Source organism: Marinobacter sp., from assembly GCF_041690615.1.
Lineage (GTDB): Bacteria > Pseudomonadota > Gammaproteobacteria > Pseudomonadales > Oleiphilaceae > Marinobacter.
Genome location: NZ_JAWLGY010000003.1, coordinates 169,830 through 263,616 on the forward strand (window position 1 = coordinate 169,830; position 93,787 = coordinate 263,616).

The window sequence follows — 93,787 nt, forward strand, 5'->3', positions numbered from 1 at the left end:
CCAGTTTCAGGATCAGATTTTGCTGATGGGCGCCGAACAGCAGGCCGAGGTTGCCCTGGGCGTCCAGCAAGGGTTTCACAACGTGTTCCAGATAGGCGTGGAACCAGGCCCGGGCCCCGGCCTCACCAGCGTGCCGGGCTTGCAGGCAGGTGCCCAGGCGGGAAAGGCCCGTGGCCGGGTCGTCCTGGAGCAGACTGGCCAGCAGTTCGCAATGATCGGCATCGGCGCCCTGAAACGGGTTGGTCCGGAACACCAGCGTGGTTTCCGCAAGGGGCTGGCCCGCCGGGCTGCGGATAGCGGCGGCAACAGGCTCGGCCAGCACGGTGAACCCCGGGTGCCTGGCCTGCCATCGGGCCGCCGGCGGGGTTCGTATCAGATCGGCCAGTGCCGGTCCACGCACCGCTTCCTTTGGTTGCAGGTGACGCAGTGAGTTGGTGATACGCACAGACAGGGAAAACTTCAGCATCCAGTCTGCCTCGTCCGACCAGATCCCCCGCAGGGAGGAAGTGGCCTGCCAGGGTACGGCCCCCAGTCCCAGACTGCGCAACTGGCCGTTTGCCTGAAGTGCTTTCAAGTCCGGGTGCGCCTGCCAGTGGCGGTGCTGGAACGGATGGCAGGGGATAACCCGGTGGCCGTTCGCCCGGGCTTCCGCGGCGGCTGCCCTTATCGGCGCCGATTCGTGCCGGAGCAGGGCATCGACGGCCCGGTCCAGGGTCGAGTCCGTGGACTCATGGCACTGCAGGCTTGCGGCCTCCACCGAATACCAGATCAGCGGGAACTCGCCGGCGTACTCCGGCGCAAAAGCCGATGCCTCTTCCTGGCTCATATTGCCCCGGTCCTTGGGGCAGGGGTGGATGGAGTGGCCATTCACCAGGGCCTGTTCGGAATCGATGAATCGCCGGGGCAGGATGTCGTCCGGGCTCACGCACTCAGTCCGATAAGCACGGGCCACCTGCAGGTTCTCTTCGCTGCGTTGAACCCGGTAGCGGAAACTCTCGCGAGTGACCCGGGAAGACAGGCCCCGCAGTGACGGCAGGGTCAGGGTCCAGGCGACCGCCTCACGGAACGGAATGGGCTGTGGGCCTTCACCATCGTCGAGCAACAGGCCGGCTCCCAGCATGTGGCGGCCACCCAGGCTGCGGAAATGGCAGGGGACATGCAGGCTGCTACAGGATTCCGGGTGACTGAAAACGAACTCGCGCTGACGTGGGTGCCAGCTCCAGCCCCCGGTTTCCCGGATCAGGGCATTGAAATAGGCGTTGATGGAAGGGTCGAACTTTACCCCGGATTGCGTCATGACCAGCTCCTTGTCCGCTTGGCATTGCGAAGTATCCTGCAATAAATGATAATGATTCGCAATACGTTTTGTGTGGCGACAGGTTAACAGGGAGCTGAAATGACGTTGCGGGGAAGGGAAGCCTGGGGTCCGGTGCTCATGATGGGTCTGTTGCAATCAGCCCCTCCGCTACGGGGGAGCCCCCGGTGTCGCCGGCTCCCGTGGACAAGTCTGGTCGCCTGCCCTGGGGAGACGGTTGGCCGCTCTACATTATGGCCTTGCTGGTTACCTGTTGGGTGGGGGCATTGCAGTTTGTTCTGGGGCCGGTGTTGACGGGAATGGCGGCGGTATCCGCCGAGACCGGTTCCTCCCTCACGGCTGCAGCCCTGGTGTTGGCGTCACTGGTTGGTCTGGTGTTCGGGCCGCTGGTTCACGCCCGGTGCCGGGGTGTGGTTCTGATGTCCATCTGGGGAGCTGCCCTGCTGGTGGCCGGGGTGGTACTGGGCTCGGCGGACTCGATAGCAGGGGTGTATCTCGGAGTGGGACTGCTGGCGCTGGGGGCTGCGGTGCTGAGCCCCTGGTATGGCAGCCGCCTGCGCCAGTGCCAGCCAGGGGCCCAGGGTGAGGTGGCCGGGCGCCTCACCAGTATCCACACCCTGGGGTATATCGCCGGAACCCTGTGTGGGGGATGGTTGCTGGAAAGTATGGCGCAGAGTGCCCTGACGCCGTTCGTTCTGCCCGCGCCGGCTTTGATTCTGCTGGCGTTATTGGCGGGGCGGGTCACTGACAGGGGTCGTACAACCGGCTGACCAGCACCGGTACGGCGGTTTCCACCCTCAGAATCCGCCGGCCCAGGTGTATGCCCTGGCACCCGGCTTCCACCAGCTTGTCCACCTCGTAGGGAATGAATCCGCCTTCCGGGCCGATACACAGGGTAGCGGGCTGGTTCAGGTTGACGGGGCAGGGGTTGCTGGTACCCGGGTGTGCCACCAGCCCGGGGCGGTCGGCGAGCACTGCCGGTAACTCGTCCTCCACAAATGGTTTGAATCGCTGGCGGATATGCACCCGGGGCATGGCGGTGTCCATGGCCTGTTCCAGGCCCAGGGTGAGATTCTCCCGCAGGTGCTCCGGTTGCAGCCAGGGCGTTTGCCAGAAGCTTTTTTCCACCTTGTAGCTGTTGATCAGCCAGATGTCCTTGATGCCCAGGGAGGCCACCGTCTGCAGTACCCGCCGGAACATCTTGGGCCGGGGCATGGCCAGTATCAGGGTGAGCGGAAGGGGGGCGGGTGCGTTCCGGTCGAGGAGCAGGTCAAGCTCGGCGGCCTCGTCAGTCAGGCGCGTGACGGTGCCGGTGCCCATGGGGCCATCTTCCAGACCTACGGGCAGGGAATCGCCTTCGCCGGCCCGGAGCACCGTAACCAGGTGATCCCGTCGCCGCCCGGTCAGCCTCGCGGAGTGCTCGCCGGTCAGATCACCGGCGGACAGCAGGGCCAGGTTCATACGTCGTCAGGGTAGCCGTCATCCGGCCGGTGACGAACGGCCAGGTAGCCAAAGAGAATGCCAATCTCGAACAGCAGCCACATGGGCACCGCCAGCAGCGTCTGGGAGATCAGGTCCGGCGGGGTAAGCAGCATGCCGATCACAAAGCAGCCCACCACCACATAGGGGCGCTTGGCGGCCAGGTCCTGGGGTGTGGTGGCACCTGAGAGAATCATGAGGATGGTGGCAATGGGAATCTCGAAGGCGACGCCAAAGGCGAAGAACATTTTCAGCACAAAGTTCAGGTAGCTGGTGATATCCGGCAGCTCCACGATGCCTTCCGGACCGATGGCGGTAAAGAAGCCGAACACCAGCGGAAACACGACGTAGTAGGCGAACACTGCCCCCAGGTAGAACAGCAGGATCGACGAGAACAGGATGGGAAAGGCCAGTTTTTTCTCGTGGGCATACAAGCCCGGGGCGATAAAGGCCCACAGCTGGTAGAGAATGATCGGGATCGCCACGAAGACGGACAGCACCAGCGCCAGCTTCATGGGCGCGAAGAAGGTTGCGGTGATATCGGTGGCAATCATGCTCTGACCCACCGGCAACAGCTCCATCAGCGGGCCGGCCATGATCAGGTAGAGCTCGTTACGGAACGGAAACAGCACCGCAAAGCACAGCAGCACTGCGAGGACCATCTTCAACAGACGGTTGCGCAGCTCCAGCAGGTGTTCGATCAGGGGCATTTCCTGCTGTTCTTCAGGTGGCAGCTGCCCCGGAGAGGCTGAACTCATGAATGGCGTTCCGGTTTGTCGTTCGGTGTATCCACATTGCCGGCGTCAGCACCGTCGTTGTTTCGGGACGGTGGTGCAGGGGTTTGCTGATCCTTTCGGATCATGGCATGGGGGTCGTGACCCCCTTCAGGGGGCTGCCAGTCCCGGGTCTGGTGGGGGCTGTCTGCGGAAGACGCATCGGTTTCACCGGAACCGGCGGCGTCATCGGCGGGCTGCTCTGCCTGTGAAGCGGATGCGTCGCCTGCCATTTTGCGCTTCGCCGGCGCGGGACGGGGCTTGCGGGTGTCCTTGTCCGAGAGAATCATGTTCTCGTATTCCTTCGCCTCGTCCAGGGCACCCCGCACGCTTTTCTCCACGTCTTCCAGGCCGATATCGCCGGCCTTGCGGAGCTCCTTGCGCAGTTCATCAGCCTTGAGCTGGCGGTCCAGTTCGGAGGTGAACTGGCTCACCATACGGCGGGCACTGCCAACCCACCGGCCTGCCGTACGGGCAGCCACGGGCAAACGCTCCGGCCCCAGTACCAGCAAGGCGATGATGGCGCAGATCACCAGCTCAATAAAGCCGATATCGAACATGCAGCGACGGCTCAGCTATGGGTTTTTTCGTCGGTTTTCTCGGCGCTGGCGCTGTAGGCCTTGGACTCCTCATCTTTTTCAAGGGAGTCGGTCTTGTCCGTCTGGCCGTCGTCGTCATCGTTCATGGACTTCTTGAAGCCCCGGATGGCACCACCAAGGTCGGTGCCGATATTGCGCAGCTTCTTGGTTCCGAACAACAGAATCACGATGCCCAGAACAATCAGAAGTTGCCAGATACTAATACCCATCTCTCAGGACCCCTTTGGTTAACTTGCCTGACTTCAATTGTACGCCAACGGCGCATGTAACCGAACACCCCTGAAGGAGTACTCCAGTGACCTGTTTGGCCGTATAACGGACAGACAGGGTGCCCACCGGGTTACTGCCCCCGGCTGGCTTTCTCTTCCAGTCCCGACAGATCAAAGCGTCGGCTCAATTCTTTAAGGATATCATCCGGTCCAAGCCCAAACCGTGACAGCATGACCAGTGTATGGAACCAGAGGTCAGCGGTTTCGTAGACCAGGTCATCGGTCTTGCCGGAGTGCTCGGCATCCTTGGCGGCGATCAGTGTTTCGGTGCACTCCTCACCCACCTTCTCCAGAATCTTGTTGAGCCCCTTGGCGTGGAGGCTGGCCACGTAAGAGCTGTCAGGATCAGCGGCCTTGCGGGCTTCGAGTACCCGGTTGAGCTGTTCCAGTACATCATTCATGGCTGTGGCCCCCTGTTCCGTAAATGCTGTCCGGATCCTTGAGAACCGGGTCGGTGGCGACCCACTGGCCGTCCTCCAGCACCCGGTAGAAGCAACTGCGCCGTCCAGTATGACAGGCAATGCCACCGCGTTGTTCCACTTTCAGCAGGATCACGTCCTCGTCGCAGTCCAGGCGGATTTCCCGGACTTTCTGTTCATGTCCGGAGCTCTCGCCCTTGCGCCAGAGCTTGCCCCGGGAGCGGGACCAGTAGATCGCCTGCTGTTCCCGGGCCGTGAGTTCCAGTGATTCCCGGTTCATCCAGGCCATCATCAGGATATCGCCGGTATCGGCATCCTGGGCGATGGCGGGTACCAGGCCGTCGTCGTTCCAGCGGATGGTATCAAGCCAGTCGGTGCCGGATACGCTATTGGTTGAATCTTGCATTTTCATGACGTCTGTAAAGGTAAGTTTGCCGGTGACGGATGTATTCAGCGGCGGCCACCCCTGGCCACCAGCCAGATGGCGCCGGCCGCCATGGCCCAGCCATACCAGGGCATGTCCCGGGCGATTGGCTCCAGCTGCCCTTCGGCGCCCAGCCAGGCACCGGCCACCAGCACAGCGGCCGCCACCAGGCGGCGCCAGCGGCGGTCACTTCGACGGGCGCGGGCCTTTTCGGCGGCGCGGATCTCCTGCCGGATGGGCAGTCCGCTGCCCGCGTTTCGCAACTGGACCAGGGTATCGTGGACCAGCTGGGGCATCTCCGGCGACTGCTCCAACCAGGAAGGCAACCGGGACTGCAGGGTATGAAACAGGCCGGTGGGGCCGATGCGCCGGCGCATCCAGTTCTCCAGGAAGGGCTGTGCGGTGCTCCACAGGTCCAGTTCCGGGTACAGCTGGCGACCCAGCCCCTCCACATTCAGCAGGGTTTTCTGCAGGAGAACCAGCTGGGGCTGAACCTCCATATTGAAGCGCCGGGCGGTCTGGAACAAGCGCAGCAGGAAGTGGCCGAAGGAAATGTCTTTCAGGGGCCGTTCGAAAATGGGTTCGCACACGGTGCGGATGGCCGCCTCGAACTCATTGACCCGGGTTTCGGGGGGCACCCAGCCGGACTGGATATGCAGCTCCGCCACCTGGCGGTAGTCCCGCCGGAAGAAGGCCAGCAGGTTGCGGGCCAGGTAGCTGAGGTCATCGGGCGCCAGGGTGCCGACAATACCGAAGTCGATGGCGATATAACGGGGATCGGCGGGGTTGCTGGCGTCCACGAAGATGTTGCCCGGGTGCATGTCCGCGTGGAAGAAACTGTCCCGGAAGACCTGGGTGAAGAAAATCTCCACACCTTTTTCCGCCAGTACTTTCATGTCTACCCCGGCAGCACGCAGGGCTGTCACGTCGGCGATGGGAATGCCGCTGATGCGCTCCATCACCAGCACCCGTTTGGTGGTGTGGTCCCAGTCGATGGTGGGAATGTAGATCAGCGGTGAACCCTCGAAGTTGCGGCGCAACTGGCTGGCGTTGGCGGCCTCCCGCTGCAGGTCCAGCTCGTCATAGATGGTAGTTCTGTAGTCTTCCACCACGTCCACCGGATGCAGGCGGCGCCCTTCCGACCAGTATTTCTCAAGCAGCCGGGCCATCATGAACATCAGGGCCAGGTCCTGGTGGATCACACGCTCGATGCCGGGGCGGATCACCTTGACCACCACCCGGCGACCGTCGGGCATGGTGGCCGCATGGACCTGGGCTACCGAGGCCGAGGCCATGGGATCCCGGGAAAACTCGGCGAACAGCACATCCACCGGCTGGCCCAGGGAGTCCTCGATGATCGTGCGGGCAGTGTTACTGGAGAAGGGCGGCACGTTGTCCTGCAGGCGCCGCAGGGATTCCGCCATGTCGTCCGGCAGCAGGTCACGGCGGGTGGAGAGGATCTGGCCAAACTTGACGAACACCGGGCCCAGCTCCTCCAGTGCCAGTCGCAGGCGATCACCCCGGTTGTGCTGGCGCTTGGGGAACAGGTGCCACGGAGCAAAGAGGAAAAACAGTTTCAGCGGGGCGGGCAGCTCGGCGATGGGCAGGAAAGTGTCCAGCCGGTACTTGCAGAAAACCCAGGCGATGCGGAACAGGCGTTGCAGTCGAGTCACGGTGTCTCCGTTCCGGATGGATCAGGGTTGGGCCGGCCCACGCCTTCCAGGCGGCCGATGCGCGCTTCCAGGCGCTCGGTAGCCAGGCTCAGCTGGTCGATGCCCTCGAAGGCAGGCTCCAGTTCCCGCCGGCCCGGCAGGGTGCCGGTTTCCTCGTGGATGTATTCCTCGACGCTGGCGCTGATCGAGGCCATGGCCTCGCGGCTCCAGCGCACCCCGTTGCGGATTCTCTGGCCGATGAAGTGGGCAGCGATATCTCCGGTGTAACCGGCCAGTGCTGCCTCCCAGTCCGGGTCCAGTTTCGCCAGCGCCTGCTGGAATTGCTGGGCAAGGCCAGTGTCACCCGCCACCGTCAGGCGTCCGTCATGGATGGCTTCGTCATCTCCCAGGGTCAGGGCCGCGAGCGCCAGCGGACGGCCACGGATCACCAGCGCCGGGTCGTCCGGCAGAAGCCCGGACACGGTGACGCCGCGGGAAGTACCCTGCAGGCAGATGGCCATGTTCACCGGTTCACTGACCTGGAAGCAGACCGGTCCGGCCAGCGCCCGGAGCAGGTCGCGGCGACCTGCCGGATCCAGCTCAAGGGCCCGGTTCAGGGCCAGTTCCAGCGTGCCAGTGATGGCCGCATGCAGGGTGGGAATCCGTGACATCAGGGCTTGGTTCCCACGTGCAGTGCCACGATACCGCCGGTCATGTTGTAGTAGCGGCAGTTGACCAGCCCGGCATCTTCCATCATGCCCTTGAGGGTCTCCTGGTCCGGGTGCATGCGGATGGACTCCGCCAGGTAACGGTAGCTCTCGGCGTCACCGGCAAACAGCTGGCCCATCAGTGGCAGGGCACTGAAGGAATAGGTGTCGTAGGCCTTGCTGAGCAGCGGGTTGGTGGGCCTGGAGAATTCCAGCACCATCACCTTGCCGCCGGGCCTGAGCACCCGGGCCATGTCCCGCAGGGCCTGGTCCTTGTCGGTGACATTGCGCAGGCCGAAGGCGATGCTCACCACGTTGAAAGTGTTGTCCGGGAAGGGCAGGTGCTCAGCGTCCGCCTGGACGTACTCGATATTGCCGGCGTAGCCCCGGTCAGTGAGCCGGTCCCGGCCGACCTGGAGCATGGACGCGTTGATGTCTGCCAGCACTACCCTGCCGGAGGGGCCCACCAGGTCGGAGAACTTCATGGTCAGGTCGCCGGTACCTCCGGCGATGTCCAGCACCTGCTGGCCGGGCCGAACACCGCTGAGCTCAATGGTAAACCGTTTCCACAGCCGGTGGATGCCCATGGACATCAGGTCGTTCATCAGGTCGTACTTGCCCGCCACCGAATGGAACACGTTGGCCACCTGGCTGGCCTTCTGGCTCTTCGGCACCTGCCGGAAACCGAAGTGGGTGGTCTCGTCCTGCACGCCGTTATCCCGGGTGGGATTATCCTGGGCGGGGGCTGACTGCTGTTCGCTCATGGGGGCATCCTGTGAAATCGGGCCGTTGGTAGCCTGCTCCCACGCCACTGCGTGCGGCCGGGAGGGAGTCTTACGGGCCCCTATTCTAGGGAACCTCCGGGCAAGTCTAAAGTTTTTTGGCCGCCAATGGGTGAACCGGTACTGGCCTGCAGCCGCCGGGGACCATAAACTTGGGCCAAATCAACTTCCGGAGGTTTTCCTGCCATGTCATCCATCGATGTTCGCCGTGCCCATTCCCTGGACCAGGCCCATGCCCGCGAAGCGGCAGAAACCCTGGCCCGGGACCTGTCCCGCAAGTTCGACGTGGACTATGAATGGGACGGAGACCTGATGCGTTTCCGTCGCTCCGGCGTCAAGGGACACCTGGATATCTCACCCAGCGAGCTGCATGTGCACCTGGAGCTTGGCATGATGCTGCGACCTTTCAAGGGACGCATCGAGGAGGAAATCCATAATCAGCTGGATACCATTATCGGCTGAGATCAGTTGGCGGAGAGACCGGTACTGCCGGAGCACACCGGATCTCCCGGGGCGGGAATGAGCGCGCGATCGTCCAGGGTGATGAAGTGACTCGGCGACGCCGTCTCCAGAACGGTCATGGTCTCGCAGGCCCGGGCGCTGTCCAGCATGGCCGCCTTGTCCAGGATGCGGTCGGTGCCGGGAATCAGGAAGCAGCCATGGCTTACATGCCGGTAGATATCGGTAGGGGTCTGTTCCATCCACGCCAGAACGTCTTCCAGGTTGCGGACGATGGTGAGCTGGTCGCGGGTGGAGGAGAACAGCTTGCCTAGCAGCTGCTTCTTGCGGGGATTCATGCGGCCGAAAAAGGTCTGCCCGTAAACCGACGACGGCGCGCTGTTGATCAGCCGGATCAGCCAGGGCCACATGCCGTGGCTCACCGGCTCCAGCATCATGGTCACCAGGGCATGGGTTCTCCCCTGGGGCAGGGCCGGAGCCTCCAGCAGTAATTCCACATCACGGAACAGGTCCGGGCGCCGGCTGGCCGCCTCCAGGATCACGGCCCCGCCCCGGGAATGGCCGTGAATCCTTACATGCCGGGTTGTGGGAAGGTTGGCCAGCGCCTGGTTCAGCAGTTCGGCGTCATAGGCGACGGTGCCTTCCACCTCGTCGATGGGAGCCTGCCAGGGCGCATCCTCCGGGGTTACACCGTTCACGGGGATGTGATAGTTGCTGCAGGTCAGCAGGATCAGCTCGGTGGTAGGCGCATCGTAGGCCTGGGTAAAGTAGCAGTGGTTTTCCAGGTAGCCATGGACGCCGATCACCGTATGGGTAGCCTCGCCGCTGTGATTTCGCACAGAAACAGCCCCCATGCCCACCCGATACACCTGCCCGGAGAACATCTCCGAGTAGGCGATCTCGATGGGCTTGATCAGCTTGCGAGCATGGCTGGCCTTCATGACGGTTACCTCCGGGACCTGACGGTGCCCCTGATCCGAGTATACGACCGGATTACGGTCAATGTGCAGTGCCTTTAGGGCTTGTTAATGTCCGCAACCGGCACAGGCCTGCCACTCCGGGTCGAAATCTGTCGTTATGGTCACTGAGGGGTGCCTGGTTGGCTCAGGTTGTCAGGTTGTCAGGTTGTCAGGTTGTCAGGTTGAGAGTGGAGCAGATTTCCTGCCTCTGTCACAATGCCAAAGATCGGTCTGGGCAGGCTTGTGCCAGACCAATGTCAAAATGTCAGATCTCCATCACACCGATCCAGACCGCCAGGGCCGAACACTTTGAGTGATGCTGCCAACGACAGGGAACCGCTGCGATTGCTGCCGATGGACGCGGCATGGCTGAACCTCGAAAGCCCCCAGAACCCGCTCACCATCACTGTACTGATGCGGGTCTCCGACCTTACCCTGTCTGAGTTGCGCGCCTTCGTGCAGCGCTACTGGCTGCCCTGGGAGCGTTTCCGCATGCGTCCGGTACAGCGGAGTTGCGGCTGGTGCTGGGAGTGGGACCGGCAGTTTGACCTGGCCAATCACCTGTTCCATGTGCCGGAATCCATGGATGAGTCGCGCCTGCAGCAGTGGGTGTCTGCCCGGCTCAACCAGTCCCTGCGACAGGACCGGCCCCGCTGGGGGTTCTGGCTGGTGCCCAACGCTGAGGGTGGAAGCGCGCTGCTGTTCCGTATCCACCACTGCTACGGCGATGGCATCTCGCTGCTGGATGTTTTCGACAGTATCTGCACCCGCTCACCGGAAGAACGGCCGCAAAGCTACGGCAACGAAGAACGGCATACCGCTCGACGCTGGCCGAGGGTGATGCAGGCGTGCCGGGAAGCCTTCGCGTCCGGGCTGCAGGGTGGCGGGACACAAAGCGTCGCCGGCGAGGGAATGGCCCGACCGGCCCCGGCCGGGATGAATACCGACGATATCCCTGCCCATCAGCCCGGAGTCTTCGAACAGGGCCTGATGACCAGCCTGCGGGCTATCAACGAGATGACCGGGATGCTCACCGAGCCCGAGGACACCCCATCGGACCTCAAGCGCTCATTGCTGGGGCGGCGCCACTGTCGCTGGTCGGGCCCGGTACCGGTGCGTAGCTTCCTGACTCTGGCCAGGCGCTCCGGCTGCAGCATCAACGATGTACTGCTCAGTTGTGTGGCCGCGGCCATGCGCGATGCCATGGGGGTGTCCGGCAGTGCCCTCAATCAGTCCGTGGTCCACGCGGCGGTGCCGGTGGATATACGCCGGGCCCTCCCTGAAGCCCTGCGGCCGGTCAGGCATATGCCCGGTAACTACTTCGGCACCATCTTCGTGCCCATGCCGGTGGACGGCGGCTTCGCCCTGGAGCGGCTCTGGCGTATCAAGCATGAAACCCGGCGCCTCAAGCGCAGCTGGCAGCCGCTGATGGGCTGGGGGCTCAGTGGCCTGGCCTCGTTGCTGCCGGCCTCATTGCGACAGCCCATCTCCGATCTGTTTTTCCGCAAGGCCAGTGCGGTGGTTTCCAACGTGCCCGGCACCCGTGAGCCCCGCTACCTGGCCGGCCACAAGATCACCGAACAGATGTTCTGGGTGCCCCAGGCGGGGGAGATCGGCCTGGGTGTGAGCATTGTCAGTTACGCCGGCAATGTACAGTTTGGTGTGGTGGCCGATGAAGCCATCGTACCCGATCCGGATCGCTTCCTGGCCCGTTGCGTCAGGGAACTGGACGAGCTGGGGGAGGCTCTGCTGTAATCGGATAATACCCATAACAACAACACAGGCATTCCCATGCATGCCACCGCTTTCGCCAGGCCACGCACCGAAGGTGCGCCGGTTGTCACCGCCAGTACCTCGGCCCGGGACCCGCTCATGGCCGTTGCCGAGCTGAGACAGGCCCTGCACTCGCCCACGCTGGGGGCGGTACTCTTCTTCTGTTCCGCTGAATACGACCTCGACCGACTGGCCGGGGCCATGGCCGATGGCTTTCGCGGCGTTACCCTGTCTGGTTGCACCTCCGCTGGTGAAATCACGCCACAGGGGTATGACCGGGGCTCCATTGCTGCCATTGGTTTTGACCGTCACTGGTTTTCGGTGGAAGCCGCCCTGATCGAAGGGCTGGAAGACTTTGACCTGCCCCGGGCCCAGCACCTGGTGGATGACCTGCTCCATCGCTGCCGGCAATCGGACCTGGCGCCGGTGCGGGACAATACCTTTGCGGTGACCTTGCTGGATGGTCTTTCCAGCCGGGAGGAGCTGGTGCTGTCGTCCCTCAACGCGGCCCTTGGCGCCATCCCCCAGTTTGGTGGTTCCGCCGGCGATGATGAACGCCTGGCCAACACCCATGTGTTCCATGATGGTCGCTTCCATACCTCCGCTGCCACCGTGCTACTGGTGAACACGCCGCTGAGCTTCCAGGTTTTCACTACCCACCACCTGACCCCGACAGACCGCAAGCTCGTAGTGACGGCGGCGGATTGCCAGACCCGTACCGTTCACGAGCTGAATGCCGAGCCCGCAGCGGTTGCCTACGCCCGGGCCGCAGGGGTGTCACCGGATCAGCTGTGCCGGGAGGTGTTCGCCCTCAAGCCCATGGCGGTGCGTATCGGGGAACGCTACTTTGCCCGGTCGGTGCAGCGGGTCAACGACGACCAGAGCCTGACCTTCTACTGCGCCGTCGAAACCGGCATTGTGCTCACGCCCATGATCCCGGGCTCGCTGCGAGATGATCTGCGCCAGCGTCTGGAGGAGGCCGAGGCAACGGTGGGCAAGCCCATGGTGACCATCGGCTGCGACTGTTTTCTCCGTCGACTGGAGGCAGAGCAGGTCGGCGAGGCGGCTGAGGTGTCGGCGTTCCTGCAACAGCATCGGGTGCTGGGCTTCAGTACCTATGGCGAACAGTTTGACGGCGTGCACCTGAACCAGACCTTCACCGGTGTGGTTATCGGCCAGCCATGATGGCCTCCCGCTCCCCTGACACGGTCCCTGCCGGGGCCAGGATCCGCGAGCTGGAAACGGAAAACGCCCGCCTGCGCAAGATCCGCGACGCCCTGATTGCCCATGTGGAGTCGGGCTCCGGCCGGGCGCCGGACCCCTATGGCGTATTCGAGCACTCGGTGATGCTGGCGGAACAGGTTCGTGAGCGCACCGAGGCCCTGAATCAGCTGATGGATGACCTGCGGGAGAGCAACAGCGCGCTGGAGCAGGCCCGGGCCGAAGCCGAACAGGCCAACCATTCCAAGTCCCGCTTCCTTGCGGCGGTCAGCCATGACCTGCTGCAGCCCCTGAATGCCGCCCGCCTGTTCATCGGTGCCCTGGAAGAAGAGGGCTTGGAGGGCAGGGCAGCGGGCCTGGTGCGCTCGCTGGGCTCGTCCCTGGAGGCGGTGGACCATCTGCTGGGCACCCTGGTGGACATTTCCCGGCTGGATGCCGGGGTCATCGAGCCTGATCTGTCCAGCTTTGACATTGTTGACCTGCTGGACAACCTGGCCCGGGAGTTCGGGCAGCTGGCGGCGGCCAAGGGGCTGGATTTCCGGTATGTGGCGTCGCCGGCCCCGGTGGTGACGGACTCGCGACTGCTGGCGCGGGTACTCCGCAATTTTTTCAGTAACGCGCTGCGTTATACCGATACCGGCGGCATCCTGCTGGGTTGCCGGCGTCGGGACCGCCAGCTGGAGATACAGGTGTGGGATACGGGGCCGGGTATCGAGGCCCATCAGCTGGCGGACATTTTCCGGGAGTTTCGACGGGCCCGGCCCGGGGACGCCCCGCCGGATACCGGCCTGGGCCTGGGTCTGGCCATTGTGGATCGCATTGCCACTCTGCTGGACCATCCGGTGACCGTGGTGTCCCGTCCCGGAAAGGGCTCCCGCTTCGCCATTGCCGTGCCACTGGTCGCCGGCGACTAACTAGTCGGTCGTCCGGGTCCTGCGGTGCTCCAGCCATTCCCCGGCCGCCAGTATGGCCTGCACCCGGTTATTGACGCCAAGCTTCCCAAGAATCGCTGAAACGTGGGTCTTTACCGTGGTCTCGGTGATGCTCAGGGCCCAGGCGATCTGTTTGTTGCTCTCCCCCATGGCCATGCGTTCCAGTACCCGCAACTGGCGATCCGTCAGGCGATTGAGGGCCTCTTCGGAAATCTGCGGCGTATGGCGCTGGGGCGACTCCGTCGACGTGCTGCCCCGGATGATGTCGGGCGGCAGGTAGATATTGCCATCCAGCACCTGGCGCAGGGCCTGCCGCATCCGCTCCCGCGGCGCCGACTTGGTGATGAAACCCATGGCGCCGGCATTGATGGCCTGCAGGATCAGCTGCTTGTCTTCTTCGGCGGAGATGATCACCACCGGGGCGTCGGGTGCTGCGGTACTCACCTGGGCCAGTCCTTCCAGCCCGTGCACCCCGGGCAGGTTCAGGTCCAGCAGCACCAGGTCGGGCACCGGTCCTTCGGTAAGGCGGTCAAGGGCCGCCGGCAGGGTGCTGGCCTCGGCCAGTTGTGCGCCAGGCAGCTCTGTGGAGATGACCAGTGCCATCGCCTCCCGGAACAGGGGATGGTCATCCACGATAAGGATGTTCGGTGACGGGTTCATCAGAGAGCCCTTTCCTGTCGTTTTTATCGTTATTGGCGGTGTCGGATCTCGGGCTTAACCGACCATTCACCGGAAGAATACCCTGAATCGCCGCAGGCTGGCAGCCCCGGGGGTGTCTGTACCAAGGATCTACGACCAAAGAAGGAGGCCGGACAAGGCGAAGGCACCATACCCGGACGCCCCCGTCGGGACTAAGGTGAAGACTGGCATATCGAATCACAACAACAAGGTGACAGCCATGATTTATGCACAACCCGGCAGGGACGGCTCTGTCGTCTCCTACAAGCAGCAGTATGAAAACTACATTGGCGGCGAATGGGTCGCTCCGGTGAAGGGCCAGTACTTCGACAACATCACCCCCGTCACTGGCGAGGCTTTCTGCCGCATTCCCCGCTCAACCGCTGAAGATATCGACCTGGCCCTGGACGCTGCCCACAAGGCCGCGCCGGCCTGGGGCAAGACCTCGGTGCAGGAGCGCTCCAATATCCTGCTGAAAATTGCCGATCGCATGGAGCAGAACCTGGAATTGCTGGCCGTGGCCGAAACCTGGGACAACGGCAAGGCCGTCCGTGAGACCCTGAACGCTGACATCCCCCTGGCGGTGGACCATTTCCGCTATTTCGCCGGCTGCATCCGCGCCCAGGAGGGCAACCTGGGCGAGATTGACGCCAACACCGTGGCCTATCATTTCCACGAACCCCTGGGCGTAGTGGGCCAGATCATTCCCTGGAACTTTCCCATCCTGATGGCCACCTGGAAACTGGCGCCCTGCCTGGCCGCCGGTAACTGCACGGTACTCAAGCCCGCCGAGCAGACTCCGGCGTCTATCCTGGTGCTGATGGAGCTGATCGGTGACCTGCTGCCGCCTGGCGTACTCAACGTGGTCAACGGCTACGGCGCCGAGGCAGGCCAGGCGCTGGCGTCAAGTCAGCGGATCGCCAAGATCGCCTTCACCGGCTCGACTCCGGTGGGCGCGCATATCATGAAGTGCGCCGCAGAGAACATCATCCCCTCCACGGTGGAGCTGGGCGGCAAGTCCCCCAACATCTACTTCTCCGACATCATGCAGGCGGAGCCGGACTTTATCGACAAGGCGGCGGAAGGCCTGGTGCTCGCGTTCTTCAACCAGGGGGAGGTGTGCACCTGTCCTTCCCGGGCGCTGATCCAGGAAGACATCTACGACGAGTTCATCGCCCGGGTGATCGAACGCACCAAAACCATCAAGCGTGGCAATCCCCTGGATACCGACGTACAGGTGGGTGCCCAGGCCAGCAAGGAGCAGTTTGACAAGATCTTGTCCTACCTGGCCATCGGCCGGGAAGAGGGCGCCCAGGTACTGATCGGCGGCGACCGGGAAGACCTGGGAGTGGAGTTCAACAGCGGCTTCTACATCCAGCCCACGCTGCTCAAGGGTGAGAACAGCATGCGGGTGTTCCAGGAGGAAATCTTCGGGCCGGTGGTGGGCGTCACCACTTTCAAGGATGAGGCGGAAGCCCTGGCCATCGCCAACGATACCGAGTTCGGTCTTGGCGCCGGCGTGTGGACCCGCGACACCAACCGTGCCTACCGCATGGGCCGTGGAATCCAGGCCGGCCGGGTGTGGATGAACTGCTACCACGCCTATCCCGCCCATGCCGCCTTCGGGGGCTACAAGAAATCCGGTGTCGGCCGTGAAACCCACAAGATGGTGCTGGAACACTACCAGCAGACCAAGAACATGCTGGTCAGCTACGACATCAACCCGCTGGGCTTTTTCTGACAGCCTGACCATTTGACGAACCACCTCGGGCAGGGCGCGATGGCCTGTCCGGTGGTACTCCCCTGGCCGACCGGGTACTGTGCGAACGCAGGGTACCGGGTATCGGCCTTTTTTTGATGGCCTCCCGTCAGGGTTGTAGTTGCCTCCACTGATCCCAAAGACTAAAAGTATGCGTATGGACGCATGGCACACCATTGGAGGAGGTAAGGTATGAGCGACACCAGGATCGAAAAAGACAGCCTGGGTGAGGTCACGGTGCCGGCAAACGCACTGTGGGGCGCCCAGACCCAGAGGGCCGTCGACAATTTTCCGGTGAGCGGCCAACCCATGCCCTCCGGCTTCATCGAAGCCGTAGTGCTGGTCAAGAAAGCGGCGGCGGAAGCCAACCATCGCCTGAACCTGCTGGACGGTGACCGTTACGCGGCCATTACCTCCGCCTGTGACCGGGTGCTGCAGGGTGGCCTGGAGGACCAGTTCCCGGTGGACCGCTACCAGACCGGTTCCGGCACCAGTACCAACATGAACGTGAATGAGGTGCTGGCGCGGCTGGCCAGCACTGAGCAGTTGGAGGTTAACCCCAACGACCACGTCAACATGAGCCAGAGCTCCAACGACGTGATTCCTACCGCCATCCACGTGAGTGCTGTTCGGGCACTGCAGGCAGGGGTACTGCCGGCACTGACTCATCTGCAGGGCATTATCTACGAGCGGGAGAACCTGCTGCTCGGCCAGGTTAAGACTGGCCGCACCCACCTGATGGATGCCATGCCGGTCACCCTCGGCCAGGAACTGCGAACCTGGCGTGAGCAGCTGGAGGGGGTCGGCCGCCGCCTGGAGCAAAGCAGTGAGGAATTGCTGGCCATTCCCCAGGGTGGCACGGCCGTGGGCACCGGGGTAAATGCCGACACCCGTTTCGCCGGCGAGTTTGCGAAAGTCATGTATCAGCTCACGGGACAGCGTTTCCGCGAGATGGAGCACAAGTTTGTCGGCCAGAGCGCCATTGATGGCCCTGTTAACTTGTCCGCCCAGTTCCGGGGTATGGCCATCGTACTGATGAAGATCGCCAACGACCTGCGCTGGATGAACAGCGGGCCCATCCACGGGCTGGCAGAAATCAGCCTGCCGGCGCTGCAGCCAGGCAGTTCCATCATGCCGGGCAAGGTCAATCCGGTGATTCCCGAGTCTGTGGCCATGGCCTCGGCACAGGTCATGGGGCTGGACAGCGCCGTGGCCATCGCCGGGCAGTCGGGTAACTTCCAGTTGAACGTCATGCTGCCGCTGGTGGGGGCCAACCTGCTGGATATGGGCAGCCTGCTGGCAAACAGTGCCCGCTTGCTGGGCGACAAGGCAATCGCAGGCTTTACCGTCAACGACGCTACCCTGGACGAGGCGGTGGGCCGGAACCCCGTGCTGGTCACCGCTCTGAACCCGGAAATCGGTTATTCAAGAGCAGCGGAAATCGCCAAGGAAGCATACGCCAGCGGCCGTTCCATCATTGATGTGGCCGAGGAAAAAAGCGGCCTGAGCCGCGACCGGCTCGAAAAGTTGCTGAATCCGATCGCACTGACCCGGGGCGGCATCGGCAACTGACACCGGAGGCTCACCGATCCATGATCACAGTCTGGCTGCTGTTATTGCTGGTCCTTGCCAACGGTGCCCCGGTGGTGGCGGCCAGGCTGTTGCATCACCGTTTCTCGGCACCCGTGGATGGCGGGCTGCGTCTGCGGGACGGCCAGCCACTGCTGGGGCGGAGCAAGACCTGGCGGGGCCTGGTGGCCGGGCTGCTGGCCTGTGCGCTGGCGGCGCCGGTGATGGGTCTGAGTGTGGCGTTCGGAATCAGCTTTGCTGCCCTGGCCCTGGGGGGCGACCTGCTCAGCAGTTTTATCAAGCGCCGTATGGCGATGGAACCCAGCGCCCGGGCGTCCGGGCTTGATCAGTTGCCGGAGTCGGTGTTGCCGGTGGGCTGGGCCTGGTGGCAACTGGATTTCCCGGTATGGCAGGCCATGGGTGTTGTGCTGCTGTTCGTTACCGCCAATATGGTGTTCTCGCCATTGCTGTACCAGCTGGGGATCCGCAAACAGCCCCATTGAGGAGCCGGCGCGACAAGGTCAGTCCGGCCCCCGGGTCAGTGTGTGAATGGTCACTTCCGGCGGACAGTTCAGGCGCACATTAACCACCGAGGTTCCCGAGCCGGGTGACGTGTAGCCCTGCATGCCGTTATGGCGCCAGTAGCCCCGCCCCAGCGCCCTGGGGCAGTCAGCGTCCAGGGTGACCGGCAGGCCTCCGGGCAGGCAGATCTGGCCACCGTGGGTGTGCCCGCACAGGAAAAGGTCGTAGCCGGCATGGGCAGCCTCCCGCCAGATTTCCGGGGTATGACTTAACAGCAGCGATACGGCACCTTCCGGGATGTCATCCCCGGCCCGCTGCAGGTTGTGGACCTTGTAGAAATGGGCGTCGTCCACCCCGGCGATGTAGAGCGCCTGGTCGCCCCGCTCAATGGCGTGGTGCTCATTCAGCAGCAGTCGGTAACCCATGTCTTCCAGGGCGGGCACCATGCGAATGCTGTCATGGTTGCCCAGCACCGCAAGGGCGTCGCCCCGGATGGCTTCGCGAAGCCGTGCCATGCCCTCCAGCGCAGCGTCCACCGGGCCCCAGGTCAGTTTCCTGTAATCTCCGGTCAATACGCAGAGGTCATACTCAAGGGGTTCAATCTGGCGGATGACCGCTTCCAGGTTGGCCGGGTCCATGTCCACATGGAGATCCGTGAGGTGGAGAATGCGGAAGCCGTCAAAGGCTTCCGGCAGGGAGGTGATGGGAAAGCGGTGCTCTACCGTGCGCAGCCGGCGGCTGTTGCCCTGCCCCCGCTTCAGCAGACCGGAAAGCTTCAGGCAGGTGCGGATAAAGCCGTGGGCGCTGTAGAGATTTTCCAGGTGAAAGGAACGGTGGTCACGGCCGGTGACCCGCTGCTCGGATTCTGTTTCAATGCTCAGGCGCTGCCGGGCGTGAACCGCCCCCAGCCTGAGGCTGAGCCGGTAGCGCAGCCAGTCGTCATCGTTGGGTACGGGAGCCTGTGCAGTCATGTTCGTGGATCCGGAGCCGTTGTTGTCAGGGGCCACAAAACAGTATGGTCCCTCAGGTCCGACCCGTAAACACGACATACCCTTATGTGTCTGTCATGTCATCCCAGTATCAGCCGGAGGTAATGCATTGTGAGTGAGAAGGCCTCGTTCCGGGAGGTGTTTGCGATTTTCCTGCGGCTGGGCCTGACCTCTTTTGGTGGCCCGGCGGCACATATCGGGTATTTCCACGATGAGTTTGTCCGTCGCCGCCGCTGGCTGAGCGAAAGCGCCTACGGCGAAGTGGTGGCGCTGTGTCAGCTGCTGCCCGGGCCGGCTTCCAGCCAGACCGGACTGGCCATCGGCTTTCTGCGGGGCCACTACCGGGGGGCACTGGCCGCCTGGCTTGCGTTCACGCTACCCTCTGCCATGGTGATGGCGCTGTTCGCGTTCGGGCTGACTCTCTGGCCGGATGCGGCTGAAGGGGGCTGGGTGACCGGGCTGAAGCTCTTCGTGGTTGCCGTGGTGGGGCATGCCGTGTGGCAGATGGGCCGCAACCTCTGCCCTGATGCCCTGCGTCAGGGCCTGGCCCTGATGGTCGCGGTGATTCTGCTGCTGGCCGGTTCCGCACTGATGCAGCTGTTCGCCCTGGTACTGGCCGGGCTGGCCGCTTTCATCATGCGGGTGCCGCCGGGCAAGGGCGCTGAATCACTGTCGTTACCGGTCCAGGGCCGGCGCCCCATGGCGTTTGCCGTGGCATTCGCGCTGTTGTTACTGGCGTCTTTTCTGCCTGCCGAGGCCGGATCGATGCGGTGGCTCGCAGCCGAGATGTACCGCTCCGGCGCCCTGGTCTTCGGCGGAGGTCACGTAGTGCTGCCCTGGTTGCAGGAAGGATTTGTGGCTTCCGGCCAGGTACCCGCGGATACGTTTCTGGCAGGGTACGGCGTGGCCCAGGCTGTTCCGGGCCCCCTGTTCAGCTTTTCGGCGTTCCTGGGGGGTGTTTCCGGCGGCGTGCCCGGCGCGGTGCTGGCCCTGCTGGCCGTGTTCCTGCCGGGGGTACTGCTGGTATTTGCCGGTCTGCCCCTGTGGCAGTGGCTGAGGCGCCACGAACGGGCCCGGTCAGCCCTTGCCGGGGTCAATGCCGGAGTGGTGGGGTTGCTGCTGGCGACCCTCTATGATCCGGTCTGGACCTCCGCCGTAAATTCTCCTGCTGGGCTCGCTTTCGTACTGGCTGCCTGGTGGGCGCTGGCCGTCGCACGGTTGCCGGTCTGGGTACTGGCGCCCGGTAGCGCGGCCCTCGGGGCACTGGTGTTCTGACTGGCTTGAATAGCGTGTTCTGTCGGATCCCGGATGTGGGCTGGGCGTCACTCGGGGGTGCGACCGGTTCACAACCCCGCTGGCGCAGTTGGAAATCACCGTATAAAGTTTACACAATGGGCCCTGTGAATCGTCAGCCGGCCTGCCCGGGGTGAACCTTCCCCCGGATCGGCTGTCCACAATGCCTGAAAATGGAGGAAACAGGCGATGAGTATGACCTGCAGTGTTTCCGGGATGACCATTCCCCGGGACCGGTTCCCGGCCCCGACCCATGACCTCGAGCCTGGTGGCAAGGGTCTGCAGAAAGCGGTGCTGGCGGGTGGTTGTTTCTGGTGTGTGGAGGCTGTGTTCCTGACCCTGGATGGGGTGCACCGGGTGACATCCGGCTATTCGGGCGGCGAGGCGCACACGGCCAACTACGACGCCGTATGCTCCGGTCAGACAGGTCATGCCGAAGCTGTGGAAATCGAGTACGACCCGGCCGTCATCAGCTATGGTGAGTTGCTGAGGGTGTTCTTCTCGGTGGCCCACGACCCCACCCAGTTAAACCGTCAGGGCAATGACCGGGGCCCGCAGTACCGCTCGGCTGTTTTCTATGAAACGCCCGAGCAGCGGCGGGTTGTGGAAGATTATATCCGCCAGATTGACGAAGCCGGGGTTTTTCCGGACCCTGTGGTGACCAGCCTCGAGCCGCTGCGGGATTTCCACACGGCGGAGGAGTATCATCAGAACTTTGCCGGCAAGCATCCCCGGCAGCCTTACATCATGGCGGTTGCCGAGCCCAAGCTGAAGAAGGTCAGGGAAGTGTATCCGGACAGGCTGAAAACCGTCTGACCGGTTCCTTGAGTCAGCCTGGCTGGCAACGGCCCCGTTCCGGAGGTTTGTCGATGACCAAATCCGCAGCAGGCTATGACCTGACACCGCTCCCGGCTGACGAGATTGATCGGCTGGCAGCTGATCTGAGCCCGGAGGAACGCACGGTCCTGCTGGACCATGGCACCGAGCGTCCCTACTGTGGCACCCTGCTGGATAACAAGCAGGACGGCGTCTACCACTGTCGCCTGTGTGACCTGCCCCTGTTCAGCTCGTCATCCAAGTTCGATTCAGGTACCGGCTGGCCCAGTTTTTTCGAGCCCTTCGACAAGGACCATATCCGGTACCTGGAAGACAACAGCCTGGGCATGACCCGCACCGAAATCCGCTGTCCCCGGTGTGACAGCCATTTGGGCCATGTCTTCCCCGATGGTCCGCCCCCCACAGGGCAACGTTACTGTATGAACTCGGTAGCCCTGACCTTTCGTACCGATTGACCTCTGTCCGGGAGCTTCCCGAACACCCTGCATCCTGACGTGCCGGTGATCCGGGCTTCTTCGGTGCCGGCCGTTTGCGCCGTGCCCGGTCCAGGGCGCTATAATCGGCGGCTTTGCCCGACCACTTCCCTGGAGCCCGGCCCCGCATGATTCGCCTCAGAGCCAACCCCCTTACCGAGTCCGCGACCCTGTTGCGGCGCATTGCCGTGATTCTTGGTTCGCTTGGCCTGACGGCGATTTACAGTCTCCTGGTACTGGGAAGGGCCGCCATACGGCGGCTTGACCGGCGTACCGTTGACGCCTACACCCGGGGCTGGTCCACCACCCTGTTGCGGATGGTCCGGGCCAACCTGACCGTAAGGGGCGAGGTGCCGGATTTCGGCGATGGCCGGCGCTATATCATCGTGAGCACCCACGCCAGCCATTACGATATCCCGATTACCTTCGTGTCCATGCCCGGGTCCATCCGTATGCTCGCCAAGAAGGAGCTGTTCCGGATCCCGTTGCTGGGGGGCGCCATGAAGGCGGCGGAATTCCCCTCCATAGACCGCCACAACCGCAACCGGGCGGTTCAGGACCTGGCCCGGGCGAGGGCGATGATGGAGAGCGGTATTGTGTTGTGGGCAGCACCGGAAGGAACCCGCTCCAGCGATGCCCGTCTGCAGCCATTCAAGAAGGGTTGTTTTCATCTGGCGCTGGATACCGAGGCGGTAGTCGTGCCCATGGCCATTCGGGGAGTACACCACGTGCTGCAGGCCCGCAGCTGGAAGATCAACCTGGGCCAGCCGGTGGAAGTGCGGGTGGGCTCCCCCATCGATACCTCCGGCATGACGAAGGAACAGCTGCCTGAGCTAATGGCCAGGGTGCGCGAGCAGATGGAAGAGCTGCTGGGGGACGGGGAGGCCCGGTAAACGGGGACCGCCCGTGGTCCGGAAGCGACCGGGAACGAACCCGTTACAGGACCGGCACGCCGGTGGCCCGGGCCGCACTGAACACGGTGCTGGCGAGGTAACCGGTATAGCCGATGTAGATCGCCACCAGCACCGCCCCTTCCCAGCGCAGCACCACGCGACGACCCCCGAATACCCCGTACCCCATCACAAACAGGCCCAGGGTGACGGCCATCATCACGGTCCAGTCCCGGTAAAGCACAACGCTTTCAGCCGCCATCGGCTCAATGGCGGCGGCCATGCCCACCACGGCCAGGGTGTTGAAGATGCCGGACCCCAGGATGTTGCCGAGAATCAGGTCATGCTCCTTCTTGCGCACCGACGCGATGCCGGCGGCCAGCTCGGGCAGGGAAGTGCCGATGGCCACGATGGTCAGCCCGATAATCAGGTCACTCACCCCAAGGGTCTGGGCCACATAGACCGCACCCCACACCAGCATTCTGGAACTCACCAGCAGCAGGACCAGGCCCACAACCACCCAGACAAGTGCCCGGTTCAGGGGCATGGGATGGGCTGCGAGTTCAGACTCCGTTTCGCCGCCCAGGGGGTCACCCTTGCCACGGATACCCTGCACGATGGACCACCCCATCACCACGGCAAACACCGCCAGCAGAACCCAGCCGTCCAGGCGGGTCAGGTTACCGTCCAGCAACTGCCAGCCAGCCAGCAGGGTTATGCCGATCAGGATGGGAAGTTCCTTGTGAAGAATCTGCGAGTGCACCTGGATCGGACTGATCAGTGCTACCAGCCCGACAATAAGGGCGATGTTGGTAATATTGGAGCCGTAGGCATTGCCCAGGGCCAGGCCAGGATTGCCATCCGTCGCGGCAATGGCGGAGACGGCCAGTTCCGGAGCCGAGGTTCCGAAACCGATCACCACCATGCCGATCAGCAGTGGCGACATTCCCAGGTGGGAGGCCGTTGCAGCAGCGCCATCCACAAAGCGATCCGCACTCCAGACCAGCAGGACCAGGCCGGCAACAATGGCGAGCAGGGCAAGCAGCATCCAATATCCCTCAGCAAGACGAAAGAACAGGCCAGTGACTGAACGGAGCGGAATGTCCGTTCGTATTCATGTGGGCGAGGACGTTACCGTAAAACCGTTTCAAAGGTAAGCACCCGGTAATCCCCTATGGCAGCAAAGGCGCTTTTACCTCAACATCCGACTAAAGTTGCGGTGACTGCGTACGTGATAATGCGCATTATGGTGCCGCAAAAAACACCAGAATTCCCGAGAGTCTGCCACTTTCAGGTTTGAATAGTTGGCATGCTCAGCATTTTGTTATCCCCGCCAAAACCGGGATAATGTCATACTTTCCGGGCAGTGCTGCTGATCGTGGCGGGCCCGACAGGTTCAATAACTCGCTAAGGTGACTAGCAAATGGCTGTAAGAAAGGCAGACGTAGTGCTGGTCGGCGGTGGCGTCATGAGCGCCACTCTCGGCATGATGCTCAGGCAACTGGATCCGTCCCTGGACATCGTCATGGTGGAGCGTCTTGATCACGTGGCCCATGAAAGTACTGACGGATGGAACAATGCGGGTACCGGTCACGCCGGCTACTGCGAACTTAACTACACCCCGGAAACCGACGATGGCGACGTGAGCATTGACCGCGCCCTGACCATCAACTCCTCCTTCGAGATTTCCCTGCAATTGTGGTCCTGGCTGGTGGAGCAGGGCATGCTGCCCGAACCGAAGAGCTTCATCAACCGCACGCCCCATATGAGCTTTGTCTGGGGTGACGATGGCGTGGCCTTCCTCAAGCGTCGCTATGAGAAGCTCAAGGCTCACCACCTGTTCCGGGAAATGGAGTACACCGAGTCCCCGGAAACCCTCCAGCAGTGGATGCCCCTGGTGGTGAAAAACCGTGATCCCATGCAGCGGGTGGCGGCCACCCGCATTGGTCACGGCGCGGACGTGGATTTCGGCTCGCTGACCCGCAGCATGGTCAAGTACCTGGAAGGCACACCCAATTTTGAGCTGATGCTGAGCTCCCCGGTGCAGGACCTGTACCGGAAAGAGGGTAAGGGCCTGTGGACGGTCCGGGTCAAGAACCAGAAAACCGGCACAACCCAGAAGATCAAGGCCGGTTTTGTGTTTCTGGGAGCCGGCGGTGGCGCCCTGCCCATGTTGCAGAAGTCAGACATCGATGAGTCGAAGGGTTACGGCGGCTTCCCGGTGAGTGGCCAGTGGCTGGTCTGCCAGAAGCAGGATATCGTGACCCAGCACCATGCCAAGGTATACGGCAAGGCCCCCATTGGCGCTCCGCCCATGTCCGTCCCCCATCTGGACACGCGGATTATCAACGGCGAGCCGGCCCTGCTGTTTGGTCCCTTCGCCGGTTTCACCACCCGTTTCCTCAAACAGGGGTCGGTATTTGACCTGTTTGGTTCGGTGAAGCCCACCAACCTCCGGCCGATGCTGTCGGTCAGTCGCAGTAACATGGACCTGACCCGCTACCTGATCGGCGAGGTTTTCCAGTCCCATGGCGATCGGGTGGCTTCCCTGCGGAATTTCTTCCCGGATGCCCGGGAGGAAGACTGGAAGCTGCAGAATGCCGGCCAGCGGGTGCAGATCATCAAGAAGACGAACGAGGGCGGTGGCAAGCTGGAGTTCGGCACCGAGATCGTGGCTGCAAAAGACGGCTCCCTGGCTGCCCTGTTGGGGGCCTCCCCGGGGGCATCCACCGCGGCCCACGCGATGCTGGATGTCATTCACCGCTGCTTTGGTGAGCGGGCCAACAGCCCGGAATGGCAGGAGCGCCTGCGGGAGCTTATCCCTTCCTACGGCCAATCCCTGGTGGACGATGAGGCCCTGCTGAACAAGGTGCGTGAGCGTACCCTGTCGACACTGGGCCTTAAAGAAGACGCCTGACAGGCGAACCCGCAAGGGCCTGCGTGACGACCGTTGCGCAGGCTCCTGGTGGCCGCGGCCTCCCCTCTATATTCGATCCCGGTCTGTTCAGGCCGTTTTAAGATGTAATTGATCTGATCCTGTCGCCTCTCCGTTAACCTCTTAAAAAACATGGGCTTGTCTGTCAAGTTGCCCGCATGGGCTGTGAGCTGTGAGAGTCGTTCACGAGTATACTCTTTAGAAATGTGAAATATCGCACACTGAAGGAGTGACTATGGCAAAGCGTGAACGCAAGTTTAATCCCGACAAGGGCTACGTGGCGTTGCTGGGCTGGAGTCTCAACGCCGTGGAAGCCGCCGAGTCCTTTGACCGCCAGTATGTGGTTGTAGCACCGGACTGGGCGGAACCCTACTGCAAGGAGCACGATATCCCCTACGTGCCCTGGAACTTCGAGCGCCTCAACGACCGCTCGGTGGAGATCGCCCAGACCCTGAAAGATATGGGCGTCAATGTGGCCATTCCCCTGTTCGAGGAAACCGTGGAATGGGCGGGTGCCGTCAACTCCGTGTTGCTGGATAACCCCCGCCTGTTCGGTCAGGCCATGCTGTTGCGGGACAAGGCACTGATGAAGCGTCGCGCCCAGCTTGGAGGCATCCGGGTGGGGATCTTCGAGGAAGCCCACGACCGGGAAGACGTGATCCGTTTTCTCAAACGGGTCAACCAGACCCTGCTCAAGCTGGATGGTGACCCCAACGATCCGATCCACCTGAAAGCCTTCGACAAGGCCGGCTGCCTGGGGCACCGGGTTATCCGCACCCCGGACGAGGTGGATACCATCCCCGATGAGGAATTTCCGGTGCTGATGGAGTCCCACCTGGACGGCTGGGAGTTTGCGGTGGAAGCCTGGATCCATAACGGCAAGATTCGCTTCCTGAATATCTCCGAGTACGTCACCCTGGGTTACTCGGTATTTGTGCCGGCAACGCCGGACCTGGAAAAATACCGTGCACAGATAACCGCCGAGATCGAGAAGCTCATCAAGACCTTTGATATCGACTTCGGCTTTGTGCACCCCGAGTACTTTGTGACCAGCGACGGCACCATGTACTTTGGTGAGGTGGCCTACCGTCCGCCGGGCTTCAAGGTGTTCGAGCTGCTGGAGCGGGCGTACGGCTTCAATGCCTACCAGGGCCTGATCCTGGCTTTCGACCCGAAGACCACCGAGGAGGAAATTACCGCATTCTTTCCGAAAGAAGTGGTGGATGCGAAAGGCTACGCAGGCTGCTTTGGCGTCTATCCCCGCCGCCGGGTAGTCAGCCGGCTGGAAATGCCGGAAGAAACGGAAGACCATGAGTACTTCGAGTCTCACGAGCTTACGCCGCCCATGGAAGAAACCGTTACCAAGCGGACCGCGTTTGGCACCCACTGGGGACTGATCTACTTTTTCGGTGATGATCCCTATCGTATGCGGGATTTGCTCAAACATCAGGAAGACCTGGACTTCTATGTATAATCGACCTGAAGTACTGGCTACGGGCTGCACGCCCTGAGGATTTCGGGTTTTGACTGAAGATAACGAACAGATACCCGGCGATGCCGCCAGGAAGCTTGCCGTCAGGGTGAAGCGTCTGGATGACGCTATTGAGCTGGTGGCGGCAAGCCCCGCGTTCGCCAGGCTGTCGAAAATGCCCCGCCTGCTGGACAGTGCCCGACAGGTACTGATGGTGGAGGGCGGTTGTGCCGAAGTGGAAGTCCGTGCCGAGGCCATCGAGCAGTGCGGGGTATTCGAAGGCTCGGACTGGGCCCACCCCCAGATCCTGATTCCCTCCCTGACCACCCATTCCCTGCGCAGCCCGCAGATGGAGACGGTGGTTGTCGAGGCCCTCAGCGAGCTGAGGTTGCTGGCGGTGGCGAAAGGGAATTACCTGCACCCCCATATCTCCACCGAGCAGGCGCACCACTACCTGGCCCAGGTTCTGGCCATCAACCTGGAACTGCTGTTCAGCACCCCGTCGGAAGCGGAGCGGGAACAGCAGGGCAAGCTGGCTACGATCAGCCGTAATGTGATCCGCCACCTGGCGGAGCGCATTGGCTATGAGCATGTTATTGATCAGCTCATTGACGAGATCTGGCGGGTGCTTAACCAGCGACCGATCCAGGTGGGGGACGTCCGCCAGATGGTCACCCAGATCGCGGTCTGCCGCGCCAACCCCGAGATCGACCTTGGCGGCAGCGGCCAGGGGGCAGACCGGCTGATCAGCAGCTTGTTCGGCCCCACCCAGGCCTGCCGGGAGGACCCTGGCGTTGAGGTCTACCAGGAACGCCTGCGCACCATGGATTCGGTGGCCCTGCAGAGCGAGGCCACCGGCTGCGCCCGAGCCATGCATGATACCGGCCTGGTCTCTCCCTACCATGCCGTACTGATCCGTTATCTGCTCAACACCAACCCCAGCTTCGTAGGTGAGGCTCTGGGGCTGTCCAGCACCGGGCGGGATTGCCTGCTGTGTTACCAGGACCTGGTGCATGCGCTGATCCACGAGGGTATCCATCCCCAGACCTGCCAGGGCGTGTATGGCCTGGCGCTGATGCTTGAGCGGGGCATTCTGTACCAGCCGCCGGTGGCTCCGGCGCTCTGGCGCCAGGTGTTGCTGCCGGTATCCCCCTGGTCCGAGGAACGCCTGCGCATGGCTTTCGGCCCGGCACCGGAACCCCATGCCTGGCTGATCCAGGGCGTTCTGTCCATGCTGGGCCAGCCGTTGGGCGTGGGGCAGGGCAACAACCCCACCTGCCAGTCGGCCCGGGCGCTGTCCATGTGGGCCTACAACGACCCGGACTACCTGCTGCAGATGGTGGCCTGGGCCGCCCGGGACGATGAAATCATCATGCACTTCGAAGGCAAGCCGGTATCTTCCCGGCTCAGCGAATCCGGCGTGGCGGCGGCTGTCAGCCTCGACCTCGATCCGGTGTCGCTGCTGGTCGTGCCTCACCTGGACCGCATCTACGCGGAGATGGGCCGCATGTGCGTTGGTCGTGAAGGGGACCCGCACCGCTGGGTGAACCCCGAATTCCATGGCTGGTGGTCCGGCCGGGGCTTTCGTATCAACGTGGACGTGGCCACCGGCCAGCTGGAAGATCTGGACGGATTCCTGCGTCACTTCTATGTCAGTTACCACCCCTACTACAACGGCAACCAGCCTCTCATCCATCCACAGCCGGCTGGTATCGCGGTGACCGACAGCGCCGCCCGGTTTATCGGCTGGCATGCCATTACCGTACTGCGGGTGGGGCTGGATCAGCAGGATGAGATGCGGGTCTACTTCTTCAACCCCAATAACGACAGCGGTCAGAACTGGGGCGACGATATCGTGGTGAGCACGTCGGGCAACGGGGAAAGGTTCGGGGAGGCGTCACTGCCCTTCGAGGAGTTTGCCTCGCGGCTGTATATCTTCCACTTTGATCCCCTGGAGCGGGGTAATCCGGATGCGGTTCCCGCCGGGGATGTACAGCGAATCAGCGATATGGTCTATCGCAGCTGGGGTGCTGACAGGACACCCTCGGGTGCCCTGCAGGCGGACAGCGGGCCAGGCTGACCCGCCGCGCCGCCGCAGGGTGTGTCAATCCGTCAGAAGTGCACCACTGAGCGGATGCTCTTGCCCTCGTGCATCAGGTCGAAGGCCTTGTTGATGTCTTCCAGCTGCATTTCGTGGGTAATGAAGACATCCAGCGGAATCTCCCCGGACTGGGCCTTGGCCACGTAGCCGGGCAGCTCGGTACGACCCTTTACGCCACCAAAGGCAGAGCCACGCCAGACCCGACCGGTCACCAGCTGGAACGGACGGGTGCTGATCTCCTCACCGGCACCGGCCACACCAATAATGGTGCTCTCGCCCCAGCCCTTGTGACAGGCTTCCAGTGCGGCCCGCATCAGCTTGACGTTACCCACACACTCAAAGGTGTAGTCGGCGCCACCGTCGGTCATGTCGATGATGACTTCCTGCAACGGCTTGTCGTAGTCATTGGGGTTCACCACGTCGGTGGCTCCCAACTGCTTTGCGATATCGAACTTGGACGGGTTGATGTCAATGGCAATGATGCGACCTGCCTTCGCCATGGTGGCGCCGATAATGGCCGCCAGGCCAATGCCGCCCAGCCCGAAGATGGCTACGGTGGCGCCCTCTTCAACTTTGGCCGTGTTCAACACCGCGCCGATACCGGTGGTCACACCACAGCCCAGCAGGCAGACCTTGTCCAGCGGCGCTTCTTTGGGGATTTTCGCCAGGGAGATTTCCGGCAGTACCGTGTATTCAGAGAACGTTGAGGTGCCCATGTAGTGATAGATGGGCTTGCCCTGATAGGAGAAGCGCGAGGTGCCATCCGGCATCACGCCCTTGCCCTGGGTGGCCCGCACCGCCCCGCACAGGTTGGTCTTGCCGGAGGTGCAGAACTTGCACTTGCCGCACTCGGCGGTATACAGCGGAATCACATGGTCGCCCACTTCAAGGCTGGTCACACCGGGGCCAACCTGCTCGACGATACCACCACCTTCGTGGCCCAGAATGGCGGGGAAGATGCCCTCCGGATCGGCGCCGGACAGGGTATAGGCGTCAGTGTGGCAGACGCCGGTGGCCACGATGCGCACCAGCACCTCGCCCTCTTTGGGGGGCTCCACATCCACTTCAACGATTTCCAGGGGTTTGTTTGCTTCGAACGCTACCGCGGCTCTGGATTTGATCACATCAGACTCCTCTTTCCGTCACTTTCGGGGGATACCGGCAAGGATAGAGGAGAAAGCGGTTTTTGTATCACCTGGAAGGGCAGTTTTTTGGTAAACAGGGGGTTGCCACCGGAGCAGGACGCCCCGGTGGCCAGGGGGTCACGCCAGGCGGAAGCCTGAAGAGGCCTGGTTGAGGGACTCGGAACAGTCCCCCAGTGCCCGGGCATGGTTTTCCAGCTGACCGCGTATGGTCCGGGATTCCAGGGCGCTGCCGTGGATATGCTCCACCTTCTGGGCAATCTCTTCCGTGGTGGTGGAGATACCCTCGACGGAGGACACCACCTGCTCCATGTCGCCAGCCAGGGACTGGATGGACTGGGTAATGCGTTCGATCACCGCCACCGCTTCGCCGGCGCTCTCTTCACCCGAGTTGGCCTGTTGCAGGCCCTGCTCCATCAGGGCGCCGATTTCCCGGGTCTCCCGGTTCAGGGCGTCCACGATATCGGCAATGCCGGCAGTGGCAGAGACGGTTTTCTCGGCCAGAGACCGGACCTCGTCGGCCACCACCGAGAAACCGCGGCCCGCTTCGCCGGCACGGGCTGCCTCGATGGCCGCATTCAGGGCCAGCAGGTTGGTCTGTTCGGCCAGGCCATTGATGGTGTCGACGATGGTGTTCACCTTCTCGCCGGTCCTGCTCAGGCTCTTCACCTGCTCATGGGTCTGGCGGATCTTGCCGGAGAGGTCCTGCATGATCTCGCCATTACTGCGTACCACGGTGGCGCCATGGCTGGCGGCCTCACTGGCCTGCTGGGTGGACTCGTTCACCGTATTGGTCAGCTTGGCGATATCGGAGGCGGTATGGGAGATCTCCTGTACCGCGGCGGCCGCCTGTTCTGTCTGTGCCTCCACCTGTTCGCTGTTGGCGCTCATCTGGCGCACCAGCTGTTGCAGCTCGTTCTGCAGACTGCTCAGGTCCCGGTTACCGTCCAGTACCTCGCGGATCACACCGGAAACGTCCTCGACCATCTGGTTGGAAGCGCCCCCCAGGGCGTTGAACTCATCATTGGGGTTTCGCCCGACCCGCAGGCGTTCACTCAGGTCGCCGGCGGCAACCCGCGAAAGCAGGGCTGCGGCATCCTTGAGGCGGCCGACCAGGGTGCGAGAGGCCTGGGTAAGGGTGACCACCAGAACCACCAGCACCACAACGGATACAATAATAACCAGCCAGGCGGAGGACTCCTTTGCCTGCTCTGCGCGGGCGGTGGTGCTGGCCACAAGGCCGGATTCCAGTGACTGGTTCTGGCGCTCGATCACACTCTCCAGGTCGCGCCCGGCGGTGGAAAGCTGCTGCTCGGTGTCCTGGATGGTATTGATCTGGCTCTCGGCCCGCTCAAACGCCTCGGCAAAGGTTTTTACCGCCAGGCCCAGGTCGTTATCCTCCCAGTTCATGTTGGCAATGATTTCCTGCATGCCGTCGATGGCCTGGTGGGTCTGTTCGGCGGATTCTGGCGTGAAGTTGTTCAGATAGTCCGAGTAGGTGGTCATGGCCAGTTCGATGTCTTCGTTCATGATCGAGATACTGATCTGGCGCAGACCTTCGTCCATGGCCTTGTTTAGCTCGCCGTGAATGCCCGATGAAGAGTCCAGGCCCAGCACCTGACGCTGCTCAAGCCACTGGCGGCGCAGTGCGACGTACCCGGACACCTGCTCGCGGATCTCGGCGGCTGTGGCCTGGATCTCCTCGTCGGAAATGGCCCTGGCCTGGGAGACCAGCTGATCCCCCTGGCTTTCAAGGGCGCCGAGCTGCTGTTCGTACTGAGCGACCTCGTCGGAGTCCAGGCCCGTGCTGAGGGTCTCAACCCGCAGCCGCTCGCCCCAGAGGGTGAGGGAGGCATTCTGGTACTGGTTGGCAGAGGACCGGTCCGCGTAGGAGTCCGATACCTGATCCAGCCCGCGCAGGGCAGCCAGAGCCACCAGAATCAGCCCGATCAGGGTCGCCGCAATCAACAAACCGAACTTCTGCCGCCACGACAGGGAAAGCATACGCGTCACAAGATGTACTCCAGATGCATTTGTTGTAAATGATGCTCACTATAATGAAGCGTAACGGCGGTAAGGATTATTTCTTGAAACAGTTTGGTTACGAAGTGTTTCCGGGGATAAGCCTGTCATTCTGATGCCGGGGCAAGGCGTTGATCCGGGGAGGCCAGAAACAAAAAAGCCCCGGACGTCCGGGGCTTTTCTGGGGTTGTTTGGTGGAGGCGGCGGGAATTGAACCCGCGTCCGCCAGTACTCTGCCTTGAGCTCTACATGTTTAGTGTCCTTCTATTCGTTTAACCTGATGCGACCCGAAGGTCAGGGTGCAAAAGGCGAGCTCTTTGAATCTTAGCCTTCAACCAGTGAGCTCTGGTTAAAGGAGCAGCCTGTTAGCTATGACGTCCTGAAATACCCGTTTACAGGCACCCGGGTCAGGACGACCAGCGGCTTACGCCGCCAGTGCGTAGTTGTCGTCGTTTGCGACTATTGCTTGCAGCTTTGGATTAACGAGATTGGCTGCCATCTCGACATGCACCCAAGGGTTCGCTACCGGCGTCGAAGCCATGTCGCCCCCTTGTATGATCAGTATATGGGGCCGCTTGATCAGACTTCAAGCCCTTTCCACAAAAGCCCGTCGGTAGTTACCGCAACCCCGGTGCCCGCCAGTTAGGTGTGCTCGCGCATGATGCGCTGCTTCTGGCGATTCCAGTCCCGTTCCTTCTCGGTGGCGCGCTTGTCGTACAGTTTCTTGCCTTTTACCAGGGCAATTTCGCACTTCACCTTGTTCTTTTTCCAGTACAGGGCCAGGGGCACGCAGGTATGGCCGGCCTGGTCTACCTTGCCCATCAGCCGCGCAATTTCCTTGGCATGCAGTAACAGCTTGCGGGTGCGCGTCGGGTCGGCAATCACATGGGTGGAAGCCGTATTCAGGGGCGTGATCTGCGCATTGAACAGAAACGCCTCACCGTCACGGAAAAGCACGTAGGCCTCGGTGATCTGGCCCTTGCCTTCCCGCAGGGATTTGACCTCCCAGCCCAGCAGTTGCACGCCGGCCTCGAGGCGTTCCTCGATGTGGTATTCGTGCCGGGCCTTTTTGTTGAGGGCTATGGTACCCCCGGAGTTTGCCGGTTTCTTCTTGCTCATGAAGTCTTTCCGTTGGATATTCGGTGTCTGACTATGGGGTCGATCCGGCTGCAGACAAGTGGCGAATTGTAACCCAGTTGGCGATATGGGGTCATCAGCCGGGCCCCGGACCGATGAATTCAGCTACAATCCCCTGTGCCTTCTCCGGCGACGTGACCTTTTGGTCGGGGGAGGTGAGTGACGTCGAAGTAGTCAACAAGGATCCCGATGCCAACACCACCAAAGACAACCCTGGGACTCTGGTCCGGCCGCAGCACCTTCTTCTGGGCGGCTGCCGCTGCCACCATCGGACTGGGCAATCTCTGGCATTTCCCGTGGCTGGCCAGCCAGTATGGCGGCGGCTATTTCGTTCTGTTGTACCTCTTCTTTCTGCTGGTTATCACCCTGCCGTTGCTGCTGGCTGAAGCCGCACTGGGCCGCCGGCATCGCCATAACCTGGTACTGGCCATGCGCAGTGAGACCCGGGACCGCTACCTGTCCCCCCGGTGGCGATGGCTGGGTCGGGTAAGTGTGCTGTCCGGCTTCCTGGTGTTATCGATCACCCTGGTGATTGGCTCCATCTGCCTGGCGTATGTGTTTTACGGGGCCTTTGGCCTGTTCGGCGGGGCAACGCCGCTGGCCATGACCCGCATGCTCGGCCAGTTGGTGGAAAGCCCCTATGACTATCGCGGGTTCATGGCCTGGCACCTGTTCTTCATTGTACTGGTGGGGGCGGTCGCCTTCCGGCAGCGACTGGTGGAGCGTGCGTTCCGGCTGGTCATGCCGGTGTTTCTGGCCTTGCTGGCAGGGCTGGTGTGGTGGAGCTGGGATCAGGGCGTCGGGTTAACGGCGCTGCAGTCCGTCGCCGGTTTCCGATGGGCTGATGTGGGCGGTGGCACGCTCTGGTTTGCCTTGTCCCACGCGTTTTACACCCTGGGCATCGGCCTGGGAATCTGGGCGGTGCTGGGCGCGCTGATGGCCCCCGGTTCTCCGTTCAAGCGTGCCGTATTCGGCGTTGCCCTGCTCGATACCGTGGTGGGTGTGCTGGCGGGCGTCGTCATTTACGGTATTGCCGAGTCGCTCAACGGATCCGGCGATGGCCGCGGATTTGGTTTGGTCTTCGTGGCCCTGCCGGTGGGCCTTGGCGCCCTGGAGCACCATCAGCTGGTGGCGACGGCAGTGTTTACGCTGATCGTGCTGGTGGCATGGACCTCGGCCCTGGTGCTGGCGGAGTCTGTTGTGAGCTGGCTGCGGGAATGGGTGTTCGCGCCCCGTCCGGTATCGGTGCTTCTGGTACTGGTGTGTGCGTGGCTGACGGGACTGGTTACCCTGTATTCCTTCAACATCTGGGCAGATGTCCAGGTGGCGGGGCTGACGCCTTTCCGGTGGATCGAGTTGCTCACCAGTGGTCTGCTGATACCGGCGGTCGCCGCGGCCCTGGCGGTGTTCCTGGGCTGGATGACGCCGGTGGGTTACCTCTCCGGACTGCTTGGTGACACCCGGGAGTGGCTGGTGACGATGTGGCGCTTCGCCCTGCGTTATCTGTTGCCGGTGGTCGTGATTGTGGTGGGCGTCGGCTACTCGGTGATGTCGCTGAAGCTGCTGTGCGACAACGGCGAGCTGGGCTGGTGTGCGCCGACCCCCAATGAACTTCGCGGCGAACCATCGGCAGAAGACGCGGTCGAAACCCCCAGGGGGCCTGGCAAGGCTGCTGAATTCTGATATCCGCAAGTGCCACGACTGCCGCAATCCCCGCCAAATCGGATATCATGGTTGAATCTGTCATCGAAAGAAGTCATTGAAGATTCCGAGGTTTCATGGCCCATCAGATCGATAAAAGCGCCCTGGTGATGCATTCCGCCGAGCGTATGTTTGCCCTGGTTGACGATATTGACCGCTACCCTGACTTTCTGCCCTGGTGCGCCGGTGCCCAGGTACACGAGCGCAGCGACGCGCGGGTTGTGGCTTCGCTGGAGGTCGCCAAGGGTGGTATGCGGCATCGCCTGACCACCCGCAATGAGCTGCTGTCACCGGAGCGCATCGACATGAAGCTGGTGGACGGGCCATTCCGCGACCTGGCAGGCCGCTGGCACTTCAAGCCGCTGGACACCAACGCCTGCAAGGTGACGCTGCAGCTGGACTTCGAGTTCTCTGGCTCCCTGTCGCGGATGACCTTCGGCCCGGTGTTCAGCCAGGCAGCGAACACCATGGTGGAAGCCTTCTGCCGCAGGGCCAATGAAATCTATACAGATGCACTGGTGAATCGCTGATGCACGTTGAAGTGGCTTATGCAACGCCGGACCGCCAGGAAATTGTTCCTGTTGAGGTGGAAGACGGGGCAACCATGCTGGAGGCCGTGCGCCGCTCCCGCATTGAGGAGCTGTTCCCCGGGCTGGATCCGGAGCAGACGGACATGGGCATCTTCGGTAAGGTGGTCAAGGCACCGGCGGACCATGTGCTGCGGGAGGGTGACCGTGTCGAGCTGTATCGACCGCTGAAAATTGATCCCAAGCAGGCCCGGATGAACCGGGCACGCAAGAAAAAGGACGAAGGCTGAGTGAGCCTCAGTAGGCCGGCAGGTCGTCCAGCAGTTGTTTTTCCATCCGGGTGAAGGTATCGCCGTCGTAGTGCACTATGACCTTCTGCTCGCGGATCTCGCCGCCGGACTCCTGAAAGGTGTAGGCATAGTACTCGACCGACGTATCTGCCGGGTTCAGCATCAGCGGGGTGCCGAGCACTGAGTGCACCTGGGAGCGCGACATGCCCGGCTCGAGCTGGCTGATATCTTCCTCGGTAATGATATTGCCCTGCTGGACATTGATCTTGTAGACGCCGGGGAACACACAGCCGGCAAGCAGGGTCAGCAGGAGTACGGGGGCAAGTCTGGTAAGCAGGTGCATCAGGGACAGATGTCCTTATTGGCTGGAAATGAAACGGTTTATGAGTCGCAATATGGCGCTATAATACCGGAAGCACTGAACACACCAAAGAGCGAACAGCATTATGTCATCTGAAAACGCCGAACTGCGCAAAGTGGGTCTGAAAGTTACGCTGCCCCGGGTAAAGATCTTCAATATCCTGGAAAATTCAGAAGAACACCACCTCAGCGCTGAAGACGTGTACAAGAAGCTGCTGGAGCAGGGTGATGACGTGGGGCTGGCGACGGTCTACCGCGTGCTGACCCAGTTCGAGGCCGCCGGGCTGGTGCTCCGCCACAACTTCGAGGGCGGACACGCCGTGTTCGAGATGGCCGGGGATGACCACCACGACCATATGGTGTGCACCCAGACCGGTGAAGTGATTGAGTTCGTCGACGAGGTGATCGAGGAACGACAGAAGAAGATTGCGAAAGAGCACGGCTATGAGATTGTTGATCACAGCCTGATTCTCTACGTCAAACCCGTACAGAAATCCTGATACCTTCCCTGACTCACTATCCCCGGCGAGCGGCTGTCCGTTGACGGCCGCTCGCGTCTGTAATGCCGTTCTCCGTCTGATTGCAAAAAACTGTGGGCAAAAAAAGAGCGCCGGGGCGGCGCTCGAAAAGCTCTCAGGTGAGAAGGGAATCTGTGAGAGCCGAAGGAAGATGCTTTCACCGCCTTGCCGCCAGCGGGGCAAGGCGCTTCATTCAGTGATGGGTTGCCTGGCCCTTGGTGTACATTTCCCGGGCGTGGGCCAGGGTTTGCTCGGTCATGTCCACGCCGCCCAGCATCCGCGCGACTTCACTGATTCGACCCTGGTCGTTAAGGGTCTCGATCTTCGAGAACGTGGCGTCCGCTTCTGTGAACTTGCTGACAAACAGATGCTGATGGCTCTGGGCAGCCACCTGGGGCAGGTGGGTCACACAGATGATCTGGCCGCTTTCGCCGAGGGACCGCAGCAGGCGCCCGACCACTTCCGCCGTTCCACCGCCAATGCCCACGTCCACCTCGTCGAACACCAGTGTGGGCGTGGTTGAGGTCTGGGCCACCACCACCTGGATCGCCAGGCTGATGCGGGACAGTTCGCCGCCCGAGGCCACCTTGCCCAACGGCCGTGCTGGCTGACCGGGGTTGGCACTGATCAGGAATTCGATTTCCTCATTGCCGGTAGCGCTGGGCTCGTCATCACTGGCGTCCAGCTGGGTAATGAACTGCATGGTGGGCATGCCCAGTTCGGTCAGTTCTGCGGCGACTCGCTGGTCGAGGGTGATTGCGCCTTCGCGGCGGGTTTCGGAAAGCTTGTCCGCGACTGTCTGGTAGGCCTTGCGATAGTTCTCCACATCGGCTTCCAGCTGTTCCAGGCTGCCTTCGCTGTCGTCCAGTTCAGCGAGTTCATCGCCCAGGCGCTGATGCAGCCCGGGGAGCTCTTCGGGCTGAACGCGGTGCTTGCGGGCCAGCTGGTAGATGGCGCTGAGGCGCTCTTCCACTTCCTGCAGGCGTTGCGGATCCGCATCGTAGTCTTCCACGAAGTGAACCAGGTTGCTGCCCGCTTCCGTTAACTGGATCTGCGCCTCGTTGAGCATCTGCAGGGTGTCAGCCAGGGCAGGGACTTCCACCGGTAGCTGTTCCAGCTGTGACAGCGCCTGGCGTACCAGGTCCGCAGCGCTGGTTTCATCTTCGGAACAGAGCATCGCCGCCTGGTGGCTGGCCTGGCGTACCGTCTCGGCGTGGCTGAGCTGTTCCTGTTCCTGCTCCAGGCTGGCCTGCTCCCCTTCCTCCAGTGCCAGGCGGTCCAGTTCTTCCACCTGATACCTCAGCAGTTGCAGCCGGGCCTCGGTTTCATCGGCATTCTGCTGACGGCTCAAAAGCCGGTCCCGGGCCTGGTGCCATTGTTTCCAGGCCAGGCGGGTCTTGATGGCCAGGTCTTCCGCGCCGGAAAACTCATCCAGCAGGCGGCGGTGGGTATCCTTTTTCAGCAGTGACTGGTGCTGGTGCTGGCTGTGGATATCCATTAGCGTGGCCCCCAGCTCCTTGAGCTGATTGAGGGGGCAGGGCTGGCCGTTGATATAGGCCCGTGAGCGGCCATCGCGACCGATCACTCGCCGCAGGATGCAGTCATGGCCGTCATCCAGGTCCTGGTCTTCCAGCCATTCCCGGGCTTCAGCGATACGGCTGATATCAAAGGTGGCGGTAATGTCGGCGCGCTTGGCGCCATGGCGCACAGCACTGGCATCGCCACGGCCTCCCATGGCCAGCCCCAGCGCATCCAGCACGATGGACTTGCCGGCGCCGGTTTCACCGGTCAGGGCGGTCATGCCCTTCTGGAATTGCAGTTCCACCCTTTCGGCGATGGCGTAGTTGGAAACCGTGAGTTGAGTCAGCATGCGGCGTCTCCCTGAGTCACGAATACTGTTGGCGTATACAGTAGCTGTTAATATATACAGCAAAAAGCCTGTATGCAAACCCAGTGGTTCAATTTCTGTGAAACAGGGACGGTTGAAAGCGTCCGTTTGGGCCCCATATCCGTTGGCAAGTTTTCACCAACATTGGGTATGGCGCGGCCAGCCGCGCACACAGACACAAGCGGGAGTAGCTGATGAGCGCTGACGAGAATCGCAACGAAAACGTCGATGAAGAACTGAAGGCGGAAGAGCGCGCCGGTGAGCCGGTGTCCGAACAGCAGGAGGGAGAAACCCAGGGTCCTGAAAACGATGTGGACTCCATGGAGGCCCGCATGCAGGAGCTTCAGGACCAGATGCTGCGGACCCAGGCGGAAATGCAGAACGTTCGTCGCCGCGCCGAGATCGATGTGGAAAAGGCCCACAAGTTTGCGCTGGAAAAGTTCGTCAAGGAGCTGCTGCCGGTGGCTGACAGCCTGGAAAAGGCGGTAGAGAGCACTGAGAACCAGCAGAGCAGTGACGAGCTGGTGGTTTCCATCCGTGAAGGCGTTGAAATGACCCTCGACCTGTTTATGAAGAGCCTGGGCAAGTTCAACGTGAAGCAGCTCAACCCGGTGGGCGAACCGTTTGACCCACAGGTTCACGAGGCGATGTCCATGGTGCCGGCGCCCGATGCTGAACCCAACTCGGTAGTGGCAGTGGTGCAGAAGGGTTACACCCTGAACGAGCGCCTGGTCCGCCCGGCCATGGTGGTGGTCGCCAAGGCCGAAGATGCGCCAAAAATCGACGAGCAGGCTTGAAAAGCCGGCGTCGGAGCCAATATAGGCAGGTAACAGTCAACAAGCCGGTATGTATGCCGGCAATGAATCAGAAGAACCGGATTGCAAGGCATTCGGACTGAACAGCTAACTGGAGTGATTTCATGAGCAAGATTATCGGTATCGACCTGGGTACGACCAACTCCTGTGTTGCCATCATGGATGGTGACAAGGTCAAGGTGATCGAGAACGCCGAAGGCGACCGCACAACACCGTCCATTATCGCCTACACCGACGACGGCGAGACCCTGGTCGGTCAGTCCGCGAAGCGCCAGGCGGTCACCAACCCCCATAACACCCTTTACGCCATCAAGCGTCTGATCGGTCGTCGTTTCGAAGACGACGTCGTCCAGAAAGACATCAAGATGGTGCCTTACAAGATTGCCAAGGCTGACAATGGCGACGCCTGGGTAGAGGTGAAGGGCGAGAAGATGGCACCGCCGCAGGTGTCCGCGGAAGTGCTCAAGAAGATGAAGAAGACCGCCGAGGACTACCTGGGCGAGAAAGTGACCGAGGCGGTGATCACCGTACCGGCCTACTTCAACGACAGCCAGCGCCAGGCCACCAAGGACGCGGGCAAGATCGCGGGCCTGGAAGTGAAGCGGATCATCAACGAGCCTACCGCTGCGGCCCTGGCCTACGGCATGGACAAGCAGAGCGGTGACCGCACCGTGGCCGTCTATGACCTGGGTGGTGGTACCTTTGACCTGTCCATCATCGAGATTGCCGATGTGGACGGTGAGCACCAGTTCGAAGTACTGGCGACCAACGGTGACACCTTCCTGGGTGGTGAAGACTTCGACCTGAAGGTCATTGAATACCTGGCGGACCAGTTCAAGAAGGACAGCGGTATCGACCTGCGAGGTGACTCCCTGGCCATGCAGCGCCTGAAAGAAGCCGGTGAGAAGGCCAAGATCGAGCTGTCCAGCAGCCAGCAGACCGACGTCAACCTGCCGTACATTACGGCTGATGCGTCCGGTCCCAAGCACATGAACGTCAAGCTGACCCGGGCCAAGCTCGAGTCACTGGTGGAAGAGCTGGTCGAGCGCAGCCTGGAGCCCTGTAAGGTGGCCCTGAAGGACGCCGGCCTGTCTGCCAATGAAGTGGACGAGGTTATCCTGGTGGGTGGCCAGACCCGTATGCCCATGGTTCAGGAGAAGGTGAAGAACTTCTTCGGCAAGGAAGCGCGGAAAGACGTCAACCCGGATGAAGCCGTGGCCATTGGTGCCGCCATCCAGGGCGCGGTGCTTTCCGGCGACGTGAAAGACGTGCTGCTGCTGGACGTGACCCCGCTGACCCTGGGTATCGAAACCATGGGTGGTGTGGCCACGCCGCTGATCGACAAGAACACCACGATCCCGACCAAGAAGTCCCAGACCTTCTCCACGGCCGAGGACAACCAGACTGCGGTCACCATCCACGTGGTGCAGGGTGAGCGCAAGCAGGCGTCCCAGAACAAGTCACTGGGCCGCTTCGACCTGGCGGACATCCCGCCGGCGCCCCGTGGCGTGCCGCAGATCGAGGTGACCTTCGATATCGACGCCAACGGTATCCTCAACGTGTCCGCCAAGGACAAGGCTACCGGCAAGGAGCAGTCCATCGTGATCAAGGCCTCTTCCGGCCTGAGCGATGACGAAATCGACAAGATGGTCAGCGACGCCGAGGCCAACGCCGAGGAAGATCGCAAGTTCGAGGAACTGGTCCAGGCCCGTAACCAGGGTGACGCCATGGTTCACACCGTGCGCAAGACCCTGAATGACGCCGGTGACAAGGTGACCGACAGCGAGAAGGAAAACATCGAAGCTGCCATCAAGGATCTTGAGGAAGCACTGGAAGGCTCGGACAAGGAAGACATCGAGGCCAAGACTCAGAAGCTGACCGAGGTTTCCGGCGAGCTGGCCCAGAAGATGTACGCCGACCAGGGCGAGCAGGCCCAGCAGGCCGGTGGTGAAGAGAAGGCCAGCGGCAGCGCCGATGACGCGGTGGACGCAGAGTTCGAAGAAGTCAAAGACGACGACAAGCGATAAGCAATATCGCGACAGCAGGCATGGCGCGGGGGTGAAGGCCCCCGCGTTTTCTGCGTTTGAGAGCATCGGGTTCTGGCAGGACAGGGCCCGTGTACCAGTGAGCACAGACAGGTTTTCAACAGGGTTTTTCCAGCATGGCCAAACGTGACTACTACGACGTTCTCGGCGTCACCCGGGATACGGACGAGAAGGATATCAAGCGGGCATATCGCAAGCTCGCGATGAAGTACCATCCGGACCGTAACCCGGACGACGCCGACGCCGAAGCCAGGTTCAAGGAGGCCACGGAAGCCTACGACGTCCTTATGGACCCCAACAAGCGGGCCGCCTACGACCAGTTCGGTCACGCCGGCGTGGATGGCCAGGCCGGTGGTGGCGGATTTGGCGGCGGTGGTGGCAGCTTCTCCGATATCTTCGGCGACGTGTTCGGCGACATCTTCGGTGGCGGGGGGCGGGGCCGCTCCAACCGGGGCGCCGATCTGCGCTACACCCTGGAGCTTGACCTGGAAGAAGCCGTCCATGGCACCACCGTCAAGATCCGGGTGCCGGGCCATGTGGAGTGTGACCTCTGTGAGGGCAGCGGTGCTGAAAAGGGCTCCCGTCCGGAAACCTGTGGCACCTGTAAGGGTATGGGTCAGGTTCGCATGCAGCAGGGTTTCTTTACCGTGCAGCAGGCCTGTCCCACCTGTCGTGGCAGTGGCCAGGTCATCAAGAATCCGTGCAAGAAATGCCACGGTGCCGGTCGCCTGCAGGAAGAGAAGACCCTCTCCGTCAAGGTGCCGCCCGGCGTGGACACCGGCGACCGTATCCGCCTCTCCGGCGAAGGGGAGATGGGCATTGAAGGCGGTCCTTCCGGTGACCTGTATGTGCAGATTTCCGTGCGAGAGCACTCCATCTTCACCCGGGATGGCCGTAACCTCTACTGTGAAGTGCCCATCAGCATTGTTGATGCGGCCCTCGGTGGCGAGCTGGAAGTCCCCACCCTGGATGGTCGCGTGAAGCTGAAGATTCCGCCGGAGACCCAGACCGGCAAGCTGTTCCGCCTGCGTAACAAGGGGGTGTCCCCGGTTCGCGGCGGTCCCGCCGGCGATCTGCTGTGCCGGGTGATCGTGGAAACCCCGGTCAACCTGACGAAGAAGCAGAAAGACCTGATGGAGCAGTTCCAGGAAACCCTGGACGGCAACAACGGCAACAATCACGGGCCCCGCAAGACCTCCTGGTTTGAGGGCGTGAAAAACTTCTTCGACGAAATGAAATTCTGAGGTCCGCCATGACACGGATAGCTGTAACCGGCGCTGCCGGGCGTATGGGCAAGGTTCTGATTGAAGCCATTGACGAGACCGACGACCTTACCCTGGGGGCTGCTATCGTGCACCCGGAGAGCTCGCTGGTGGGCGCCGATGCCGGCGAAATGGCCGGTATCGGCAAGAACGGCGTGGCCCTGGCCGGCAACGTGGCCGACGTGAAGGACGCCTTTGACATCCTGATCGATTTCACCTTCCCGGACCTGACCCTGGAGAACCTGGAGTTCTGCAGCCAGAACGGCAAGGCGGTCATCATCGGCACCACCGGTATGACCGATGCGGAGAAAGAGCAGGTGAAGGTGGCGGCAGACAAGACCCCGGTGGTCTTCGCGCCCAACATGAGTGTCGGCATCAATGTGATGCTCGACCTGCTGCACAAGGCCGCCTCGGTGCTGGGTGACGACTACGATGTGGAAATCATCGAAGCTCATCACCGCCACAAGAAGGATGCCCCCTCCGGCACCGCGCTGCGCCTCGGCGAGGTGGTGGCCGACGCCCTCGGGCGTGACCTGAAAGAGTGTGCCGTCTACGGTCGCGAAGGCTTCACCGGTGAGCGCCCGCAAAAGGAAATCGGCTTCGAGACCATCCGCGCCGGTGATGTGGTGGGGGACCATACCGTGCTTTTCGCCACCATGGGCGAACGCATCGAGATCACCCACAAGGCCAGCAGTCGCATGACCTTCGCCAAGGGCGCCGTCCGCGCCGCCCGCTGGCTGCAGGGCAAGCCGGCCGGACTCTATGACATGCAGGATGTTCTGGGTCTTAAAGACTGATTTTTTGCCACGGAATCCACGGAAGGACACGGAAGGAAAAGATGAAAGAATTCAGCCACTAAATCCACGAAAACCACGAAAGAAAACCAATGGCCAAAAAGCGGTCCTGTCAGAAAAGCTGTTTTTGTCTTTTGTTTCGTGGTTTTCGTGGATTTAGTGGCCAATAACGTCTTTATCTTTCTTTGTTTTTTTTCCGTGTTCTTCCGTGGATTCCGTGGCTAAAAAGGTCTTTCAGATGGACACAGATCGCCGAATTTCCTACAATAAGGCGATTTAACTGCACCAAGCGTAGCCAATGACAAAGCCCGCCCGGGGTCCGGACCAGTCCTGACGGCGGAACAAAAAAGCGGGACGGGGCAACACCCCCTCTCGCTTTTTTGCGACCTGAATTTGCGCTTGCGTTCCCGTTCGCCCAAACGAACCCGATTGAGGATACAAGCCTTGAGTACACCTGCCATCCTTGCACTCGCAGACGGAAGCCTGTTCCACGGCGTCGCCATTGGCGCCGAGGGAGAAACCAGCGGTGAGGTGGTGTTCAACACCGCCATGACCGGCTATCAGGAAATCCTCACGGATCCGTCCTACGCCCGACAGATTGTCACTCTGACCTATCCTCACATTGGCAATACCGGTATTAACGACGAAGACGTGGAATCCGACCACATCCAGTCGGCCGGGCTGATTATCCGCGACCTGCCGCTGATGGCCAGTAACTGGCGCAGCCAGAAAACCCTGTCCGAATACCTGATCGAAAACGGCAAGATCGGGATTGCCGGCATCGACACCCGTCGTCTTACCCGCATCCTGCGGGACAAGGGCTCGCAGAACGGTGCCATTGTTGCCGGCGAGCACGCCACGGACGACCACGCCCTGGAACTGGCCAAGGCCTTCCCGGGCCTGAAGGGCATGGACCTGGCGAAGGAAGTCTGCCGCAAGGATACCTGGACCTGGGACGAGACCGAATGGACCCTGGGCGAGGGTTACGGCAAGCGTACCGAAAGCCGCTTCAAGGTGGTGGCGTGGGATTACGGCGTCAAGAAGAACATCCTGCGCATGCTGGCCAGTCGCGGTTGCGAGTTGACCATCGTGCCCGCCCAGACCCCGGCCTCAGAGGTGCTGGCCATGAACCCGGACGGCATCTTCCTGTCCAACGGCCCCGGCGACCCCGAGCCCTGCGACTACGCCATTACCGCCATCCGCGAAGTGCTGGAAACGGACATCCCCGTATTCGGTATCTGCCTGGGCCACCAGTTGCTGGCGCTGGCCAGCGGTGCAAAGACCGTCAAGATGGGCCACGGCCACCATGGCGCCAACCACCCGGTGCAGAACCTGAAAGACGGCACGGTGATGATCACCAGCCAGAACCACGGCTTTGCCGTGGACGGAACGACGCTGCCGGACAACGTGGAGGCGACCCACAAGTCCCTGTTCGACGGCACGCTGCAGGGTATCCGGCGCACCGACAAGCCGGCGTTCAGCTTCCAGGGCCACCCGGAAGCCAGCCCGGGCCCCCACGACGTGGCCCCGCTGTTTGACGAATTTATCCGGCTGATGGAAGCCCGTACCGCGTAAGCGGCGATACCCGACACAGCGTTGCCGAAAGGCCCGACTATTACGAATTTTTGCTGACAGGTTGACTGAGAAATGCCAAAGCGGACCGACATCAAGAGCATCCTGATCCTGGGCGCAGGCCCCATTGTGATTGGCCAGGCGTGTGAGTTTGACTATTCCGGAGCCCAGGCCTGCAAGGCCCTGCGTGAAGAGGGCTACCGGGTCATCCTGGTGAACTCCAACCCGGCCACCATCATGACCGATCCGGCCATGGCGGATGCCACCTACATCGAACCGATCACCTGGAAAACCGTCGAGAAGATCATCGAGAAGGAGCAGCCGGACGCCCTGCTGCCCACCATGGGTGGCCAGACCGCACTGAATTGCGCCCTCGACCTGGAAAAACACGGCATCCTCGAGAAACACGGTGTGGAAATGATCGGCGCCAACGCCGACACCATCGACAAGGCCGAGGACCGGGACCGCTTCGACAAGGCCATGAAAAAGATTGGCCTGGAATGCCCCAAGGCGACCATTGCGCATTCCATGGAAGAAGCCTGGCGGGTGGCGGATGATATCGGTTTCCCCTGCATTATCCGTCCGTCCTTCACCATGGGCGGCTCCGGTGGCGGCATTGCCTATAACCGGGACGAGTTCGAGGAAATCTGCACCCGGGGTCTGGATCTGTCCCCCACCAACGAGCTGTTGATCGATGAATCGCTGATTGGCTGGAAAGAGTACGAGATGGAGGTCGTCCGGGACAGGAACGACAACTGCATCATCGTCTGCGCCATCGAGAACTTCGACGCCATGGGTGTGCACACCGGTGACTCCATCACCGTGGCACCGGCCCAGACCCTCACCGACAAGGAATACCAGATCATGCGGAACGCCTCGCTGGCGGTGCTGCGTGAAATCGGTGTGGAGACCGGCGGCTCCAACGTGCAGTTCGGGGTTAACCCGGACAACGGCCGCATGGTGGTGATCGAGATGAACCCGCGGGTATCCCGCTCTTCGGCGCTGGCCTCCAAGGCCACCGGCTTCCCTATTGCCAAGGTGGCGGCCAAGCTTGCGGTGGGCTACACCCTGGACGAGCTGCAGAATGACATCACCGGCGGTGTTACCCCGGCGTCCTTCGAGCCCAGTATCGACTATGTTGTCACCAAGATTCCCCGGTTTACCTTCGAGAAATTCCCCCAGGCCGATGCCCGCCTGACCACCCAGATGAAGTCCGTGGGTGAGGTGATGGCCATTGGTCGCACCTTCCAGGAGTCTGTCCAGAAGGCCATGCGCGGTCTGGAAGTGGGCTCCGAAGGCTTTGAGGAAAAGGTCGACCTGAACACCACCGAAGGCCGGGAGATCCTGATCAAGGAGCTGAACGTTCCCGGCGCCGATCGCCTGTGGTTTATCGGCGAAGCCTTCCGTGCCGGCATGACCGTGGACGAAGTGTTCCGCCACACCAAGGTGGATCCCTGGTACCTGGTGCAGATCGAGGACCTGATCCGCGAGGAAGCCGCGCTGAAAACCGCCGGCAAGTCCGATATTGACCGGGACACCCTGTTCCGTCTCAAGCGTAAGGGCTTCTCCGATGGCCGCCTGGCCAAGCTGTTGGGTATCTCCGAAGTGTCCCTGCGCAAACTGCGCCACGACTTTGATGTGCGCCCGGTGTACAAGCGGGTAGACACTTGCGCGGCCGAATTCGCTTCCGATACGGCCTACATGTACTCAACCTACGAGGAAGAGTGCGAAGCGGAGCCGTCCGACCGGGAAAAGATCGTGGTCATCGGTGGCGGCCCCAACCGGATCGGGCAGGGCATCGAGTTTGATTATTGCTGTGTGCACGCCGCCCTTGCCATGCGCGAGGATGGTTATGAAACCATCATGATCAACTGTAACCCGGAGACCGTTTCCACCGATTACGACACCAGTGACCGGCTCTATTTCGAGCCCATCACCCTGGAAGATGTGCTGGAAATCGTCTACAAGGAAAAGCCCAAGGGCGTCATTGTCCAGTACGGCGGCCAGACGCCGCTGAAACTGGCCCGTGGCCTGGAGGCCGCCGGTGTGCCGATCATCGGTACCAGCCCGGATGCCATCGACCGCGCGGAAGACCGTGAGCGGTTCCAGCAGATGATCAACCGTCTGGGCCTGAAGCAGCCGGAAAACGCCACCGTGCGCAGCCACGAGGAAGGCATTCTGGCCGCCCGGGACATCGGTTACCCGCTGGTGGTTCGTCCGTCCTACGTGCTGGGTGGCCGGGCCATGGAAATCGTCTATAACGAAGAAGAGCTGGTGCGCTACATGCGCGATGCGGTGCTGGTCTCCAATGACAGCCCGGTACTGCTGGATCACTTCCTTAATGCGGCTATTGAAATCGACATCGACGCTATCAGCGACGGTGAGGAAGTGGTGATCGGCGGCATCATGCAGCACATCGAGCAGGCCGGCGTGCACTCCGGTGACTCCGCCTGTTCACTGCCGCCCTACACCCTGCCCAAAGAGGTGCAGGATGAAATGCGCGAAGCCGTGCGCAAGATGGCCCTCGAGCTGGACGTCATCGGCCTGATGAACGTACAGCTGGCCTGGCAGGACGGTGAGATCTACGTGATCGAGGTGAACCCGCGGGCCTCCCGGACCGTTCCGTTCGTATCCAAGGCGGTAGGCGTGTCCCTGGCCAAGGTGGCCGCCCGCTGCATGGCCGGCACCACATTGAAGGAGCAGGGTTTCACACAGGAAATCGTGCCCACGCATTTCTCCGTGAAGGAGTCCGTGTTCCCGTTCAACAAGTTCCCGGCGGTCGACCCCATCCTGGGACCGGAAATGAAGTCCACCGGGGAAGTCATGGGCATTGGCGACAGCTTCGACGAAGCCTTCGCCAAGGCCGCCCTGGCGGCGGGTGAGCGTCTGCCTGCCAAGGGCACCGCGTTTATCTCCGTGCGGGAAGTGGACAAGTCCGGTGTGGTCAAGCTGGCCAGGGATCTGGTGGAAACCGGCTTCCGCCTGGTGGCCACCACCGGTACCGCGAAAGTGATCAGCGATGCAGGTCTTGAGGTTGAGCGGGTCAACAAGGTGGGCGAAGGCCGTCCGCACATTGTTGACGCCATCAAGAACGGCAAGGTGCAGCTGATCATCAATACCACCGAGGGCCGCAAGGCCATTGCGGACTCGGCGCAGATTCGCCAGTCGGCGCTGCAGCACAAGGTAACCTATACAACCACGCTGGCGGGGGGAGAAGCCTTCTGTCGCGCGATCAAATTCGGACCCGAGCGGACGGTACGCCGTCTGCAGGAACTGCACTCAGGAAAGTAACTATGACGACTCGAGTACCCATGACCATTGATGGTGAAGCACGCCTCCGGGAAGAGCTTCAGCAGCTCAAGTCCGTCGAGCGCCCCAAGGTCATCGAAGCCATCGCCGACGCCCGTGAGCACGGCGACCTCAAGGAAAACGCCGAGTATCACGCGGCTCGCGAGCAGCAGGGCTTCATCGAGGGGCGTATCCAGGAAATCGAGAGCAAGCTGTCCGCCGCCCAGGTGATTGATGTCACCACGATCCAGAACACCGGCAAGGTGATCTTCGGCACCACGGTGCACCTGCTGAACATGGAAACCGACGAACAGGTGGTCTACAAGATCGTTGGTGAAGACGAGGCGGACATCAAGGCAGGCAAGATCTCCATTTCATCACCCATCGCCCGCGCCCTGGTGGGCAAGAGCGAAGGCGAAGTCGTTGCCATCCGCGTGCCTTCGGGTACCGTGGAGTACGAAATCGAGGAAGTGGAACACATTTAATTGATTAGCCACGGAATCCACGGCAGTTCTTCTTTCCGTGTTCTTCCGTGGATTCCGTGGCAAAAAAATCAGTTACTCCTGTGACGCCCCGGCGACAGGGGCTTCACATTGCCGGAATCCTGCGGTGGCGGGTTTCCGGTTTTATCATGCAGCAGCATCCCCAGCTTTTCATCAATGCCTTCCAGTGCTGCCGCCACCCGTGACAGGGTATCGCTCAGTTCTCCGCTGGCACTGGCCGGCGCTGCGTGAGAGGCGGGGGGTTCGAAGTCCGCCGAGCTGGTGCTGGTAGGAATCTCCGGTGAGTTGCCAATGGCCGGCTCGTCCCCCAGCAGGTCCTTGCGGATTTCCTTCAGATCCCGGCGGTCCAGTACCTGCCGTTCATCCGAGAAAGCGCACATCATCAGGCCGTCACAGAGCTTGTTGATCACCCGGGGGATGCCACCACTCATGGTGAAGATGTCCTTGACCATGGCCTGGTCAAACAGGGGTGCGCCCTTGTGGCCGGCAACCAGCAACCGGTAGTCGATGTATTCCCCGGTTTCCTTCTCAGACAGACCCTCCAGGTGGAAGAACAGTTTCACCCGCTGGGAAAGCTGCTGGATCTTGCGGATATGATCCTTGAGCTCCGGCTGCCCCAGCAGAATTACCCGCATGGCCGGCCCGCCGAGACCTTCCAGGCCCGCCAGCATACGAATGTCCTCCAGGTTTTCCTTGCTCAGGTTCTGGGCTTCATCCACTGCCAGCACTACCGGTGTACCCCGGTCCGCCATCATCTGCAGATAATCCATGATAGCGAACAGCATGGTGACCTTGCTGTCCGTCTGGGCCTTGATGCCGGCCTGATGAATCAGCAGCCGGAAGAAGTCGTCGGACTTCAGGTTGGTGTAGGACACATGGAGCAGCTTAAGGTTGCCGTCCAGGCTGCGAATGGTCTTCTTCAGCAGCGTGGTCTTGCCAGAGCCGATCTCGCCGCTGATTACCACGAAACCTTCCGGGCTCCAGATGGCGGAATTCATGTACACGAACGCCCGGGAGTGTTGCTGACTCATATAGACAAAGTCGTCTTCCGGCGTCATGCGGAAAGGATGGCGGCGTAGTCCGAAGTGCTCAAGATACATGGTGCGCGTCCGTGTTGGGTCAGGCCAGGCGAATCATTTCGTTCTGGTGGAGCTTGATACGGTCCGGCTGGTAAGCCTCGTAGCTCTCGCTCACGGTGCCAAAGCTGAAGTCGTTCAGCAAGCGTTCAAGCCGACCGTAACATTTGTCCAGGTTGGTGTAATGACGGAAGCGGGAAAACCAGCTGGCATTATTGTACCGGGGCTGGTCCGGGTCGATCTCCCAGGGGTGCAGGTAGAACATCTGGGGTTGTGTATCATTGCTGCTGGCCAGGCGGAACAGGTGCCGGAACAGCGGATAGGGGAACTGGCGGAAATAGCCGCCGCCGGCCGCCGGTATGGTCAGCCGGAACAGTCGCGCGGTGGTGAGGGGGAACTCCCGCAGCGCAACACCATTACTGGTCTGGATGGTGTAGGGCGTTTTCGGAGAATCCGGGATGCCATAGCGATCATGGTGGATCGGGAAAATACTGGAATCCCAGGTGAAACCCAGCTCTGCCAGAATATCCAGGGCCCAGAGCGACTCACGGGTAATGGAGTAGCTGGCGGCCCGGTAACCGGTCACTGGCTGCTGGATGATGTCCTCCAGAATCTGCTTGGACTTGCGGGTCTCTTCGGCAAACACCGCCGGGGTCTGGTTGTAGACCAGCTGATGGCTGTAGCCGTGGGAGGCGATCTCGTGGCCATGGTCGGCCAGCTTGCGGATCAGCTCCGGATATCGCTCGGCCACCCAGCCCAACACGAAGAAGGTGCACTTGACCTGCTGCCGGTCAAACAGCTCCAGCAGGCGTTCGGTATTGCGTTCGACGCGAGAGGGGAGGGAGGTCCAGTCATCCTGGGATATCACGCTGGACAGCGCCGCGACGTGGAAATAGTCTTCCACGTCAACGCTCAGGGCGTGCAGGGTGGTGCCGCCACCCGGGCGCCGGTCTGTGACTGCTTTGGCTGATTCCGTCATAGGAGGCTCCGTTCTCCGTCTCCCTGAATACCAATCGTGAAATCTGTCCGGATTTCGTATCCGTTCAAATAGTAGCCTCAGCGTACCGTGATGTCACCGGTATTGCCCGCAACTTTGGAAACATTCTCGCGACGCGATGTAAAACGTTGTAAAATTCCGTTACAAATTGATACAGACCACCTTGAGATTGTCACAGTGGCGGCGCAGAATGAGTTGAAGGAAATCAAGCTTTCAAGCGTCGTCTGACAGATTCGATTGACAGCTGGCGCTCCAGGCCTTCACCGGGCGGGGCGCTGCGAATTTTATAGAGACGACAAGGATGTTCGGTGTGTCCTATATACGCATCAGAAAACACTATCTGCATCTCCCCTATCTGGTACTCGGTGCCCTGGAGTTCGCAGCGCTTTTCGGCACCTTCTACCTGCTGGGGTTTGTTCTGGACCAGCTGGGCGCAACAAAAGCCAACGTTGAGACCAGCGCCGGGGCAGCCTTTCTATTTGCTCTTGTCATGAGTTGCGGCACCCTGGCCATGGGGGTGTACTTCGCCATGGTGCGCGAGGGCTTCGCCTCCATGTTCTTCCGCACCCTGGTGGCCTTCTGCTTCCTGGGCGGCCTGGCGCTGACCATTCTCTACATGCTCCTCCCCAACGTCAGCCCGGGAAGTGACAAGCTGTTCTGGGCGGTTCTGATCGCCATTTTCCTGGTCACCCTGATCCGGCAGATCTTCCTGAAGGTGGTGGATTCTGACCAGCTTGCCCGTCGGGTGGTCATTTTCGGCGGTGGTGAGTTTGCTGAATCGCTGCTGACCGACTATGAAAGAAACCTGAGGGCATCGGGTATCCGCATCATGGGTTGTGTTCCCGACTCGGCTACGCCACGGGTCGATGCCAGGCACCACCTGCCGGCGCCTGTGGACTTCTACCAGTTCTGTCGCCAGAACCGGATATCCGAAATCGTGATTGCGCAGCAGGAGCGTCGCAAGAGTGAGGGCGGGCAGTTGCCGGTTGAGTCACTGATGGAGTGCAAGCTGCGGGGCATCGAGGTCACCGATGCGGTGGCTTTCTACGAGCGGGAGCTGAAAAAGGCGCGGCTCGAGCTGGTGCACCCTTCCTGGATCCTGTTTTCGGACGGCTTCAAGGCTTCCCGTTCCCGGGATCTGACCAAGCGGATCGTGGACCTGGTGATCAGCCTGACGCTGGCGGTGGTGATGGCACCGGTCATGCTTCTGACCGCCGTGGCCATTGTACTGGAAACCGGTTTTCCGGTTCTTTACAGCCAGGACCGGGTGGGTGCCCGGGGGCAGGTGTTCCGCATCTACAAGTTTCGCAGCATGCGTCAGGACGCTGAAAAAGACGGCAAGGCCCGCTGGGCGTCCCAGAACGACAGCCGGGTAACGCGGGTAGGCGCATTCATCCGCAACACCCGACTGGATGAGCTGCCCCAGCTGTGGAACGTGATCAAGGGGGAAATGAGCTTCGTCGGTCCGCGTCCGGAGCGGCCCGAGTTTGTTGAACAGCTCAAGGAACAGGTGCCTTTCTACAACACCCGGCATTACGTCAAGCCGGGACTCATGGGGTGGGCCCAGCTGAATTACCCCTACGGGGCGTCCATTGAGGATGCCCGGGGCAAGCTGGAGTACGACCTGTACTACTCGAAGAACCACAGCATCGTGATGGACTTTCTGATCATGATCCAGACCGTTGAGGTGGTGTTACTGGGCAAAGGGGTGCGATAAGCGATATGGACAGCAACAAGATAACAGCACTGAAAACCGCCATTCTGGTTCTGCTGGTCAGCGTTCTGACCGCCTGTGCAGGCATACCGGAAGGCGGCAATAACCCCCCGGCGGCAATGGCTGAACCGGAGGACTACCGCATTGGTGTGGGTGATACGGTTTCCATCCACGTGTGGCGCAACCCGGAGCTTTCGAAGTCAGTTGTGGTGAGGCCCGACGGCCGGATATCCATGCCCCTGATGGGTGACGTGGACGCCGAGGGCATGCGTCCCGAAGAGTTGGCGGATGAGATTACGGCCGGCCTCAGTGAAGATATTCGCAGCCCGGTGGTCACCGTGGTGGTGGACAGTCCGGTCAGCTCGGAATATCGCAACCGGGTGCGCATCACCGGCCAGGTGGGGCAGCCCATCTCGGTTCCCTACCGTCAGGGCATGACCGTGCTGGACCTGGTGCTGGAAGCTGGTGGCCTGACACCGTTCGCCGCCGGCAACCGCGCCGTTATGCACCGCCAGACCGGCGAGGAGTACAAGAGTTTCGACCTGGATGTGGAGGCGATCCTGGAAGACGGCGATATGCGCACCAACTACACCGTCCAGCCGGGTGATGTGGTCAGCGTGCCCCGCAAGTCACTGCTGCGTGGAGAACTCTGATGGACTGGCGGTACATTCTCGATATGATCAATGCGGTAAAGCTTGAGCTTTACCGTTATCGGGTGCTGGCCGCCATCATCTTCATGTGTGTGACGGCCGGCGTGCTCGGCCTGGGATATGTGACGCCCAAGTCCTACACCTCTGAAGCGCTGCTGTACGCGGACTCATCCAGCATCCTGCAGCCGCTGCTGCGGGGCAGCGCGGAGGTAACGCCCATCGACCGGATCAACGAAGCCCGGGAAATGGTCCAGAGTCGCTCTTATCTGGAGCAGGTGGCGTTTGATGCAGGCATGCTCAATGGTGGTGAGACGGACAACGAGAAAACCCAGGTAATCAGCAGGCTCAGGGATGCGCTGAACATGCGGGTCTCCAACCGTAATTTCCTTGAGCTGAGTTACCGCAGCGATAACCCGGACAGCTCTTTCCGCGTGCTGAGTTCGGCGCTGAACCGTTTCATGGAGCGGACCTCCAGTAAGAAACGGTCAGAAAGTCAGGGGGCCTACGAGTTCATTGATGCCCAGGTGAGCACCTACCGTCGCCAGCTGGAACAGGCCGAAGAACGCCTCAAGCAGTTCCGCTCCGAGAACCAGGACGGTACCACCTCCAATGTACAGTCCCGTATTGAACGCCTGCGCAGCGAAATCGAGAACCTGAAGCTGGCGATTCAGCAGAGCGAGTCCGAGGTGCTGCTGACCACCAAGCAGCTGGAAGACGAGCAGCCTTACCGCACCGTCAGCCGCGGTGGCGGTGGTGGAACTGAAGTCGACCGCAAGATCGCCCAGCTGGAAGACAATCTGGCCGACCTGCGGCTGAGTTATCACGACAGTCACCCGGACATCGTTTCGGTGTTGGGGCAACTGGAGGATCTGCGGGAACGCAAGGCCCGTGGTGACGTGGGGCGGCGCAGCGCAGGGTCCAGCGACGTGATAGAGAACCCTGTCTATGAGCAGCTGAAAATAAAACTGTCCGATGCCCAGACGCAGCTGGAGGTTCAGCGCAACCGGCTGGCTTCCCTGGAGGGGTTGCTCGAAGAGGCCTTTGAGCGGGCCGAGCGTGTCGCCGCCAACGAAGCGGAACTGTCTGAACTGACCCGGGATTACAACGTCACCAAAAACGTCTACGAAGACATGCTGGAACGGCGCGAGAAAGCCCGCCTGTCAATGACCCTGGACGTGGAAGGCCAGGGGGTCAGCTACCGCATCCAGGAGCCGGCCTCCTATCCGACCCGCTGGGACGGGTTGCAGTTACACCAGGTTGGCATGGCGGGGCCATTCCTGGGCGGCACCATGGTGCTTGGCCTGCTGGTGGCGCTGGTGATGTTCGACAACCGGGTGCGCTCCAGTCGCACGCTGTTGACCCAGTTGCCTGGTGATATCCCGGTGCTGGCGTCGATTCCCCATTATTCCAGTCGGTGGAAAGAGCGTCTGCTGCGCAAGGACACGCTTTTCATCCTGTTCCTGTTGGCGATCTTTATGGCGGGCTACCTGGCCATACTGGTATTCAGTATTCTGGGTGTTACGCCACAACAGATCATCAACACACTAACCGGCGTGTTCGCCGGTCAGGGCGGTTAGTTTCCATGGATAACAACAAACTCTATAACGCGCTGCTGAAAACCCAGGAACGGCAGAAGGCCGAACGGGCGGCCCAACCCCACCGGGCAGATGATGACGATCGCCTTGAGCAGGGCCGGGAGTCTGATGCCAATGGCTCGCGCCTGGAATCCGCCTTTCTCAAGGAAGCCTGGACGGAGCAGCGACAGGCCAGGCAGACGGACGCCGCGGGGCAGCCTTTCCATGAGGCACACCCCAACTGGACCATGGTGGATGAGTCGGCGGAAGAGCATCCGCCGTCGATCTATGATTCCTCCATTTCCCTGGACCTGATCAACAACCCGCGCCCCTGGTCCGTTGAGGACCTGCAGCACCGGAAGATTATCTATTCGGGCATGCCCAACAAGGCGATTCTGGATGCCTTCCGGGAAGTACGGATCAAGCTTCGGGACCGGGCCGGGGCAGTGAATTTCTCGGTGCTGGTGTCCTCCCTTGGCAAGACTGACAATTCGGCCCTGACCGCCTACAACCTGGCCGCCACGTTCGCCATGGACGCCCAGAGTTCCGCCCTGCTGGTGGACTGTAACCCCTGGGACAGCGACCTGGACCACCTGGTGTCATCCCCCATGAGCCTGGGTGTTACTGACTTCGTGGCAGACAAGTCCATCAAGGTAAAAGACATCATCTACCCCAGCGGCATCGACCGGCTCAGCGTGGTACCGCCGGGCACCCTGGCAAGTTCTGCGGTGGAGCTGTTTTCAGCCGTTCGCATGCGAGACCTGATGGGGGAGCTGAAAAGCCGCTACCCGGACCGCTTCCTGATCATCAATGCGCCGCCGCTGAAGGCCAGCACCGAAGCCCATATCCTGGTGCGCTATGCCAACCAGGTGGTGCTGGGCGTGCCGTTTGGCGAAGTGACGCCGGAGGAGATCGTCAGCTCGGTTGAAACCCTCGGGTCCGAGAAATTCTCCGGTCTGATTTTCCAGCAATGAGGTGGGCCATGGACGTAGCCTTTCGCAAGCCGTGTGCCGGCGTCGCTGTAGTGCCGGTAATGCTGGCCGTTGTTGTCCCTCCTGCTTCTCAGGCGGAGGAAATCAGCTATACCGCTACCACGACGGTTTTTACCGATCTTACCCACACAGAGCGGGACTCACGCACTGACACCCGTGGGGGAGCGGGTATCAGCGGCGATGTGGGGGCCAACTGGCTGTCCGGCCCCCACCGGCTTGATGCGCTCTACGGCGGCACCCTGGAAACCGAGCGTAGCAGCCTGGCCACCGGAGACCGGGACAACCTGTCGGTTCGCGGCTCTTCCCGTTACAACTACTTCGAGCCCGGCAGCCGCTTTGACTTCAACGCCGGGCACACCATCCGCTCGGTTCGCAATGACACCGGCTTTACCCTGGACGAATCCGCCTACGACACCCAGAACGCTGTTAACGCGGGCGCTGGTGTCATGTTTTACCCCGGTGAGCTGACCACCCTTCGCCTGGGTGGCCAGGCCGCCAAAACCTGGGCAGAGGACGATGTGCAGGACGGCGAATCCCAGAGCGTAGAAGCCAACCTGTCTCGTCAGGTCTCCGAGCGCAGTACCATGTTCCTGGTCGGCAGCCGGGCCTGGGAGCATGAAGAGAACACCGATATTACCCTGGACTCCGCCTCCGTGGGGCTGGATACCCGCCTCGAGAACGGCAGCTTCTCGGCCAGCGTCGGCGTCTCCCGGGCAGAGAGTGACGACTTCGAGAACGACGCCGTGATCGGTTCCATCGCCCGTCAGTGGCAGACCAGCCTGACCAGCACGCGCATCAGCTATGACCGCACACAGACCAGCACCCTGCTGGACCTGGCGCTGGCCCCCATTCCGGAGCTGGGTATCGAGGACGAGTTTTCAGTCCGGGTCCAGGGGGTGACGCTGAATGACACAGTCACCCTGGTTCACAGCACTCAGCGGCTGTGCGACCTGTGTACCCTGAATTTCATCGTTCGGGGCAGTGAAGAAGAGAACGTGCAGACCGGCGATGAAACCTGGGAGTACCTGGCGGGAGCGGGCCTGGGGCTGGCGGTCACCGAAGACAAAACCGTTGACCTGGATTACCGCTGGCAGGGCGATGCGCTGGAAGAGAGCAGCTCCATCGACGATGAACGGCATCAGTTTACAGTGACCTACCGTCACCAACTCACGGACCTGGCCTCCTGGGGCGCGGCCTTCGACACCGCCTTTACCCGGGGTCTGACCGACCAGGACCGTTACCAGGCCCGGGTGTTCTTCACCCTGGGCTGGGACGGAATGGAAAGGGCCTGGTAAAACCAGCCCCGCCACCGACAAGAACAGGGAAGACGCTGTGTTCGATAACAGACAGACCATCCGGTTGCCAGCGGATATGCCGCCGCAGCTGATTGTGGTGATCGACACTGAAGAGGAGTTCGACTGGAATGCCGAGCCGGACCCCGAGGCCACTGCGGTCACTGCCATGGACCACATCAACCGTGCCCAGGCCATCTTCAATGAGTACGGTATCGCGCCCTGCTATGTGGTGGATTATGCCATTGCCAGCCAGGCCCGCAGCGTTGCACCCCTGAAAGCCTTCCTGGATGCCGGCCAGTGTGAAATCGGTGCGCACCTTCACCCCTGGGTAAACCCACCGGTGGAAGAGTCCCTGTCCCGGTCCAATATGTATCCCGGCAACCTGCCGGAACCCCTCGAGCGACAGAAGCTCACGCGGCTTCGTGACACCATCGCCGAGAACTTCGGTGCCGCTCCGCGTATCTACAAGGCGGGCCGCTACGGCTACGGTCCCAACACGACCGCTATCCTTAACGACCTGGGGTTCGACATTGACCTGTCGGTATGCCCACCGCTGGACGCCCGTGGCGACGGCGGGCCGGACTACCGCTACTACGACGCCTGGCCCTTCTGGTATGGCCCGGCGGACAAGCGCATTCTGGAGCTGCCGGTCACCGGCGGATTCGTGGGCTGGGCCGGCAAGCTGTCACCACCGGTATTTGACCTGGCCATGGCCTTCCGCAAGCTGAAGGCACCGGGGGTGCTCTCACGGCTGGGTATGGTGGACCGGCTGATGCTTTCCCCGGAGGGATTCCCCACTGCCGAGCATATAAAGCTGACCCGGGACCTGTATCGCCGTGGTGTGCGCACCTTCACCTGGAGTTTCCACAGCCCCAGTGTGGTACCCGGCCACACCAGTTATGTGCAGAACGAACAGCAGTTGAAGGATTTTCTCGATTCGTTCCGCCGGTTTTTCGATTTCTTTTTTAACGAACTGGGTGGGCAGGCATCGACCCCCACCCGGCTCAAGTCGCATATGGAGAAGTTTGCATGAAAGTGCTTGGTATTTCGCCACTGGACAAGGACGCAACGGTCTCGGTTGTTGAAGACGGTGAGATCCTGTTCGCCGCCGGCGAGGAGCGGTTCTCCCGGGTCAAACAGCAGGACGGCTTTCCTCAGCTGGCCCTGGAAAAGGCCCTGGAATATACCGGCAGCAAGATGAGCGACTTTGACCAGGTCTGCTACCCGTTCCTGACCTGGGAGAATGAAGCCAAGCTCTTCAATCAGAACCTGGAAGACGAACGCCAGTTTATTCGCAACTTTGAGCCGGCGGACCTGAACCGGCAGATCAAGGAAGCGCTGACCAGGGTGCCGGATCGTAATGAGCCCATTCATGGTCTGGAGCACCCCAATGCAATCATGGAGAAGGGCTTTCTGCACAGTTCCTACTATTCCATGGCTGGGGCCCAGCGGCTGGCGTCCAACAACGCGGCACTCAAAGGGTCCCGCCATTGGGGTGAAGACGCTACCGAGTCCTTCCAGAAATGGGAACAGTCGCTGACCGAAGGCCTGCGGCAGATGGGCTGGGAAAAACCGGTCAAACGCATGGATCACCACCTGTCCCATGCCGCCAACAGTTACCTGGCCAGCGGATTCGAGCGGGCGCTGTGTATCACCCTGGATGGTTATGGCTCCGGCCTGGCAGGCTCCGCCAGCGAGGCCCGTGATGGCAAGATCCACCGGCTGCACGGCATCAGCTACCCCAACTCCCTGGGCACCCTCTACGAACATGTCACCTCCAGCCTGGGCTTCAAGCCAAGCCGGCATGAAGGCAAAATCGTTGGCCTTGCCTCCTATGGCGATCCGTCGATTCTGGGAGATATCCTCCTCAGCCGAATCCAGCAGGAACCGGGTGATTACCGGATCTACGAAGCGAATAACGTCTACTTTTCCCGTTACCTGGCGTCCAAGTTCCCGAAGATCGACGTGGCCGCCGCCTATCAGCATGCCCTGGAGGTGGTCGCCACCAATTACGTGCGTTACTGGGTCGAGAAAACCGGTATCGACACCATTGTGCTGTCCGGCGGTGTGACCGCCAACGTCAAGCTGAACCAGCGTATTTTCGAGATTGAAGGTGTTAACCACATCTTCGTCTACCCGAACATGGGTGACGGCGGCTGTGGTACCGGCGCGGCCCTCTACCACTGCTGGCCCGGTGGCGTTAAGGAGTCCATATCCAGCGCCTATTTCGGCCCCGACTACAGCGAAGCCGAAATCGCCGCCGCGCTGGAAGCCGAAGGCCTTGAATTCACCCGCCCCAACAACCTGGCGGCAGAGGTCGCGTCGCTGATCCATAACGGCGAAGTGGTGGCTCGGTTTGACGGTCGCATGGAATACGGCCCCCGGGCCCTGGGTAACCGCTCTATCCTTTACCACGCCCGTGAGCCGGAAGTGAATCAGTGGCTGAACAAGCGCCTGGGCCGCACCGAGTTCATGCCGTTTGCGCCGGTGACCCTCTATGAGGCCCGGGAGAAGTGCTACCACAATATCCGGGGTGCCGAGCACAGCGCCGAGTTCATGACCATTACCTTCGACTGCACCGAGTTTATGCGTGAGAACTGCCCGGCCGCGGTCCATGTGGATGGCACAGCCCGGCCCCAACTGGTACAGCGCGAGGTGAACCCGGGCTATTACGACATCCTCAAGGAATACGAGAAGATCAGCGGTATTCCCAGCCTGATCAATACCAGCTTTAACATGCACGAGGAGCCCATCGTCAACACGCCGCAGGACGCGGTACGGGCCTTTGTTCAGGGGGCACTGGATTACCTGGCTATCGGACCCTTCCTGGTCAAGCAGCCGAACCCGGCCCACTGATCTTAACCGGCGGGCGGAGCAGGACGCTGATGACGACAGGCAAGCTGGAAGTTAGCCAGCAGGCGGTAACCAACCCGGATCAATTGCGGGCAGAGTGGGAGGACCTGGAAAGCCGGTCCGCGCCCACCGTTTTTCTGTCCTGGCAGTGGCTGGGGCACTGGCTGGACGTGTACGAGCCGGATGCGCGGGTGCTGAGGGTGACCGACAACGGTCGGCTGATTGGCCTTGGCATGGTGGTCGCCTCAGACGAGCGACGCCACGGTCTACTTCGCTCCCGGTGTTTGCGCCTGCACCAGACCGGCAGCAAGGTGCTGGACCAGATCTGGATCGAGTACAACGGTTTTCTCGCGGAGCATGGCCGTGACCGGGACGTGTCCTCCGCCTGCCTGGAATTCCTGGAGGCACAGCGGGATACCTGGGATGAGTTCGTGGTAGGCGCCATTGATGCAGATGAGGCAGACTTCTACGCCCGCACCATGGGCCTGTTCAAACACGTCCGCTGGGAGGCGCCTTGTTATGGCGTGGACCTGGACCAGTTACGGCGCAGTGGCCGGCATTACCTGGACACCCTGTCCCGTAATACCCGGTACCAGATCAACAGGGCTCATCGCCTCTACGAAGAGCGCGGGCCAGTGGAGCTGATCCGGCCCGACAATGTGGACGAGGCGCTGGCGGTCTTTGACAGCATCGGCCCCCGTCACCTGGAGCGCTGGGGCAGTGGGCCGGACCAGAGCGGATTCGCCAACCCGGATTTTGTGCGCTTTCACCGCAGCCTGATCCGCAGCCAGTGGCCGGAAGGCGGGGTCGACCTGGTCTCGGTAAGGGCAGGGGACGATGTGATCGCCTCCTTTTACAACCTGCTGCACAACCAGGTGGTGTACTTCTATCTGGGTGGCATGATGACGGAAGCCGACAATAAACTGAAACCGGGGTTGCTGGGGCACAGCCTGTGTATCGAGGACTACCGGCAGCATGGCTTTCACTATTATGACTTTATGGGCGGAGACGAGCGTTACAAGTCCAACCTGGGGGAGTGTCACCGGCAACTGGTGCAGGTGGCCCTGCAGCGGCCCCGGTTCAAGCTGAAGCTCGAGAACGCCCTGCGGGAAGCCAAGCACCACTGGCTGGGGGAACCCGGAGCTGGTTATGGGCGCTGAGGAGACGTTCATGTCGAGAACAGACGATGTTGAAGTTGTCTCGACAGGCATTGAAGAAGCCCGGGCAGCGGGATGGGATGACTACGTGAGCCGGCACCCGGAGGGCACGGGTTATCACTACCTGGCCTGGCTGCAAAGTATTTCCGAGGCCTATGGGCACCGGCCCTGGTGCCTGGTGGCCCTGTCGCCAGGCGGTGACCTGGCGGGTGTGCTGCCTTTGTGTGAATTTCGCATCCCGTTGCTGGGGGCCCAGTGGGTGTCCCTGCCCTTTTGCGATCTGGGTGGCCCCCTGGCCAGCAGCCAAAAAGCGGCTGCCGCCCTGCGGGACAAGGCGGTCGAACTGACCCGGCAACGGGGCGGGAAAGGACTCAACCTGCGCCTGCCCGGAGAGCCAGTGGATGAGCGGGAAGAAAAGGCCCTGGCGAAGGTCAGCATGATCTGCGAACTGCCGGGGAGCAGCGATGCGCTCTTTAAAAGCTACAAACCCAAGTTGCGCAGCCAGATCCGCAAGGCCGAAAAGAACGGCCTGCGGGCGGAGGTCACCACCCGGGCGGACGCCATTGAGGCTTTCTATCGGGTGTTTTCCGTCAACATGCATCGATTGGGGTCGCCAGTGCACAGTCTGGACTGGTTCCATGCGCTGCAGCGTACTTATGGTGAGCGAATGCTGACAGGCCTGGTGTGGCATGGGGAAACGGTGGTGGGTGCCGGAATCGTGCTCCTTAATGGTACCCGCGCCAGTATCCCCTGGGCATCCACCTTGGCGGAATACAATCGACTGGCACCCAACATGTTGCTCTACTGGACCCTGCTGGCCCATGTCACCGATGGCGGATGCCACAGGTTCGACTTCGGCCGATCCACGCCCGGTGAAGGCACCTACCGATTCAAGAAACAGTGGGGTGCGGAACCCCACGAACTGAACTGGCTGGACCTGAAGCCCGATGGCCAACCCGAACAAGCCCGGAAGTCGCAACACCCCGGTGGCCTGCGTAACCTGCTGGAAGCGACCTGGCGGCGGCTACCGCTGCCTGTCGCCAACCTGATCGGCCCCGGGGTAAGGAAGTACGTCAGTCTATGAACACCTTGCTGTTGCTGATTACCCTGATATGCCTGTTTATTCCGGTGTATGTCTACGCCGGCTATCCGCTGGTGTTGTGGCTGCTCACCCTGGGCCGGGACAAGGTAACTCACCGGGTCGCGGAAACACGTCCCTCGGTCGCGTTGATCATCTCCTGCTACAACGAGGCAGCGGTCATCCGGGACAAGCTGGAAAACGCCCTGGCCCTGGATTACCCCCGCGACAGACTAAGAATACTGGTGGTGTCTGACGGCTCCGATGACGGTACCGACGACATCGTCAAGCAATACGCGGAGTCTGGCGTCGAACTGATCAGACAGGAGGGCCGCCTGGGCAAAACCATGGGCCTGAACCTGGCCATGGAGCAGGTGGATGCCGACGTTACCGTCTTCAGTGATGCCAACGCCATGTACGCCCCGGACGCTATCCATAAGCTGGTGCGCAACTTTGCCGACGAACATGTGGGTTATGTGGTGGGCGCAGCCCTTTATACCGACGGCGACTCCGGCGCCAGCGCGAAAAATGAGAACCTGTACTGGCGCTACGAGCTGGCCATCAAGTCCATGGAATCCCGCCTGCACTCGGTAGTCGGCGGCGACGGCGCCATCTACGCCATTCGCAGTCACCTGTGGCAACCGCTGGAACAAAAAGACATCAATGACTTCGTTAATCCACTGCAGATTATCGCGAAAGGCTACCGGGGTGTGTTCGAGCCAGAAGCCAAGTGCTTCGAGGAAACCGCCGGTGATTTTGGCCGCGAAATTGCCCGCAAGGAGCGCATCGTCAATCGCAGTATCCGGGGCCTGATGCGGGTAAAAACCACCATGAACCCGGCCAAGGTTGGCATCTTTGCCTGGCAGGTTATTTCGCACAAGCTGCTGCGCTGGCTCATTCCGCTGTTTCTTGCCATTGCCGTAACAGGTAGCGCTTTGCTGGCGATGCTTGGCTATGGCTTCTTCCAGTTGATCACCTTCGGCGCCCTGGCCATCCTGCTGCTCGCCTGGCTTGGACACCGGACCAGCGACAAGAACGAGCTACCTGAATGGATCTCGGTACCCTACTACTTCGTGATGGTGAATCTGTATTCCCTGAAGGGCATCCTGCGGGCGATGCGGGGGGAAACTCAGGTGACATGGTGCAGCGCCAGACCGGAAAGGGAGCAACACTGATGTCCAAGATCGCGCTGTTGTTCCTCATGGTATTTATGGGAGGGGTTGTCGCTACCTTCATGATCAGTGGCGCGGCTTCTTTTTACCTGTACCAGATAGTTTATTTCCTGAACCCTGATGATCGCTGGTGGTCGGCTCAAATTCCCGGAGTCAGCTATTCCTTTTTCGCTGCTCTACTGATGATCCTCTCACTGGCGATGGGATACCGGAAATATACAGAGCAGGCGCCTTGGAAACAGCAGCCCATATTCAAGTGGTTGCTTGCACTGCTTGCGGTTTATTACGTGGTGGGATTCTGGGCAATCAATCCAGAAGTTCATGACCGCTTTGTTTTCGACTTGACGAAGCTGATGGTCGTTATTCTCGTGGCTTACAAGTTAGTTCATACCCCTCGCCTATTGGACGTTGCGCTCTGGGCCTATCTGATTGGGGCTACTTATATTGGTTATCTCGCTACTGTGACCGGTCGCAACTCTGGCGATCGAGTAGAGGGGATCGGGCTGGTCGACTCCCCCGATGCTAATGGTGTGGCATCAGCGCTGGTACCCAGTGCTGTTTTACTCATGTACTACGCCTGGATGGGCAATTACAAAGTAAAAATGCTATGTGCGCTTTGTGGCGGACTGATTGCCAATGGACTGGTACTGATCAACAGTCGTGGTTCCTTTGTGGGCGTAGTAGCGAGCGCCGGGTTGTTTCTGATGTACATGATCTTCTCACGCCACCAGAAAAAAGGGCAGCGGGGTATGGCCTTGCTTATCATTATTGGCGGTATCAGCGGGGGGCTCTATGTTGCGGATGAGGGCTTCTGGGAGCGGATGAGCACGATTCAGAACACGGAAGAACAAGGGGCCGGTGGCTCGGGGCGGATTAATTTCTGGCTTGCCTCCATTGAGGTAGCACGGGATAACCCAGGTGGCCTGGGCGTACAGGGCTTCAATGCCGTTGCTTCCATTTACCTGCCTCCGGAACAGCTTGGAGGAACTGAATATAAAAGCGTTCATTCCATGTGGTTTCAGGGACTAACTGAGGTTGGTTGGTTTGGGCTCGCCCTATTCCTGATGGCACTATTGTCACTTTATCGATTGTCGAGGAAAGCCAAGCAATGGTTATTGTCTGTTGGCGACAATGCCTTCTACTTTAAATTGTTGGCGCTGGAATGTGCATTGCTTGGCTACATGGGCGCGGCGAGTTTCATCAACCAGTTCCGCGCTGTGATCCTTTACTGGATGATGATGCTGTTGGCAGTGGGCATAAACGTTTATTTCCTGCAGCGAGTGAACGTACAGTCGAAAGAGAAAAAAGTCGTTTTGAAACAGCCAGGCACTATAAAGGCCGCAGCCTATGCCAGGAGGGAGTCGGCCTGATGACAACATTGAGAGTTCTTCAGTTCATTACGCCCGCAGGCTTCTATGGCGCTGAGCGCTGGGTTCTGGCGCTGGCCAATAATATTGATACGGCTGATATGATTTGTGATCTTGCCGTGACCCGCGAGGGCGATAGTCAGGACCTGACGGTGGCCGAGGTTTATCCTGAGCTGGCAGGCAAAGTTCATTACCTGCCAATGTCGGGCCGGTTTGATTTTCGGGTGGTGCAGCAACTTTGCAACATCATCCATGAGCGCGGCATTGATGTCATCCACACCCATGGCTATAAGTCCGACATTCTGGGCCTGCTTGCTGCAAAAAAATCCGGTATTCGATGCGTGAGTACCCCGCATGGTTTTGCTGGCAAGGTAAATCTCAAGTTAGCTACTTTTATAAAAATCGGCACCCACATGCTCCGTTATTTTGACGCCATAGCGCCATTATCGGAAGAACTGGTAAACGACATGAAAAGAATGGGTGTGCCGACTAGGAAAACTCGTTTTATTCGAAATGGCGTAGATCTTACGGAAATCGATGCAGCCATCACTGGTCCGTTGCCGTCTGAGAGGCGCGAGTGGGGACTGACAGTCGGGTACATTGGCCAGATGATCCCCCGCAAAGGCGTGGCCGATCTTCTCAGCGTCTTTGATGCATTGTATCAGGAGAACCCGGGCCTGAAGCTGCAGTTACTAGGTGACGGCAGCCAGCGACGTGAACTGGAAAACCAGGCCGGGGAACAGGCCAGCGCCGGGGCGATCGAATTTCTTGGCTTCCGCGGCGACCGGCTGGAGTTATTAAGTGAATTCAGTCTGTTTGTAATGACCTCGTCTCTGGAAGGGATCCCTCGCTGCCTGATGGAGGCCATGGCCGTGGGCGTGCCAGTGGTCGCCTATGATATTCCCGGTGTCGACCGGTTGATAGAACATGGAAAGACTGGAATGCTCGCCCCTCATGGTGATAAAGCGGCTTTGATAGCCTGTTGCAGGCAGGTTCTGCAGAATCCTGAACTGGCTGCCAAACTGGCGGCCAACGGCCGTAAGCTTGTGGAAGAACATTATTCCGCTGCCCGTATGGCGCTTGAGTATAAGGCTCTGTTTACCGAACTGCTCGACGGCGGAAAGCTAGCTGATAGTTCACCACGGGAGACAGGATAACCATGTGTGGTCTGGCCGGATTTCTCCGCACACCATCAACGCCTGAGCGTGAAGCACACGAGAGTTGGCTACAGGCGATGGGCGAGGCGATTATCCATCGTGGCCCGGACGCTGGTGCGATATGGATGGATGATCACGCCGCTCTGGTGCACCGGCGCTTAAGCATCCTGGACCTGAGTGAGGCGGGCACACAGCCCATGGTGTCGGCTTCCGGGCGCTATGCCATTGCCTTCAACGGTGAGATCTACAATTACCGGGAGCTGAAAGAAGCGCTCACCCAGGATGGTTTCACCTTCCGTACACAGACTGATACCGAAGTTCTGCTGACGCTTTTTGAGCAGAGGGGAGTGGATTGCCTCAAGGCACTTAATGGCATGTTTGCCATTGCCATTTGGGATACTAGAGCCAGGCAGCTGTTTCTGGCCAGGGACCGGCTTGGTAAAAAGCCCCTGTACTATTACTGCAACAATTCCCAGTTCGCCTTTGCCTCCGAGATCAAGGCGCTGTTGCCCGCACCATTTATACGCACGCAGCCGCGCCCGGATGCGGTGAAGGATTTCTTCGCTTACCAATACGTACCAGACCCAAAAACCATCTACCGCAACATCTACAAATTACAGCCTGGTCATTGGCTGATCACCAACGGCGACGAAATCCGGGAGAAGCAGTACTGGGATGTGTCGTTTGCGTCCCCCAGTGGGGCCAGCCAGGAAGAACTGCAAGCGGGCCTGTACGAGCTTATTGACGATGCGGTTCGGCTGCGCTTGGTCAGTGATGTACCCCTGGGGGCGTTTCTTAGTGGTGGTGTGGACTCTAGCGCGGTGGTTGGCTTGATGGCCCAGCATGCCGATCACCCTGTCACTACCTGCTCAATCGGCTTCGATTCGAAACGATTCGATGAGGTGGTGTGGGCCAGAAAAGTAGCCGATCTGTTCAAAACAGACCATCACGAATTCACCGTGCGGGAAAACGTAGCCGGCAAAATTGCCGGTATTGCTCGCTATTTCGATGAGCCGTTCGCCGACCCCTCGTTTGTACCAACCTATTTTGTCTCGCAGCTAGCGCGGCAGAAGGTCACGGTGGCACTGGCCGGGGATGGCGGCGATGAGAACTTTGCTGGCTACAGCAAATATCGCATCGACCAGACCGAAAATCGACTTCGTAGCCTAATACCCGGGCCACTACGCCGCGGTTTGTTTCCGGGGTTAGGGGAGCTTGCAGGACGGATCAATAGCCCGGCAACCCGTAAGGCGCAGTCTTTACTGGGCACTCTGGCAATGGACCCGGATGAGGCGTTTTTCCGGACGAACTGCTTTTTCCGTCAGGAACTCTGGGATGAACTTGTGCGGGGTGACCTGAAGCGAGAGACAGCGGAGTATAACCCAGCCGATATTACCAAGGCCTACTATGCAAAAGCGGATACCAGCGATCACCTTGGGAAAGTTCTGTATACAGACATAAAGACCTACCTTCCTGGCGACATTCTGGTGAAAGTGGACCGAATGAGTATGGCCCATTCCCTGGAGACCCGAGCGCCATTGCTGGACTACCGGGTGGTTGAGTACGCCGCTAGCCTGCCTTCGGCTCTCAAACTTAATGGTAAGGAAAAGAAATACCTTTTGAAGAAAAGTTTTGAAGCGATGCTTCCACGCGATGTGCTGTACCGAAAAAAAATGGGATTTTCAGTACCGCTGGCGCAATGGTTGCGTCATGAAATTCGTGATCTTGCTGAAGGTATCTTTAACGACGACGAAGGGGGATTGTCGGAGTGTTTTGATATGCATAAGGTGCGTCAACTCTGGCGGAATCATCTGAACGGTCAGTCGCAGAATACCCAGGAGATCTGGAGTATGGTGGCTTTCGAACTCTGGTGGCGGAACTGGAATCAATAGCTTTTAAGAGACGGGAATAACATGAAGGAATATAAGCAGATTTTCATTATCGGCGCTCCCAGGTCGGGCACAACTTTTCTGGCAAGCCTCCTCGATAAAACCGCTTATGGTCAGCCAGTCGAGACTCATTTCATTACCAAATACTACAAGAAACTGGATAGCTATGGGGATATCTCAAATTTCGACAATTTCCGAAGTCTTGTGGAAGATATCTTAAACGAAAGGCCGGTTCAGCAGTGGGGGCTGTCTCTGAATGTTAAGGAATTTTACAGGTCCTTTTCTGAGGAGTTCGGTTATAAAGATATAGTAAATAAAATTCTATCGCTTCAGAAAAAGGACGGTAATCCCTATTCTTGGGGAGACAAAACACCTCATTACATCGGTGATCTGGAAATTCTTTTAGCGTTGTTCCCTCATGCCCGATATATCTACATTGTTCGTGATGGTCGTGATGTGGCTCTCTCTCTTTTAGAAAAAAGCTGGGGCCCCAGCAACGTTTATGAGTGTGCTAGATACTGGGCCAAACTAAATAACAAGACAGATTTGATAAATAAGTTGATGGATAATGGGCAGCTATACAGTTTGACCTATGAAAGCCTTCTTGATGAAACCAAAAGCCATATCCGTTCTATCTATGATTTTCTTGGTGAGCAGGTTTCAGAGCAAGAGGTCGACGATCTTTCCTCTTCTGTAAAAAACAAAAATTACGGAAAATGGAAGACAAAAATGAAGAAAGGAGATATCCGGACTTTCGAAGCGGAGGCTGGGGGTGAATTGAGTCGTCTTGGTTATGAAGTGAATTACCCCGGTGCAATAACACCATCATACAAAAAGATCGGTTATGCGATGCACTCCAAATTCCGACGCGCCTATTTCCTTTTCCATATAAATGTCATTGATGGTTTTAAGATTCGCTTCCTCGGGAAATCACCTTTTAATGAGTAGTTATTTGGATGCTGTCAATAGTTCTGCCTGTTTTTTATCTGGAACAAGGTGTTGCTGGGTCGGATATAAGAAGTAGCGGCAGTCCAGGGCCGTTTCCATTTAGACCTGGCAGAATTTGTATCAATGTTGACAATAATCAGTAGCGAGAGCTCGGCGATGTTAGAACGCAGCGATAAGAAAAAAAGCAGATGGCTTCATGCGCTGGCTGTCATCAGTCTTGTTTTTGCTCTTTTGCTTATGGGAGTCAACATCTATGGATTGACCCAGCCCATCCGGAAGCCGGGGCTGGGCGTGACTGATCACGATAAGCTTAGATTTATCCCCGAGCAGGTCTGGAGTTATGAAGATAGTCTCAGTGCTATTAACGCACTTGACGCTACTTTGCCAAGAAGTGAGTTCGCTTCGGCGGCCAATCGGGTTGTTAATCAAAGTCTTGTTCACGTTTCCTGGAACGAAGTAGATCCCCGTGAGTACCGACAGTTGGTGCCCTTTTGGGAAAACTATTTTCTGTGGGCTATCGGAAAGTTTTCCGGCCTGCCTCAGTTTGAGCGCTATCACTACTCGAACCACAAGAGAAATCTGGAGCGTGGCATCGGTATCTGCGGTGATGCCTCAACCATCCTTTCCAGCATAATGGACGATTACGGCATTCCCAATCGCATTATTTCGTTCCGTGGCCACGTTATTGTTGAATATGAACGAGAAAATGGCGAGTTTGAGCTTATAGATCCGGATTTCGGGGTGGAACTAGGGATGACGCTCGATGGTTTGTTGGAGAATCCGGAGACCGCTAAGGAAAAGTACTTGGCGGCGGGCTATAGCGAAAAAGAATCAGAAAATTTACGGAGAGTCTATCAGACTCGCTATTTTGTATTTGATGATACCTTCCATTTCATGAGTAAGCGCTACATCTTCGAAACAGTTAGCTATTGGATGAAATGGTTAATGCCAGCGTTGTTGATACTCGTATCAGTTGTCTACCTTGTCAGGCGCTCGACAAGGAAAGGGGCGGGGAAAGACCTCGCACATGCAAATTAAAAAATCTTCCCATTTAACTATGCTATTTGATATAGGGTCAAGATCTTCATGAGCATGACGCGGATTATGCACGTCACCTTCAACATGGGTATTGGCGGCACAGAACAAGTTATCCGTCAACTTGTTACGAATCTGCCACGTGCTGAGTTTGATAACCAGATTGTCTGCATAGATGGCTATATCGGTGAGCTTGGCCGGTTCGTGGAAAAGGCCGATATTTTGGTATCTGCCGTTAAGCGCCAGCCGGGTTTTGACTGGGCACTCATTCGCCGCCTACGCCAGAAAATAGTTACTGACAATGTCGACATTGTTCACTGTCACCAGTATACCCCGTGGATATATGGATGGTTTGCTAGTTTTGGTACGGGCGCGAGAGTGATCCTTACTGAGCATGGCCGTTTTTACCCAGATCGTTACCGCTACAAGGCTGCCTTGATCAATCCGCTAATTGCCCTGTCGACGCACCGTATTGTGGCTATATCTCATGCAACACGGGATGCCCTGGCTCGTTACGAGTTCATTCCAAAGTCAAAGATTCGTGTCATTTACAACGGCATTGGTGGGCTCGAATGTGCCAAAGAGGATGTTAGCCGGTTGAAGCAAAAATTGGGGATACCAGAAAATCACAGGGTGATGGGAACAGTGGCGCGTCTGGATCCAGTCAAAAATCAGGTCATGATGCTTGAAGCGTTCGCGCAGGTGTCCAAAAAGTATCCCCATAATTGGTTGCTCATGGTTGGCGATGGGCCAGATCGCCAAATGCTTGAGGATAAAGCAAAAGAACTAGCCATTGATGAGCGTACGATTTTCGTTGGTTTTATCGATCAGCCAGCACTTTATCTCGCTGCAATGGACCTGTTTCTCCTAACATCCAATACTGAGGGCACCTCAATGACGTTGTTGGAGGCTATGAGTCTTGGCATTCCCTCAGTCGTAACCGATGTGGGTGGTAATCCAGAGATCATAGAGCAGGGCAAAACGGGTCTGGTGACACCGATCGCCGACGTTGATAGTTTTGCCAGGTCGATTGAACAGTTAATCAAGCAACCGGAACTGATGACGCATCAAGGAGAGCGGGCCCAGCAGGTATTTTTTGAACGGTTTTCCGTTGCCTCAATGGTTGAGAACTATCGACGACTCTACCAGGAGCAGAATGCAGAAGAGGCCGCCAATGGGTAACACCGGTCAAGACAGTAAAGGCGCAGCAGCTTATGTCTAAGGTACGGCGAGCGGTTGTATTCTCGTCCATGGCGCAGTATGGAAAGCGTCTGATTGCCCTGGCATCCACGATGATTGTTGCCAGGCTGCTGACGCCGGATGAAATCGGGACTTACGCTATTGCCAGTGCTGTGGTGATGATACTGGGTGAATTTAAGCTCATGGGAGCGGGGGCCTACCTGGTTCGAGAAAAGGAGATTACGGACGAGGTCATTCGTCGTGCGTTGGGGCTGACCGTTCTCATCGCCTGGGGCTTGGGGTTGACCGTGCTCCTGCTGGGGCCCGTTGCTGCAAATTACTATGATCTTCAACCACTCGGCCTAATATTCGCAATATTAGCCATTCCTTTCTTTCTTGCGCCTTTCATGAGCATCACGATGGCTTTACTGGCGAGAGAGTTCAAGTTCAAGTCTGTCCTGAAAGCTCAGGTTATAAGCGCTCTGATCAGTTTATTGGCAACCATTCTGTTTATTCTGGCCGGCTTCAGTTATTACTCTCTGGCACTGGGCCAACTGACACGCGCCGTTGTACAGTTTGCCTTGATTGTCTTCCTGAGAGAATTTCCGAATTACTGGCGTCCGGTTTTTGCTCGTCTTGGGGAAATCGCCCGCTTCGGTATGTTTAACTCCGTCGCCAATCTCTTCAAAAACTCCGTGAAAGTATTGCCCGATATGGTAATCGGCAAGCTCGGAACCACCTCACAGGTAGCCATGTTCTCCCGTGGCCTCGGGTTTGTCGATTTCTTGTCAGGCTCGCTGCAGATGGGGGTTTCGCCAGTTGTATTGCCATACCTTTCGGAAGCCAGACGGGCGGGTGAAAACCTGACGAAGCCCTACACCCGCGCAACGGTATTGATTTGCGCGTTGGTCTGGCCAGTGCTTGCTGTTGCGTCCGTGGCAAGTCTTCCGGTTATCCGTTTATTTTTTGGTGACCAGTGGGATGCTGCAGCACCCTTGACTTCTGTGTTGGCCGTCTGGCTTATGCTCAGAGCAACTCACCATTTCGCTAACAACCTTCTGGTAGCCACCAACAACGAGGGCGTGATGGCAGCGAAAGAAACACTACTGTTCGGCACCATCTTTTTGCTCATCCTTGCGGCTTTCCCATACGGCTTACAGGCGGTCGCTAACGTGTTTCTGGTTTTGGGTGTTTTGGAAATCGGCCTCGTGTCCTGGTTACTGTCAAGAAGGCTTGGTCTCAAGGTCCGGGCGTTTTACCGAGCGCTGCTGCCGAACTTATTGATCACCTTGATCTGTGCCTTGGCAACGGCGCTGATTTCCCGTTACGTGGACTTTGAGGCCAGCAACGCCTGGAAACCGGTCGGAGTGATAGCGTTTTGCCTGCCTCTCGTCTGGCTGACTTCACTAGCAGTTTTCCGACACCCGCTGCTGACTGAAATCCTGAAGATGCTTGGTCTCGATCGTAAGCTGGGTCGGGGAAAAAGGTGACGAGGCGTCGGCAGTGTTATGTTGGATTTTTAGTTATCCTGTTGATAATAGTCTAGTATTCGAAAACTTTTGGGTACTTTACATAACAGGGAAGAGATAATAACTTCGCTATCATTGAAAAGGAAAGTCATGTCTCTGAAAGGAAATCTCAGGCGCCACCTTGCGAGGCTTTTACGACGCCTGGAGCAATCGGATGAAATTCGACTTCATACCAATAGCCAGGCCCACGACTACGACGTCATTCGCAGATTGGGGCTCTACCATCATTCCCCCTATGGTATCGATTCGTCGGTAATCCTTCACGAGAAAGCGCTTTCGGCACCGGTGTTTATTACCGGCCGGTTCCGCAGCGGTTCAACCCTGCTCTGGAATCTGTTTCGCAATCTGCCCGACCATGTAGCCTACTACGAACCTTTCAACGAACGCCGCTGGTTTGACCCCTCTCATCGGGGTGAACACACCGATGATACGCATCGAGGCGTAAGTGAGTACTGGTCTGAATATCAGGGAATGGACGGGCTTGCCTGTCTCTACAACGAAGACTGGATCAGATATCGCTTGTACATGGGAGAGACCAGTTTTGACCACGGCATGAAGCGATTCATCGACAGGCTGGCATCAGGTGCTGAGGGGCGGGCCGTTCTCCAATTCAACCGAATGGACTTTCGGCTGCCATGGTTGCGTGCCAATTACCCCGACGCTCCCATTATCCATGTTTACCGCAACCCCCGGGATCAATGGTGTTCGACATTACGTAACCCGAAGGGCTATCCGGCCTCGGCCCCCTCCAGCGAAGGATTTACCGATCATTTTTATCTGCGAACCTGGTTCCGTGACCTGGTAAGGCAGTTCCCGTTTCTAGCGGACTATGAACAGCACCATCGCTATTACCTTTTCTACCTGATTTGGAAGCTCTCCTACTGTTTTGGCGTGCACTATTCGAGTATCAGTGTCGGCATGGAGGCGCTGACAAAAGCCCCGTCGATGACCATGAAAGACATACTGGCGGCAATCGGAACCGATGTTGGTCTGGTACAGGAATCTGATGTTGCTTTCGTGGAGCCGGCGGAGCCCCGTTGGCAAAGCTATGCCAGCGAAAACTGGTTTGTTGACATCGAACGGGAGTGTGACGATGTAGTATGGGAGTTTCTGCAGGGAGTGGCTAGCTGATGCGAAAAATCCTTCTGGTGAGCGAGATCTTTCCCCCCAAGACTGGCGGAAGTGGACGCTGGTTCTGGGAGATCTACCGGCGTTTACCCAAACAGCATGTAGCCTGCCTGGTTGGACAACATCCTCAGGCAGGTCCCGTAGATAAGATCTTTCCTCATCCTGTTTTTCGGGCGGGCTTGGCAAGTCGAGAGTGGGGCTTACGATCCCGTTCCGGACTCAGGTTTTACTTTAGGACGTGGAGGGCTTTGGTAAAGCTCGTTAACCAGGAAGGAATCGGGCAGGTGCATTGTGGACGGGTACTGCCGGAGGGCTTAGCATCGTTACTGCTCAAACTTACCCATCGAATTCCCTACACCTGTTACGTACATGGAGAGGATGTTGAGACGGCACTGACCAGCCGGGAACTGGCGTTCTTAACTGGCCGAGTGATGCATCATGCCGAGCATATTATTGCGAACAGCCAAAACAGCAAGCGGATCTTGACTGAGAAGTGGGGAATGCCGGATCACAAGGTTACTGTAATGACACCAGGGGTGGATATAGAGAAATTCTGCCCCGACCCGGCAAGCTTTAGACCACCTCATTGGACTGGAAAGAGAGTCATTTTGACCGTCGGCCGTTTACAGAAGCGAAAGGGGCACGACATGATGATTCGTGCGCTGCCAGAGTTGATCAAAATATTCCCTGACATTCATTATTGTATCGTGGGCGACGGAGATGAACGCTGTAATCTGGAGACACTTTCGATAAACCTGGGCGTTGCTGAGCATGTTGAGTTTGCGGGTGAAATCGACGATCGGGAAATGGTTGTCCGTTATCGCCATTGTGAACTGTTCGCTCTGCCCAACCGACGCGTTGGCAACGATGATGAAGGATTTGGGATGGTACTTCTGGAGGCACAGGCGTGCGGGCGTTCCGTGTTGGCCGGCGACTCCGGCGGTACCTCAGAAACCATGGTTGAGGGTGAGACTGGTGTTGTTTGCGACTGCACTGCACCGGAACATATTGTTGCTAAATTGCGTTGGCTTTTGTCAGAGCCAGAGCTCTTAGTTAATATGGGTATAAAAGGGCGAGCCCACATGCAAGAGAACTTTTCCTGGTCGGCCCTGACCAGTCGCGCATTGACGATATTTCAATGATAAAGGCATGGAGTGCAAAGTGATCATTTCCCATAAGTATAAATTCATTTTTATTAAGACTGTAAAGACCGCCGGAACAAGCATCGAGGTCTTTCTGTCAAAAATTTGCGATGAAAATGATGTGGTAACTCCTGTTGAACCTGAGGAAAAGGGGCACATGCCGAGGAATTACAAAGGGGTATGGAATCCGATGAGGGAAATCACCAGTCAAGACCACCGTGGATACAAAAGAACTATTAAGGAGTTTCTTTCCCAAAGACGGTTTTATAATCACATCCCGGCGCGGGTATTAAGGCATCGTGTCCCACATGAAATCTGGAATGGATACTACAAGTTTTGTGTTGAAAGAAATCCCTGGGATAAGTCGATATCTCATTTCAATATGGTGAGAAAGCGTAAAGACGAGGCGATGACCTTTTCGGACTATTTAAGTAATGAAAAGTTATGTCATAACTGGCCTTTATATACCGACCTCGATGACAAAATTTTAGTTGATCGTATCGTTCCTTTCGAATCGTTAAACGAGGGACTTGGTGAGGTTTTTGAGAAATTATCCGTTCCCTATTCGGGTAAATTAAAAGAGACTGCGAAATCGAACTATCGCACAGATGTTGCCCCTTACCAGGAATTTTTTAATTACGATCAACGTTTGATAATTGAGAAGGCGTTCGAAAAAGAGATATCACACAATGGCTATGACTTTCTGGGAGGTTGATAAAATAAAGTGAATCGGGATTCCTTGGATGGGAGGTTCTGTTTTTGCTTTTGAGTGGTCGTGTGACATGATTTGAATAAAAGAGGACTCACAGTGAAGCCTAATTTTATCATTATAGGTGCCGCTAGATCTGGCACCACAAGTCTTTATCTTTACTTGGATCAGCACCCAGAAATCTATTTTTCACCTGTTAAGGAAATTAATTTTTTCTCCAATCCAAGGATATGGAAAAAAGGCTTTGGTTGGTATGAACGGCATTTTAATAGAGCAAAAAATGCGAAGGCCATAGGCGAAGCTTCAACGAGCTACACTGTGAGTCCGTTTCTTGAAAAGGCAGCGGAGCGAATCTCAGATTATAGGGCCGATGTAAAGCTTCTTTATATTGTGCGCGACCCTATAAGTCGTCTGATGTCGCATTACAGGAACGAGGTGCATCGGGGCGTTGAGAGAAGATCTTTTTCAGAGATGGTTCGCAATATTGAGCATGAAACTATCGGGTGGCAGGGAAGGTACAATTATCAGCTGGAGCAATTTTTGAAGTTTTTTGCTCGTGAACAAATTCTGGTGCTCTCCTTCGATGAACTTCATAAGTCGTCGAAGAACATCGTAAGAGATATTTTTGGATTTCTTGGCGTCGATGAAGACTTTCCTGTGAGTAATATACAGAAGGTATATAACGCTAGTTCTGGCCACCGCAGGCCATCAAATACAGGTGTTCGTATTCTCAAGTTCTATCGTCGCTATGTAGAGCAGACGCGTGCTCCTTTCATCGTTAAAAACCAATTTTTCAAGCTTTCAGAAATTGGCTCCGAAAAACAAAGTAAGCCTTCACTGACCGACTCCGACTACCAGATATTATTAGACTTTTATAAGGATGATACGGCGGAGCTTTCGAAAAAATTTGGTATCGACACCTCAGGCTGGCTACGTCGGTAGTTAACTGGATCACAGATTTGGTCGATTTACCCTTGAAAATCAATAGAAACATTGCGTTTCAAAAAGTTTCTATTCCATGATTGTTGTTACTCTGAAGATACCCTAAACTCGTTGTTCGATGTGTATAGCAATTAATTCATTATTATCGAAAAATGTGTCGCAATGAGGTGCATGATGAAAGGTTGGAAAGTTACATCCATTACGATGCTGCTTTTGGCAGGCTCCGGACCTTCTAACGCAAGTGAGCTTGTTTTCGACGCTGACTTTAACAATACTCCCGACTGGTCCAACGAAGAAGTCGCTCAGCGACTACGCTATCCTGGCGATACCTTGGATCCGAGCGCCGCCGCAAACATCCCCGGAAATTTCGACAGTTACTACACTTCTGAATGGTGGCATCCAAACGGTTCTTCCGGCAAAGCGCCTGTTCCCGGCAGCAAACCTGTCGCAAGCATAGATGGTTCACAGTCTCGACAGGCCGGCGGGAAGTCTTTCGTTGTTTATGACGAATCGTATGGCACACCCGGGGGATGGGGGGCCGACGCTCAGCTAGGCAAAGACCTGCCGGGAGTTTACGATGAATTATGGGTAGAGTTTTATATCAAGTTTCAACAAGATTGGGTTTGGATGGATGTCGAAAACGGAAGTGGGCAAACGATAACCAAGCTATTTCGTGCTCGGTATGTGCCTGAGAATTATAAAGAAGAGACTCGGTACGACTTTTTCGGAGTTGGCGGTAGAGCCAAAGCGCCAGTCTACATGCTCGACCTCAAGTCTTGGACAAAACCCGACTCTAGCATTGCTCGTCTCACACCTTTTATCCGGGGGTTTACGCCACAGGAATTAATTGGCGTGGACGAGCACTATTTTTTGAAAGAGTATGAGGAAGAAACATCAATATATCAGGGTAATAAGGACTCCCTTTCGTTTGCTGAAGTTTTTCAGACCGGCGATTGGGTGAAGGTGAATATCCGTATCAAAATGGATTCCGCTCCGGGCGCAGGTGACGGTGTGGAGGAGGTGTGGATCAACGATGTGCTCGAGAAAAAACGCACCGATATCCCTTTTCGAAGAGAGGGAGAAGGCCAGGGAGTTGGCTTCAACTGGATTAGTATAGGTGGTAATACTCACAACTATCCATATCCGGATGAGGCCCAACATGAGCAGTGGTATGCGGTAACAGACCTGAAAGTATGGAATGGTAAGCCGAGTACCGAAAGTGCTGAGGTAAAGCCTAATCCACCATCTGACCTTGATGTTCGATAATAATTGACGGAAGTCGATAAATAATAGGCATTGAAGTAGCAGGACGATTTTCGTTTATTTGCATCATAATAATTAAACGATAAGTGTCCTGTGATTGCTTTTGAAAAGTGACGAGTCAGAATTGGATAAGTTACGCTTTATTTTTCGATCCGCTTGTTCGCTACACTAAAGGCATTTAACCATTCAGACTTCATTTTAGGGAGGTTTTTCATTATATCGTCCCTCTGCTTCTGTAATTCATTGATTAATGAACTTATTTCTTCTCGTATGTTTTCGACAGAATTGTCTTGGATGTAATTCGCACCAAAGGTAAAGTAAGAACGGATGGCTTTCGTGTTAGACAGGAGCATTGGTTTTTTTGCTGCCAGAGATTCATAGGCACCGCAGTTCAGAGTGAATTCCTGGTTCGTCAAAACTATCGTAAAGTCACACTCATAAAGGTGATTGATATAACTTTGATTGCTGACGAATCCAAGAAGTTTAATATTATCTGGTAGTGCCTCTATTTCCGGATTCGTTAGGCCCTTTCTATAGTTCCCTGTTACTTCCAAGTGAATATCGGGGAAATCTCTAAACGCTTCAAACACCTCACGATAGGGTTCGTCGTCGGCGAAGGTGCAAATAAAAAAGGCACGATATATGTTGGCAGTGGATTCGTGTTCAGTAGAACCATCCGTCGTCAGAGTTGGTATTCTATCTGGCAATACGATTGTTTGCCTGGAATAATTCCTAATTAATAACTTAAGATACTTATTGGTCACAATGGTGTAGTCAGATCTTTTTAAGCTATAATTACTAAGGCAGCGAAATGCGATCCATTTGGGATTCCAAGAATCTTTGTGTTCAATCTTAAAGTTGGTGTGCCGGTCAATAATTGAGGTGAATTCCAAGGGCTTTTTAAGCGTACAGACTAGCGCTGCCAATATAATCGACGGGTTCTGCGCAAAAACATACCTAGGTTTTTCTTTAAGGAGAAGAGAAATAGTCTTGAAGCTCAGTTCCAGATATCGGAAGACCGTGCTTTTTTTTGATTCAAGTATAAACAATTTGGCGTTGAACTCCTTGCTCAATATAACTGTACGCCTTTGGTTTTCCCAAGAAATCCAGATTCGATTCGATGCTTGATCGGCTTTGCCTTTGTGTATGTCTCTATTCCGGGTGTGCATATCTTTGGTCCGATTTGGAAGAGATAGTCGAATCATAGCTGGATAGATTCAGATAATAATCCACGGTTTTGATTTTGCACAGCATGTCTAGAGTTGATCCAGCATCAACACCATTTTCAGGATTTCGGGAGATTACGTATTTCATCTGTTCCTGGGACCAAAGTTTGGAGTGCAGTGAGTCCACAATCTCATTAAGAACGTTGCTGTGGTAAAGGTGCTCATAGTTAAACCAACCCAGTTTGGGTCGGTTTCGGTTTAAAGCAATGGCTGCTCGTTCGATTACGATCCGCACTATTCTGGATAATTCCTGCAGCCATATCGGCCGTTTTGCTTTGGTAAGCGTCGCAGCCATTGGAAATTGTAGCAGATCAGGATTAAGTGTTTTTATTATTTTTTTACTGAGTGTATTATGGAGTCGGGATTTAAATGGCATTGAATAGGCCAAATCGAGTAAGTCAGGATGACTGAGTGGTGAGTAATATCCAAGTGCTCCTCGAGCCATGGACGGTTGTTTCATCATATACTGTCGACTAACATGATCGTAGTTAAACTTTTCAATTGCAAATGAAAAGTCCCCATACGAGCCAAGGTATTCTTTTAACGTTTCCTGAAGCTCTTCGTTGCACTTCGGCCTCGTTTCCTGGAAAAGTTGATGGCCTCCTTGACTGGTGAACCAGAATCTCTCAGGAGCCTTCAGGATGCCCTCCAGATCGCGGATTATTTTTTCCCTGGTTATCAGTTTTGGGTTGATCAGATGTAAAGAATTAATGATCTTCTGGCTACGGCTCCCCATACTGGGGAATCCATTATGGCCACCGATTCTCGCTCCAATAACGCCACTTGTAATCGGCAGCGCGTATGTGCTGGCGGCTATCCGACTGGATACATGCCATATTGGCCATAGGCAGTGGCCATTCATTTCGATTATCTCGTTGAGCAATTCGTTGTCAATTTTAAGGTTCTGGACGTCTCTGAAAAGGTGATCCTTTCGAACGCGTCCAGTGAGTTTTTTCGCGATTGTGGTTTCCCGGCTCGATAGGTCGCCGTGAGTATAGGCTGCTGTCACAGGCGAATTCCTGGGGGCAAGAAGCGTTCTTGAATCCCAGCCAGCAGACATCATTAAAACCATCGGCTCATAGTCGTTCAGTATTTCGGAAAGACGTTTCGAGAATAACCTAACGGCTTCGGGTTCGTTTGTGTGGGTATTTTCTGTCGGTTTTGGCGAATACAGTAACTTTGTCAGCTTAAGATTATAAGTATCGATTGAGATTTTTTCGTATGGAAGCGTTTTTTTTATATCATTAAAGAACGTATCGCTTTTCAATGTGTAACCGAAGGATAGAAAGCATTGGATGGCGCTCCAATTTGGCCTGTCGTTAACTTTAACAAGATTGTCAAGACGGTTAGACAAAAGAATTGAGTTTTGGTCTTCTTTGTAAAAAAGGTATTCAGCACCCACCTCGTCGGCGACAATCTCCACTTCTTTTCTGTCAGGTCGGTATTGTATGGATGTGCCGTTGATCGGGCGAGAAGGGTCCAGTTGACGCCCGTCCTTTCTCTCGCCGAAAAAAATATGGAACCCGGCATTATCAGATTTCTCGTAGACGATATAGTGGCTGTTCGGTTTTTGCATGTCGACTTTAACATGCGTTACAGAAGGACTGTCTGGCTGAGTTGCCTTCGCTGGTTTGGATATTGTGACCAGAAATGAGTTTTGTCGTAGCATACATTTCCCGGATTTTGTGGCTGTCACTATGAGGCGGTTATGGTCGGAAACGTTCGGTTGGTCGTTCAGTCTACTGGGCTTTCATCCGTATAGTTGCATTGGCTAACGACCCTCCAGGCGAGCCGTCAACCATGCCTTTTCCTTTAAGAAGCTGAATTTACGAAGTCCGAAGGCAAGCCGACGAAAGAGAATTAAGGCGGACCTGAAGGGACTCAGGCGTGGCTGTTTTCCGAAATGACTATCCGTCAGATCCGCAGGGATTCCCAAGAGTTCGTATTCGCTTCGAGCCTGACCTTCGAGGTATGCGTGCGGCCCGGCATTTTGTAGCAGTATTACCTGTATTCTCGCCATTTCTCGCTCGCGGGATTTCAAAAGGTGACAGGTCACGTAATCCAGCCATTGTTTCCCGGATTGTTTGAACTCTTCAGTTCTGTTGGGAAACAGAGCCGCTCCCTGGAGTAAAAGCGCGGCTTTTCTCACATCTTGAGCGACCCACGTATCATTGGGAAATTCAAGTTTGGCCGGCTCATCAAGGAAGGGCTTCTCGTTTGTGTGGATCCAGTCAAGGTACAGCCTGAGACAGGCATGAACATATCTGAGTTGGTCATCGCACTGGCCAATAGCCAGCTTTATGGTCAGGTACCTGACGAGGCTCGCCAAGAACACCAGGTATGACCAGGAGGTTTCCGTATCGCTCAGGTTTCGTTCATCAAGATCGTCTGCCGGGTGGATTGTAGATTGGATCACGCTTTCAGCTTGCCCTAACCACTCTTGGTCCAGTGTTAGCCAGTACGCATCGAGAAGCGTATTGAGGTAGTTGCCCGTTCCGCGGTTTAACGCGTAGTACCGGTCCGGTGGTCTTTGGCCCCGCAACGTTGCTTTTAATTTGGGAAGTTCACGTCTTGTAGCCAGTTCCAGTTGCCCCAGAAAAGAATGATCACCTTCGCGCTGGACCACGATCCAGTTTGCTAGGTCGAGAACGGCCTGGCGTGAAGCCTCGCAGCCCGTAAGAAAGTAGTGGTACAGGAGTCCCGTGGTGTAGCAGTGCTGCTCTGCCGGTCCGCCCCCAGTTTGTCCAGGCGTCGAGCTGGTGTTGCTATACCGGGAGAAGGTGCGATGGGTGGCGGTATGTGCTGGCAGGTAATGGTCCGTATGCCAGAAGAGGCCGTGGTTGTACTCCGACCGGTCTTCATCGGTATGGTAGATGTCGATATCCCGGACATGAGCGGCAAGATCATCCATCAGTTCGTGCCATCGCTTGTCACCGGTTAATGCAAACTGACGAGCGAAGCCATAGATCGCATCATATTGGTTATTGTAGTGAGAGATATAGGGTGACTCCCCCTCAGCCTGATATAGCGTCTCGTGATCGGCAAAGATATCGCCGAAGTTGCGCCAGCCATACTCGTCGATGACTTCGCGTTTGGCAAAGAAGTTGCCGGGACCGTCCAGCCCCAGCTGAATAAGTTCCTCCAGTGGCCCGCGGGCCCCGTTCGCAGCGAACCACTGGAATGCCTGGCTTTCCTCGTACTGCTGCGCATCCAGCACCGGGACGGCCGGCGACAGTGTCCACGCAAGGGCACCCGGGGCGTCGCCGTAATGGAAATAGGCGGTCTGGGTTTTCCGCTCGCCGCCCTGCAGTTCGTATACCTCAGCGGCTTCGCCCGGAAACAGGCCAACGATCAGTCCGTTGTCTTGCACGCCGATGGAACTGGGGAAGTTTTGCCAGAAATGAGGAAGGGTAGCCTGAACGGTTGTTAAGGGGGTTGCGACGTTAATGACCGGATTGGCTCGATTTCCAGACATTTGGATATGGTCACCAATGCGAAGACGATACCCCCTGAACCTGGTGGTGACCTCGCCTTTTGCGTTGACGTGGTTAAGACTGTCCCAGTGTTCGCCCCCGCTCGAATCCTGGTAGAGCGTGCCGTGTTTGCTATCCAGCTCGACTGCAGGCATTCCTGGTTCAGGGATTATTCTTACCTGCTGGATGTCGGAAAGTTCAGCACGTATGTCCATTGACTTGAAATGTACGGAACCAGGGTCGCCGAGGTCCCACAACCCGCCGGGGTGAAGGGCCCGTTTCGGATTATGGAGACAGGTCTGAACTTCGATCGTTTTGCTGTTGTGGTAGAACGTGAGACGGCAGTGGAATCGGGCCAGGCGAATGTCGCCGTCGAGAAACCATCCCGTCTGTTGGCAGGTCAGACTGACAGAGCCGTGTTCTACGATCTCCCAGTCGGCATCGGTAACCGTCTGGCAGCGCCTTCCTTCTTTACTGGTCAAGGTGAGCCGGTGACTCGTAGAAATGCTGTTCTCGGTATGCACCCAGGTCGGCGAGTTTGCTGTCAGACTGAACCTGGTGGCGCCAGTATCAATAGCCAGGCCTTTGTGATCTCTCGTGTAGGTCAGTAAAGAGGCCGGCGAAGTCGGTGTTTCCCTTGAGCGGAGTTCAAGCGTTTGTTCCGCTCCGGGCTCAAGATCGCCAAGAAACTGTAACTTGAGCCAACGGACGCTACCGTCTGGCCAGCTCGCCGTCGGACTACTTTGGCAGATGATTTCTTCACAGCTCGCGGTATCCACCAGGATAACCTCTGCATCGGGCGAGAGATCCCCCTGCTTCAGCGGTATACCGAGCTGAAACGCTTCTCCTTCACGCCGGATCCCCTGTTCTTCCCTGAGGCGAATACTGATCGCTTCCATTGTGCTACCTACTGCCTGTTGTTAGTGCTTAACGATGTCATTGCGAACGATGAAGGTTCTTGCATCAAGTCATGTCTTTTCCGAGCATCAGAACAGACCCGGTCAACGGAAAGTCCGGAGAACATTCTTGAACTTTCCATTTTTGCCACGTGGAATCCTTGAGACTCGTTCAATGGAAACGGAGAGTTCCTCGCCAACTCTTTGGTGAAAGTTCTCTTTTATCCTGGCTTCCGCGACCTTTGAGTCAGCATCGTTAGTGACGATGTAGATCGAGCAGTGATCCGTTGCATCCTGCACTATCTGGGCTTCTGCCAATTCGCTGATTCCTTTGAATACATGGTCCAGACGCCCGACTCTGCGACCGTCGGGCAATTCAATATAGTCATCGACTCGACCATTAACCCTTGCCAGCGACTGGACGACCGTTGACGTGAGGTATTCCAGCGGCTCCGCCGTGTCGCCAACTTCATACCGTAGTAACGGCATTGCGTCGTTTGTCAGGGTGGTGGCCAGCAGACGGTGGTCTGTCGGTTCAGGGAGGACTTCTGCGATACCGATGACAGGGTTCAGTCGATAACGTTTATCTGCTTCCTGGCCGGCAAACAATACATACTCCGCAGTGCCATAGTAGTCGAATACCGGGCAACCGAAGACACTCTCAATCTTGTCCCGTTGCCAATCCGGCAAGGTTTCCGAGTTCGTTATGATGGCTGCGGGCGTGAAGCCGGGCCTCGTGTTGGTCATGAGGTAATAGTTGGCCAGGTCTGCGATGGCAGACGGATAGCCGATGAGTTCGGCTGGGCGGAAACGGTCCAGCTCCCTGGCATAGTCCGGAAATGTTGTGGAGTTCAGGTGATAGCTGGAGAATAGCCGTTGGTTTTCAGCCCGGTTAATCCTTGAGTAGGGCGGCCTGAGTCGGGAAGGAGGCTGGACCATCCTGCCAGCAAAAGTTGCCCGGGGAGCGCCAAACGGGACCCCGTGGACTTCTTCGTGTTCGACCACCAGCGCCATAGCAAGCTTGTAGGTATATTCGTTAACGTCCAGTTCAAGGGGCGAACCCGTGCTGCCGCTGGTGTGCTGTAGCATGAATCTCTCGCCCTTGCTTGACCGAAAGCTCTCCGGTTGCGCTTTCAGGGTGGCTTTGGTCAGTATGGGTAGCTTGGTGAGATCCTCGACACTGGTGAAATCATTTTCGTGTAAGCCGTGACTGGCAAAGAGTCGCTGATAGTAGGGGACGGTCTCGCGACAGTGTTTTACCATCTCGTGCAGACGCTCGGCCTGATGGGCCAGGGTTTGATCCGGCGTCCAATCCCTTGACTCCCTCGCCAATCGGAGAGCGTCTTTATAGATTCCCGAATAGCGTTTCCGGTATAGATGCTGACCGTACGCCGTAACTAGCAGGTTCTGCAGCCATACAGGGGAGGCGTTGTAGACGAGCTCCTTCGCAGACATGGTCAATTGGCTCCTGCGGCTTTGTCGGCAGGATGGGCATCGTACCGGTTTCGGATGACCCGCGCAGGATTGCCGGCGACAATATCGCCAACGCCGTAAATCCGGGTAACAACCGACCCTGATGCAATTATGGTCTTGGCAGGAGTTGGTGCCATTATCACCGCCTGGTTACCAATCCATGAATCGGCACCGATCTCAATTTTTTCGAAGGTTCCGCCCTGCTCCTGAATGGGAACATCAAGGTCATTAAACTGGTGCTGCCTGCTGCCGCTCAGAATATGTACGCCACTACCGATCAGTGTGTTTTTACCGATCGCACACATTCCGATATTGCATTGCGGACCGATATAGACGCCTTGAGCGATACTCGTATTCCGGTGGGACAGTATCGTAAGAAACCCGATGGAAATGTCATCGGAAGTGTCGGGGCAGGACAGGTGATAAAAGCTTGCCCTGAGGTAAACGCCTGCCTTGCCAGGAACAAGGCTCAGCCCCTGAGAGAAAGAAGCAAAGCAGCTGTCGCTTTTGCCGAGCATGCTTACCAGCCGAAAGAGCAGGTATAGCGGCAACGCCAGCAGGAGAAAGCCAGCCTTGGCCACTCGCTTGGCTAGTGTCCTGGCTGTCATGGCCGGCCAAGTCTTGTGTCTGAAGACAGGTTTGGTGATTGCACAGCCAAGTGCAAAGGGTTACAGCCACTTGGTATACGTGGCGCACTTGCGCACGCACTGATCAGGGTCGCGTCGGTTCTCAGCATGCCAGTTACTTCCAATTCCCTATGTACTGACGAAAATACTCTGCTCGGGAGTTACATAATGTCACATCCGAGGTGGTTGTTGCGAGTATTTGAGATCTTATCCAGAGGGTAGATTGCGAACTCCATCAGGAAGAACCGAATCACTCTATCGTGTGCCTGACCGGCTCGGAAAGGGTGCTCTCCGCTCCACTCGTGTCAATCACCCGGATCGAGAAAAACCAGGTTCCATCCTCGAGCCCACTGATCTCAGTGCTGGTGGCATCACCCGGGGCGCTGGTGCTCAGGTTCATATTGTCCTGCCTCTGACCGTAGAAGATTTCGTAATGGTCAATCTCGCCAAGGGACATTGAGCTACCATCTGTTCTCGTCAGCGGGGCAGTCCATGAGATGGTGACGCTGTTTACGGCTCTCGGCGGAGCCTCCGCAGTGGGACCCGAGGGCAAGGTTTCATCTACTTCCATACCCCTGCGATATTCCTCAAGGTTACTGATACCGTCACCATCCCGGTCGCTGCGTGCATCCTCGGGGTTAAGCGGGTCCAGCCTGTAGGCAAACTCCGCCCCATCCGGTATGCCGTCACCATCGCTGTCTGGATTGTTTGGGTCAGATCCAATCCAGAATTCATCAACGGCGCTGAGAAGGTCCTGGTCAGTGTCAGAGGTTGCATCGGATGGATCAGCAGGACTCAGTCCGTGAGACGTTTCCCAATTGTCGTAGATTCCATCCTGGTCGCGGTCCAGGGGTGGGTAGGCTGGACTGAAGCCACCCCCTTGTGTTGCATCGAAGAAGCCGACCCGGTAACCCAGCCCATAGGCGGCCTCTGCGTCGTCTCCTGCCACTATTCCGCCTCGTGATTCCCCTAGCGAAGCGATGGCTTCGCCGCCAATCACCCGGCGTTGGAAGTCAGGGCCTTCCCATGCGACGTTGAAATGGTCGCTGCCAGTACCTTCCTTATGGCGAATCTCAAAGTAATAGCGGTTGCCTCCTGCCAGATCAATCGTTCCGGATGATTGAGACCGGTACCGATCGTAATCGTCGGGGCGTGCGGCCTCCGGCACGAGGGCGATCATATTCAAGTTCTCTGGTCGCTCGTTGGTGCTGAGCAGGAACTGCGTCTCCTCGTCGCCGGTTGCATAAAACCGGTATGACCCGTCGGTGGGCGGAATTATGAACCCCCGTACCAGGGAGCCATAATTGTCGCCTCGGTTCTGCGGGCTTCTTAGTTCATTAAGCCTGATTCTCTCGTCGGGATCATCGGGGTAGGTCGCAAGGCTGGTCAGTCGGCTGACACCACTGCCGCCTACATTGTTCCAGTACCGTGCTTCGACCACGCCTGTTTCGCTGGACAAGGGCAGGGCGGCAGGGGGCGGCATTTCGCCAGGCTGCCAGGTCTGACACCCGCTAATCGATATCGATATCGTTAAAATGACTGTGAGGCTTCTGATATCCATTAGGCCGCCTGCATGACGTAATTTATGTTTGATCCTTCACGCCAAGTATCGTGGCGGGTCCCGGGATTCTCCACCGGGCACTTGTAATGTTTTTTTCTGATTTGGTTGCTGTTATAGCTGTTGGTTATTTATTTGGTGTAATTTATTTCGACAGGACTTTTATTGCTACGGGTTTATTAGTGTCGGTATCTTTCGATCATCGGGCGGATAAGAGACATCAGCTGTTGCCATTCCGGTGTTTGGCGGAGCAACAGCATCGCAAGAACTATCGTTGACACCGCAGCCATCAGGACAAAAACCGTACCGCGCACCATGAACTCCGCTAACGGCAGTTCCCATGACATGTCCAGGCTAATGGTCACCAGGGCACTCGCACTCGAGCCCAGGGCAGCAGGAAGGCAGAGCAGCAGAAGGTGTCCGGCGCTAAACCGTGTCTGTCTCTGGAGGATGACTAACAGTGCCGCAGTCGTCGCCACTGCGAGCCAGCCCCTCGCCCAGGCCATTGTGTTAAGGCTGTCTGTAGCGAACCAATACAAGGTGGCCAGTATTATCGTCGTAGAGGTCAGATCGAACCAGAACAGTCCCTTGACCTTGCCCTGCGCAATAACGGCGTCGCTGATCAGCGAGAACAGACAGAAGGTAAAGAAGAACAGTCCGAAAGGCTGCAACAGGGGCGCGAATTCTGTCCACTGGGTGCCCAATAGCACCCGCACTATGAGCTTTGAATAGAGCATGATGAATACGGTGATGGGCGTCAGCACAGTAATCATCAAGGCCAGGCTGAAACTGACCCGGTACGCAAGGTTCGTGCGGGATTCGCGGCTTTGGGCGATGGCGGCCAGCAGGGGTTCGCTCATGGGAATAATAGCGGACAATGCTGGCAGCAGGCTTACCTCTCTTACCAGGTTGTAGCCGCCGAGCGCGGTCGTGCCGAAAAAACGTGACACCAGCAGGTTGTCTACCTGAGAGCGGGTAAAACCAACAATCCCCCGCAAAAGGAGCCATTGAGAAAACCCCCATTGCTGCCGAAAACGGCTGAGTGTCCATCGGGGACGGTGATGGTCCACCCGGTAGGAGCCCACAGCGAGTACCGCCGCCGAGACGAGATTGCCGGCGATGATGGCCCAGTGGCTGGGGTCGATGAACGCAATGGTGATTACTGTCATGAATGACAGCCCCTTCTGCCAGAGCGTGAGCCGGAACAGGGGGCGGTAGTTGATCTCCCGTGCCAGGCGCATCATGCCTGGTGTTCTCAGTGCACGTATCGGCAGGGCTAAGGCGGCAACCGCCAGGGCCGCGGTCAGGGCAGGCTCATCGAACCATCGGGCCAGGGCGGGCGAACTCGCAATAACCAGTACCGCCAGGGAGGACTTGATCAGGATATCCATGCTCCAGGCGGTATCAAGATCTTCGTCATCGAGGCTTTCTTTCTGAACGATGTATTGCCTATTGCCGGTTTCCACCAGCAATTCGAAGAACTGTAAAGCAATGGTGACAAGCGCAACGATGCCGAAGTGCTCCGGCGCTAGCAGCCGGGCAAGGATGAGGGTGCTGATGATGCCCAGCCCCCGCTGAACAATCTGAATGCCGAAAAGCAGGCCAGCACTTTTGAGTACCTTCAGGCTGGCCGACATTTCAGCGGGCTGCGTCCAGGGTCAGGTTGTCCAGTGCTGTCCTCACCCGCTCGACAGCGCTGTCGCAGCTCCGTGGTGCACAAATACCCTGCACTGAAATGAGCGCAAACCGGTTCTCACCGGACAGTGTCGCGGGTATCTGCAGGAGCTTGGCTTTGGTGTAGCTTGTCGTGGTGTAGGTGCCTACCTGGAATAGCTCGGCGGTAACGACCTGACGGCGCTCAGTCAGGTGTTGGTAAATGCGAACGTTACTTCCGTAACCTGAATCCTGGTCGGTGCGGAACCAGTTGCCGGGTACTCGTGGCGGCAGGTAGGGGACCAATTTTCCCCCTCGTTCGGTGTTGCGGGTTTGGGCCAGGGAAATCCAGGTGGTCTGTCCTGCACTCCACACTTCCTGGCTCAACGTGTCCGGTAAGGTTATCTTCAGTGGCAAAGCCTCCGGGGCTGTCTTTACGAAACCGGGTACAGCCAGGGCCCAGGCTGGGCTGCCTGAGGCCCGTGAATGCGCCAGGCTGACACCCAGTGGCCCGACCAGGAACGCCGCAACAACCGCAACGAAACCCATTTTGAGCAAATGGGGAGGGGCGCCGTCCGGCGTCCCCTCGCGGCGTAGGACAGGTGCCAACCACATAATCGGAATGACAAAAGCCGCGTAGATAGCCCACCCGAAGGTCTCGTGGTCTGCTACCAGGCTACTTTCCATATCGCTTTGGTAGGCGATAACCACGAGGGCCGTTATACGCACCCAGTTCACCACCAAAGCAACGCTGGCGCCAACCGCGAGTGCAGCAAACCAGCCCCTCCAGCGAAAGTCATTGAGTATGGACATCATCATTGCCAACAGGAGGGAGATGGCAAAGTAGCGGATGCCGGAGCAACCATCAGCGATCACCAGGCGACCGTAGGGCAAGGTTATGTTGGCGCCTTCGATGAGTGCAGTGATGCCCATGCCAGCGACCAGCTTGGTAACCACTGCCGTCGCCAGAACAACAAGGTACGGCACCAGGTCCGACCATACCGGCAGGGACAATCCGAATAACAATACATAGGGCAGAAAGCGCAGCATCGCCTTTGCCCCCAGAAGCGCCCAGGCCAGAGCGAGCAGACCCGCAGGCAACATCAGGTAGGTAAGGGTGTCGATGCGTACCAGTTCCAGCAATGCCCAGGCGACAACTGTTGCGAGCAATGACAGGCTGCCGGGTACTGAGAAGCTACGTCGCGCCCGGTTTCCAAGTGGGGGCGGCGGGTGAATCAGCAGGAGCCCGATAAAGATGGCGAACGTGGGAAGCCCGTGGGCAAGCACCTGCTCCCATTTCAGCCATTCGCCGACCAACCGGAACCAGGTCGGCCAGAACAGCGCAATGGCTATGGCGGTTACTAGAAGATAGGGGCGTGCGAGAGGGAACTGATCCAGTGTTTTCCTTAACATTGCATGACCAACTGCGCTTCTGGGTGGTTGTGCTTTTTCTCAGGGTAGGCTAAGTAGCGTGACCGCCGAGGCTTTCATACTCTATCGGAAAATGCTGATTGGTGCTGCCTGTTTTGTTCGCTTTCGGCTTCCCAGGTAGGTCGCCCACTCGGAAAAATCGTTTGTTTTGCAGCTGTAAAAAACTTCGACAGACCGAAAAAAAACCGGGCTGGGAGGCCCGGTTTCAGTTATACGCCTGCTTTGCTGGCAGAAATCAGGCCTTACGACGCCGTGCTGCGCCCAGACCCAGAAGCCCCATTCCGAGAAGGGCCAGTGTGCCGGGTTCGGGGACACTGGCTTCACCTTTCCAGATCACGCCTGTCGCAAAGTTTTCGCTATTTGTTACCCAAAAGTTCAGTCGTCCATCGCCAGCAATCAGGAAGGGCTGGCCGACAAGTGCAATAACATCAATAACCTGCGTCCATGGTGCGTTGATTGAGTAATCTTCGGAATTGAACAGTGTTTTGCCCTTACTCTTGATCATCAGGGTGTCGTCGTAAGATACAAAGAGTGACGTGATGATGGCGTCAGTACCAGTCATGTTCAGGTCTTCTTCCCAGATTCGGTAACCTGCATCGTTTACAAACCAGCTAGCGGTATCCTGTATCCAGTCTGCACCGTCCAGGGCTGTTCCGGTTGGATCAACATAGGTGCCAACGGTTTGGTTGGAAAGGTCACAGCCTACGCACTGATCATCGAGGCTGGACATGAAGGGTATAGCGTGCGCCATGGTGGCTGTCATGCTGAGTAAGGCTGCGCCTAACATCAAATGTAACACTCTCATATGTTTTCCTTTCTTTGTTGTGCAGTCCGGCAAAATGATTATTAACACAGGGGCTGCTTACGCCACTGACTAGACCTTCTATTCAAAAATTAAGCCATGCAAGGAATAGTTATTTAATATCAATTATCTAAACTGGTCTGGCGGGCAGAGGCGGAGCGGAGGTTTGAGGGTGTGTATAATATGTCGACACAACGACTATGGCTGGGCGTATGTCGGAGCCTGTCATAACTAGAAACCGGAGGCCCGAGGGGCCTCCGGTTTCTAGTATGCTCGAACGGCTTTGGAGATTAAGCCCTGCGACGGCGGGCTGCGCCCAAGCCTACCAGACCAAGGCCGAGCAATGCGAGAGTGCCGGGCTCAGGGACGGAGGTCGGATCTTCGCTGGAGAAGCTGCCACCTTCGATGAAAATGGCAGAGTCGAGGATGGTGTCCCCGGCATCGGCAATGGCAATTTTCATACTGTAGGTAGTACCGCTTACAAGCCCGGAAATTGAGGCGAGCAGTTTGTCGGTGAATCCGTCGTACTCGATGTTATAGAAGGGCCCACCGTTAGATGGGTCGTTGTTGTTATAAACCGAACAGTTTGGACCGGTGCCCGTTCCCGAGCCTCCACAGTTAACATTATTGATGCTGACCGGCTGCCCGTCTGGCGCCAGTGCGATGTTGACGCCATCGACAAAAAAGGCGAATACGTCGTTGTAGCTCGAGTTTACATACTCGTTGTACTCTTCCGACGCGAACACGTAGTTAAAGAAAAGACTGTCTGTGTCGGATATAAAATCAAATTCCAATACAGCCGCGTGATAGGTTGACTGGGGGATCAGTGCGTTCAGGTCACTATCGCCCAGGCCACCGCCTGTACCGATATTACCCGTGGTGCCATCCGAATTATTGGGTCCCGGAGCCTCCAGGGCGCTTCCTGACGTCATGATCAGGCCATTATTAATGCCAATGGTGCTGGTGCCGTCAGAAAACAAGCCTGACTGGTTACTGCCCCCATAGTAGTTTACGTTCGAGATGGTGATTCCCGATCCAAGGATAGCGCCTGCCAGCACACTGCCATCGCTTGACGTCGAGTCGATCACCAGTGCCGATGCGGCCTGGCATGTCAGTGCCAGGGTGGTGCCTGCAATAAGCTTGTTTAGCTTTTTCATAGAATGCTCCTTTTTGATTTGTAGTCCTGTGGGCAGCTATGGACCGTCTTGACGATCCGGCTACCTGCATTCTTGCCAAGCAAGTTTCGGGCCTGAAAAAAAATAACGATATTTCAATAAGCTGCTATAGGGCGTGTTGTTATGTGTAAAGCTAGTCGACAAATCACATGATGTGAATAATGCGAACTGGGGCTTACGCTCGCCGGGAGGCTCAGTGATTGACACTTTATGCCTTAAGTGAATAGCGCTCAAAAAGAGGCATGTTATTCGTACACATAATCTCGGTACTGAAGGCAGGCTTATTCGAACATGACGTTGTTATAGATATATGGAGTGTTATCTAGTGTCGAATAAGTTTACAGCATATCGCAAGCTGGAAACTTGGATCTTATTTAACTTTTTGACAGTTAGGGAGTTTCTGTAGGTGGTATTCGTTATGCATGCAGCAAGAAGCGTTGGCGTGCTCGCTTGGAAGTCTGGCTGCCGGCGTTCACAATCATGGAGGAATTACCGATGAATACTATTTTCAAGAAAACGCTTCTCTCCTCTCTTGTCGTGCCCTTTGCGTTGGGGGTGCAATCTGCCAGCGCGGCTCTCATCACTGAGTGGGGGTACTCCGCCCAGAGTGAGTTTACCGATTGGACTGACACTGGCGGAACCGGCACGATCACACCGAGCAACGGTAACAGCACCCTGTCCTGGGGCGTTGGTACTGGTCCACAGTCTTCAATCTCGATCACTGACGTCGTTGCGGGCAGTGGCCTTGTGACAAATGGAGCAGCGGTAAACGGAGGGGTTTTCACCCACACCAACAATATTCTGCCCTCGCAGGGTACTGCCCTTGCCACGTTCGATCTGACTTCGCAGTTGACGCTGACCCCGTTTCTTCCGGCTGCCGGCGCTCCGCAAGCACTGGCGCCTATTACATTCGAGAGTTTCTTTATTGAAACCGGCAATAGCGCTGGAAACTGTATTCCCGAATCGGGTTCCGTCTGTGACGATATTTTCACCCTTGGCAACCTCCTGGCGATAGGTGGCATGCCTGATGGGGAGGGGGGCTTCGTGTTCGAGTCTCCGTCGTTTACGATTGCGGACTATGCCTACACCGTTTTCCTTCAGTTGGAGGGCCTGCAGACCCTGAGTCCAGAAGCCTGTACGGAAGCAGGTACAGTGTCGCCCTGTGTCGGTCTGATAACCGAGGAGGAAGCGGTCAATAGCTTCCAGACCACGTTCAGTATTGTTGCTACACAGGTCCCGGAGCCGGGTACCCTGGCTCTTCTGGGCATGGGTCTCGCAGGGCTTGGCCTGGCGCGCAGAAAGAAAGCCGCAAAGGCATGACGTTTTACTTGTCGCGATCTTTGTAACGCCTGAAAGGCCCCCGATGAGACGCCGGGGGCTTTTCAGTAGTGCGCCAGGCATGGCGCGTAGCGCCTTGACGGCGCTGTTCCGGTCCAGGTGGTGCTGGCCGGATGACTTGGGGGTGCAAGTCCCCTGTGGGCCCG

General features: G+C 58.1%; 78 protein-coding genes, 1 other RNA gene and 2 pseudogenes (1 of these 81 running past the window's edge). 49 read left to right on the forward strand and 32 right to left on the reverse strand.

Translation table 11 applies throughout. The features are described 5' to 3' along the window. Positions 1 to 1,297, reverse strand: the 5' portion of a protein-coding gene (locus ACESMZ_RS03610) for an IucA/IucC family protein (protein ID WP_372957035.1). Its footprint begins 488 nt before the window's first position; only the first 1,297 of its 1,785 coding nucleotides appear in the window; the start codon lies at positions 1,295 to 1,297; the stop codon falls past the left edge of the window. 185 nt (positions 1,298 to 1,482) lie between these two features. Here ACESMZ_RS03610 and ACESMZ_RS03615 point away from each other — a divergent pair, with 185 nt between their 5' ends. Beyond that, positions 1,483 to 2,085, forward strand: a complete 603-nt coding sequence (locus ACESMZ_RS03615; RefSeq protein WP_372972214.1) for a hypothetical protein — start codon at positions 1,483 to 1,485, stop codon at positions 2,083 to 2,085. Here the strand turns inward: ACESMZ_RS03615 and ACESMZ_RS03620 are convergent. From ACESMZ_RS03620 to ubiE, 9 genes and pseudogenes are all read right to left on the reverse strand, one after another. Beyond that, positions 2,057 to 2,776 carry a 16S rRNA (uracil(1498)-N(3))-methyltransferase gene (locus ACESMZ_RS03620; protein WP_372957037.1) on the reverse strand — a complete coding sequence of 240 codons (720 nt, stop codon included), beginning with the start codon at positions 2,774 to 2,776 and terminating at the stop codon, positions 2,057 to 2,059. The two genes, ACESMZ_RS03615 and ACESMZ_RS03620, sit on opposite strands and share 29 nt — an antisense overlap. After that, on the reverse strand, positions 2,773 to 3,552 hold the full coding sequence (gene tatC, locus ACESMZ_RS03625; protein ID WP_372957038.1) for a twin-arginine translocase subunit TatC: 780 nt from the start codon (positions 3,550 to 3,552) through the stop codon (positions 2,773 to 2,775). Before tatC ends, ACESMZ_RS03620 begins: the two co-directional genes overlap by 4 nt. Before the next feature lie 299 nt (positions 3,553 to 3,851). Continuing rightward, positions 3,852 to 4,127 (reverse strand): annotated as a pseudogene (tatB, locus tag ACESMZ_RS03630) (Sec-independent protein translocase protein TatB); the annotation flags it as partial. A gap of 11 nt (positions 4,128 to 4,138) precedes the next feature. Next, positions 4,139 to 4,375: a Sec-independent protein translocase subunit TatA gene (gene tatA, locus ACESMZ_RS03635; protein WP_372957039.1), complete on the reverse strand. Its 237-nt coding sequence runs from the start codon at positions 4,373 to 4,375 to the stop codon at positions 4,139 to 4,141. Positions 4,376 to 4,506: 131 nt separating this feature from the next. Beyond that, complete coding sequence (locus tag ACESMZ_RS03640) at positions 4,507 to 4,836, reverse strand: phosphoribosyl-ATP diphosphatase (protein WP_372957040.1); 330 nt, start codon at positions 4,834 to 4,836, stop codon at positions 4,507 to 4,509. Next, positions 4,829 to 5,260, reverse strand: a complete 432-nt coding sequence (hisI, locus tag ACESMZ_RS03645) for a phosphoribosyl-AMP cyclohydrolase (protein WP_372957041.1) — start codon at positions 5,258 to 5,260, stop codon at positions 4,829 to 4,831. The genes ACESMZ_RS03640 and hisI overlap by 8 nt, the downstream gene beginning before the upstream one ends. Positions 5,261 to 5,304: 44 nt before the next feature. Further along, a complete protein-coding gene (gene ubiB, locus ACESMZ_RS03650) occupies positions 5,305 to 6,951 on the reverse strand; it encodes a ubiquinone biosynthesis regulatory protein kinase UbiB (RefSeq protein ID WP_372957042.1) in 1,647 nt (548 codons plus the stop codon). Next, positions 6,948 to 7,601 carry an SCP2 domain-containing protein gene (locus ACESMZ_RS03655; RefSeq protein ID WP_372957043.1) on the reverse strand — a complete coding sequence of 218 codons (654 nt, stop codon included), beginning with the start codon at positions 7,599 to 7,601 and terminating at the stop codon, positions 6,948 to 6,950. The genes ubiB and ACESMZ_RS03655 overlap by 4 nt, the downstream gene beginning before the upstream one ends. Next, positions 7,601 to 8,401: a bifunctional demethylmenaquinone methyltransferase/2-methoxy-6-polyprenyl-1,4-benzoquinol methylase UbiE gene (ubiE, locus tag ACESMZ_RS03660; protein WP_372957044.1), complete on the reverse strand. Its 801-nt coding sequence runs from the start codon at positions 8,399 to 8,401 to the stop codon at positions 7,601 to 7,603. Before ubiE ends, ACESMZ_RS03655 begins: the two co-directional genes overlap by 1 nt. 204 nt (positions 8,402 to 8,605) lie before the next feature. On the opposite strand from ubiE, the gene ACESMZ_RS03665 reads away from it, so the two are divergent. Continuing rightward, positions 8,606 to 8,881, forward strand: a complete 276-nt coding sequence (locus ACESMZ_RS03665; RefSeq protein ID WP_372957045.1) for a polyhydroxyalkanoic acid system family protein — start codon at positions 8,606 to 8,608, stop codon at positions 8,879 to 8,881. Positions 8,882 to 8,883: 2 nt separating this feature from the next. On the opposite strand, the gene ACESMZ_RS03670 is transcribed toward ACESMZ_RS03665, so the two are convergent. Further along, positions 8,884 to 9,819: an alpha/beta fold hydrolase gene (locus tag ACESMZ_RS03670; RefSeq protein WP_372972215.1), complete on the reverse strand. Its 936-nt coding sequence runs from the start codon at positions 9,817 to 9,819 to the stop codon at positions 8,884 to 8,886. 327 nt (positions 9,820 to 10,146) lie between these two features. Here ACESMZ_RS03670 and ACESMZ_RS03675 point away from each other — a divergent pair, with 327 nt between their 5' ends. From ACESMZ_RS03675 to ACESMZ_RS03685, 3 genes are read left to right on the forward strand one after another with little or no spacing between them, the layout of a single operon-like run. Next, positions 10,147 to 11,592, forward strand: coding sequence for a WSD1 family O-acyltransferase (locus tag ACESMZ_RS03675; protein WP_372957047.1), 1,446 nt, complete (start codon positions 10,147 to 10,149; stop codon positions 11,590 to 11,592). 36 nt (positions 11,593 to 11,628) lie between these two features. Beyond that, positions 11,629 to 12,795 (forward strand): nitric oxide-sensing protein NosP, encoded by a 1,167-nt coding sequence (gene nosP, locus ACESMZ_RS03680; RefSeq protein WP_372957048.1) that lies wholly within the window; start codon positions 11,629 to 11,631, stop codon positions 12,793 to 12,795. Next, positions 12,792 to 13,745, forward strand: coding sequence for a sensor histidine kinase (locus ACESMZ_RS03685; RefSeq protein ID WP_372957049.1), 954 nt, complete (start codon positions 12,792 to 12,794; stop codon positions 13,743 to 13,745). The genes nosP and ACESMZ_RS03685 overlap by 4 nt, the downstream gene beginning before the upstream one ends. Here the strand turns inward: ACESMZ_RS03685 and ACESMZ_RS03690 are convergent, their stop codons facing one another. Next, entirely contained in the window at positions 13,746 to 14,423 is a 678-nt protein-coding gene (locus ACESMZ_RS03690; protein WP_372957050.1) for a response regulator, read from the reverse strand. A 238-nt stretch (positions 14,424 to 14,661) separates the two neighbouring features. On the opposite strand from ACESMZ_RS03690, the gene ACESMZ_RS03695 reads away from it, so the two are divergent. The 3 genes from ACESMZ_RS03695 (at position 14,662) to ACESMZ_RS03705 (ending at position 18,272) form a co-directional block, all read left to right on the forward strand. Continuing rightward, positions 14,662 to 16,182, forward strand: coding sequence for an aldehyde dehydrogenase family protein (locus ACESMZ_RS03695; protein WP_372957051.1), 1,521 nt, complete (start codon positions 14,662 to 14,664; stop codon positions 16,180 to 16,182). A gap of 210 nt (positions 16,183 to 16,392) precedes the next feature. Continuing rightward, positions 16,393 to 17,772: a class II fumarate hydratase gene (locus tag ACESMZ_RS03700; protein WP_372972216.1), complete on the forward strand. Its 1,380-nt coding sequence runs from the start codon at positions 16,393 to 16,395 to the stop codon at positions 17,770 to 17,772. A 20-nt stretch (positions 17,773 to 17,792) separates the two neighbouring features. Then, positions 17,793 to 18,272: a CDP-archaeol synthase gene (locus tag ACESMZ_RS03705; RefSeq protein ID WP_372957053.1), complete on the forward strand. Its 480-nt coding sequence runs from the start codon at positions 17,793 to 17,795 to the stop codon at positions 18,270 to 18,272. 18 nt (positions 18,273 to 18,290) lie between these two features. Here the strand turns inward: ACESMZ_RS03705 and ACESMZ_RS03710 are convergent, their stop codons facing one another. Beyond that, entirely contained in the window at positions 18,291 to 19,262 is a 972-nt protein-coding gene (locus tag ACESMZ_RS03710; protein ID WP_372957054.1) for a metallophosphoesterase, read from the reverse strand. 129 nt (positions 19,263 to 19,391) lie between these two features. Here ACESMZ_RS03710 and chrA point away from each other — a divergent pair, with 129 nt between their 5' ends. From chrA to ACESMZ_RS03730, 4 genes are all read left to right on the forward strand, one after another. Then, positions 19,392 to 20,555: a chromate efflux transporter gene (chrA, locus tag ACESMZ_RS03715; protein ID WP_372972217.1), complete on the forward strand. Its 1,164-nt coding sequence runs from the start codon at positions 19,392 to 19,394 to the stop codon at positions 20,553 to 20,555. A 207-nt stretch (positions 20,556 to 20,762) separates the two neighbouring features. Next, a complete protein-coding gene (gene msrA / locus ACESMZ_RS03720; RefSeq protein ID WP_372957056.1) occupies positions 20,763 to 21,389 on the forward strand; it encodes a peptide-methionine (S)-S-oxide reductase MsrA in 627 nt (208 codons plus the stop codon). 53 nt (positions 21,390 to 21,442) lie between these two features. Further along, a complete protein-coding gene (msrB, locus tag ACESMZ_RS03725; protein ID WP_372957057.1) occupies positions 21,443 to 21,865 on the forward strand; it encodes a peptide-methionine (R)-S-oxide reductase MsrB in 423 nt (140 codons plus the stop codon). Positions 21,866 to 22,011: 146 nt separating this feature from the next. After that, entirely contained in the window at positions 22,012 to 22,776 is a 765-nt protein-coding gene (locus ACESMZ_RS03730) for a lysophospholipid acyltransferase family protein (protein WP_372957058.1), read from the forward strand. A gap of 43 nt (positions 22,777 to 22,819) precedes the next feature. Here ACESMZ_RS03730 and ACESMZ_RS03735 read toward each other — a convergent pair whose 3' ends face one another. Next, entirely contained in the window at positions 22,820 to 23,821 is a 1,002-nt protein-coding gene (locus tag ACESMZ_RS03735; RefSeq protein ID WP_372957059.1) for a calcium/sodium antiporter, read from the reverse strand. Between the two features lie 375 nt (positions 23,822 to 24,196). Here ACESMZ_RS03735 and mqo point away from each other — a divergent pair, with 375 nt between their 5' ends. The 3 genes from mqo (at position 24,197) to ACESMZ_RS03750 (ending at position 29,259) form a co-directional block, all read left to right on the forward strand. After that, positions 24,197 to 25,690: a malate dehydrogenase (quinone) gene (mqo, locus tag ACESMZ_RS03740; RefSeq protein WP_372957060.1), complete on the forward strand. Its 1,494-nt coding sequence runs from the start codon at positions 24,197 to 24,199 to the stop codon at positions 25,688 to 25,690. A gap of 253 nt (positions 25,691 to 25,943) precedes the next feature. Beyond that, positions 25,944 to 27,182: an acetyl-CoA carboxylase biotin carboxylase subunit family protein gene (locus ACESMZ_RS03745; protein WP_372957061.1), complete on the forward strand. Its 1,239-nt coding sequence runs from the start codon at positions 25,944 to 25,946 to the stop codon at positions 27,180 to 27,182. 49 nt (positions 27,183 to 27,231) lie between these two features. Then, the gene (locus ACESMZ_RS03750) at positions 27,232 to 29,259 is read left to right on the forward strand and encodes a hypothetical protein (protein WP_372957062.1); all 2,028 of its coding nucleotides are present in this window, start codon (positions 27,232 to 27,234) and stop codon (positions 29,257 to 29,259) included. A 32-nt stretch (positions 29,260 to 29,291) separates the two neighbouring features. On the opposite strand, the gene ACESMZ_RS03755 is transcribed toward ACESMZ_RS03750, so the two are convergent. The 4 genes from ACESMZ_RS03755 to smpB all read right to left on the reverse strand — a co-directional run bounded on the left by ACESMZ_RS03755 (position 29,292) and on the right by smpB (position 33,563). Next, positions 29,292 to 30,404, reverse strand: coding sequence for an S-(hydroxymethyl)glutathione dehydrogenase/class III alcohol dehydrogenase (locus ACESMZ_RS03755; RefSeq protein WP_372957063.1), 1,113 nt, complete (start codon positions 30,402 to 30,404; stop codon positions 29,292 to 29,294). Between the two features lie 138 nt (positions 30,405 to 30,542). Next, positions 30,543 to 32,426: a methyl-accepting chemotaxis protein gene (locus ACESMZ_RS03760; RefSeq protein WP_372972247.1), complete on the reverse strand. Its 1,884-nt coding sequence runs from the start codon at positions 32,424 to 32,426 to the stop codon at positions 30,543 to 30,545. 210 nt (positions 32,427 to 32,636) lie between these two features. Further along, positions 32,637 to 32,994: a transfer-messenger RNA gene (gene ssrA / locus ACESMZ_RS03765) on the reverse strand. Between the two features lie 92 nt (positions 32,995 to 33,086). Then, positions 33,087 to 33,563, reverse strand: coding sequence for an SsrA-binding protein SmpB (gene smpB, locus ACESMZ_RS03770; protein ID WP_091848708.1), 477 nt, complete (start codon positions 33,561 to 33,563; stop codon positions 33,087 to 33,089). A 207-nt stretch (positions 33,564 to 33,770) separates the two neighbouring features. Between smpB and ACESMZ_RS03775 the strand changes: the two genes are divergently transcribed. The 3 genes from ACESMZ_RS03775 (at position 33,771) to ACESMZ_RS03785 (ending at position 36,099) form a co-directional block, all read left to right on the forward strand. After that, a complete protein-coding gene (locus ACESMZ_RS03775) occupies positions 33,771 to 35,264 on the forward strand; it encodes a sodium-dependent transporter (protein ID WP_372958591.1) in 1,494 nt (497 codons plus the stop codon). 95 nt (positions 35,265 to 35,359) lie between these two features. After that, positions 35,360 to 35,812, forward strand: coding sequence for a type II toxin-antitoxin system RatA family toxin (locus tag ACESMZ_RS03780; protein ID WP_372958590.1), 453 nt, complete (start codon positions 35,360 to 35,362; stop codon positions 35,810 to 35,812). Next, complete coding sequence (locus ACESMZ_RS03785; RefSeq protein ID WP_372958589.1) at positions 35,812 to 36,099, forward strand: RnfH family protein; 288 nt, start codon at positions 35,812 to 35,814, stop codon at positions 36,097 to 36,099. The genes ACESMZ_RS03780 and ACESMZ_RS03785 overlap by 1 nt, the downstream gene beginning before the upstream one ends. A gap of 7 nt (positions 36,100 to 36,106) precedes the next feature. Here the strand turns inward: ACESMZ_RS03785 and ACESMZ_RS03790 are convergent, their stop codons facing one another. Further along, positions 36,107 to 36,442 (reverse strand): outer membrane protein assembly factor BamE, encoded by a 336-nt coding sequence (locus tag ACESMZ_RS03790; protein WP_372958588.1) that lies wholly within the window; start codon positions 36,440 to 36,442, stop codon positions 36,107 to 36,109. 103 nt (positions 36,443 to 36,545) lie between these two features. On the opposite strand from ACESMZ_RS03790, the gene fur reads away from it, so the two are divergent. Then, positions 36,546 to 36,959, forward strand: a complete 414-nt coding sequence (fur, locus tag ACESMZ_RS03795; RefSeq protein WP_372958587.1) for a ferric iron uptake transcriptional regulator — start codon at positions 36,546 to 36,548, stop codon at positions 36,957 to 36,959. Positions 36,960 to 37,170: 211 nt separating this feature from the next. Here fur and recN read toward each other — a convergent pair whose 3' ends face one another. After that, on the reverse strand, positions 37,171 to 38,847 hold the full coding sequence (recN, locus tag ACESMZ_RS03800) for a DNA repair protein RecN (RefSeq protein ID WP_372958586.1): 1,677 nt from the start codon (positions 38,845 to 38,847) through the stop codon (positions 37,171 to 37,173). A 212-nt stretch (positions 38,848 to 39,059) separates the two neighbouring features. On the opposite strand from recN, the gene grpE reads away from it, so the two are divergent. The 7 genes from grpE to greA all read left to right on the forward strand — a co-directional run bounded on the left by grpE (position 39,060) and on the right by greA (position 49,126). Continuing rightward, positions 39,060 to 39,662, forward strand: coding sequence for a nucleotide exchange factor GrpE (grpE, locus tag ACESMZ_RS03805; RefSeq protein WP_372958585.1), 603 nt, complete (start codon positions 39,060 to 39,062; stop codon positions 39,660 to 39,662). A gap of 122 nt (positions 39,663 to 39,784) precedes the next feature. Next, positions 39,785 to 41,707, forward strand: a complete 1,923-nt coding sequence (dnaK, locus tag ACESMZ_RS03810; protein WP_372958584.1) for a molecular chaperone DnaK — start codon at positions 39,785 to 39,787, stop codon at positions 41,705 to 41,707. A gap of 134 nt (positions 41,708 to 41,841) precedes the next feature. Then, complete coding sequence (gene dnaJ / locus ACESMZ_RS03815; RefSeq protein WP_372958583.1) at positions 41,842 to 42,969, forward strand: molecular chaperone DnaJ; 1,128 nt, start codon at positions 41,842 to 41,844, stop codon at positions 42,967 to 42,969. An 8-nt stretch (positions 42,970 to 42,977) separates the two neighbouring features. Next, complete coding sequence (gene dapB, locus ACESMZ_RS03820) at positions 42,978 to 43,784, forward strand: 4-hydroxy-tetrahydrodipicolinate reductase (RefSeq protein ID WP_372958582.1); 807 nt, start codon at positions 42,978 to 42,980, stop codon at positions 43,782 to 43,784. 441 nt (positions 43,785 to 44,225) lie between these two features. Beyond that, positions 44,226 to 45,356 (forward strand): glutamine-hydrolyzing carbamoyl-phosphate synthase small subunit, encoded by a 1,131-nt coding sequence (gene carA, locus ACESMZ_RS03825; protein WP_372972218.1) that lies wholly within the window; start codon positions 44,226 to 44,228, stop codon positions 45,354 to 45,356. A 72-nt stretch (positions 45,357 to 45,428) separates the two neighbouring features. Further along, entirely contained in the window at positions 45,429 to 48,644 is a 3,216-nt protein-coding gene (gene carB, locus ACESMZ_RS03830; RefSeq protein WP_372972219.1) for a carbamoyl-phosphate synthase large subunit, read from the forward strand. 2 nt (positions 48,645 to 48,646) lie between these two features. Then, on the forward strand, positions 48,647 to 49,126 hold the full coding sequence (greA, locus tag ACESMZ_RS03835) for a transcription elongation factor GreA (RefSeq protein ID WP_372958578.1): 480 nt from the start codon (positions 48,647 to 48,649) through the stop codon (positions 49,124 to 49,126). A 68-nt stretch (positions 49,127 to 49,194) separates the two neighbouring features. Here greA and ACESMZ_RS03840 read toward each other — a convergent pair whose 3' ends face one another. Then, on the reverse strand, positions 49,195 to 50,244 hold the full coding sequence (locus tag ACESMZ_RS03840; protein WP_372958577.1) for an ExeA family protein: 1,050 nt from the start codon (positions 50,242 to 50,244) through the stop codon (positions 49,195 to 49,197). A 19-nt stretch (positions 50,245 to 50,263) separates the two neighbouring features. Further along, the gene (locus tag ACESMZ_RS03845) at positions 50,264 to 51,199 is read right to left on the reverse strand and encodes an XrtA system polysaccharide deacetylase (RefSeq protein WP_372958576.1); all 936 of its coding nucleotides are present in this window, start codon (positions 51,197 to 51,199) and stop codon (positions 50,264 to 50,266) included. Positions 51,200 to 51,518: 319 nt separating this feature from the next. Between ACESMZ_RS03845 and ACESMZ_RS03850 the strand changes: the two genes are divergently transcribed. From ACESMZ_RS03850 to ACESMZ_RS03955, 22 genes are all read left to right on the forward strand, one after another. Continuing rightward, positions 51,519 to 52,934, forward strand: a complete 1,416-nt coding sequence (locus ACESMZ_RS03850) for a TIGR03013 family XrtA/PEP-CTERM system glycosyltransferase (RefSeq protein WP_372958575.1) — start codon at positions 51,519 to 51,521, stop codon at positions 52,932 to 52,934. A 5-nt stretch (positions 52,935 to 52,939) separates the two neighbouring features. Continuing rightward, positions 52,940 to 53,584: an XrtA/PEP-CTERM system exopolysaccharide export protein gene (locus tag ACESMZ_RS03855; protein WP_372958574.1), complete on the forward strand. Its 645-nt coding sequence runs from the start codon at positions 52,940 to 52,942 to the stop codon at positions 53,582 to 53,584. Beyond that, the gene (locus ACESMZ_RS03860) at positions 53,584 to 55,158 is read left to right on the forward strand and encodes an XrtA system polysaccharide chain length determinant (RefSeq protein ID WP_372958573.1); all 1,575 of its coding nucleotides are present in this window, start codon (positions 53,584 to 53,586) and stop codon (positions 55,156 to 55,158) included. The genes ACESMZ_RS03855 and ACESMZ_RS03860 overlap by 1 nt, the downstream gene beginning before the upstream one ends. Before the next feature lie 5 nt (positions 55,159 to 55,163). Further along, positions 55,164 to 56,129 carry a polysaccharide biosynthesis protein gene (locus ACESMZ_RS03865; protein ID WP_372958572.1) on the forward strand — a complete coding sequence of 322 codons (966 nt, stop codon included), beginning with the start codon at positions 55,164 to 55,166 and terminating at the stop codon, positions 56,127 to 56,129. An 8-nt stretch (positions 56,130 to 56,137) separates the two neighbouring features. After that, positions 56,138 to 57,442 carry a hypothetical protein gene (locus tag ACESMZ_RS03870; RefSeq protein ID WP_372972220.1) on the forward strand — a complete coding sequence of 435 codons (1,305 nt, stop codon included), beginning with the start codon at positions 56,138 to 56,140 and terminating at the stop codon, positions 57,440 to 57,442. Between the two features lie 37 nt (positions 57,443 to 57,479). Next, the gene (locus ACESMZ_RS03875) at positions 57,480 to 58,475 is read left to right on the forward strand and encodes a polysaccharide deacetylase family protein (protein WP_372972221.1); all 996 of its coding nucleotides are present in this window, start codon (positions 57,480 to 57,482) and stop codon (positions 58,473 to 58,475) included. Continuing rightward, positions 58,472 to 60,298, forward strand: coding sequence for a carbamoyltransferase (locus ACESMZ_RS03880; RefSeq protein ID WP_372972222.1), 1,827 nt, complete (start codon positions 58,472 to 58,474; stop codon positions 60,296 to 60,298). The genes ACESMZ_RS03875 and ACESMZ_RS03880 overlap by 4 nt, the downstream gene beginning before the upstream one ends. A 29-nt stretch (positions 60,299 to 60,327) precedes the next feature. Beyond that, complete coding sequence (locus ACESMZ_RS03885) at positions 60,328 to 61,455, forward strand: GNAT family N-acetyltransferase (protein ID WP_372972223.1); 1,128 nt, start codon at positions 60,328 to 60,330, stop codon at positions 61,453 to 61,455. A 10-nt stretch (positions 61,456 to 61,465) separates the two neighbouring features. Then, positions 61,466 to 62,536 carry a FemAB family XrtA/PEP-CTERM system-associated protein gene (locus ACESMZ_RS03890; protein WP_372972224.1) on the forward strand — a complete coding sequence of 357 codons (1,071 nt, stop codon included), beginning with the start codon at positions 61,466 to 61,468 and terminating at the stop codon, positions 62,534 to 62,536. After that, positions 62,533 to 63,705 (forward strand): glycosyltransferase family 2 protein, encoded by a 1,173-nt coding sequence (locus tag ACESMZ_RS03895; RefSeq protein WP_372972225.1) that lies wholly within the window; start codon positions 62,533 to 62,535, stop codon positions 63,703 to 63,705. The genes ACESMZ_RS03890 and ACESMZ_RS03895 overlap by 4 nt, the downstream gene beginning before the upstream one ends. Positions 63,706 to 63,764: 59 nt before the next feature. Continuing rightward, positions 63,765 to 65,072 (forward strand): O-antigen ligase family protein, encoded by a 1,308-nt coding sequence (locus tag ACESMZ_RS03900; protein WP_372972248.1) that lies wholly within the window; start codon positions 63,765 to 63,767, stop codon positions 65,070 to 65,072. Further along, positions 65,072 to 66,226 (forward strand): glycosyltransferase family 4 protein, encoded by a 1,155-nt coding sequence (locus ACESMZ_RS03905; RefSeq protein ID WP_372972226.1) that lies wholly within the window; start codon positions 65,072 to 65,074, stop codon positions 66,224 to 66,226. The genes ACESMZ_RS03900 and ACESMZ_RS03905 overlap by 1 nt, the downstream gene beginning before the upstream one ends. A 2-nt stretch (positions 66,227 to 66,228) precedes the next feature. Next, complete coding sequence (gene asnB / locus ACESMZ_RS03910; protein ID WP_372972227.1) at positions 66,229 to 68,118, forward strand: asparagine synthase (glutamine-hydrolyzing); 1,890 nt, start codon at positions 66,229 to 66,231, stop codon at positions 68,116 to 68,118. Positions 68,119 to 68,139: 21 nt separating this feature from the next. After that, on the forward strand, positions 68,140 to 69,063 hold the full coding sequence (locus ACESMZ_RS03915; RefSeq protein WP_372972228.1) for a sulfotransferase family protein: 924 nt from the start codon (positions 68,140 to 68,142) through the stop codon (positions 69,061 to 69,063). Between the two features lie 156 nt (positions 69,064 to 69,219). After that, positions 69,220 to 70,101: a hypothetical protein gene (locus tag ACESMZ_RS03920; protein ID WP_372972229.1), complete on the forward strand. Its 882-nt coding sequence runs from the start codon at positions 69,220 to 69,222 to the stop codon at positions 70,099 to 70,101. A 48-nt stretch (positions 70,102 to 70,149) separates the two neighbouring features. Further along, positions 70,150 to 71,280 (forward strand): glycosyltransferase, encoded by a 1,131-nt coding sequence (locus ACESMZ_RS03925; protein WP_372972230.1) that lies wholly within the window; start codon positions 70,150 to 70,152, stop codon positions 71,278 to 71,280. A gap of 32 nt (positions 71,281 to 71,312) precedes the next feature. Continuing rightward, positions 71,313 to 72,767 (forward strand): oligosaccharide flippase family protein, encoded by a 1,455-nt coding sequence (locus ACESMZ_RS03930; protein ID WP_372972231.1) that lies wholly within the window; start codon positions 71,313 to 71,315, stop codon positions 72,765 to 72,767. Positions 72,768 to 72,896: 129 nt separating this feature from the next. Further along, the gene (locus ACESMZ_RS03935; protein WP_372972232.1) at positions 72,897 to 73,937 is read left to right on the forward strand and encodes a sulfotransferase; all 1,041 of its coding nucleotides are present in this window, start codon (positions 72,897 to 72,899) and stop codon (positions 73,935 to 73,937) included. Continuing rightward, the gene (locus ACESMZ_RS03940; RefSeq protein WP_372972233.1) at positions 73,937 to 75,076 is read left to right on the forward strand and encodes a glycosyltransferase family 4 protein; all 1,140 of its coding nucleotides are present in this window, start codon (positions 73,937 to 73,939) and stop codon (positions 75,074 to 75,076) included. Before ACESMZ_RS03935 ends, ACESMZ_RS03940 begins: the two co-directional genes overlap by 1 nt. Before the next feature lie 19 nt (positions 75,077 to 75,095). Next, positions 75,096 to 75,791 carry a hypothetical protein gene (locus ACESMZ_RS03945; protein ID WP_372972234.1) on the forward strand — a complete coding sequence of 232 codons (696 nt, stop codon included), beginning with the start codon at positions 75,096 to 75,098 and terminating at the stop codon, positions 75,789 to 75,791. 93 nt (positions 75,792 to 75,884) lie between these two features. Then, entirely contained in the window at positions 75,885 to 76,727 is an 843-nt protein-coding gene (locus tag ACESMZ_RS03950; RefSeq protein ID WP_372972235.1) for a sulfotransferase family protein, read from the forward strand. Between the two features lie 171 nt (positions 76,728 to 76,898). Beyond that, positions 76,899 to 77,993, forward strand: a complete 1,095-nt coding sequence (locus ACESMZ_RS03955; RefSeq protein ID WP_372972236.1) for a hypothetical protein — start codon at positions 76,899 to 76,901, stop codon at positions 77,991 to 77,993. Between the two features lie 137 nt (positions 77,994 to 78,130). Here ACESMZ_RS03955 and ACESMZ_RS03960 read toward each other — a convergent pair whose 3' ends face one another. The 10 genes and pseudogenes from ACESMZ_RS03960 to ACESMZ_RS04005 form a co-directional block, all read right to left on the reverse strand. Then, positions 78,131 to 79,159, reverse strand: coding sequence for a glycosyltransferase (locus ACESMZ_RS03960; RefSeq protein ID WP_372972237.1), 1,029 nt, complete (start codon positions 79,157 to 79,159; stop codon positions 78,131 to 78,133). Continuing rightward, complete coding sequence (locus ACESMZ_RS03965; protein ID WP_372972238.1) at positions 79,143 to 80,885, reverse strand: hypothetical protein; 1,743 nt, start codon at positions 80,883 to 80,885, stop codon at positions 79,143 to 79,145. Before ACESMZ_RS03965 ends, ACESMZ_RS03960 begins: the two co-directional genes overlap by 17 nt. A 102-nt stretch (positions 80,886 to 80,987) precedes the next feature. Then, positions 80,988 to 83,588, reverse strand: a complete 2,601-nt coding sequence (locus ACESMZ_RS03970) for a hypothetical protein (RefSeq protein WP_372972239.1) — start codon at positions 83,586 to 83,588, stop codon at positions 80,988 to 80,990. A gap of 102 nt (positions 83,589 to 83,690) precedes the next feature. Beyond that, positions 83,691 to 85,040: a phenylacetate--CoA ligase family protein gene (locus tag ACESMZ_RS03975; protein WP_372972240.1), complete on the reverse strand. Its 1,350-nt coding sequence runs from the start codon at positions 85,038 to 85,040 to the stop codon at positions 83,691 to 83,693. 2 nt (positions 85,041 to 85,042) lie between these two features. After that, positions 85,043 to 85,666, reverse strand: coding sequence for an acyltransferase (locus ACESMZ_RS03980; RefSeq protein WP_372972241.1), 624 nt, complete (start codon positions 85,664 to 85,666; stop codon positions 85,043 to 85,045). 268 nt (positions 85,667 to 85,934) lie between these two features. Continuing rightward, on the reverse strand, positions 85,935 to 87,245 hold the full coding sequence (locus tag ACESMZ_RS03985; RefSeq protein WP_372972242.1) for a hypothetical protein: 1,311 nt from the start codon (positions 87,243 to 87,245) through the stop codon (positions 85,935 to 85,937). 176 nt (positions 87,246 to 87,421) lie between these two features. Continuing rightward, positions 87,422 to 88,879: an oligosaccharide flippase family protein gene (locus ACESMZ_RS03990; RefSeq protein WP_372972243.1), complete on the reverse strand. Its 1,458-nt coding sequence runs from the start codon at positions 88,877 to 88,879 to the stop codon at positions 87,422 to 87,424. A gap of 1 nt (position 88,880) precedes the next feature. Further along, positions 88,881 to 90,308, reverse strand: coding sequence for an exosortase/archaeosortase family protein (locus ACESMZ_RS03995; protein ID WP_372972244.1), 1,428 nt, complete (start codon positions 90,306 to 90,308; stop codon positions 88,881 to 88,883). Positions 90,309 to 90,561: 253 nt separating this feature from the next. Then, positions 90,562 to 90,642, reverse strand: a pseudogene (locus ACESMZ_RS04000) (PEP-CTERM sorting domain-containing protein); the annotation flags it as partial. A gap of 776 nt (positions 90,643 to 91,418) precedes the next feature. After that, a complete protein-coding gene (locus tag ACESMZ_RS04005) occupies positions 91,419 to 92,285 on the reverse strand; it encodes a choice-of-anchor L domain-containing protein (RefSeq protein WP_372972245.1) in 867 nt (288 codons plus the stop codon). Positions 92,286 to 92,798: 513 nt separating this feature from the next. Here ACESMZ_RS04005 and ACESMZ_RS04010 point away from each other — a divergent pair. Further along, positions 92,799 to 93,623, forward strand: coding sequence for a THxN family PEP-CTERM protein (locus ACESMZ_RS04010; protein ID WP_372972246.1), 825 nt, complete (start codon positions 92,799 to 92,801; stop codon positions 93,621 to 93,623). Positions 93,624 to 93,787: the final 164 nt, after the last annotated feature.

Excerpts from the sequence above, each read along its gene's own strand:
- fur (WP_372958587.1), top strand. The coding sequence starts at position 36,546 with ATGTCATCTGAAAACGCCGAACTGCGCAAAGTGGGTCTGAAAGTTACG.
- msrB (WP_372957057.1), top strand. The coding sequence starts at position 21,443 with ATGACCAAATCCGCAGCAGGCTATGACCTGACACCGCTCCCGGCTGAC.
- ACESMZ_RS03665 (WP_372957045.1), top strand. The coding sequence starts at position 8,606 with ATGTCATCCATCGATGTTCGCCGTGCCCATTCCCTGGACCAGGCCCAT.
- ACESMZ_RS03995 (WP_372972244.1), bottom strand. The coding sequence starts at position 90,308 with ATGTTAAGGAAAACACTGGATCAGTTCCCTCTCGCACGCCCCTATCTT.
- ACESMZ_RS03785 (WP_372958589.1), top strand. The coding sequence starts at position 35,812 with ATGCACGTTGAAGTGGCTTATGCAACGCCGGACCGCCAGGAAATTGTT.
- greA (WP_372958578.1), top strand. The coding sequence starts at position 48,647 with ATGACGACTCGAGTACCCATGACCATTGATGGTGAAGCACGCCTCCGG.
- ACESMZ_RS03745 (WP_372957061.1), top strand. The coding sequence starts at position 25,944 with ATGGCAAAGCGTGAACGCAAGTTTAATCCCGACAAGGGCTACGTGGCG.
- ACESMZ_RS03935 (WP_372972232.1), top strand. The coding sequence starts at position 72,897 with ATGTCTCTGAAAGGAAATCTCAGGCGCCACCTTGCGAGGCTTTTACGA.
- ACESMZ_RS03730 (WP_372957058.1), top strand. The coding sequence starts at position 22,012 with ATGATTCGCCTCAGAGCCAACCCCCTTACCGAGTCCGCGACCCTGTTG.
- tatC (WP_372957038.1), bottom strand. The coding sequence starts at position 3,552 with ATGAGTTCAGCCTCTCCGGGGCAGCTGCCACCTGAAGAACAGCAGGAA.
- dnaJ (WP_372958583.1), top strand. The coding sequence starts at position 41,842 with ATGGCCAAACGTGACTACTACGACGTTCTCGGCGTCACCCGGGATACG.
- ACESMZ_RS03955 (WP_372972236.1), top strand. The coding sequence starts at position 76,899 with ATGATGAAAGGTTGGAAAGTTACATCCATTACGATGCTGCTTTTGGCA.
- ACESMZ_RS03735 (WP_372957059.1), bottom strand. The coding sequence starts at position 23,821 with ATGCTGCTTGCCCTGCTCGCCATTGTTGCCGGCCTGGTCCTGCTGGTC.
- mqo (WP_372957060.1), top strand. The coding sequence starts at position 24,197 with ATGGCTGTAAGAAAGGCAGACGTAGTGCTGGTCGGCGGTGGCGTCATG.
- asnB (WP_372972227.1), top strand. The coding sequence starts at position 66,229 with ATGTGTGGTCTGGCCGGATTTCTCCGCACACCATCAACGCCTGAGCGT.
- ACESMZ_RS03880 (WP_372972222.1), top strand. The coding sequence starts at position 58,472 with ATGAAAGTGCTTGGTATTTCGCCACTGGACAAGGACGCAACGGTCTCG.
- ACESMZ_RS03975 (WP_372972240.1), bottom strand. The coding sequence starts at position 85,040 with ATGTCTGCGAAGGAGCTCGTCTACAACGCCTCCCCTGTATGGCTGCAG.
- msrA (WP_372957056.1), top strand. The coding sequence starts at position 20,763 with ATGAGTATGACCTGCAGTGTTTCCGGGATGACCATTCCCCGGGACCGG.
- ACESMZ_RS03940 (WP_372972233.1), top strand. The coding sequence starts at position 73,937 with ATGCGAAAAATCCTTCTGGTGAGCGAGATCTTTCCCCCCAAGACTGGC.
- ACESMZ_RS03885 (WP_372972223.1), top strand. The coding sequence starts at position 60,328 with ATGACGACAGGCAAGCTGGAAGTTAGCCAGCAGGCGGTAACCAACCCG.
- ACESMZ_RS03980 (WP_372972241.1), bottom strand. The coding sequence starts at position 85,666 with ATGACAGCCAGGACACTAGCCAAGCGAGTGGCCAAGGCTGGCTTTCTC.
- ACESMZ_RS03930 (WP_372972231.1), top strand. The coding sequence starts at position 71,313 with ATGTCTAAGGTACGGCGAGCGGTTGTATTCTCGTCCATGGCGCAGTAT.
- dnaK (WP_372958584.1), top strand. The coding sequence starts at position 39,785 with ATGAGCAAGATTATCGGTATCGACCTGGGTACGACCAACTCCTGTGTT.
- ACESMZ_RS03710 (WP_372957054.1), bottom strand. The coding sequence starts at position 19,262 with ATGACTGCACAGGCTCCCGTACCCAACGATGACGACTGGCTGCGCTAC.
- ACESMZ_RS03705 (WP_372957053.1), top strand. The coding sequence starts at position 17,793 with ATGATCACAGTCTGGCTGCTGTTATTGCTGGTCCTTGCCAACGGTGCC.
- ACESMZ_RS03670 (WP_372972215.1), bottom strand. The coding sequence starts at position 9,819 with ATGAAGGCCAGCCATGCTCGCAAGCTGATCAAGCCCATCGAGATCGCC.
- ACESMZ_RS03920 (WP_372972229.1), top strand. The coding sequence starts at position 69,220 with ATGTTAGAACGCAGCGATAAGAAAAAAAGCAGATGGCTTCATGCGCTG.
- tatA (WP_372957039.1), bottom strand. The coding sequence starts at position 4,375 with ATGGGTATTAGTATCTGGCAACTTCTGATTGTTCTGGGCATCGTGATT.
- dapB (WP_372958582.1), top strand. The coding sequence starts at position 42,978 with ATGACACGGATAGCTGTAACCGGCGCTGCCGGGCGTATGGGCAAGGTT.
- ACESMZ_RS03985 (WP_372972242.1), bottom strand. The coding sequence starts at position 87,245 with ATGGATATCAGAAGCCTCACAGTCATTTTAACGATATCGATATCGATT.
- ACESMZ_RS03915 (WP_372972228.1), top strand. The coding sequence starts at position 68,140 with ATGAAGGAATATAAGCAGATTTTCATTATCGGCGCTCCCAGGTCGGGC.
- hisI (WP_372957041.1), bottom strand. The coding sequence starts at position 5,260 with ATGCAAGATTCAACCAATAGCGTATCCGGCACCGACTGGCTTGATACC.
- ACESMZ_RS03860 (WP_372958573.1), top strand. The coding sequence starts at position 53,584 with ATGGACTGGCGGTACATTCTCGATATGATCAATGCGGTAAAGCTTGAG.
- ACESMZ_RS03925 (WP_372972230.1), top strand. The coding sequence starts at position 70,150 with ATGAGCATGACGCGGATTATGCACGTCACCTTCAACATGGGTATTGGC.
- ACESMZ_RS03850 (WP_372958575.1), top strand. The coding sequence starts at position 51,519 with ATGTTCGGTGTGTCCTATATACGCATCAGAAAACACTATCTGCATCTC.
- smpB (WP_091848708.1), bottom strand. The coding sequence starts at position 33,563 with ATGAGCAAGAAGAAACCGGCAAACTCCGGGGGTACCATAGCCCTCAAC.
- ACESMZ_RS03620 (WP_372957037.1), bottom strand. The coding sequence starts at position 2,776 with ATGAACCTGGCCCTGCTGTCCGCCGGTGATCTGACCGGCGAGCACTCC.
- ACESMZ_RS03905 (WP_372972226.1), top strand. The coding sequence starts at position 65,072 with ATGACAACATTGAGAGTTCTTCAGTTCATTACGCCCGCAGGCTTCTAT.
- ACESMZ_RS03855 (WP_372958574.1), top strand. The coding sequence starts at position 52,940 with ATGGACAGCAACAAGATAACAGCACTGAAAACCGCCATTCTGGTTCTG.
- ACESMZ_RS03960 (WP_372972237.1), bottom strand. The coding sequence starts at position 79,159 with ATGCACACCCGGAATAGAGACATACACAAAGGCAAAGCCGATCAAGCA.
- ACESMZ_RS04005 (WP_372972245.1), bottom strand. The coding sequence starts at position 92,285 with ATGAAAAAGCTAAACAAGCTTATTGCAGGCACCACCCTGGCACTGACA.
- ACESMZ_RS03990 (WP_372972243.1), bottom strand. The coding sequence starts at position 88,879 with ATGTCGGCCAGCCTGAAGGTACTCAAAAGTGCTGGCCTGCTTTTCGGC.
- ACESMZ_RS03840 (WP_372958577.1), bottom strand. The coding sequence starts at position 50,244 with ATGTATCTTGAGCACTTCGGACTACGCCGCCATCCTTTCCGCATGACG.
- ACESMZ_RS03965 (WP_372972238.1), bottom strand. The coding sequence starts at position 80,885 with ATGCTACGACAAAACTCATTTCTGGTCACAATATCCAAACCAGCGAAG.
- grpE (WP_372958585.1), top strand. The coding sequence starts at position 39,060 with ATGAGCGCTGACGAGAATCGCAACGAAAACGTCGATGAAGAACTGAAG.
- ACESMZ_RS04010 (WP_372972246.1), top strand. The coding sequence starts at position 92,799 with ATGAATACTATTTTCAAGAAAACGCTTCTCTCCTCTCTTGTCGTGCCC.
- ACESMZ_RS03780 (WP_372958590.1), top strand. The coding sequence starts at position 35,360 with ATGGCCCATCAGATCGATAAAAGCGCCCTGGTGATGCATTCCGCCGAG.
- ubiE (WP_372957044.1), bottom strand. The coding sequence starts at position 8,401 with ATGAGCGAACAGCAGTCAGCCCCCGCCCAGGATAATCCCACCCGGGAT.
- ACESMZ_RS03870 (WP_372972220.1), top strand. The coding sequence starts at position 56,138 with ATGGACGTAGCCTTTCGCAAGCCGTGTGCCGGCGTCGCTGTAGTGCCG.
- ACESMZ_RS03900 (WP_372972248.1), top strand. The coding sequence starts at position 63,765 with ATGATCAGTGGCGCGGCTTCTTTTTACCTGTACCAGATAGTTTATTTC.
- nosP (WP_372957048.1), top strand. The coding sequence starts at position 11,629 with ATGCATGCCACCGCTTTCGCCAGGCCACGCACCGAAGGTGCGCCGGTT.
- ACESMZ_RS03640 (WP_372957040.1), bottom strand. The coding sequence starts at position 4,836 with ATGAATGATGTACTGGAACAGCTCAACCGGGTACTCGAAGCCCGCAAG.
- recN (WP_372958586.1), bottom strand. The coding sequence starts at position 38,847 with ATGCTGACTCAACTCACGGTTTCCAACTACGCCATCGCCGAAAGGGTG.
- ACESMZ_RS03865 (WP_372958572.1), top strand. The coding sequence starts at position 55,164 with ATGGATAACAACAAACTCTATAACGCGCTGCTGAAAACCCAGGAACGG.
- ACESMZ_RS03690 (WP_372957050.1), bottom strand. The coding sequence starts at position 14,423 with ATGAACCCGTCACCGAACATCCTTATCGTGGATGACCATCCCCTGTTC.
- ACESMZ_RS03685 (WP_372957049.1), top strand. The coding sequence starts at position 12,792 with ATGATGGCCTCCCGCTCCCCTGACACGGTCCCTGCCGGGGCCAGGATC.
- ACESMZ_RS03695 (WP_372957051.1), top strand. The coding sequence starts at position 14,662 with ATGATTTATGCACAACCCGGCAGGGACGGCTCTGTCGTCTCCTACAAG.
- ACESMZ_RS03760 (WP_372972247.1), bottom strand. The coding sequence starts at position 32,426 with ATGCTTTCCCTGTCGTGGCGGCAGAAGTTCGGTTTGTTGATTGCGGCG.
- ACESMZ_RS03845 (WP_372958576.1), bottom strand. The coding sequence starts at position 51,199 with ATGACGGAATCAGCCAAAGCAGTCACAGACCGGCGCCCGGGTGGCGGC.
- ACESMZ_RS03895 (WP_372972225.1), top strand. The coding sequence starts at position 62,533 with ATGAACACCTTGCTGTTGCTGATTACCCTGATATGCCTGTTTATTCCG.
- ACESMZ_RS03700 (WP_372972216.1), top strand. The coding sequence starts at position 16,393 with ATGAGCGACACCAGGATCGAAAAAGACAGCCTGGGTGAGGTCACGGTG.
- ACESMZ_RS03775 (WP_372958591.1), top strand. The coding sequence starts at position 33,771 with ATGCCAACACCACCAAAGACAACCCTGGGACTCTGGTCCGGCCGCAGC.
- ACESMZ_RS03890 (WP_372972224.1), top strand. The coding sequence starts at position 61,466 with ATGTCGAGAACAGACGATGTTGAAGTTGTCTCGACAGGCATTGAAGAA.
- ACESMZ_RS03970 (WP_372972239.1), bottom strand. The coding sequence starts at position 83,588 with ATGGAAGCGATCAGTATTCGCCTCAGGGAAGAACAGGGGATCCGGCGT.
- ACESMZ_RS03790 (WP_372958588.1), bottom strand. The coding sequence starts at position 36,442 with ATGCACCTGCTTACCAGACTTGCCCCCGTACTCCTGCTGACCCTGCTT.
- ACESMZ_RS03655 (WP_372957043.1), bottom strand. The coding sequence starts at position 7,601 with ATGTCACGGATTCCCACCCTGCATGCGGCCATCACTGGCACGCTGGAA.
- carB (WP_372972219.1), top strand. The coding sequence starts at position 45,429 with ATGCCAAAGCGGACCGACATCAAGAGCATCCTGATCCTGGGCGCAGGC.